This window comes from Desulfuromonas carbonis, from assembly GCF_054658035.1.
Genome location: NZ_BAAHXR010000005.1, coordinates 113799 through 199013, shown reverse-complemented (window position 1 = coordinate 199013; position 85215 = coordinate 113799). Strand labels below are relative to the sequence as shown.

Genomic DNA, 85215 nt, shown 5'->3' with positions numbered 1-85215 from the left:
GCAGTAGTGTCCGGTTAAGAAGTTGCATAGGCTCCGAAGTCCAAGTCAATGATATCGGGAGGCCCTAAGCCTGCGGCCGCATCCTCGGCGGCCTCGTTGCGAATATTGTTGCGAAGCTCACGCACCCTGTTGATGCTGACACGTTCGCCATGCTCTTCGTGGCAGTAGATGGCCAGCAGCAAATAAGTAATCAACCCTGCGAGGATCTGCACCAGCAGGCCGTAGGGACTGCGGGCAATCAGGTGATACACCTTGAGGTGGCGCTTCCACCAGGCGAAGAAGGACTCGATCGTCCAGCGTAGCTTGTAGATCAAGGCAATCTGCTCGGCGGTCAGATCGAAGCGGTCGGTGGCGACCCAATAGGATTTTTGGTCAACCTTGTAGCCGACCACACGCACTTCTCGTTCGGTCTGGTTGACATCTTTGGTGCCGAGCAACACCCTGGCGTCATAGAAAACATGACTGCCGGGGACAACAGGATTGGCGCTCAACTCCGTCTTACGAGAACTGGCTTTGATGCGGCAGACAAAGTGGCGTCCCTGATCCTGCCAGTCGTCAAAGTTTTTGTAACACTGGTAATAGCGGTCATAGACACCTGTCTGACCGGGAGCCACGAGCCGTTCCGCCTGAGGACGCTCGTCGCCCTTGCCGTCGGTTAATGTGACTTTCTGGGGGACACCACGACCGATATCGAACCCCAGGTGAACCTTGGCCTTTTTGGCTCCGTCTCGATAGTCCGCCCAGAGCATGGACAGCGTAGCGTCAATCAGCGAACCATCGACGGCGATCAGATCGCCGAGATCGGAGATGTCTTTGGCGACAGGAATCTTTTGTGAGACCTGTTTCTGCAGGTCTTCGTAAACATGAATCATCTGCTCCAGCCCTCGGGTATTGATCGCCTCAAAGAAGGCGCTTTTCCGGATACCGCCGGGCGGTGCAATATGAGTCGCGGCAAAATCTTCCTGCGTCAGAACCTGAAGCAGATGACGCCCCGAAGAATGCTCTTCGAGGTGATAGTAGGTCAGGATTTTCAACTGATCTTCAAACGTCATCTGAAGTGGCCTGTTGCCTCGGGCCTCAAGAACCGGGGCATGTTCGAGAGCGCCCTTGAACGGGGTAAAAAGTCGGACAATGGAGCGCCTGCTAAGCCGGGTACGGTGGCAGCGAACAAGTAATGACATTTTCGTAAATCCTCATATAAAATAGGTATTTACGAAAATCGCCGCGCCGACTTCACGACGATTTGTCAAGCAAAAAATACGCTAACTTGTGAAAATATTTACAATTATCTGCAACTTTGGGTGAATGCAATTTGCTAACCGGACACTACTGAGGGAGAGGAGAAGTGAAACCAGAATACAGGTGGTGAGGGGGAAATAGAAGGAAAAGTTCTTCGATTCCATGTGAAGATCGCCGGGGAGCCGGCCGAGGGGCGGAATCTTTCCCCCCAGGGAGAGAAAAACCCCGGCACAGACCAATAACAGGCCGATCAGGATGAGCAGCTTGCCGAGGGGCATCTTCAGGTCCGGGCTGGTGGACAGTAGCGTTCCTTCTCCGAATAGATGCAACCGCAGTACTGCTGGCGGTAGAGCCCCATCGCCTTGGAAGTTTCGATCCCCTCGCGCCAGCCAGGCCGGAAATCGTGATAGAGGAATTTGATGCCAAGTTGATGGGCGAGGGACTCGCCATGGCTGCGGATTGTCTCATGCTGCTGATAGCGGCTGTAGAGCAGGCTGGTGCTAAACGCGTCGAAACCCTGGTCGGCAGCGCGCCGGGCGGTCTCTTCAAGACGGGAGTGGTAGCAATAATCGCAGCGCAAGAGCGGGACCTGGGCGACCTGGGCCAGAAACTCCTCCAGCTGGTAGTCCTCCCGATACTGGACCTCGAGTTCCACCCCGGCCGCATAGTCGCGGACCGTTTCCAGCCGTCGCCTGAACTCCTGGTACGGGTGGATGTTGTGGTTAAAGAAAAAACCAGTGACCTGGTGGTTCTGCTCCCGTAGAACCTTGACCGGGTAGATAGCGCAGTTCGCACAGCAAAGGTGCAATAGAACGTTCATGGCGACCTTCTTGATGGAGGGGACATGTTCTCGAATGATAACAGTTTTCTCTGCCAGTTTCAGCAGATTTTATCCATCCTGGCCACCGGCACTACGATGGCCGTTCCCGGCATTACCTCTGCTTGGCGCGAAAGAACTCCGGCGGCGGGAGCGGGAGTCTCTCCCAGAGTTTTCCCGCGACTGCCCTTGCCTGCCGGGGATTGGTGAGCAGAAGGTGGGCCCGGCGTAACAGCGCCTCGTGAAGCGTCTGCAAGTCCTGCAGATAACGGCCGAGAATATTTTGCAATATCAGGGGGTCTGCGGGGAGCAGAACGACTTCCCTGCCGGCGGCGGCGGCCAATTCAACCGCCTGGGCAGCCAGCTCGGAGGAGACTTCAAAGCTGTCGCCGTCGGCGCCGGTCAGAACTACCCGGCCGAAGAATGGCTCTCCTCGCTGTAACGGCAGGCTGAGCCGGTACTCTTGCAGCTCTGGGCGGAAATGGTCAAAAAGATAATGCTCGGGGAAGAGCGGTAGCCCGTCACTGAAGACTTCCCGATAAAGCGTGTTGCTCAGGTCGGCCAAATCAAGAGTCGGCGTGGGCGTAGCCGCCGCCGCAGTGGCCATTGGCTCCTGGTGGTTGGCGACCCTGCCAGTGGCGGAAAGTGGGAGGGCAAACCAGGGGGCGAGTTCGGCATCGATCTCGGCGGTGCTGGGAGTGGCGGGGTGTTCCTCGGCCAGGCGTTGCAACAGGGTCAGGATGTCCCGGTTGGGCAAGGGGAAGGGCCGTTTTCCCCAGGTCGCAGCAAACCTTCTTGGTCCGGGCAGCGGCTGGTTATTGCCGGCCACCTGCCAGAGCAATCGGCCGAGGCTTGAAGCGACAAAAAGGTTCACCCCGGCCTCGAGGTCTTGCGGCGAGTTGCCAGAGGGATCGAGATGGAGGTGGCCGTTCTCAAAAAGGGTCCAGACCGGGTCGGGGAGGTCCAGCGCCAGGGCCCAGAAGAGGGCCGGAGCCTTTCGGGAAAGCTCCCCTTCCAGGTAGCGGTTGTCCCTTCCCGGATTGACAAGGCAGGTGCTATCGGCGCCCCCATCTTTACAGAGGTCGATCTCCATTTGATGGGCGGAGATGCGGCGGATCTCGCCGATCGAGAAATCTTCCCGCAGTGTGTCGAGCAAGACATCGGCAAAGGGGGCGCTGAGCCAGTCCCCGGGGACCTTCAGCCGCAGTTTCCCCTCCCGGGCCGCCAGCCCGGCGAGATGGAGAAGTTCCCACCCCCAGCGGGGTAGATCCGGGGGGAGGCGAAATCTCCGGGTCGGCCACGAGATTCGCAAACCGGCCTGCAGTGCCGCCCGCTCACGGGCGGGGAGCGTGGTCGGGGAGGTCAGGGCCGCGAGGATCAGGGTCGGTGCCGGCGTCCCGGGAAGCTGGAACGGGTCAGCGGCCTGAATCCGCGCCGCCGGCTGCCCTTGCAGATGGCGCAACAGGACAGAGCAGGCCAGCAGGGACGGTGGCGCTACCTCCCAATCTTCAGGGCCTGGGGGAATGTTGGCCAGGTTTGCAATCAACCGCGGTCCGCGGGTTTTCGGGACGGGTGCCGTCAGGGCGTGCTGGCCGAGGGGAAGCTGGTGGTCCTCCCGCAGCAGTTCCAGGACCCGGGCAAGCCGCTGACTGTCCTGACACCCGCCGAGTTGGGCCAGGCGCCGCGACAGGTGGTGGAAGCGGACGGCGATATCGAGAGGAAGTGGGAATTCGCCCGGGAGGGGAGCCAGTGCCTTGCGAAGTTCCGCCGGAAGCGTATCGATGGCAAAAAGCATCGCCCGCTCCAGTCCCTCCGGTTGGACCGCTGTCGGCAGCTGGTCGAGGTGGAGCAGTGCCGCAATCCGCACCAGGGTCAAGAACGCCTTGTCTTGCGCCTGTTGCTCGGGAGGAACGCCTGTCGCACTGCAACGACCTTCGCTGCAGGCGACCCGCATCAGTTCCTTCAGTCCGGGGACAACCTCTGCAAGTCCCCCCAGACAAAGGTTGACAAGGTAATGGGGCGGAAGCTCCTCCGGGGTGAGGGACCCCGCAACGGTGAGATATTTGATCTCCTCCAGGACGGTGGCCAGGGTATGGCGAAAGCTAGTGGCGTCGCTGCCGGCAGGTGGGGCGGCAACCGTCCGGTGCCGGGACAATCCGCCGGGGAGAATTTCCCAGAAGACAATCTCATCCGCCCCCCATACGACAAAATGCCGCAAACCAAGGGCATGGGCGCAAAGGCGTCCCTGCTCCTCACTACAATCGCTCTCCCGGGGCGGGACGAGAATAACCCCCCCGGCCATGCCGCTGTCCCGGTTGATCCAGAGGACCAGATCCGGGTAAAGCGCCCCCTGCGGGGTCAACACCCGTGGCGAAAGGTCGATCCGGCGCAACGGAGAGCGGCTTCGCTCCAGCTGTTCTTCTGCCCAGCGGGCCAACTGGCGGGTAAATTGATCGAGGGAGTCTTTGCTCATCGCAGGGAGAACCAATGGCCAAGGTCCGGAGGGTTGGCAGCCCAGGGTATAAAAAGGGCCGCCACAGTGACGGCCCCGGGGGCGAACTCAGCAGGGCTAGTGCAGGCCCCCCCTTTGAGTGAAAAGTAACATATTGCCCGGTTTTCTAAAACCCCTTTTGTCCGGCGGCGTCCAATCCTATAGGGCCCTTTTTTCCATTTCGACCATGATGCGCTTTAATTCCTGGAGGTCGCGATTAAGCGTCTCATTCTCGCGGACGAGTTTTTCATTGCTATCGATGCATTGTTTGATTTTCTGCTGTTGCTCGGCTGTCTTGCGCTGGAGTTCGGCGGCCGCTGCAGCCTGCCAATCGAGCAGGCTCTGCGCCGGCCCCTTCCAGGGGGAGGCGCCATTCTCCTGAACAAGTCTTTGCAGGGCCGGGCTGGTTCCCGTTGCCAGCAATTCATCCAACCCCTGGAAGAACAATTCCCGCTGCGGTTCGACGATGGCTGTTGCGGCTGGGGCGGGAGGCTGCGCACAGGCCGCCAGGAGGAAAATCAGCAGGCAAGAGAGCAGGAACCGCGTCATAGAACCTTGCGTCGGTTGACAAGTAGATTGCTGCCAGGAAGTTCCTTAAGATGTTCCTTCATCTTAGCACACTCCCTGCTGATCGCCAGGGCTGTTGGTGCCTCAAGAAGGTCGACGCGGATCACTGCGACGGACATGGTCAGCAGGGGAAAGGTCCGTTCGATTCCAAAACGGTCCCGCGCCATGAAAAAACCGGCCTGCCGGTCTTCCTCCGAATAGAAGGAGGGCGCCATCTGGTCGAACTCCGTGAGTAAGGCCCGGGCTATGTTTTCACCCTGCTCGGGGGGGGTGAGAATCACGTAATCGTCACCACCGATATGGCCGACCAGATCTTCAGGCGTACCAAAGTTACGCACCGTTTTGCGGATCAGGTCGCCAACCTGGGCGATCACTTCGCTCCCGGCTTTATAGCCGTAACGGTCGCCGTAAGCTTTGAAGTTGTCAAGGTCGATATAAAGATGGGAAAACGGGATGCCGCTTTCGATCCGGCGGGCAATTTCGCGGTCGATGGCAAGGTTTCCGGGGAGCCGGGTCAGCGGGTTGGCGTCGAGGGACATCTGCTCCAGGTCCTTGAGCTTTAAACCCATCTCATTGAATTCCCGGGCGAGCAGGGTGAATTCGTCGACGCCACTAATGGCAATCGGCTGGTCAAAGCTGCCGCCGGCAATCTGCTTGGTGGCCAGGATCAGGGTGCGGATTGAGCGATGGATGCCGAGGATAACCGTTATCGCCACCGGGGCCGACAGGGCCAGTCCGATGAAAACCAGCAGCAGCGTCACCTTGTAGGCCTGGCTACTGCCGCTGGAGAGGGTTTGCAACGCCTGATCCAGGGTCGCCTGCTGACGATCGGTAAGGGTGGCGAGGGCCGCCAGCAGGGTTTCGCGGCGCGGGCCGGTCTGCTCGTGAGTGCACTGACTTGCCGCTGCCCAGCGCTTGTCGGTCAGCAGCTCCGAACAGGCCTGGTCCGCCTGCATGTAGGACCCGGCAAGGGATCTCAGGTTGGGGGCCGATTCCGGCAGGGGGAGTGCGGCGAGTTTTTCCCAGGTGGCTGCAAACTCCTGGGAACGGTTTGCCGCAAGGTTCAGCATGTCGGAGTCGCGGAGTACCAGGAGCTGCTTTTCCAGCCGTTCCTGGGCCAGCAAGGTGTCCCGCAGATCACGATAGAGATTGAGGAGTTTGAACTCGACGCCGACCAGCTGGCGCGAACGCTGGGTCTGTCGCTGCAAGCTGGAGAGGGCGTAGCCCAGAGCAATCAGGCTGAACAGGACGATGAGAAGGTAGCCGGCCGCGATCTTCTGGGAGACGGTGAAGGCAGGACGTTTCATCGATCGCTCCGCTGCAATGGGTGCCGGAAACCACCCTTCGCTCTTGGGTCAGGCGAACAGGCCACCCTCGGCGGCCGTTTTCGGCAGCCGCTGGAAATGGTGGTAGGCAGCCGGGGTGGCAGTCCGACCCCGGGGTGTGCGATTGAGATATCCCTGTTGCAGCAGGTAGGGCTCGATGACGTCCTCAATGGTGTCCCGTTCTTCGCCGACGGCCGCTGCCAGCGTGTCGAGGCCGACCGGTCCACCCCCAAATTTGTCGATGATCGTCAGCAGGATCCGGCGGTCCATGTGGTCGAAGCCACGGCTGTCGACTTCCAGCCGGGTCAGGGCCAGATCCGCAAGCTCCCTGGTGATCACCCCATCGCCCTTGACCTGGGCGAAATCCCTGGCCCGGCGCAGCAGGCGATTGGCGATGCGCGGCGTTCCACGACTGCGTCGGGCCAGTTCCAGGGCGCCCTGTGCCTCGATGGGAATTTCGAGAATCCCGGCACTGCGGCTGACGATGATCGCCAGTTCCTCGTCGGTATAGAATTCCAGCCGGCTGATGACACCGAAACGGTCGCGCAGTGGCGAGGAGAGAAGACCGGCCCGGGTGGTGGCGCCGACCAGGGTAAAACGGGGGAGGTCGAGCTTGATGGTGCGTGCCGAGGGACCCTGGCCGATCATGATGTCGAGCTGGTAATCCTCCATTGCCGGATAGAGGATCTCCTCGACCACCGGCGAGAGGCGATGTATTTCATCGATGAACAGGACATCCCCGGCCTCGAGATTGGTCAGGATGGCGGCGAGATCGCCGGTCTTTTCAATCACCGGACCGGAGGTGCTCTTGATGTTGACGCCCATCTCGGCAGCGATGATGTTGGCGAGGGTGGTTTTACCGAGGCCAGGCGGGCCGTAGAAGAGGACGTGGTCAAGGGCTTCCCGGCGTCCCCGGGCGGCATCGATGAAAATCTGCAGGTTCTCCTTCGCCTTGCACTGGCCGACGTAATCGGTCAGGGTGCGGGGCCGCAGGGAGACTTCGACGCAGGCATCGTCGCCGGCAATATCAGGTGTGATCAGCCGTTCGCTCATGATTCCCCAGGGTTGGGATACGGTCGCAGCATTCGGTTACCGCCGCCCCGGTTAGCGGAGCAGGATCTTGAGGGCTCCCTTGAGGACCTCTTCCAGGCTGGCGTCCGGTGAGATTTCCATATTCTCAAGGACTTTGCGGGCCTGGGCCTCCTTGTATCCCAGGTTGACCAGAGCCGACTGGGCGTCTTCCAGCGAGGTCGTCTTGGTCGGCCCGGTTTGCGGCGGCACGCGCGGATGAGCGGGGTTGAGTCTGTGGGCCTTGTCCTGCAATTCCAGCACCAGCCGCTCCGCCGTCTTTTTGCCTATGCCGGGAAGGGTGGCGAGGCGCTTGGCATCCCCCTCGGCGAGGGCATCGAGGAGTGCCGGCGCAGGAATATGCGAGAGTATATTCAGGGCCAGTTTGGGGCCGATGCCCGAAACCGAGATCAAGAGCACGAAAAGGTCCCGTTCGGCGCTGGTCAAAAAGCCGAAGAGGAGAATGGCGTCGTCCCGGACGTGGGTATAGACCTGGAAGCGGACACTCCCTTCCTCGGGCAGGGCGTAGAAGGTCGAAAGCGGAATCAGGAGCCGGTAGCCGACGCCGCCGACATCGACAATGACATGATCAATGCTGCGGTAGGCGATGATTCCGTGCAGTGATGCGATCATGCGTTCACCTCAGCGTCCGCGGCGCAGTTGGTCGAGACGTTCATTAAGTCCGTGGCTGTGGGCATGGCAGATGGCAACCGCAAGGGCATCGGAGGCATCCTCCTGGGCAATCTCCGGGAGGTTCAACAAGGCCCGGACCATCTGCTGGACCTGTCCCTTGGCCGCCCGGCCGTACCCGACGACGGCATTCTTCACCTGCAGGGCGCTGTATTCGAAAACCGGCAGCCCGGCATTGACCCCGCAGACCAGGGCGACGCCGCGGGCATGCCCCAGTTTCAGGGCGGAGAGTGCATTCTTGGCGAGAAAGACCTGCTCGACCGCCATGGCATCGGGGTGATAGGTCGCGATGACCTGCTCCAGCCCGCGGTGAATTTCGAACAGACGCAAGGCCAGGGGCGTATCACTGGTGGTGGCAATCGCCCCGTTGTCCACATGCAGCAGGCGATTCCCCTCTTTTGCAATGACCCCATACCCGGTTATCCGGCTCCCGGGGTCGATGCCGAGAATTTTCATAGGCCTGGTGTCCGGTTGCGGGGGCCCGTCTCATAATCCGTGCCCAAGGCTATTAATTACCTGCGCCGGAATCCGGTCTCCCTGGTTTCAGCCCATCGCCTTCTCGATCTCATCATCGGAGATGTCGAAGTTGGCATAGACGTTCTGCACGTCGTCGTTATCTTCGAGCTTGTCCATCATTTTGAGCATCTGCTCGGCAGCTTTTCCCTCGAGCTGGACCATTGTCTGTGGCAGCATCGTCACCTCGGCGCTCTCCCAGTTCAGGCCCATTTCCTTCATGGCCTCACGGACTTCGATGAAATTGGCCGGGTCGGTGATCACCTCGTAGCTATCCCCTTCGTCCTTGACATCCTCGGCGCCCACTTCCAGCGCGGCCTCGAAAATCCGGTCGAAGTCACAATCGGTATTAAAGGCGATCAGGCCTTTGCGCTCGAAGAGGAAGCTGACGCTGCCGTTAACGCCAAGGCTGCCGTTATGCTTGGTGAAGATGTGGCGGACATCGGCCACGGTGCGAGTCCGGTTGTCGGTCATGAATTCGACGATAACCGCCACCCCGCCCGGTCCGTACCCCTCGAAGGTGCCCTCTTCGTATTCGACGCCATCGAGGCCCCCGGTCCCCTTCTTGATCGCCCGTTCAATCGTATCCTTGGGCATGTTTTCGCTCTTCGCCTTGTCGATGGCAGTACGCAGGCGCGGGTTGGTCCCCGGTTCGCCGCCACCGATCTTGGCGGCAACGGTGATCTCCTTGATCAGCTTGGTGAAAACCTTGCCACGCTTGGCATCCTGAGCGCCTTTGCGATGCTTGATGTTTGCCCACTTACTGTGTCCAGCCATACCGATATTCTCTCCTTGTTCGATTCATCCTCCGGACGAAGCCGGAAAAAGCGTCCCATCCTAGCATGATCAGTACCCGTCGACAAGAACCATGAGCGCCAGTGCATGGGGCGGGGCGAGGCCAGGCAAAGAAAAAGCCGGCCCTCGGGGCCGGCTGGAAGATTTGGGTAAGGAATCCGGGGTCAGTGCTCTTCAGGCAGGGAGCGGTACTGGCGGATCTCAAGCTGGTCATCGATCTTCTGGACCCCTTCCACGGCGGCCACCGTTCTTCTCACCGCCTCCCGCTGTTCTTCGGCGTGGACATGGCCGAAAAGGGTTGCGACGCCATCTTTTACCGTGAGGTGAAAGTGGTAGTGGTGGAGTCCTTCGATGACGCCATTGGCCAGAAGGGCGATTTCCGCCTTCTTGGCCACGATCCGGTCCTGCAGTATCTTTTTGCCGGAATCCTTGCTTTCCTGCAGGTTGCGATCCCGGACCCCTTCGCAGATCAGCTTGACGGCTGTTTCTTCGGAGAGGCGCTGGGTGTTGACGATAAGATCGTAACCGAGAGGATCGAGCCAGTCGCGGTCAAAGTAGTATTTGATGAAGCCGGCCCGCTGCTGATCGCTCTTGCGCACCAGGATCCGCGCCAGATCCGGATCGAGCCACTCGCGTTCCGCCCAGCGCTCGACCCGGTCCTCAAAGGGCGCGGTGATCCGGACCCGGAAGACGGAACTGATTCCGCTGAGGAGATCCTGCCCGCCACGGCCATAGACGATGATGTTCCCCTTGAGGGCGTATTCAAGAATGATCAACTCGACGCGGTGGGAGTCGATTTCAACCTGTGCATCGATTTCATCGACAAAGGCCGGCGGCTTTTCGTCCGCCTTTTCGAGGGCTTCGGGGGTCAGGCCGTAGGACGCTGCAACCTTTGCAATCGCCTCGCCATCGACCAGGGTGTAGCCAAGTTTTTCCGCTGCCTTGTGGGCAATGGGAATGCCGCCGCTGCCCATTTCCCGGGAAATGGTAATGATCGCCATACTGTTCCCTTTCGCCGTGCGGTTTCTTTGACTGGAGGCAATAAGCCGAAAAATCCTAACAGTTTCCTGCCGCGATGACAAGCGGGGAAATCGGCCTTCTTTCGCAAGCCTCAGTAAACCGGTTTGTAGTCGAACTGGTGACGCCCTTCAATGAAGCGGATGGTCCGGCTTTTGGAACGCATCACGATAGAATGGGTCTCGGCACCACCGGAAAAATAGCGGACCCCGCGCAACAGGTCGCCATTGGTAACACCGGTCGCGGCAAAAAAAACATCGCCATGGGCCATCTCCTCGCAATTGTAGACACGTTCGAAATCATCGATCCCCATCGACTTGGCGCGCTCCCGCTCCTCCTGGGTCATGAAGACGAGTCGCGCCTGAATGTCGCCGCCCATGCATTTGAGGGCCGCCGCCGCCAACACCCCTTCCGGGGCACCGCCAATCCCCATCAGCAGGTCGACGCCGCTCCCTTCCACGGCCGCCGCCACGGCCGGGGCGACATCGCCGTCGGAGATCAAATGAATACGGGCGCCAGCCTTGCGAATCTCTTCGATGATCTTCTCGTGACGTGGCCGGTCGAGGATTACCACGGTCAGGTCCTCGATATAGCACTCCTTCGCCGCTGCGACCCGCTTGAGATTCTCCGTTGGCGATGCGTTGATATCAATGGCGCCGCATGCGGAAGGTCCGACCGCGATTTTCTCCATGTACATGTCGGGGGCGTGGAGGAATCCGCCCCGGGGGGCGAGGGCGATGGTGGCAATCGCGCCACTGGTCCCCTTGGCGCAGATGTTGGTCCCTTCCAGCGGGTCGACGGCGATATCGACGGCCGGCGCCTGGCCATTGCCGACCTTTTCGCCGATATAGAGCATCGGCGCTTCGTCCATCTCCCCCTCGCCGATCACCACCGTGCCATCTATCCCGACCGAGTCAAGGGTACGCCGCATGGCGTTGGTGGCGGCCTCGTCGGCAGCAAGCTTGTTCCCCTTGCCGACCCAGCGTCCGCAGGCCAGGGCCGCTGCTTCGGTAATCCGAACCAGTTCCAGCGCGAGATTGCGATCCATAGATGATTCTCCTTGCCGACCGCTGCCGGCGGTGGGGTGAGACGGGCGGTATCATTGCATGATTCACCCGGGAAGACAAGTTTGGGCTGGAAGGAATTCGCAAAACTGAATATAGTTGTCCCAAGGGCCGATGGCCCATATTTAACATTGGGGAGGATTCTGTTGTGGCTACTGTGAATCGCGCCTGCTGGTTGCTGGGTTTGCTGCTGCTCCTAACGGCCGAGGCCTGGAGTGCGCCGGTTACGAGCATGATGGCGCCCGAGGCCTTCCAGCTGTTACAGCGCCAACCGGATACTTTTCTGCTCGATGTTCGCACTCCCGGTGAATACCTGCAATTACGGCTGGCGGGCGCCACCCTGATTCCGATCGACCAGTTTCAGGCCCGGTCCCGTGAAGTCCCCAAAGATCGCCCGGTCCTGGTCTATTGCGCCGTTGGCTCACGCAGTTCCCAGGTCGCCAATTATCTGGCCAGCCAGGGGTACCCGGAAGTCTACAACCTGACCGGTGGGATTTGGGGCTGGCAGCTGCGGGGCTACCCGGTCATCCAGGGCCCGCCATGAGTGGCCGCGGGGGAACAGGGCAGCCTCTGCCCGGCGGCGGGACGGAGCGCCGGCTCCTGATCTGGGCCCATCGTGGCGCCTCGGGTCGGGCGCCGGAAAATACCCTGGCGGCCTTCCGTGCGGCCGAAGCGGACGGCGCCGACGGTATCGAACTCGATGTCCATTTGAGCCGGGACGGAGTCCCGGTGGTCATCCACGACGAAACCCTGGAACGCACCAGCGACGGCCGGGGACCGGTGCGGGACTTCACTCTCGCCGAGCTGCGCCGCCTCGACGCCGGCAGCTGGTTCGGCACCCCTTTTGCCGGAGAAGGATTACCAACCCTGGAGGAGGTCTTTACCTGGGCCGAAAACCGGCTACGGATCAATGTCGAGATCAAGGACGCTGCGGCCGGGCACAAGGTCCTCGAACTGCTCCAGGCCTACCCGCAGGTAAGAGTCCTGGTCTCCTCCTTCGACCATCGCCTGCTGGCGCTGATGCGCCAGCAAGCGCCCCGGCTCCCCCTCGGATTCCTTTGCGATACGCTCTTCTGGCATCGCGCCCTCTCCCGCGCTGTCGCTGCCGGCGCCGAAAGTTTTCATCCGCGGGTCGACCGGACCAGCCGGCAGCTGGTCCAGGCCTGTCAGCGGCATGGCCTGCGCGTCTATCCCTGGACCGTAAATAGCCCGCGCCAGGCGCTGCGGTTGCGGCGGCTTCGGGTCGATGGTCTCTTTACCAATTATCCAGCAGAGCTTTCCTCCCTCCGGGTGGGGTGGTGGCAGGCTTTTGACAGGGAGGGCAGGACTGTTTAAAATCGGCGTACGCGCATGCTAATCTGCGGTTGTCCCCCTCCTTCACAGGTTGGTGCCCAATGAGCCTGGCCATCCCCCCGATCCGCTCGATTGTTTTCGACCTTGACGGTACGCTCTACTCGGCGCAACCCATTGCCGACCAGATTCAACGGGCGGCGGAAACCCTGATCGCGGCCACCCGCGGGCTGTCGCTGGTGGATGGCCGTGCGCTGTTGCGGCGGGCGCGGCGGGCGCTGACCGACTCCGGGGACGAGGAACCCACCCTGACCCGTACCTGTCAGGAACTGGGCATAGAGATTGCGGCCCTGCACCGGGCTTTTCAGGAACAGGTGCGCCCCGAGGACTGCCTGGTGCCGGACCCCGTTCTCCGGGCGTTACTCGAGTCGCTCAGTGCGCATTGCCGCCTCTATATCTATACCAACAACAGTTATCCTCTGGCCCAGCGAATCCTTGCCCTGCTTGATGTTTCGGAGTACTTTGAACGCCTCTACACGATCGAATACTGCGGCCAACCCAAGCCCGACCTCGATGCCTTTCGCAAGGTCGTTGAGGACATCGGCGGTCTGCCGGAGAGTTTCCTCTTCGTTGGCGACCGGGAACCGGTCGATCTGCGCCCCGCCGCAGACGCCGGCATGGCGACTCTGTTGGTGCGGGAAACGGCCGACCTGCTGCAGATTCACCGCCTGCTTGGGATCATCCCCTAAAGCCCCGGCACCCTATCTTCCCTATCTTCCCCTTGCCAGCAGACCTTCCCCGGGGTAGAATCCCCGACTTTGAAGCCGCCCAGAGGGGAGACGCTAGCCGATGACCGAAACGAATGGCGACCAGCGACAGGCCGATCTGGCGACCTTTCTGCGACGACGTATCGATGCCGCGGGAGGGATTCCTTTTGCCGAGTTCATGGAGCATTGCCTCTATCACCCGGACTGGGGTTATTACATGGTCCCCCGGTCGCGAATCGGCAAGGAGGGAGACTTTTTTACCAGCTCCAGTGTTCATGCCCTCTTCGGGCGCCTGCTCGCCCGCCAGCTCCGGCAGTGCCTCGAACTGCTCGGCGGCGGCCCGCTGACGCTTGCCGAGCAGGGCGCCGGGGAGGGTCATCTCGCCCTCGATATCCTCGATGCGCTGCGCGAGCTGGCACCCGACCTTTACCACTCTCTGCGCTACCGGATCGTTGAGCTGAGCCCCGACAACCGGCGTCGCCAGGCCGATTCGCTGGCTGCCCATCGCCAGGTGGTCGACTGGTGTTCTCTGGCGGACCTCGCCGGCATGGAAGGGGTCTTCCTCTCCAATGAACTGGTCGATGCCTTCCCTGTTCACCTTGTGGAAAAGCGCGACGGGGAGCTGCGGGAGGTCTTCGTTGTCCGCACGGACGAGGGTTTCGGCGAAGAATTGCGGCCCCTTTCCTCCCCCTCGCTCGCCGCCCACTTCGAGTGGCTCGGTGTCGCCCCGGTAGAGGGAAACCGGGCCGAGGTCAACCTGGCGGCCCCGCGCTGGCTGCGCCAGGTGGCGCAGCTGTTGCGGCGCGGTTTCGTACTGACGATCGATTACGGCTACCCGGCGGCAGAGCTTTACGCCCCGTTCCGGCGTCAGGGAACCCTGCTCGCCTATCACCGACACCAGGCGAGCGACGACCTCTATCGCCTGGTCGGCCAGCAGGACCTGACCAGCCACGTCGACTTCACCAGCCTGCAACAGGCGGGGACGGAAGGGGGATTGACCACCCTTTACTTCGGGGAGCAGTACCGGTTTCTGATGAGCCTTGGGTTTGTCGAGGAACTGATCGCCCTGCAGGCCCGCGAGGAAGACCCGCGCCGGGCCCAGGCGCTGCGCATGACCCTGAAAAACCTGATCCTGCCCGAGGGCGGCATGGGGGAAACTTTCAAGGTGCTGCTGCAGGGGCGAGGCGTCGGTACTCCCGAACTCCTTTGCGCCCGACGTCTGCGGGACCTCCCCCTGCCGTCCCTGTGACGGGAGAACGACGAGGAGACGAAATAGTCCGACTAGCCCGACCCCCTGTTGCGTAGCAGGGAGGTCGGGCTATAATAAGCACACATCACAGAGGAGGATTCATTCAATGCGTGAAGAAGTTCAGAAAGTTCTCGAAATGGTACGCCCGGCGTTGCAGGCCGACGGGGGCGATGTCGAACTGGTCGATATCAGTGCGGACGGTGTGGTCAGCGTGAAATTGAAGGGCGCCTGCGGTTCCTGCCCGATGTCGACCATGACCCTCAAGATGGGGATTGAAAAGACCCTGCGGGAAAAAATTCCCGCCGTCAAGTCGGTGGTACAGGTCTGATTCGTTTACTCCGGGGAGGTGCCGATGATCAAGGTCAAGACCTTTGGTGAACCGCTCGCGGCCTTCAAGGCCCAGCGCGAACTTGGGGAACTGGACGAACGTATCAACGACTTTATCCGCCGGAATAATATCCGCAAGGTCATTTCCGTCAGCGATTCGCCGACCAGCGAGAATGGCTCGACCATCGGCCTGATCCGGGTTCTGGTTTACGAAGAATAGCCGACAACAGCAGCGAAGCAGTTCAGCGGGAGCCTCTTGGGGCTCCCGTTTTCTTTTTTTATACCGGATGCCCGTGCAGCAGCTCCCGCGCTTGCAGCACGTTCTCGGGAGCGCCGAGGAGGAGCAGGGTGTCCCCCGGTTCGAGGACCAGGCTGGCTGCCGGGCTGTAGCGGACCCGCTCGTTGCGGATAATGCCGACGACCATGGTCCCGGTGCGGGTGCGAAAAGCGAGCTCGCCAAGGGACTTGCCAAGGCAAGGAGAGTCGTCCGGGACCGCCTGAAACTCGATCTGCCCCTGTTCCAGCACCGACAGGTAGCCGGAGAGGTTGCTCGGCGTCTTGCCGGGGGACCGCAGCCGGTCATAGTGTTCCCGGCGCAGGGTCGCCATCTGCTTCAGGACCTGCCCTTCGCCGATGCCGCAACGGCGCAGCAGCAGGCTGGAGAGCTGGATGCTGGCCTCGAATTCATCCGGGACGACCTCGTCCGCGCCGAGGGAGGAAAGATATTCAAGCTCGGCCACGAAGCGGGTTCGGACCAGGATGTAGAGATCGGGATTGAGCCCGCGCGCCGTCGGCACCGCCCGGGCGATGGCGGCGGGGTCGTTGATGGCGAGGACCAGCGCCCGCGCCCGGCCGATGCCGACTCCTTCGAGGACCGCCGCCGCGGTGACGTCGCCGAAGACGATCAGCTCCCCTGCCGTGCGTGCCTGACTGACGACGGTGCCGTTGGTCTCGACATGGATACAAGGGATACGCATCTCGCGCAGAGCCCGCCCGACGTTGCGCCCGGAGAGCCCATAGCCGGCGATGATGACATGCCCTTCGAGATTGGCGGTTCGCTCACCGCTGGCGTCGGGAAGCTCGGCGCCGTTCCCCCAGCGGCCGGCAAGGCGCCGCGCCAACGGCTCGGCCCGGGCGGCGAGCAGCGGTGTCGCGAGCAGGGAGAGGGCAATCACGGTTAGGGTCCCCTGGTAAAGGGGCGGCGAGATGAGCTCCAGGGCGAGGGCTTTGCGCAGCAGGACGAAGGCGAATTCGCCGACCTGGAAAAGGAGGAGCCCGGCGGTGAGAGCGGTGCGCAGCGGATAGCGGGCCCAGAGGGCGCCAAGGGTCCCGGTGGCGATCTTGAGCAGGGTCAGCAGCAGGAAGGCGCCGGCGATCAACAGGCCGTGGTCTGCCACGGCATGCAGATCGACCAGCATCCCCATGGAGATAAAGAAGATGGCGAGAAAGGCGTCCCGAAACGGAATGACGTCGGCCAGGACCTGGTGCGCGTAGTCCGATTCCGCCAGGGCGAGACCGGCCAGGAAGGCGCCGAGGGCGAGGGAGAGCCCGGCCTGGGCGGTGATCCAGGTGGTGCCGAGGAGGAGGGTCAGCACCGTCAGGCGAAAGAGTTCCGGGGTCCGGGTGCGGAGGATCCCCCGCAACAGCGGTTGCAGCAGGTAGCGCGAAAAGCCGAAGAGGAGGGCGAGGAGCGCTCCTGCCTGGAGCAGGCCAAACAGGGTGAAGCCACTGTCGCTGCCTGCCAGCAGCGGCAGCAGCAACAGGAAGAGAATGACGCCCAAGTCCTGGAAGAGGAGGGTGGCAAGGGCGATCCGGCCGTGGGCGGCATCGATCTCCCCCCGCTCCGAAAGCAGCTTGAGGACAAGGGCGGTGGAGGAGAGGGCAAGGGCCATCCCCAGGACCCAGGCGGCGGCATTGCCGATGCCGGCCAGGCGCGCCGCGCCGTAGACCAGCAGGGTGGTGGACGCCATCTGGGTCGCTCCGCAGCGAAGCATCAGCCCCTTGATGCGCAGCATCCGGGTAAAGGAGAATTCCAGGCCGATGGTGAAGAGGAGCAGGATCACCCCCAGTTCCGCCATCGCTTCGACCTCGTGGACCCCGCGAACCAGGTTCAGGCCGTAGGGGCCGATGACCAGGCCGGTGACCAGGTAACCGACGATCGGCGACTGGCGCAGGTGGCTGAAGAGCCAGGCGCTGGCGAGGGCCAGGCCGAGCAGGATGAGGAGGTCGAGAAGGAAGGGGAGGTCGTTCATGGGCTCTCGCCGCGGTGGAAGGTGACAAATTGTTTGACGAGTATAGCAGATGCCGGGACCTAGCGGGTGGCGGTGGCGGTCAGTCCTTCTCGTCCGGGTCGGGTTTTGCTCTCCCCTGGCGCAAGTCGGCCCAGTGGGCGAGACGCTCGCCGATCAGCTTCTCGTAGCCCCGCGCGGTCGGCCGGTAGTAGCGCTTGCCGCGCAGGGCGTCGGGGAGATGATCCTGGGGCGCGATCCCCTCGGCATGGTCATGGGCGTACTGGTACCCCTTGTGGTAGCCGAGCTCCTTCATCAGCCGGGTCGGGGCGTTGCGGATATGCAGCGGCACCGGCAGCGCGCCGCTCTTGCGCACCTCGGCCAGCGCCTGGTCGATGCCGAGGTAGCTGGCGTTGCTCTTCGGTGCGGTGGCGAGGTAGGTGACCCCCTGGGCGAGATTGATGCGTGCCTCGGGCAGGCCGACGAAGTGGACTGCCTGCTGCACCGCCAGGGCGATCTGCAGCGCCCGCGGGTCGGCGTTGCCGACATCCTCGGAAGCGAAGACCACCATCCGCCGCACGATGAAGAGAGGGTCTTCCCCCGCCTCTAGCATCCGCGCCAGCCAGTAGAGGGCGGCGTCGGGGTCGGAACCGCGCAGGCTCTTGATGAAGGCGGAAATGACGTTGTAGTGCTCCTCTCCCCCCTTGTCGTAGAGGAGGGCCTTCTTTTGCAGCGCCTGCTGGGCATCCGCCAGCTCGATGCGCTCCTCGCGGCTGGCGGCCGCCGCCACCTCCAGGGCGCCGAGAGCGATGCGGGCGTCGCCATCGGCCTGGGCGGCGATGAAGGCGAGGGCATCGTCCGCGACCTGCAGCTCTTTCGCGATGAGGCCGCGCGGGTCGGTCAGGGCCCGTTGCAGCAGCAGGAGAATCTCCTCGGGGGCGAGGGGCTCAAGGACGAAGACCCGCGAGCGCGACAGCAGCGCCGAGTTGATCTCAAAGCTCGGATTTTCGGTGGTGGCGCCGATGAGGATGATGTCGCCGCTTTCGACGAAGGGGAGGAAGGCGTCCTGCTGGGCCTTGTTGAAGCGGTGAATTTCGTCGACGAAGAGGAGGGTGCGGCGGCCGTGGTAGGCCTTTTCCTCCTTCGCCCGGGCGACGATCTCGCGCACCTCCTTGACTCCCTGGAGGACGGCGGAGAAGAAGACGAAGCGGCTTTTGGTGGTGCCGGCGATGACCCGCGCCAGGGTCGTCTTGCCGGTCCCCGGCGGCCCCCAGAAGATCACCGAGGCGAGCTGGTCGGTCTCAATCAGCCGCCGCAGCAGCTTCCCTTCGCCGAGCAGCTCGCGCTGGCCAACGACTTCGTCGAGGGTGCGCGGGCGCATCCGCTCGGCGAGCGGGGCGTCGGAGGATTCGCTGGCGGCCTGGGTGAAAAGGTCCATTGGTTGTCTCCAGTGAAACGCAGGCTCGACTCTAGCACATGGGGGTGCCGGGCTCAACTGTGTCGCAACCACCGCCCTCATAGCTTCTCTGTGGCAACGGCCGCTGGGTCAAAGACTGAGCTGCGTGTACCTGGGGAGCGCGCCGGCGTCAGTAGTTGTATGGACTCCGTGCCCGAGGTGTGGTAATAACGTGGTGCAATGGACAGGCCGAGGGAGTGGAAAATGCAGCAGGTCGGTATCTATGCAAAAAAACAGCACCCGGACGCTGTTGTCTTTGGCCGCGAGGTGATGGAGTGGCTGCTATCCCGGGGGCTTGAGGTTCTCCTGGAGGAGGATCTGGCCCAGAGCCTGGGGGTGACCCGCGATTATGCCGATAACGAGATTCCGCAGCGGGCCGACCTGATCGTGGTCCTCGGCGGCGACGGCACCCTGATCTCGGTCGCCCGCCACGTCGGTGCCCAGATGAAGCCGATCCTGGGGGTCAATCTCGGCAGCCTCGGTTTTTTGACCGAGATCACCCGGGATGAGACCTTCGCCACTCTCGAGCGCGTCCTGCAGGGGGATTTTCGGGTCTCCCGGCGGCTGATGCTCGATGTGGTGGTTCGCCGCCAGGGGGACGAAATTGCCCGCTACGCGGTCCTGAATGACGCCGTCATCAACAAGGGGGCTCTGGCCCGGATTATCGATATGGCGGTCTGGGTCGATGACGTCTACCTGACAACCTTCAAGGCCGACGGCCTGATCGTTGCCACGCCGACCGGGTCGACCGCCTACAACCTGGCCGCAGGCGGGCCGATTATCGACCCGGGCGTCGCCTGCCTGGTCATCTCGCCGATCTGTCCGCACATGCTGAGCAATCGGCCACTGATCGTCTCGAGCGAAGCGGTGATCCGCATTGAAGTCAAGTTCCAGGATCAGCACGTGGTTCTCACCGCCGATGGCCAGGTCGGGATGCAGCTGCAGGGGGGGGATCTGGTCGAACTGCGCCAGGCCCGGGAGCGTACCCTGCTGATTCAAAGTCCGACCCGGGATTATTTCGAGGTCTTGCGCACCAAGCTGCGCTGGGGGGAGAGATAGTGCTGAGTGCTGAGTGCTCCTCTTTTATCGGCCACCAATAACCAATCGGTCTTGTCACCATGCTCGTCGAACTGCAGATCCGCAATCTCGCCATCATCGACCAGCTACAGGTCCAGTTTGCCGCCGGGTTCAACGTCCTGACCGGCGAGACCGGCGCTGGCAAGTCGATCATTATCGATGCGGTCGGTCTGCTGCTCGGTGACCGGGCGCGGCCGGAACTGATTCGCAACGGCGCCGATGAGGCGAGTGTCGAGGCCCTGCTCGATCTCTCCGGGCAGACCGGGCTGCAGCAGGAATTGCAGCAGGCCGGGTTCGACGGCGAGGGGGAGCTGCTGGTGCGACGGGTCGTCTCCCGCGCCGGCAAAAACCGGGTTTACGTCAACGGCTCGCTGGCCACGCTGGCCCAGTTGCAGGCCTTCAGCGGACAGCTGGTGACGATCTACGGTCAGCACGAGCACCAGACCCTGCAGCGGGGCGAGACCCACCTCGCCCTGCTGGACAGCTTCGCCGGCCACGGGCCGCTTCTTCTCGATTATGCCACCCACTATGCAGCGCATCGCCAGCTGCAGCAGCGGCTGGACGGGCTGGAGGCCGCGGAGCGGGACCGGCAGCAGCGGCTGGAGGTGCTCGCATTCCAGCAGCGGGAGATCGCCGCCGTCGCGCCCGTTCCCGGGGAGGACGAGGAACTGGCCGCCGAACGGCTCCTGCTGCAGCATGCCGAACGGCTGGCCACCGCCGCCAGCGGCGGTTTCGAGACCCTCTACGGTGGTGAAGCCGCCGTTTGTGGCGAACTGGCGCGAGTGGCGGCGGACCTTGAAGGTCTGGCCGCGATCGATCCATTGCTCGGCAGTCTGGGCGAATCGCTGCGCAGCGCCCAGTACAGCGTTGAGGACTGCGCCGCGCAGCTGCGGGACTACCGGCGGCGCATCGAGTTCGAGCCGCAGCGGCAGGAGGAGGTCGAGAGCCGCCTCGCCCAGCTCAGCCAGCTCAAGCGCAAGTATGGGCCAACCATCGCCGCGGTCCTGGAGCATCGTGATCAGGTCGAGCGGGAACTTGCTGAACTCGGTGACCTTGCTGCCACCCGGGAGGAGCTGATGCGGCAGCTCGATGCCGCCGCGGCGGCCTTGCACCAGTCGGGGAAACAGTTGAGCTGTGCCCGCAGTGCCGCCGCAGTGCGCCTGAGCCAGGCGGTCGAGGCGGAACTGGCCGACCTCGCCCTGGCCAAAGCGCGGTTTGTGGTCCAGCTTTTTCCCTTGGCAGCGCCTGGTAGCCAGGGGCTCGAGCGGGTCGAGTTTTATCTCGCGCCCAATCCCGGTGAGGAGCCGAAGCCCCTGGCGCGCATTGCCTCGGGCGGGGAGTTGTCCCGGATCATGCTGGCGCTGCGGCGGGCCGCACCGATGGCCGAAGGGGTGCAAACGCTGATCTTCGACGAGGTCGATGCCGGCGTTGGCGGCGCGGCGGCGACCGCTGTCGGCGAAAAGCTGCGCAAGGTGGCCCGGGGGTTGCAGGTGCTCTGTATTACCCATCTCCCCCAGGTGGCGGCCTTTGCCGATCACCATTTCCGGGTTGAAAAGAGTGAGGTCGAGGGGCGGACAGTGACGACTATCCTCCCCCTCGACGACACCGCGCGGGTCGGGGAAATGGCCCGGATGCTCGGCGGGGCACGGGTTACCGAGCGGACCCTGGAGCACGCCCGGGAATTGATCGGCCAGTCGTGCCGAGCCTGAGACCGGCCCGGCGCCGGCTCGTTAAGATCTTCTGAGGAGTTCGTTCATGGTGCGCAAAGCGCGTATTGCCGATGCCCGGGCGATCCACAAGCTGTTGCTTGGCTATGCCCGCGAAGGGATGATGCTCTCCCGGTCCTTGCCGGATATCTATGAGAACATCCGCGACTTCTATGTATTTGAAGAGAATGGCGAAACCGTCGGCACCGTCTGCCTGCATATCTGCTGGGAGGATCTTGCCGAGGTGCGCAGCCTCGCCGTCTCCGCCGATTGCGAAGGGCGCGGTCTCGGTCGCGAACTGGTTGAGGCCTGCCTGGTCGAGGCCCGGGATCTGGGGATGAAGCGGGTCTTCGCCCTCACCTACAAGCCGGTTTTCTTTGCCAAGCTCGGTTTTCATGAAATTGAAAAATCGGAACTGCCGCAGAAGATCTGGGGCGACTGCATGAAGTGCGCGAAGTTTCCCGAATGTGACGAAATTGCCTTGAGTATTACCCTGTAATCCGCCAAAAGGCGTTAAAAAGCTTGACACTTCCTGGGAAGTTGCCGTATTAATCGCTACGGTGCCAGATTCGGCTTGTGTCATTTCAAGGTGTTGCGGAGGTTTTCGGTCTTGTCTGCCAAAAAGTACACCATCCTGATTATTCCGGAGGGCTCCCATCAGGTCCGCCGGTTCAATCTCCGCCGCAGCGTGCTGCAGTGGCTGGCGGGGGTCAGCGTGGTGTTGCTGGTAACAGTCGGCCTCTTCGCCGTCGATTACTTCCGCAACAATCTCGACCGCCATGAATTTGCCCGCCTGAAGAAAGAGAATCGCAGCCAGCAGATGGAGTTGCAGCGCCTGGTGGCGAGCCTGCAGGATTTGCAGCAGGAGATGGTGGTGCTGGCCCAGAACGATGCCAAGGTCCGCGTCCTGGCCCAACTCTCCAAGCCGCGCAGCGACACCCTCGCCGGGGTGGGCGGACCTCCCGAGGAGGAGGGTTCTGATCGCTTCTCGGCCTTGCAGCAGCAGATCGACGCAGTCCGCCAGGCGATCGACCTGCGCCGCGAAAGCCAGGAGGAGATCCAGGGGTTCCTCAATGACCAGCGCTCGCTGCTCGCGGCCAAGCCCCAGGGGTGGCCGGTCAAGGGGTGGATGACCTCCGGTTTCGGCATGCGCAATTCCCCCTTCACCGGCAAGCGCAAGATGCACGAGGGGCTTGACATCGCCGCTCGCACCGGCACGCCGGTCTATGCCTGTGCCGACGGGATCGTCAGCCAGGCGGAAACGGCGCCCGGCTACGGAAAGCTGGTGGTCATCGATCATGGCTATGGCTACAAAACCTACTACGCTCACAATTCGAAAATCTTCGTCAAGGTCGGGCAGCGCATCAAGCGCGGCGAACGCATTTCGGCGGTCGGGAATACCGGCAGTTCCACCGGTTCCCACGTCCATTACGAAGTCCGGCGCAACGGAGTTCCGCTCAATCCTCGCAAATACCTCTAATCACCACTTTGTCGCGACTGTCTACAAGCCCCGGTTTTCCGGGGCTTTTTTGTTTCTGCCTGGAGAGGTTCGGGTGGCCCTTTCGGACTTGTGGCCGGCTCCGGCTTTGTGCTAAACTTCCAACCTTTGCCGGAGGTTGCCGGCACCCAGCACAGTGACCCGGGGCGGCTGGCTAGCGCCCCTTATCACGGAGTGATATCGATGATCGGAAGTCTGGTCAGAAAAGTTGTCGGCAGCAAAAACGATCGTGAACTCAAACGTCTGCAGCCCATCGTCGCCCGGATCAATGGCCTCGAAGAGACGATGGCGGCCCTTGACGATGCCGGTCTGCGCGGCAAGACCGTCGAATTCCGCGCCCGCCTGGCCGCGGGCGAGACCCTCGACGACCTGCTGCCGGAAGCCTTTGCCGTGGTGCGGGAGGCGGGGAAGCGGGTGCTCGGCATGCGCCACTTCGACGTCCAGCTGATCGGTGGCATGGTCCTTCATTCGGGGAAGATTGCCGAGATGAAGACTGGGGAGGGGAAGACGCTGGTCGCCACCCTGCCATCCTACCTCAATGCCCTCGCCGGCAAAGGGGTCCACGTCGTCACCGTCAATGATTACCTGGCCAAGCGTGACTCCGACTGGATGGGGCAGATCCATCGCTTTCTCGGCCTCACCGTCGGCTGCATCGTCCATGGCCTCACCGATGCGCAGCGCAAGGCGGCCTATGGCTGCGACATCACCTACGGCACCAACAACGAGTTCGGCTTCGACTACCTGCGCGACAACATGAAGTTCGATCTCGCCGACTACGTGCAGCGCGACTTCTTCTTCTCCATCGTCGACGAGGTCGACTCCATCCTCATCGACGAGGCGCGTACCCCGCTGATCATCTCCGGCCCCTCGGAGGCTTCGAGCGAGCTCTACTACACCGTCAACCGCATCATCCCCATGCTCAAGAAGGGGGAGATCATCGAGAACCGGGACGGCAAGCTCGGCCAGACCCAGAAGACCTATACCGGCGATTTCACTGTCGATGAGAAGGCCAAAACCGCGACCCTCACCGAAGAGGGGGTGAGCCGGGTGGAAAAGCTGCTCGGCATCGAAAACCTCTACGAGCCGCGCAACATCGAGACCCTGCACCACGTCAACCAGGCGCTCAAGGCCCATGCCCTGTTCAAGCGCGATGTCGACTACGTGGTCAAGGACGGCGAGGTGATGATCGTCGACGAGTTCACCGGCCGGCTGATGCCCGGGCGGCGCTGGAGCGACGGCCTGCACCAGGCGGTGGAAGCCAAGGAAGGGGTCAAGATCGAGAGCGAGAACCAGACGCTGGCGACCATCACTTTCCAGAACTACTTCCGCATGTACGAAAAACTCTCCGGGATGACCGGTACCGCCGATACCGAGGCGGCCGAGTTTTCCGAGATCTACAAGCTCGAGGTCATGGTCATCCCGACCAACCGGCCGATGGTCCGAATTGACCAGTCCGACGTGATCTACAAGACTGAACGGGAGAAGTTCAAGGCGGCGATCGAAGATATTGTCGAGCGCCACGCCAAGGGGCAGCCGACCCTGGTCGGGACGATCTCCATCGAAAAGTCCGAAGAGCTGTCGGAGATGCTCAAGAAAAGGGGCATCCCGCATACCGTTCTCAATGCCAAGCACCACGAAAAGGAGGCGGAGATCGTCGCCCAGGCCGGCCGCAAGGGGGCGGTGATGATTGCCACCAACATGGCGGGCCGCGGTACCGACATCGTTCTCGGCGGCAACCCCGAGATGCTGGCCCGGCGCGAAGCGGCCACCGCCGAGGATCCGGAAGCTGCCTTCCCGGCGGCGCTCGAAAAGTTCCGTGCCCAATGCGCCGCCGAGAAAGCCGCGGTGCTGGAGGCGGGCGGGCTCTATATCCTCGGCACCGAGCGCCACGAGTCGCGGCGTATCGACAACCAGCTGCGCGGACGTTCCGGGCGTCAGGGGGATCCCGGGGAGAGCCGCTTCTACCTCTCCCTCGAGGATGACCTGCTGCGGATCTTCGGCTCGCACCGCGTCGCCTTCGTCATGGAGAAACTGCGCATCCCCGAAGGGGAACCGATCGAGCACGGCATGATCTCCAAGGCGATCGAGAATGCCCAGAAGAAGGTCGAGGGACACAACTTCGAAATCCGCAAGCACCTCATCGAGTATGATGATGTCATGAACAAGCAGCGCGAGGTGATCTATACCCAGCGCCGCGAAGTGCTCGCCGGGGAGAGCGTTCGCGAAACGGTGACGGGGATCATCAGCGAAGCGATCGAGGACATGGTGGCGACCTTCTGCCCCGAAAAGACCCTGCCGGCCGACTGGAACTGGGATGCCCTGGCCGAGGATTTCCATGGCCAGTTTTCCTTTCCGGTTACTCTCCCCGCCGAACCCGACCGCAGCCTGACCCGGGAGGATCTGGAGGCGGACCTCCGCTCCCAGGTCGAGCGCCGCTTTGCCGAGCGCGAAGAGGAGTTCACCACCCCGGTTCTCGAACACCTGATGAAGGTCCTGCTGCTGCAGACGATCGACCTGCAATGGAAAGACCATCTCCTTTCCATCGATCATCTCAAGGAGGGGATCGGCCTGCGTGGCTATGGCCAGCGCGATCCCAAGGGGGAGTACAAGCGCGAGGCTTACGAGCTCTTCATGGCGATGATGGGGCGGATTCGCTTCGAGGTGATCAACAAGCTGTTCCGCATCCAGCTCGCCCGCGAGGACGATGTCGAGCGCATGGAGGCGGAACAGCGTAAACGGCGGGTCGTCCTCAACCGGGCCGGCGGGGACGATCAGCCGGCCAAGCCGGTGACCCGCGAGGAGGAGAAGGTCGGGCGCAACGACCCCTGCCCCTGCGGCAGCGGCAAGAAGTACAAGAAGTGCTGTGGGCAGTAGCGTTTCAGCCTTATATCGGGAACGGCAGGGTGGTTCCCCTCGCGAAGCGGAGTGACAGCGATGGACAGGGACGAGCGGATCGAAGTCAAGGGATTCCGGTTTGCCGCGCAGGCGGCGGGATTGAAAAAGTCGGGGAAGCTCGACCTGGGACTGATCGTTTCGGCGGTGCCGGCAACGAGCGCCGGGGTCTTCACCACCAACAAGGTGGTCGCGGCGCCGGTGCTGGTGACCTCACCGCGGGTTCGCTCCGGACAGTGCCAGGCGATCCTCGTCAATAGCGGCAATGCCAACGCCTGCACCGGTGAGGCCGGCCTGCGCGACGCCATCGCCTGTGGCCGCCTCGCGGCGCAGGCACTCGGCATCGCCGAAGAACTGGTGGCGGTCTCTTCCACCGGGGTGATCGGCCAACCGCTGGCGATGGAGCGCTTTACCGCCGGGATTCCGCCCCTGGTCGCCGCGCTGGACGACTCCGGTGCGGCAGCGGTTGCCACGGCGATCATGACCACCGATTCCTTTCCCAAGCTGGTCGCCGCCCGGGGCTCTGCCGGCGAGCGGGACTACACCCTGCTTGCCCTTGCCAAGGGCGCGGGGATGATCCATCCGAACATGGCGACCATGCTCGCTTTTGTCCTCACCGATGCCAAAGTGGCGCCCGACTTCCTCGACCAGGCGCTGCGTCGCGCGGTCGATGGCTCTTTCAACAGCATCACCGTCGATCGCGATACCTCGACTAACGACATGGTCCTGATCCTCGCCAACGGCATGGCCGAGACGCCGGAGATCGTCGCCGGAACGCCGGAGGCGGCGGAATTCCAGCATCTGCTCGACGAGATCCTGCTCGACCTGGCGAAGATGATCGTGCGCGACGGCGAGGGGGCGACCAAGCTGGTCCGGATCCACCTGCAGGGTGCCCGGGACGCGGCCCAGGCCCGTCAGGCCGCGGTGGCCGTCGCCACCTCCAGCCTGGTCAAGACCGCTTTTTTCGGCGAGGATGCCAACTGGGGGCGGATCATCGCCGCGGTCGGCTACTCGGGGGCGGAGGTTGATCCCGACCGGGTCGCGATCCGCTTCGACCAGGTTGCTGTTGTCGAAAATGGACTCGGTACCGGCAAGGAACTCGAAGCGGAGGCGACCAGGGTTCTCAAACAGCCCGAGTTTACCGTCACCGTCGATCTTCAGCTTGGCGACGGCAGCGCTGATTACTACACCTCGGATCTGACCTACGACTACGTCAAGATCAACGCGTCCTACCGCACCTGAGCCCGCATCTGGAACCATGACTTCCCCCGCGCCCTTCATCGATCATACCCTGCTTCAAGCGGTTGCAACGACAGCGGATATCCACCGCCTCTGCGAAGAGGCGGTGGAGTACGGTTTTGCTGCGGTCTGCATTCCCCCCGTCTACGTGACCCAGGCGGCGGATCTCCTGTACGGTTCCGGGGTCGCGGTGGCGACGGTGGTCGGATTTCCCCTCGGCTACCAGCCGCCAGCCCAGAAGGCGGCGGAAGCCGCCGCGGCTGTGAGCGCCGGCGCCGGCGAGATCGACATGGTGATTCACCTCGGCGCCGTTCGCGAGGGGCGCTTCGACGCCGTGACTGAAGAGATCCGGCAGGTGGTCCGCGCCGCCCGCGGCGCCGTCGTCAAGGTGATCATCGAGTGCTGCTACCTGGGCGACGATCAGAAACGGACCCTGGTCGATTGCGTGGTGGCGGGCGGGGCCGCCTATGTCAAGACCTCGACCGGCTTCGGCAGCGGCGGGGCAACTCTGGACGATGTCCGGTTGCTGGTGACTGCCGCCGCCGGCCGGATCCAGGTCAAGGCTGCCGGCGGAATTCGCGACTGGTCCGCTTGTCAGCCCCTGCTCGCTGCCGGGGCGACCCGCATCGGCACCAGTGCCGGGATAGCCATCGTGGCCGGTTGGCAGGCCAGCCTGGGAGGGTGCCAGTGACCCACCCTTCCCGGGCCGTGCTGATTACCCTCGACGGCGTCGGCATCGGGGCCCTTCCGGATGCGGCGGCCTACGGTGACGCCGGGGCCAATACGCTGCAGCATGTCGCCGCCGCCTGTGGCGGCCTCTATCTCCCCCACCTGCAGTCGCTGGGACTTGGCAATCTCCTCGATCTTCCTGGGGTGCCGCCTGTTGCAGCGCCCCGGGCCGGCTTCGGCCGCATGCTGGAACAGTCGGCCGGGAAGGATACGACTACGGGCCACTGGGAGCTGGCAGGCATTATCCAGCCGCAGCCCTTTCCGACCTACCCCGACGGTTTCCCTCCAGATATTATCGCCGCCTTCCGCCGCGCGACCGGTCTCGACCCCCTGGGCAATTGCGCCGCCAGCGGTACCGAAATCCTGCAGCGCCTCGGCGAGGAGCACCTGCGCAGTGGCCGGCCGATCGTTTATACCAGCGCCGATTCGGTCTTCCAGATCGCTGCCCACGAAGCGGTGATCCCGCCGCCGCAGCTCTATGAAATCTGCCGTGTGGCGCGCAGGATCCTCGACCCCTACCGGATTGGACGGGTGATCGCCCGCCCCTTCCGCGGCGACAAAGCTGTAACCTTCCAGCGCACTGCCGGGCGCCGCGACTTTTCGCTGCCGCCTGGTGACGAAACACTCCTCGACCGTTTGCAGGCGGCCGGTCTGCCGGTCTTGGGGATCGGGAAGATTTCGGACATCTTTGCCGGGCGGGGGATCAGCGAGGGGCAGCCCAGCAAGGGGAATGCCGACGGCATGGGAAAAACCCTGGCTGCCCTCGACCGGTGCCAGGGTGGCCTGATCTTTACCAATCTGGTCGATTTCGACATGCTCTACGGCCATCGCCAGGATGCGGCCGGTTTTGGCCAGGCGCTGGAAGCTTTTGATCGCTGGTTGCCGGAACTGTTGGGACGACTGGAGCGCGGGGATTTGCTGCTGCTGACCGCCGACCATGGCTGCGACCCGACCACTCCGGGAACCGACCACAGCCGCGAGGCGGTACCGGTACTGGCCTGGGGACTCGGGATGGTGGCTGGTGTGCCTCTCGGGGTGCGGGAAAGTTTTGCCGATGTCGCCGCGACTCTCGATGAATTCTTTACGGTTGGCCGGGGGGGAGGGGAGAGCTTTCTGGCCGAGCTGGCGGGGTGTGGGCTGGTAGTTTGAAGTGCGCCTAGGGCCTGTCTGCCGGCGTACCGCGTAGGCTCAAATCACGATGACTGTGAACCTGGAGTTGGGCGAGGTCAAAATGCCGCGGCCCTTCATGGCTCTCGGCGAGCTCTTCGAGAACCCGGCTTTCGATGAAGTCCTGGATGGTTTGCGCCGTCTCCGGGGCGATGTCGGTAAATTCAATGCCGACGCCCTGGAGATAGTTGTTTTCAGGCCCCGGTTTGACCCGGTAAAGGACCCTGCCGGCAACCTCGATTTCGGTCTGCATGCCGAGCAGAGGAAAGATCACCGAAAGTTGTTCGAGGTTGTCGACCCGGCATCCGGTTTTGATGAAGAGGCCATAGGCGCTCAGGCTCAAAACTTCGGCCATCACCGGTGCGCCGCCACTGTAGAACATGCCGGGAAGTTGGATTTTCAGGCGCAGGTTGCGGCGCGGGGTACTTTCCAGGCGGTCCTGGATCAGGGTGAAGAGTCGGAAGATGTCGAGGGGGACTGTCATCGTTTCGTGGGGAGGTAAGTTGTCGTCCCGCTCTTCGTCATCGGTGAGAACCAGCAGCGGAAGCTGTCGCTCCCGGACCTGGTCCGTTACCTGCGCAGTAAAGGGGGCGTTTTTACTCGTCAACAGGTTGCTGCCGAGGATGACCAGGTCGGGAGGGACTTCGGCCAGGAACCGGGACAGCGGCTCGGGTTGGCAGGACGCCATCACGCGGTAACCCCAATGCTTGAGGATCATCTCGATGGTGGCCACAAGTTTTTCCCGGCGGTCGCCGAGCAGAATCCGTTTCATGGTGTATTCCCGGGTACTTTTCAGCCCGCCAAATGTACGGTATCCTAATGGCCGGGTCAAGGGCAATCGTAGCCCGGGACCGGCCCGGCCTTGCCCACCCGTAACTTACGACACCAACCGAGGAGAAGACGTCATGCGCCTGTTGCCGCTGTTGTTGATCGCCATCCTGCTGGCCGGAAGTTTCCCCGCGACTGCCCTTTCCAGTGTGACCGTGGCCGAAGGGGTGATTGCCACCCAGGTGGTCGATCGTAACCCGGTCGCCGTCGCCGAGATCTTTCCGCCTACGGTAGGCACCCTCTATTGCTATACCCGACTGGTCGGAGCTACCGATGCGACGGCGGTGACCCATGTCTGGTTCCGCGGAGATGAAGAGATGGCCCGGGTTGAACTGCCGGTCCACTCCGGGAACTGGCGGACCTGGAGTTCCAAGCAGATCCTCCCGGCCTGGACCGGGGCCTGGCGGGTTGAGGTGCGGGATGCCGGTGGAACGGTGCTGCAGGTTCTCCCCTTCACCATTCAGTAGCCGAAAGGAGGGGAGCCGCCTCCCGCGAACGATCCATCAAAAAGGCCGCCCGGGGTTACCCGGGCGGCCTTTTTGATGGATCGTGCAAAGCGGCAATACTATTTCTTTTTCTTGGTTTTGCCCCGCGCCGCCCGCGCCTTGGCGAGGTTTTCACCGAGGCCGCGATCGACCGCCATCTGCCGGCGGCTTTCCGAATAGGCCCGCGCTGCCAGCGGCTGGGTACGGGGGATGTCAAACTGCTTGCGGTACTCGCCCGGCTTGAGGTCGTGGGCGGTCTTCAGGTGGCGCGCCAGGGTCTTCATCTCTTTGCCGCAGAGCATGCAGGTGATCTTGTCTTTGCCGAATGCCTTTTTGCGCGTAATGGTGGGCATTGTCGGCTCTTCAGTGGTCTGTTCGGGTAGGGACTCGCCCTTCTCGATGGCTGCAAGGCCTTTATGTACCGAGGAAATTTCTGCCAGAAGTTCCTCCTTCGACATGGTGGATGAAGCGGCCATCGACAAAACGATTTCAGTAGCCATTTCCAGAAGTGATGCCATTGAATATCCTCCTTGGTCTGTTTGTTATGCGGGGAAGCTGCTGTTGTAGAGTTCATTCTATTACAATAATTCTTGGATAAATCAATAATAAAAGTAAAAATTCAAAAAATTTTGTACCGGTTTTATCAAACTCACCCAGATGTTTTCTGTTATCTGCTGCAGAAAAAGTTTGTAGGGGGATAATCCTGACAGGTAAGTATGCGTGAAATTTTGATGAACCAAGGGGGGTTTTTTTTACTTTTGACTTTCAAAGGTGATTGAAGGAGAGCTTGCGGGTGTTTTCATTGTCGTGATCCGGTGTTTATGGCTGTGGTGCTCCGGTGTTTTGATTTGCAACAATCGATGGGGTAGGGTATAGAGTAGCAGCATCGCAGGCAATCAAGGCAATATGCTCCGGACTTTATGAATATCCGCCAACTCAGCGAAGATCGTGAACGCCAGTTTCTTGCCCCCTGGGCCGCCCTGAGCAGCGCCAGCAGCGGTCGGGCTCGCCCGGAACCGCCCTGTCCCATTCGTACCGTCTTTCAGCACGATCGCGACCGGATCCTGCATTGCAAGGCCTTTCGACGTCTGAAATACAAGACCCAGGTCTTTCTTGCCCCGGAAGGGGATCACTATCGGACCCGGCTGACCCATACTCTCGAAGTTGCGCAAATTGCCAGAACGGTCGCCCGGGCCTTGGCCCTGAACGAAGACCTCACCGAAGCGATCGCCTTGGGGCATGATCTTGGTCACACGCCCTTTGGTCACGCCGGTGAGCGGGTCCTCGATTCCTTGGTGCCGGGCGGGTTCCGCCACGTTCGCCAGAGTGGCCGGGTCGTCAGCGTCCTGGAACGGGAAGGGCGCGGGCTGAATCTGACCGCCGAGGTTCTGGATGGTATTCTCAAGCATTCCAAGGGGCGTGGACCGCTGCTGGGAGGGACACCCGAGACCCTTGCCTTAACCATGGAGGGGCGGGTGGTGCGCCTTGCCGACATCATCGCCTATGTCAACCACGATCTGGATGATGCCGTTCGTGCCGGCCTGGTCAGCCCCGCGCTGGTTCCGGAAGTGATTACACGAGTGCTCGGACTGGATCATGGACGCCGGATCAATACCATGGTTCTCGACATGATTGAGGCCTCTCTTGGCTGTGGCGGCGCAGACGTCCGGCTCACCGAGCCCGTGGCCGAAGCGATCGTGGCCCTGCGCAGCTGGCTCTTTGAGCATGTCTACCAGGTGCGGAGTGTGCATGAGGATTTTGAAAAGGCATCGCGCATTCTGCAGGAACTCTTCAGCTTTTTCATGGATCATCCCGAGGCGCTGGAGCAGCATGGGGGACGATTTCTGGACGGAGATCCCCGGGAAGTTTCGGTGGCCGATTTTATCGCCGGAATGACGGACCGCTTTGCCATGAATCTCTATCAGCGACTGTTTCTTCCCCAGACCTGGAAGATCTTTTAACTTGGCATAACTTCTCGGTTTTTCTCTTTCAGAAGGCTTGACACTCCGGCTTTGGCTATGCTACTTTTGATGCCGGTTTGCCGCTTGCGGGAGTGGCTTGATGCTGAGCCAGGATTCGGGCATGACCGACTCTGCTGAAATGAACCTGGTATTTCGTCTGGGCGGGATCGGCTTTGTGCTGCCGATCGATGACCTGGTGGAGATTCGCGAAGCAACGCCGGAGACACCTGCTGCCGTTGCCGGTGATGAGTCTTTGCTGGTTGATTTGCGCCGCCCATTAGGGTTGAGCCAAGCGAATACCGATGCTGGCGCCCGCGTTGTTCTCTGTGGCAATCCGCAGCCGTGGATATTGTATGTTGAACATATCGACGGCATCTTTCCGGCCAGCGAATTTGAACATCGCCCCTTGCCGGAGCTGTTGTGGCGGGATGTTCTTCCCACCTTTCAGCGACTGGCGCTCTGGCGGGGTGAGGTGCTGCAAGCCTGCCGTGCCCCGCAACTTGAACAATTCAGGGGCGAAGCGTGACCCCCCGCCTGGTTCTGCTTCGGCTTGGGGAGAAGCAGTTTGCGCTGTCGCTGGAGAATGTCTGGCATATCCTGCTGGCACCGCGGCTTTTCCCACTGGCATTGATACGGCCAGGATTCAAGGGGGTTTTTCTCCATCAGGGCGACGTCCTGCCCCTCCTTGATTTGCCGGGACTGCTGTCGGTTCCCGGTTCCGGGGAGGGATGCCCCTATGTCATGGTTTGCGGGAGCGAGTTCGGTCCCTTCGGGTTTCCGGTCGACCAGATTCTGCAGATTGTCGAATGCCGATTGGGCACCTTGGGTGAATGTGAACCGGAGAGCGACCGCTTTTCGGCGGAAAAGAGTTTTGTCTACAACGGGAACACGTATCCGCTGCTCGACCTTGGAGCATTGCTGGCGACTCTTCCCCGTTAGCTTTTGCATGCCCCTTTTGCGGGCAAGGAGGCCTGGATGAGCAAGAAACTGTTGTTGGCCGACGACAGTATCACGATTCAAAAGGTCATCGGCATCACCTTTGCCAACGAAGACTACGAACTGACAGTCGTCGATAATGGTGATACCGCTCTGGCGAAGGCCCGGGAGATTCATCCCGACCTGATCCTTGCTGATGTCTTTATGCCGGGCAAGAACGGTTACGATCTCTGCTCCGCTATCAAACAGGATCCCGACCTCAAGGGGGTTCCGGTGCTGCTCCTGAGCGGCACCTTCGAACCGTTTGACGAGGAGAAGGCGCGCAGTTGCGGCGCCGAAAGCTGGATCGCCAAGCCTTTCGAGTCCCAGGCCCTGATCGATCGGGTCGAGCAGCTCCTCAGTGCCGTACCGGCTCCGGCGGCTACTCCGCCCGTGGCTCCCTCCCCCCCGCCGGAAACGCCAGCCGCCGTAGCGGCAGCTCCTCCTCCCGCCGAGGAAGTGTCGGCTGGTTCCGACTGGGAGGATTTTGACGCGCCCGAAGTCGCGACAGCCGTCGAGGTCGCCGCTACCGAGGGTCCTGCTGCGCCCGTTGACGATCCCTGGGGGTCCATCGCTTTTGAGGAGGACGACCTCCAGCCGGCGGCTCCGGAACTCGAAGAGGAATTTCTGTTCGAAGAGGAAGACCTTTTCGCCGAGCCGGTGGCAGCCGAGACGGCAGCTCCTGCCCCGGCAGCCACGCCTGCTCCCCCGGCAGCCACCGTGGTCGCCAAGCCCGCGGAGCCCGACTGGGGCGATCTCGAGGAAGAAATTCTGCCCCTCGACGAGAGCGATATCCTCGACGCCGAAGAGCTCACTGACGAGGAAAACGAGGAGTTCACCAGCGCGGTTGAAGAGGCGGTGGAGCAGGCCACCGAGGGGACTTCCGCGGAGGAAGAGTTTTTCTTCGAAGAAGAGTCGTTGGAGCAGGCCGCCGAGGCTCTGGAGATTGAGGACCCCTTCGCCGACGAGCCCGATACCGCCATGGCGGCTGCCTCCGAAGCATGGGAGTTCCCGGCTGAGGAAACGACCGAAACTGCCGAGCCGGCGGCGGCCGAGAGCGACGACTGGGCCTTCGATCTCGCGGAAGAGCCGGAACCGGAGCCCGTCGTTCCGCCGGCAGTTACGGTGGCGGCACCGGAAGTGCCGAAGACCCCTGCCGCTGAGCCTGTTGCGGAACCTGCACCGGTCGGTGTGGAGGAGCGCGTCGCCTCCCTCTCCGAGGCCGACCTGGAGAAGATCGTTGCCAAGGTCGCCGGTGCCGTCGTCGAGCGTCTTGCCGGCAGCATCCTGGAGAAGATAGCCTGGGAGGTGGTGCCCGACCTGGCCGAGGCGCTGATCCGTGACGAAATTCGCAAAATCAAGAAAAAAACGGCCTGAAGCGAGGGCCAGACAATGGCGTTGACTGAAGAAATGGGGATTGCTAAAATCCCCATTTCCTTTTCTGGGCCGGCGGACGGCTCCTAGCGACTCTTTTGTGGTCAAGGACTGTGACTTACATGGAACCGAAACTTTCCAAGGGCTACGAGCCTCAGGATGTCGAAGCCAAGTGGTATCGCAACTGGGAAGATCATGGTTGCTTCCACGCGGATGAGCACTCGCCCAAACCCCACTTCTCCATCGTGATTCCACCGCCGAATGTCACCGGCGTCCTGCACATGGGGCATGCCCTCAACAATACCCTCCAGGACATTCTCTGCCGCTGGAAACGGATGACCGGCCACGAGGTATTGTGGATGCCGGGGACCGACCATGCCGGCATCGCCACCCAGAATGTCGTCGAGAAGCAGCTGGCCCTTGAGGGGACGGACCGCCACGATCTCGGCCGGGAGGCTTTCGTGGACCGGGTCTGGACGTGGCGCGGCGAGTCGGGGGGGCAGATCATCAACCAGCTCAAGCGCCTGGGGGCCTCCTGCGACTGGGAGCGGGAACGCTTCACCATGGACGAGGGCCTTTCGACCGCCGTGCGCGAGGTCTTCGTGCGCCTCTATGAAGAGGGGTTGATCTACCGCGCCAACCGGCTGATCAACTGGTGTCCGCGCTGCCATACCGCCCTCTCCGATCTCGAGGTCGAGCATGAGGAGAAACAGGGGCAACTCTGGCACCTGCGCTACCCGGTCAAGGGGGAGGCGCGTTTTCTGACCGTTGCCACCACCCGTCCCGAGACGATGCTCGGCGATACGGCCGTCGCCGTCCATCCGGAAGATGAGCGCTATGCCGACCTGGTCGGCAAGAGCGTGGTTCTGCCCCTGCTGGGACGGGAAATTCCGGTTATTGCCGATGAGTATGTCGACCGGGAATTCGGTACCGGCGTGGTAAAAATCACTCCCGCCCACGATTTCAACGACTTTGAGGTGGGGCAGCGCCACAACCTCGAATTTATCAACATTCTCGACACCTCCGGCTTCATCAACGAAAACGGCGGTCCCTACCAGGGACTAGAGCGCTATGTCGCCCGCAACAAGGTCGTGGCCGACCTCGAAGAGCTTGGCCTGCTGGAGAAGGTCGATGTCCACGCCAACGCCGTCGGCGAATGCTACCGCTGCAAGACGGTGATCGAGCCCTACCTCAGCCTGCAGTGGTACGTCAAGGTCGGGCCCCTGGCCGAAGAGGCGATCAAGGCGGTGCAGCAGGGCGACACCCGCATTGTCCCGGCCCAATGGGAGAAGACCTACTACGAGTGGATGTTCAACATCAAGGACTGGTGCATCAGTCGGCAGATCTGGTGGGGCCATCGGATCCCGGCCTGGTACTGCGCCGATTGCGGCGCCATCACCGTCAGCCGCGCGGACGCCAGCACCTGCCACCAATGCGGCAGCGGCAACCTCGCGCAGGAGACCGATGTTCTCGATACCTGGTTCTCCAGCGCCCTCTGGCCCTTCTCGACCATGGGCTGGCCGCAGCAGACCGAGACCCTGGCCAAGTTCTACCCCACCTCCTGTCTTGTCACCGGGTTCGATATCCTCTTCTTCTGGGTCGCCCGGATGATGATGATGGGCCTGAAATTCATGGAGCAGGTTCCCTTCAAGGATGTTTATATCCACGCCCTGGTGCGCGATGCCCAGGGGCAGAAGATGTCCAAGAGCAAGGGGAACGTCATCGACCCGCTGCTGGTCATCGATGAGTATGGCGCCGATGCACTTCGGTTTACCCTGACCGCTTTTGCCGCCATGGGGCGGGATATCAAGCTCGCCACCGAGCGCATCGCCGGCTACAAGGCGTTTGCCAACAAGCTGTGGAACGCCGCCCGTTTCGCTCTGATGAACCTGGAAGATTTCGAGCCGGCTTCCATCGACCTCGAATCGGCCGAACTCACCCTGGCCGATCGCTGGATCCTGGTGCGACTCGCCGAGAGTGCCCGGGAGGTCAACCAGGCCTTGGCCGATTACCGCTTCAACGAAGCGGCGAATATTCTTTATGCCTTCACCTGGCACAACTTCTGTGACTGGTATATCGAACTGGTCAAGGATGACCTCTACGGGGAGGATGCCGCGGCCCGGCAGCGGGCCCGCTCCGTCCTCTTTACCGTCCTTGAGCAGTTGCTGCGCCTGCTTCATCCGCTGATGCCGTTTATTACCGAGGAGATCTGGCAGGCCCTGCCGGGGGCGCGCCCCTGCGCCTTTCTGATGCAGAGCGACTACCCGACCGGTGCCGGGCTCCCCTTCGATGATGGCGGCGCCGCCCGGATGGAGCTGATCATGGAAGTGGTTCGCGCCATCCGCAATATCCGCGGGGAGATGAATGTGCCCCCGGGGCGCCTGATCGCAGCGGTCCTGGACTGTAAAAGCGCCGCGGCAGCCGAGATCCTCGCCGCCGGCGAAGGGTATATCCGTACCCTGGCCCGGGTTGGCGAACTTGCCTTCGGGGTCGGCATCGCGCGCCCGGAACAGGCCGCCACCCAGGTGGCCGGAGAGGTTGAAATCCTGCTGCCGCTGGCCGGTCTGATCGACGTGGCCGCCGAGGAGCAGCGGCTGGCCAAGGAGATCCTCAAGGTCGAAAAGGACGTGGCCCTGTTTGAAAAGAAACTGGGGAATGAGGCCTTCGTTGCCAAGGCGCCCCCCGAAGTGCTCGAGAAGGACCGGGGCAAACTGGCCGAGGCCCGGGAAAAACTGGCCATTCTGCAACAGGGACTGGAAAAACTGCAGGCGCTTAAATAGACCACGGTAAGGGCCGGAGCGAAATCGTTCCGGCCTTTTTTCCACTGCGGTCTGGATCGACTCCGGGACTGGTGCCGTCGAGCAGGGGGACGCGGACAGTTCAAGAAAATGTACTAAACTGTGACCATGGCGTGCCGATCGGTTGTGGAAACCGGTTTCCCGTTGCAAGGACGATTTTCATGGACCGAAGGCTCTTTCTGGTTTTGCTCATTACTTTTTTTCTTCTACTGCCGCAGCTGACCCTGGCGGTGGAAACCGAGTCTTTGCCGCCAGCGACTGAAGTGGCCACTGATGCGGAGCCGCGTCTTCCAGGAACCGGCAGTCTGACGGCTTTCCATACCTACTTTTCCCACAACGTTGAAGGGCTGTCGCGGCAGGTCGATTCTTTCTTCGGAGCCAACCGGGTTTATGAAGAGGGGACCGGAACCTATATCCAGCTGCGTGGTTTTACCACCTACGGGAAGGGGGGGGAGCTTGATAGCAATGGCCGGGTACGAGCTCGCATCGGGCTGCCCAACCTGGAAGAAAAGGTCAACCTGCTGCTGGAGAGTGAAGAACCGGACCCGGGGGCGGAAGGGGAGACCCTGACCACCGGTAACAGCCTGGCCAAGAACCTCGGCGACCAGTCCCTCGCCACATCCTTGCAGTACATCCTGGAGCAGCGGCAGTTCTGGGATATCCGTCTGCAACCGGGGATCAAGCTGCACTGGCCCCCGGACCCCTTTGTGCGCCTGCGGCTCCGTTGGCTTCATCCCCTCAGCAGGACCTGGCTGAGCCGGGTTACCCTGACCCCGGGATGGTACAGTTCGCGCGGCTGGGATGCGCGGTTGCGTTATGATCTCGAGCGGAGTACCGGGAGAAATGCCCTGTTTCGAGCCAGCAGCACCCTCTACTGGACTGATGATCAACCGCGCAACCCTGAGTGGTCCGAGGTGTTGTTCTTTGCCCATCCCCTCGGCGATCGGGTGCAGATGGCCTACGAAGTTGGGGTTGTCGGGGATGTTCAGCCAAAGGTTGAAGATAACCGCTATTTCGCAAGCCTGCGCTACCGGCGCAATATTCACCTGGGCTGGGTTTTCTTCGAACTGCAGCCGCAGCTCGAATTTTCCCGTACCGACGATTTCAGGGCAAATCCCTCGCTGGTCCTGACGCTGGAAATTCTCTTCGGGGAGGGGTATCTGTAGCTGGATGGAGCAGGGAAGAGAGAATGAGCATGGCCGAATCTTTGGCCAACAAAACGATCGGGGCACCCAACCAGGTGCCCCGATCGCTTGGTTCTGGGACTCATTTTGACGGCAGGTCCTCGGGTTTTTTGCGGGGAGCCCGTTTCCGCGGCGTCCGTTCCTTCTCCGCGCCAGCCTCCGCCCCGGTCGCTGCTGACTGGGGCTCCGGCGCCGCGGCAGTTTTGACCGCCGGTTTCCGGGCCACCCGTCGCTTGGCTTCAGGTTTTTCAGCAGCGGGTTTCTCAGTAGCGGGTTTTTCGGCTGCCGGCTTCCTGGCTGCCGGCTTCCTGGCTGCCGGCTTCTTGGCTGCCGGCTTCTTGGCTGCTGGCTTCTCGGCTGCTGGTTTCTCGGCTGCTGGTTTCTCGGCTGCCGGTTTCTCGGCTGCCGGTTTCTCGGTTGCTGGCTTCCTGGCTGCCGGCTTCCTGGCTGCCGGCTTCTCGGTTGCCGGCTTCTCGGTTGCCGGCTTCTCGGTTGCCGGCTTCTCGGTTGCCGGTTTCTCGGTTGCCGGCTTCTCGGTTGCCGGTTTGCGACGGCGGTTTCGCACCGGCCGTGGCTCCTCCGGGACTTCGGTCACCCCGGCAGGTGCCGGCGCGGCGACTTGCGGCGGCTCAGAAGCTGTTCCTTCGCCTGTTGCCTCAACGCTTGTGGTTGTTTCGTCCGCCGTTTTCTTTTTGCGGCGCCGGCGTTTGCGTTTGCGTTTCTGAGGTTCTTCTCCGGAATCGGCAGCGACGTTGCCTAGGTCTGTCGCTTCCTCCTCCGGCTCATCTTCGGTTTCGGTCGCAGTGGCGGCCAGTTCCTCAGGGCCCTCCCCGCTTTCCCCGGCTTCCCCCTTCTTCTTTTTGCGCCGCCGGCGTTTCCGTTTTCGTTTCGCATCGCCTTCGGCGGCAGTATCGGGAGAAAGTTCCTCTTCCGCAGGTATCGGGGCGGACGGCTGGGGGAGGTCTTCCGCTGCACTCTCCGCCGGTTTGGGACTCTCGGCCACCGCGGGCAGATTTCCCGCGACGGGAGCCAGGGTGGGAGCAGCGATGGGGTGGTGGGGGGCAGAAGCGGCCGTAACCGGCGCGTAGAGATCGTCACGGACTTCGCCCTTTTCCCGCTTGTGAACAATCAGCTCGAACTGGCTGGCGACGAAGGATTTGCGGGCACGAATGAAGATGCTCACCTGGTAGCGGCGTTCCATCTCCAGCAACTCTTCGCGCTTGGTGTTGAGCAGGTAATGTGCGACGTCGATCGGTACTTCCCCTTCGACCCGCTCGACCTGGCCGCGGGCGATGGCGGCGTGGAGCTTGCGCAGAAAGCCGACCGCCTGGGCTTCGGCACTCTTGACCCGGCCGCTGCCACCGCAATTCGGACAGGAGAGATAGGAGCCCTCGGCGAGGGTTGCCTTGATCCGCTGCCGGCTCATTTCGAGCAGGCCGAACTGGCTGATCTTGCCGACGGTGACCCGCGCCTTGTCGTTTTTCAGGGAGTCCTTGAGGACCTTTTCGACCTCGCGGATATGCTTGCGGTCCCGCATGTCGATGAAGTCGATGACGATCAGTCCGCCGAGGTCACGCAGGCGCAACTGGCGACCGACCTCGGCGGCCGCTTCGATGTTGGTCTTGTAGGCGGTCCCCTCCACCCCCTGTTCCCCGGCCATCTTTCCCGAGTTGACGTCGATGGCGACCAGGGCCTCGGTGGCGTCGATGACGATCGAACCTCCCGAGGTCAGCGGGACCTTGTTGCGCGAGAGAGTCTCGATCTGTTCTTCGATCTGGTAGCGGGAGAAGATTGGGCGCCGCTCCTGGTGCAGCTTGACCAGGCGGACATATTCGGGCATCACCTGCTGGAAAAATTCCTTGGCCTCCTCGTAGACCTCGGGGTCATCGACCAGCACTTCGTCCATGTCGGCGGTAAAGTAATCGCGGATCGAGCGGATGACCAGGTTCGATTCCTTGTAGACCAGCGCCGGGGCCTTGACCCGGCGGCCGAGTTCCTGGATGTTCTGCCAGACCCGGACCAGGTAATCGAAGTCGCGCTTGAGTTCCTCCTTGGTCTGGCCGATCCCGGCGGTGCGCACGATGTAGCCCATCTGTGGTGGCAGGTCGAGGGACTTCATCGCCTCCTTCAGTTTTTTGCGCTGCGTCTCCTCCTCGATCTTGCGGGAGACCCCCTTGGTATCCGAGTCGGGCATCAGCACCATGTAGCGACCGGGAAGGGAGAGGTAGGTGGTCAGCGCCGCCCCTTTGGTGCCGCGTTCCTCCTTGACAACCTGGACCAGAATCTCCTGGCCGCGGCGCAACAGGTCGTTGATGCGCGGCCGCCCCTTCCCCTCGCCTGCTTCGAAGGCGGCAAAGTAGGACGGGTGCAGTTCGCCCATCTGCAAAAAGCCGAGGCGTTCGGCGCCGTAATCGATAAAGGCGGCCTGCAGTCCCTGCTCAACGCGGACCACGGTCGCCTTGTAGATGTTGCCGCGGGTCATTTCGCGGCCTTCGGACTCGATGTCGAGGTCGGTCAGCAGGCCGTCCTCGACCGTTGCCACCCGGCTTTCCTCGGGATGGGTGGCGTTGATCAGCATCTTCTTGCTCATGGAAATCCTTCCGGTCGCGCCAGGCGCGGCCTCAAACGGGGTGCGGTCCGGGATCGCCCGGCCGGTCGTGCCCCGCGGTTTCGTCCTGATCCCGGGCCCTGCACCTTCCGGCCGCCGGGGCGGGCGGGGAGGGGGCGGGCACTGCGGGGAGGGCGCCGGCGGGACACCGGGAAACTCTGGTTGACTCTATCGTCGGGGCCATGGGGCCCAGAAGAAGCATGGTCGCGGAAGCGGGGACATTCCGGTTGCGGCGCAACTATAGCAGATATCAGCAGCTTTGCCCAGCGCCGAATTCTCCCGCGAGAGGGTGCAAAAGCCTGAAATTCGGAGTTTTCCAGGACCCCGGGGATGTGTTATAAAAGGCCCCATGTTGCAGCTGAGAGAAATCATCAAGGACTTTGGCGGCCGGCGGCTCTTTGCGGGGATCAGCTGGCACTTGCGGCCCGGTGACAAGGTCGGCCTGTGCGGCGAGAATGGCGCCGGCAAAACCACCCTGCTGAAGGTGCTGGCCGGCCAGGTTCCGGTCGATGTGGGCGAGGTGCAGATCGCCCGTGGCACGACCTGCGGCTATCTGCCCCAGGACGGATTGGAGCATCGCGGACGGAGCCTCTTTGCCGAGGTGCGCACCGCTCTGGCCGAGCTCCTGGCGATGGAGCGCGAACTGGGCGAGCTCGAAGCGGCCATCGCCGAGCGGCACCTGCCGGCCGACCTCGACCGCTACGCGACGGTGCAGGAGACCTTCCGGCAGCGCGGTGGCTACGAAATGGAGACCGAGATTGCCAAGGTGCTGCGCGGCCTCGGATTCGCCGAGGGGGACTGGGAAAAACCGTGCGAGCACTTTTCCGGGGGCTGGCAGATGCGCATCGCCCTCGCCCGCTTGCTGTTGCAGCGTCCCAACCTGCTCCTGCTGGACGAGCCGACCAACCACCTCGACCTGCCGGCCCGGGATTGGCTGGAGGCCTACCTCGCCAGCTATCCCGGCGCGGTGGTGCTCGTTTCCCACGACCGCTTCTTTCTCGACCAGGTGGTTGGCCGCATCGTCGAGGTCTGGAACGGCAGCCTGACCGAATACCCCGGCAACTACAGCCGCTACCTCGAAGAGCGGGAGCGTCGGGTCAATGCCTTGCAGGAGGCGAAGCGCCGCCAGGACGAGGAGATCGAGCGCACCGAGGCCTTTATCGGCCGTTTCCGCTACCAGGCGAACAAGGCCTCCCTGGTCCAGAGTCGGATCAAGCAGCTGGAGAAGATCGTTCGCATCGATGTGCCGCCGCCGCGGCGAAAAATCTTCTTCCGGTTCCCCGACCCGCCCAAGGGCGGCCGGCTGGCCCTGGAACTGACCGGCATCCGTCATGGCTACAATGAGCGCACCGTCCTCGACGGTATCGACCTGACCGTCGAAAAGGGAGAACGCATCGCCCTGGTCGGCGCCAATGGGGCCGGCAAATCGACCCTGATGCGGCTGCTGGCCGGAGTCGAGGCGCCACGCGCCGGAAAACGCACTCCCGGACACAACCTCCAGCTCGCCTATTTCGCCCAGGACCAGGCCAAGGTCCTCGATGCCAGCCGCACCGTTCTCGAAGAGATTACCAGCGCCGCACCGATGGCGATGGTGCCGCGGGTGCGGGATATCCTCGGCACCTTCCTCTTTTCCGGGGACGATGTTCACAAGCGGGTGGCGGTCCTCTCCGGGGGGGAGCGCAACCGCCTGGCCCTGGCGATCCTGCTGCTGCGGCCGGCCAACCTGCTCCTGCTCGATGAGCCGACCAATCATCTTGACCTCGCCTCCAAGGAGGTCCTCCTCGCCTCGCTTCAGCACTATGCCGGGACCCTTGTTTTCGTCTCCCATGACCGTTACTTCGTCGATGCCCTGGCGACCCGGGTCATCGAGGTCGGTGGCGGTGCCGCGACCTCCTGGCTCGGCAACTACGAGGATTTTCTCAGCGCCAAGGCGGCCGCCGGGGAAGGGGGGCATTCCCAGCAGCGGGTCGAGGCCCTGGTCGGCAGCAGCAGCGACGGTGTGCCGCTCGACCGGGAGGACCGCCGGCGCCAGCACGAGGAGCGCAAGGAGGCGCAGCGCCTGGAAAAACGGCGGCAGAAGGAGCTGGCCGAACTGGAAGGGGCGATTGAGGAGGCGGAAGGAGCATTGGCCACCGTCGAGGCTGCTATGGCCGACCCGGCCCTCTATGCGGACGTGGAAGGGTGGCGAAAGGCGTCGAGCCAGCACGCTGCCCTGCAGGAGAAGATTGGCCAACTTTACCGGCGCTGGGAAGAAGTGCAGGAGGAGCTTGCGATGGCCAAGGGTGCGTGATGAGCGCGGATAAGCAGCTGCGGCTGCCGGGTGGCGGCCCCTACGTGGTGGTGGTCGCGAGCGAAAAGGGTGGCGTCGGCAAGACCACGCTGGCGACCAATCTCGCGGTCTATCTTAAGGCCCTGCATGAAGACCTGCCGGTAACCATCGCCTCTTTCGACAACCATTTTTCCGTCGATAACATGTTCGCCATCGCCGGGCGCAGCGGCGGGTCCGTAGACGGCCTCTTTCGCGGCCAACTGCCGGAGGAGTTGGCGACACTGGGCGAATACGGCGTTGCCTTTCTCTCCTCGGCACGGCGGCTGGCGCCGGTCGGGGACGACCCCGGGCAGCTGCGGCGGCTCTTCAGCCGCTCGCGTCTGTCGGGGGTGCTGATCCTTGATACGCGCCCGATCCTCGACCTGGTCAGCCACAACGCCCTGCTCGCCGCCGACCTGGTGCTGACGCCGGTCAAGGACCGCGCCTCCCTGGTCAACGCGGCGGCGCTGCAGGCGCTGCTCGCCGATTCGGATAGCGGCCCGGGCCGCCTCTGGCTGGTGCCGAGCCTGATCGACGGTCGTCTGCGGCTGCGGGACAACCTCGGCATGCATGAGTTCCTGGTCTGGGGAGCCCGCGAACGGGGGTACCAGGTGGCGCCGACCGCAATCGCCAAGAGTCCCAAGGTGGAGAGCCTGGCAAGTGGCCTCTCCAGTCGCATTTACCCGGTCTTGACCCATGCCCGTGGTACCCAGGTGCATGGCCAGTTCAAGCTTCTTGCCGAGTTCGTCATCGAGCGACTCGCCCTGCAGCCGGGCCCCCTGGCGGCGCAGGGACCCGCTTCCTTGCCGCCCACCGACGGTCGCCCGGGGCTGTTCGCTGCGGCATGTCCGCTCTGCTCGGCTCCGGCCCCGGAGATCGGGCCCTGCTACCAGACCCTGCAAAGTCGCCACCGCGGGCTGCTCCATGCCGCCTGCCTGAATCGCCTGGTCGATAGGGACCTGCTGTGGGCCGGCGGGGACGACCCGGCGGTCCTGGCCATCCGCTTCGATGCCGAACAGCGCCCCCGGTTGAGCATGAAATACTTAACCGCGCAGGGTGCTCAGCCCGGGGAGGGGGAGCTGCCGATCCCCGCCGAGGTGGGCCAGGATCTTCTCGTGCGACTCTGCGGCCGGGCGATCGACGACCTCTTCAAAGAGTGCCTGCTGGTCGGTCTGGCCAGTCGCAGTGAGCAGGAGTGGCGGCACCACTTTCCACCCCTGCGGCGAACGGTTCTGGAAACAATGCGCGCGACCGGTAGCTGGGAGGAGGGAGCCGACGCTTTCCCCGATAGCGTTGAAGGTTGACAATACCGGGTAAATTGTTTAAGAATTCTATGGTTTTTTGATTTTAACAAATTCAGCTGGTGAGGCTTCTCCCCCATGATTCTTCTGCCACGCGGAAACCCGGTCAAGGAACGGATCGATCCGGGCAAGGTCAACCTCCCCGATGCCCTGCGCAAATTGCAGGGGGGTGGGTTCACCGGCTACCTCCGGTTCGACGCCAAAAGCGGGACCGGCATCGTTATCTTTCAGAACGGCAAGCTGATCAGCGCCCTCTTCGAAGCGGACCGTGAGCAATTGATCGCTTACGATGCCATCGCCCGCATTTTCGAAGAATCTCTCGCCGGCAACGCCCTGCTCGATATCTACAAGCTTTCACCCGATCTCGCCCTGAGCATCCATGCCCTGCTGCACGGTGAAGTCCTCTACAAGGGGCAGGAACTCAAGCTGATCGACATCAAGGCGCTGCTCGGCAAGCTCAAGGAGGACCAGGTCAGCGGTTGTCTGCGGATTTATACCCGCGAGCGTATCGCCCTGATTTTCTATCGTAACGGCAGCCCCCTGGGGTTTTTTCACGACGGCTCGACCGATATGGAGACCAACGCCGATACCTCGATGTCCGTCGCCCGGCTTCCCGGGGCGAAGATTGATGTGCTCATCTCCCGGGGCCAGGAAGGAATGGTCCTCGCCGACCTGATGGGCACGGCCGACCTCGGTGCCTTGTGGAAGAAGGCCCAGGAACGGATCGCCAGGGAACGGCGTTCGCGGGAAGACGAGGCGAGCCGCAACCAGGAGCTCCATGAAAAGGACCGCCGCTTGAAGCTCCAGGGTTTTCTGCGCACTACTGCCGAGGGGCATCTCGGTAAAATCGGCGCTTCCCTGGCTGACAAGGCGGCGGAGAAAACCCTCCCTCAGACTGGTGGGCTCACCGAAACCGATCTCGCACCTTTCTTTGAAAATCTCGCCAAGGCGGCGAAGCTGGTGGCTGGGCCCTCCGCCATCAACAGCATGCTTGAGGAAATGAAGAAGGGGGCCAGGGCTTTTCTCAAGTAGGCTTGATATTTGCTGCTGCTTTGGCAGCGCGTTGCAGCCGCCACGGCTGCCTGACCATGTCACGGGAGGTTTTCGATGGATTTCAACCTGCTGCAACTGATCCTCTGGCTGATTGCCGGTGCCGTCTCCTTTTACTTCAGCCTCGGCAACGCCCGGGTCTGGACCAGCATCGCCGTTGGTTTCTTCCTGATCCTGATCGGTGAGGTCATTCCCCGCGCCATTCCTTTCCTCCCCGGGGCCAATATCCCCCAGGTGACGGCCATGGCCTATATCGTCGGGACCATTGCGATCCTGGTGATGAGCCATGGATTCCAGGAATACTACGTCTTTTCCCGGACTCTTGAGCTGGAGGGGAACAAGATTTATGTCTATCTTTCGACCCTCGCGGTGATTGTCGCCTCGCTGGTTTTCGTCCTGGTCAACATCACCCCGGATGAAAAGATCCTGCGCACCATTCGTATCGTCGAAAATACCAACTGGGTCTTCCTCTCCCTGATCAATATCGACCTGATCCGCAAAATCTACCTCAATGTTCAGGACAGCCCGATCAGCAAGGGTTTCATCGCCTTTATCTTCGTCTTCGTCTGCATCTTCCTCTGGAAGGGTTCCGATCTTTACGTCCTCGTCTACAACCTCGACGATGTCGCCAACCAGCAGCTTTTCCCTTTCCGCTACCAGCTTTCAGTCATCTGCAGCAACCTTGGCAACCTTCTCGCCGGGCTCTCGGTCGCTGGCACCTTCCTTTATCTGGCCCGCCTGCTGCGCTAACGGCAAAACCGTTCGCCATGAATGAAAACCGCCGGAGCCCAGGGGGCCCCGGCGGTTTTTTTTGGTGCGCCAGGCATGGCGCGTAGCGCCTTGACTGGCGCTGTCTGATTCACTGTGGTGGTGAATCAGTGACTTGGGGGTGCAAGTCCCCTGCGGACCCTGATGGCGGGAACCGCTAGCCGGACGGCAAGGGTGTCCATCGCGAGGTGGAATCTGAAGGAAGCCGCAGGCAAAATCCCGGTCCGACGAACAGAAACCGCATGAGGCAGTCTCATCCGGGCGAGAAGGCCAATATCTTCAAAGCCCGATAGCCATCCGGGAGGGTGGGGCTGTAGATGCGGCGGGTAGATGGGAGGAAGGTCACGCGCATTACCCTGGGAGATCTGTCGGTCTGCCTCGTGCTACCGTCACCGTAAGGTGTCGGGACGGGCCGGCAGAAGTCAGCAGAGGCCGTAGTAGCCGGAGTAACCACCCGGCAAAGGGCCGAACACGAGGCGTCGTTTCAGGAGACTCGCGTTTCGATGACGACAAGAGCAGCAGAAGTCCCGGTCGAGATACCGGGAGCCGTCCCGGAGGGCAGCGGCCGGAAGCCGCCAGAGCATGGGAGCGGTGCGTCAAACGTCACGGCAACGAGAGACCCTTCCTGGACGAAAGCGGAAAGGGGGCTGATGGAAGACGTCGTCAGCCGCCCGAACATGATGGCGGCCCTTGAACGAGTGGAAGCCAACAAGGGCGCCCCCGGCATCGACGAGATGACGACGGGCGAGCTACGCGGCTTTCTCAAGGAGAAGTGGCCGACCATCAGGGAAGAGTTGCTGAATGGGACGTATCGCCCCCAGCCGGTGCGGAAGGTGGAAATCGAGAAGCCCGACGGGGGAGTGCGCACCCTGGGAATCCCCACGGTGTGCGATCGGCTCATTCAGCAGGCGCTGCATCAGGTGCTGACGCCGCTATTCGATCCGGACTTCTCCGACAGCTCCTACGGGTATCGTCCCGGACGGAGTGCCTGGCAGGCGGTTAGAGCCGCCCGTCGGCATGTGGCCGACGGCAAGCGCTGGGTGGTCGATATCGACCTGGAGAAGTTCTTCGACCGGGTGAACCACGACATCCTCATGTCGCGGGTCGCCCGTAAGGTCGAAGACAAGCGGGTATTGCTGCTCATCCGGCGGTACCTGCAAGCCGGAGTGCTCGAAGGCGGGCTTGTGTCGCAGAGGGTGGAAGGGACGCCGCAGGGTGGTCCCCTCTCACCTCTTCTGTCGAACATCCTGCTCGACGCGTTCGACAAGGAACTGGAGAGGCGCGGTCACGCCTTCTGCCGCTACGCCGACGACTGCAACATTTACGTGCAGACCAGGCGCAGCGGCCAAAGGGTCATGGCCAGTCTCACCCGGTTCCTGGAGGAGCGGCTGGCACTCAAGGTCAACGTCGCCAAAAGCGCCGTCGACCGTCCTTGGAAAAGGGTCTTTCTGGGTTACAGCATGACCTTTCACAAGAAACCCCGCCTCAAAGTGGCGGAGTCGAGAGTGAAGCGGTTCAAGGCCGGACTCAGGAAGGTCTGCCGACGGGGGAGGGGACGCAGTCTCGCTCAGGTCATCAAAGAAATCACCCCGAAGCTACGGGGGTGGGCCTCTTACTTCCGCCTGGCGGAGGTCAAAGGCATCTTCGAAGAACTGGACAAATGGCTGCGGCGGAAGCTGCGCTGCATTCTATGGCGACAGTGGAAGCGCCCCTATACCCGGGCCAAGAGGTTGATGCAGCGGGGATTGCCGGAAGCCCGGGCGTGGAAATCGGCCACGAACGGGCGAGGCCCCTGGTGGAACTCAGGGGCCTCGCACATGAATGAAGCGTATCCGACATCCTTCTTTCGCTACTTGGGGCTGATCCGCTTGACCGATCAGCACCGCCGCTTTCAGAGCGCCTTGTGAACCGCCGTGTACGGAACCGTACGCACGGTGGTGTGGGAGGACGGCGGGGGCGACCCCGCCTCCTACCCGATGCTCCGCCTTCTCCGGCGGGATGGACGAGGGCGCCTGTGGTAAACGGATCGGCGGGTGATTCGTCTAGGTAGTTGCTCCGAGGGGCAGGCGGATCTCGACCATTAGCCCGCCGTCCTTGGCATTTCTGGCGGTAACACTTCCGCGGTGCAGGCGAACTGCCCGCCGGGTTATCGCTAGGCCGAGGCCGTAGCCACCGCTCTGGCGGTCCCGCGCTTCCTCGGTACGGAAGAAGGGGAAAAAGACCTTTTCCAGCAGCGCTTCGGAAATTCCCGGGCCGTTATCGCGAACGACGATCAGCGCCTCTTTCGCTTCCCCTTCGCTGCAGGTCGTCGTCAGGGCGACAGTCACGGTCGAGTCTCTGGCGGTATAGCGAATGGCGTTGCGTATGACATTCTCGATTCCCTGCCGCAGCAGTTCCCGGGATGCTGAGACCGTTACCGCAACTGCCGCCACCAGATCGACCCGGCAGCCTTTGCTGCGCGCTTCGAAATCGGCGTCGAGAACAATTTCAGTAAGCAGACTCTGCAAGTCGGTGGCTTCCCACGCAGTGGTGCCGGCCTGGCTCTCCAACATCGTCAAGGTCAGCAGTTGGCCGATCAACTCGTTGAGCCGGCCGGCCTCCCGCTCGATCCGGTCGAGGGAAGGGGTCGCCTCGGGAGGCGCATGCTGCCGGGTCAACTCAAGGGCCAGGCCCAGTCGGGTCAGAGGCGACCGCAGTTCATGGGAGATATCCTGCAGCAGGCGGTGCTCGGCCTTGATGAGGTGTTCGATGCGCGCCGCCATCTGGTCGAAATCCCGCGCTAGTCCGGCAATCTCGTCATTGTTACCAGCAGGCGGATTGACCCGGGTGGAGAGGGCGCCGTCGGCGAAGGCCCTGGTCGCTCGCCGCAACCTGCCGATGGGAGCGGTCAGCGAACGGGCGAGGAGGAAGCAGACCACACCGGCGACGATAAAGGTGATGATCATACGCAGCCCGAGGGCGCGCGGGTCGAGGATGGTGGCGAGAGGATTGGGGCGGGTTCTGTTGATCAGGTAAACATACTCTTCTGTCGCCGGATAGGCGATCCAGATTTCCTCGTCCCCGGACTGAACCTGGTTGACATGGGTCTCGGCCGCCAGTTTTACCAAGGGAATAAGGGCGGGATCGAGCCGCTCATCGATGACACCGTCGCCATTGTTGTGGAGGAGGAAAAGGCGGGCGCCAGTTTTCTCCTCGAGAAGGCGGCGCTGGTTCTGGAAGGCGGCGCCCCCCCCTTCGCGGTACGCCTTGATCAATTGCTGGCTTTCGATCCGGTAACGGCGCTGGCGCATGGCGCGGTCTTCGCCGTCGCTGCCGGTGGTCAGGGCCAGAATGACCACTGTCGCGCCAATCATGGTCATGGCGAGCCAGAACCAGAGGAAGATTTTCTTGAAAACACTGTTCCTCATGCTTCCGGAATGTCCTTCTGTTCCGGCACCAGGTACTGGTACCCCGTTCCGCGCAGGGTTTTGATCCGGTCGCTACCGTCGCTCAAGGGACCGAGCTTGCGGCGCAGGTTGCTGATGTGGACATCGATGCTGCGATCATAGGGGGAGAGCTCCCGCCCCAAAACCGACTGCACCAGATCTTCCCGGGTGACGACCGCGCCGGCGTTGCGCAGCAGGATGGCGAGCAGGGCGAACTCTACGGCAGTCAACTCGAGGGGAACCCCCTTCTGTTTTGCGGTCAGGGTGCGCTGATCGAGGAAGATGTCGCCGACCGTCAACCCCACTCCCTGACCCCGGCGGACCTGGTGTGGCTCCGGGGCCGGCCGGAGGCGACGCTGCACGGCACGGATGCGCGCCACCAGCTCCCTCGGATTGAACGGTTTGGGCATGTAGTCGTCCGCGCCCAGTTCGAGCCCGACGATGCGATCGATTTCATCGCCGCGGGCGGTGAGCATAACCACCGCTATCTTGGACACTTGCCGGATCCGGCGCAGCACATCGAGCCCGCTCATTCCCGGCAGCATAATATCGAGTACCACCAGCTCGAACTCTTCACCGATGGCCCGTTCGGCTCCGGATTCGCCGTCCTGGGACGATTCGACGACAAACCCTTCCGGCCCCAGGTATTCCTTCAGGAGCTCGCAGAGTTCGACATCGTCGTCAATAATCAGGATGCGATTCGCCTGTTTGGTCATTAATCCCTCGTCTCCAGCCATATTAACGTAAAGTCCCTGCCACCAATGTAAAGAAATGTAAAGTCGGCTTGTCTCGCCCCCGTTTGTCCGGGGCCAGGGGGAGAGAACTGCACTATTCCGGGGCCCCTTAATACTTCTTTACCCTTCTTATTGAGAACTTAACCCCGCTCCGGAAAAAGTTTCTGTAGAATTCCGCACTGTTCAGGTGCGTGCTCGCGCAATGAGGCCAGGCAGCTCTTGCCTGTACTGATTTCCGTAGGTTGGTCGCGCGTCACCAGCGGAGCAGGGTTCGGGATCAAGGACATTTAAATTCGAAGGAGGCAACATGAGGATTTGGCAGCGAATGACGATCTGCGCAGCGGTGTTTCTGCTGGCCCTGGGGGCGGCGGGTCAGGCGCTGGCGGTCTCGGTGTCGGGGCGCTCGAGCACCGAACTCGAATGGTACGACGACGCCCAGGGTGACGCCGCGCTTCCCACCTACGAGTACCTGCTGCTCAACGTCAAGGATCTCGACGGCGCCGGGCTCAATTTCCGCGGCTACGGCCGCCTCGGGGTCGATCTCAACGACGAGGTCGACGCCGACAGCCGCCTCTACTACGGCTACCTGGAGAAGAAGGGGCTGGTCAAGAACCTCGACGTCAAGCTCGGCCGCCAGTTCATCGCGACCACCGCCGGCGCCTCGCTGATGGACGGCCTCTACCTCGACTACAACAACCTCGGCCCCCTCAAGGTCAGCCTCTTCGGCGGTGGTGATGTCGCCTACTACAGCGGCTACAGTGCCAAGGACCTGATCGGCGGGCTGAAGCTGTCCGGGAGTTTCTTCGACGGCCTCCACCTCGGCGTCTCCTACCTGCAGCGCTGGAGCGACAGCGAACTCGCCAACGAGATGTTCGGCTTCGATGCCGACTACGACTGGCGCAACCTGCTCAACCTCTACACTGAGGTGCAATTCGACTATCTGAGCAACAGCGTCTCCTACTTCCTGGCCGGGGCCAACTACCACCGCAGCGAGAAGTGGAACCTGCGCACCGAGTACCTCTACTCCCTGCCGGTCTTCTCTTCGACCTCGATCTACTCGGTCTTCGCCGTCAGCGAGTACCAGGAGCTGATGGCCGAATACAACGTTCGGCTCGGCGAGGGCTTAAGGGCCTTTGGCCGCGGCACCTGGGAAATGTACCAGGATTTCGACGACGCCTACGTCTTCGAGGCCGGGGTCGAAAAGATCCGCACCGAGCGCTTTGCCGGCTACCTCTCCGGGGTCTGGCGCGAGGACGGCGACGGCCAGGACCTGCGCGGGGTGAAGCTGCACGGCTCCTACCTCTTCAACAAGTACCTGCAGGCCGGCGCCGGCGCCGAGGTCGACGTGCTGCAGCGGCGGCTGGAAGAGACCAGCGACGACACCACCAGCAGCCGCTACTGGGTCGACGCCACGGCGTACCTGACCAAGAAGGTCAATGTCCAGGCAAAGCTCGAGCGGGTGGAGAGCGACCTGTACGACTACTACAACCGCGGCCGCGTCCGTCTTAACATCCTCTTCTAAGTCAAGGAGTGACGATATGATTCGAAGCCTGTTAGCCATCCTGGCCCTTGCCACCCTCTGGGCGGCGCCGGCGCTGGGCGCCCCATTCGACCACGCCACTCACCTGACCTATCTCGACGATGCCGCCTGCGCTACCTGCCACGTCGAAGGGGCCGAAGCGATCAAGCCGGCCGAGACGGTCTGCCTCGAATGCCACGAGAAAGCCTTTGTCGAAGAAGTTACCTTTCCGGGGCTGAAGACGCATGGCCCGGTCTGGGCCTTCAACCACCGTCCGGCCGCCAAGAATGGCGCCATCGACTGCAGCGCCTGCCACCAGCAGGACTTCTGCCTCGAGTGCCACAGCGACGCCGGGCGCGCCGACGAGATGGGGGCCTTTGGCAACGCCATGGTCAACGTCCATCGCAGCGACTTTCACGTCACCCACCCGATCGCCGCGCGCACCGACCCGCAGTTGTGCAGCAGCTGCCACGAGCAGAACTTCTGCCTCGAGTGCCACGAGCAGTTCGCCCCGGCCGACCTCGCCCTCGACTCGCACCGGCGCAGCTGGAGCGACCTGACCGTTTCCGGGACGCCGCACGAGACCTTTCCCGCGGACAGCTGCCAGACCTGCCACCCGAACTCGGTGCTGCCGTCGCACGAATGGTCGAGCCGGCACAGCCGCGAAGCGCGCAAGAACCTGGCGACCTGCCAGGCCTGCCACCCGGACGGGGATATCTGCCTCAAATGCCACAGCGCAAAGAGCGGGCTGATGGTCAACCCCCATCCGAAGGACTTCAGCGATTTCAGCGGCCGTCTCGACCGGGCCAGTGGCGGCAAAACCTGTCGGAAATGCCATTAATTACATCCTTAACCCACGCATAGGAGGTTTGCATGCGAACCACGAAGTTAGTTTCTCTCGCTCTTGCGGCGGCTCTGGCGCTGACCCTCTCGGGGTGCGGCAGCAATCGCGACTCCAGCGGCAGCACCACCACAGGTGGTGCTAATCTCGGCAGTGACCCGGTGACCAGTGTCGCCTATGTTGGCTCCGGCACCTGTATTGGCTGTCACGAAGATTTCTCCTGGAGTGCTGCCGAGGTCGACAAGTACCTGGTCGGCAAGCACGTTGTGCATAGCACCCATGTCGCGGCGACCTCAGAAGCACTCTGCCTGAGCTGTCACGATCCCATCGGTGACGGCCCGACCCTCGAGGGGCTGATCGATCCGGCCGACGTCCCCGCCGGCGGTCTCGCTGCGGTCGGCTGCGAAAATTGCCACGGCGCCGGTGGCGAGCACTTCGGCGTCGGTCCGATCCCCAGCGCGACCCCCGACTTCAATGCCTGCGGCCAGTGTCACAACAGCCGCTGGACCACCGAGATGCCGAGCCACATCACCTACCATCCGGAAGGAAACAACATCCTTGCGGATTACGTCGCCAGCCCGCACACCAAGATTCATACCGGGGCCCCCTGCTCCAAGTGTCACACCGATGAAGGGGCGCGCCAGTACAAGGATTACGATACCTTTGAAAGCCTGGTCACAGTCACGGAAGTCGAGAACCCGTCGCCGATCCAGTGCCGTACCTGCCATGACCCGCATAATCCTGGCAAACTGCTGGAAAACGAACAGACCAGCGGGCGCGGTGCGTCCCTGAAGGTGGTGGCTTCGGCCGAATATGCCACCTGCACCAACTGCCACCAGCGCCACGACGCCCAGATCGGAGCTGCCGTTTCCAAACTGCCCGGCTCTACCTCCAGCGACGGCGCCAGCGGCGACCTGATCTATCATGCCGCCCGCTATTCCCGGGTCATAGCCTCGACCCACTTCGACGATCCGGAGACGACCAACGTGGTTGAAGGCTATACCATGGATCCGGCCAATGAGCGCTCCTGCCGCGACTGCCACAACGTCCATGCGGCCGATATCACCATTAATGAGCAGTGGGCCGAATCGGGCCATGGCGGCGACATCATCGCTATCAAGAAGCAGGCCGTGGCTGACGCGGGCCTGACCGACCATGATTGGGCCGCCGTCGACATCTACCGCAAAGCCGGCGTCGCCGCTGCGGATAACGCTTTTGTCCACTATGACTGGGATGCCGCCAACCGCCAGTCTTGCCAGCAGTGCCATACTTCCACCGGTTTCAAGAACTACGCGGCCGATCCGGCCAACTACGATGCGGCCAACAATGACTTCTCGGCCCTGGTCGGCTGGTCGAAGGACGCTACTACCGGTGCGATTACCCCCTCCGGGCAGAACGAGATGCTCTACTGCTGGGCCTGCCATAGCAACAATGCCGGCGATCTCCGCGTTAAGGCTGCTGTGACCGCAGGTTACACCTACAACAGTCTGCCGATTGACTTCCCTGATGTCGGCAGCTCCAACACCTGTCTGGTCTGCCACTCGGCCCGCGGCAATGCCAGCGACGTTCCGGTCAGCACCAGCGGTTACGGTGCCTCCCACCACGGGATTGCCGGTGCCATCCTGTTCAGCAACCTGACCCATGTCGGCGGCGAGTATGTCGGCCTGGATTACTCCAAGCCGTCCTACTTCGAACATGACATTCTCGGCACCCCTGCCGACGATGCCACCGGCAACACCGACGCCGGCCCCTGCGCCGTTTGTCACATGAACGGGGCTGCGGGTCAGCCTGACCACACCTTCGCAGTGGTCGAGAAAGATGCTGCCGGCGTGGTCGTCGGCCTCAACTCCGAGGCTTGCATCAATTGCCACACCGGGGCTCACGGTGCCGCCCTGACCACCACCGACCTCGTGGCTGGTGACGGAACCGCTGCTGCTGCCGCGGCCTTCCTGGAGGAGGAGTCCCTTGGTTACCAGCAAGCCGGCCAGCTCCTCAAGGACACGTTGAACCAGGCCAACGGCCAGACCAACTATACCGGCGGTGTTGTTGCTGCCGCCACCGGCACCGATAACGATCACCGGGCCTTCCAGAACAGCCTGATCCCGGGCAACGACGCCGGCGGCTATGCCCACAACCGCTACTACGTCAAGCGCCTGCTGTTCGATTCCATCGACTGGCTTGACAACGGCGTCCTGGACGGCAGCATCACTATCGATGTCGCTCTCTACCCCGAGGCCGTTGCCTGGCTCCGTGGCGACACCGTTACCGGCGTGGCCAGCCGTCCGTAAATCAGCTTTAGCCCATTACTGGCCCCCGCTCCAGCGGGGGCTTTTTTTCGTCCCCCTCTTCGAATGAAATCAATGTTTCAGAACAGAGAAAGCCCGTCACCTAAGTGGTGGCGGGCTTTCTCATTGGTTGGTGGGGGTGGTCGGAGTCGAACCGACATGGACTTGCGCCCGCTGGATTTTGAGTCCAGTGCGTCTACCAATTTCACCACACCCCCAAACCTGGATACCGATTCTTTCTCGGTGAGCTGGTTGGCGAAAGTGCTGTGGATTATAGAAAGAAGCAGTCGGGCGGTCAAGGGCTTATACGGCGCAAAAAATTTTTCCTGCCCCTTGACCTGAAATGCCCAGCGGCAGTAAGTTGGCGCATGGAAAGTATGCTGATTATTCGCACGGAAAGCATCTGGAGGTTCTCGTGGATGGGTTGAATATCGAGAGCAGCCTTGGATTTCTCCTGGCCAAGGCGCACCAGCGCATCTACGCGCAATTTCGTGATCTGCTTGCCCCCCACGGCATTACCCCGGCGCAATTCGCACTGCTCGCCTTCCTCTGGCAGGAGGATGGCCGGACCCAGACCGCGCTCTCCGAGAAGACCGAAATCGATCGCACCACGCTCAGCGGCCTGCTCGATCGCCTGCAGAAGCTCGGCCTGGTTCACCGCCGGCCCGATCCTGCCGATCGCCGCGCCTGGCGGGTCTGTCTGACCGCTAAAGGACGTGCCCTGGAGAAGGTACTGACACCGGTGGCGCTCGGCGTGCGCCGCCAGGTAGTCGCCGCTCTCGCACCGGGCGAGTACGAAGAGCTCTGCCGCCTTTTGGCCAAAATAAGGGGAAGTAACCATGATTAGTCTCTCTGGCAGACTGCTCCTTGGCTGCCTGCTCCTCCTGCCGACAACCGTCGGCGCCGAATCGTTGAGTCTGGCCGACTGTCTCGCCCTCGCCCGGCAGCAGAACCCGACCCTGCAGGCGGCGGCGTTAACGGCGGAGATTTCCGCCGAACAGAGCAAGGAAGCACACGGTATTTATCGCCCACGGCTCGATCTGGAGGCCGGCTACACGGCGCAGCAGGCGCCGCAGCAGGTGGTGATCGGCGGCCTTAGCGAAGCGACCCAGGATCAAAACTATGCCCATTTCGGCCTCGCCGCCGAGCAGCTTCTTTACGATTTCGGTCGTTCGGCGGGGAAGGTCGCCGCTGCCGATGCCAGTGCGCGCAAGGCCGGCTTTGCTTATGCGGGCCGCGAGCAGGATCTCTTTCTGCAGACCGGCGTCGCCTATTTCCAGGTCCTCATTGCCGAGCAGCTGCTGCAGGCAGCCGCCGAGGAGGTGACCCAGACCGAGGCCCATCTGCGGGTGGCCAAGGCCTTGTTTGAACAGCAGATGGTGACCCGCAACGACGTGCTGCAGGCCGAGGTTCGCCTCGCTGCGGCCCGGCAGCAGCAGCTTGTCCGCAACGGCGCTCTCGAGAATGCCTGGCTGCAACTCAATTACCTGACCGGCCGGCCAACCGCGGCCCGCGCCGAGCTTCATCCCGAGACGGATCTCGCCTTGCCGTCGGTGCCTGATGCGGCCGCCATCGCCAGTCGCCCGGAGATCGCAGCGCAGCAGCAGCAGGTGGCCGCCGCGCAAGCCGGGGTCCAGCAGGCGCAAGGGGCGTTCCGGCCGGAGCTCTTTGCCCACCTTGGCGCCGACTATGTCGAGAACAGTCACGTCAAGGAACAGACCATCTATAGCGCCACCCTCGGGTTGCGCGTCAACCTCGCCGACGGCGGCGCCAGCAGCGCCCGGCTGCGTGCCGCCCGCCAGCGGCTCGACCAGGAGCGCCGGGTGCTGGCCGACCTGGAGCAGCAGGCCCTGCTCGATTACCGCAGCGCCCGCAACGATGCGACGGTGGCGGCGCAGCGGATCGCGGTGATGGAAGCTGCGATCCGCCAGGCGCAAGAGAACCTGCGCCTCAACCAGAACCGCTACCGCGAGCAGGTGGGGACCGCCACCGAAGTCCTCGATGCCCAGACCCTGCTGACGCAGAGCCGTACCGATCTCTATCGTGCCCAATTTGAATATCAGCTCGCCCTGGCCCGGGTCCAGCGCGCCATCGGCGCCCTTTGAGGGATTCATCATGAGTGAAACTGCAGCGGAAAAACCAGAGCAGACATCTTCCGGCAGCGATAAAGAAGCGAAGACCAACGGGGGGCGCCGCCGGATCGGCCTGATCCTGCTCGTTCTAATTCTGTCTGGCGTGGTGACCGGCAGCTGGCTCTGGTACAAGAGCAAGATCGAACTGGTCACCGATGATGCTTTTGTCGCCGGGCACATCCATCTCATCTCGGCGCGGGTGGCCGGGCATGTCGAAACGGTCGCGGTGGCGGATAACCAGCCGGTGGCCGCCGGTGATCTGCTGGTCGAGCTCGACGCGGCGCCCTATCGTGCCCGCCTCGACAAGGCGCAGGCCGCCCTGGCGATTGCCCGCAATACCGTCGGTGGCGAACGCGCCGCGGTTGCTGCGGCGCGCGCCGCCCTCGGCCAGGCCCGGGCCCAGGCCGAACAGGCGGAGCTCGACCTGACCCGCGGCGAAGCCCTCTTTGCCCGCGAGGTGATTCCCGGCGAACGCCTCGACCAGCTGCGCACCGTGGCGAAGGTGGCGCGGGAGAGCGTCAACCTGGCGCGGCAAAACCTGGCCCGCGCCGAATCCCAGGTTGGACCCGCCGCCGGCGACGACGGCCAGGCCGCCCGCATCGCCGAGCGCGCTGCCGAAGTGGAGTCGGCGCGCCTCGACCTCGCCTATACCCGCCTCGTCGCGCCGGTGGCCGGTTACGTTACCCGCAAGTCGGTGGAAGTCGGCAGCAATGTCCAGGCCGGCCAGCCGCTCCTCGCCCTGGTCCGGCTCGAGGAGCCGTGGATCGTCGCCAACTACAAGGAGAGCCAGCTTACCCACCTGGAGCCCGGGCAGAAGGTCGAATTTACCGTCGATGCCTTCCCGGGCCGCACCTTTACCGGCCGGGTCGACAGCATCATGGCCGGCACCGGCGCCGCTTTCTCCCTGCTGCCACCGGAAAACGCCACCGGCAATTATGTCAAGGTGGTGCAGCGCATTCCGGTCAAGATCGTCATCGATGCCGATACCGACCCCGGCCACATGCTGCGGGTCGGCATGAGCGTGGTGCCGACGGTCTACACCGGTCGCTCGTTGGGGGACATCCTTGAGACGCTCAATCCGTTCCACTGAAAGAGCGGAAAATCATAGGTCCTATGGGACCTTTAGGACCTATAAAGAGCCTCTGCAATGAGCGACGCCAAACCCGTTAACAAGTGGCTGATCACCATCACCGTGATGCTGCCGACGATCATGGAGATCGTCGACACCTCGGTGGCGAACGTCGCCCTGCCGCACATGCAGGGGAGCCTCAACGCCGGCACTGATGAGATCACCTGGGTGCTGACCTCCTACCTGGTCGCCAACGCCGTGGTGCTACCGATGACCGGCTGGCTCTCCAGGATGTTCGGCCGCAAGCGCTTTTTGATCACCTGCATCGTCCTCTTTACCCTCGCCTCCTTTCTCTGCGGCGCGGCGCCCAACCTCGGCTTTCTGATCTTCTTTCGCATCCTGCAGGGCGCGGCCGGAGGGGCCCTGATCCCCAACAGCCAGGCGATCCTGATGGAGACCTTCCCGCCGAAGGAGCAGGGGATGGCGATGGCGATCTTCGGCATCGGCGCCATGTTCGGGCCGATCATCGGCCCGGCCCTGGGGGGGTACGTCACCGACCAGCTCAACTGGCGCTGGATCTTTTACATCAATTTGCCGATCGGCGTCATCGCCGTGATCATGGCCGCCGCCTTCCTCTTTGACCCCGAGTACCTGCGCAACCGGCAGAAGATTTCCATTGACTACTGGGGGCTGGCGCTGCTGGTTCTCGGCTTTGGTTCCCTGCAGATCGTGCTCGACAAGGGGCAGCAGGAAGACTGGTTCGACTCGGGTTTCATCATCGCCTTCGCGCTGGTCTCGGCGGTCTCGCTGGTCGCCCTGGTCCTGGTCGAACTGCGCCATTCCCACCCGATCGTCAACCTGCGTCTCTTCAAATACGTTTCCTATTCGGCTGGCAACTTCCTGATGTTCATCTTCGGCTTCTGCCTCTACAGCGCGATCATGCTGATCCCGCTCTTTTTGCAGACCCTGATGGGGTATGACGCCACCCTCGCCGGCATGGTCCTGGCGCCGGGGGGCGTGGTGACCCTCTGCACCATGCCCTTCGTCGGCGCCGCCCTCTCCCGCGGCTTGCAGGGACGCTATATAGTCTTTTGCGGCCTCTGCATCGGTGCCAGCGCCATGTTCATCATGCAGGGTTTCACCCTCGAGGCTTCGTATTGGGATTTCGTCTGGCCGCGCATGGTATTAGGCCTCGGTCTCGGCATGATTTTCGTCCCCTTGACCACCACCACCCTGTCGGTGATTCCAAAACCGGAGATGGGGAACGCCACCGGCATGTACAACCTGCTGCGCAACATTGGCGGCAGCGTCGGCATCGCCGTCTCGGCGACCCTGCTCGCCCGCTTCTCCCAGCTTTACCAGAACGTCCTCGTCGCCCACGCCAACCCGATGAACCCGGCTTTCCAGCAAAAGGTCGCCACCCTGACCCAGGCCGCGGTGGCCCGCGGCGTGCCGGCGAGCGAGGCCGAGCAGACCGCCCTGGCGATGATCTATGGCATGATCCGGCGCCAGGCAGGGATGCTCTCCTACAATCACATCTTCTGGATTCTCGGCATCGCCTTTCTGGCGGTCATCCCGTTTCTGCTGCTGCTGAAGAAAGGGGAGGGGGAGGCGCCGGCGGGGATGCATTAACGGCCGATAGCTGAGCGGCCCGATTCATGGTACAACTATCTCGTGTTGTTCGAATCGTTCCCCCCTGCCGAGGCCCCCGATGTTCCGCATCCGCCGCATCTACGACACGGTCCTGCCGGTCAACCGCCAGGCGATCGCCCAGGTCCAGCAGATTCTCCGCGACCAGTTCCCCGCCCTTGATAAAAAGGACATCAGGAAACTTCCGGAGCAGTTGACCAACCCGCTGAAATACCGCTTTCGGTCGATCCTTTCGGTGGCCGAGGACGACAAGGGGGAGGGGGTCAAGGGATTCGCCCTGCTGCTGCATGCCCCCGACCTGAAATTCTGCTACCTCGAGTACATCTCGGCGGCGGAAAAGATGACCGGGCGTGGCATCGGCGGCGCCCTCTACGAACGACTACGGGCCGAGGCGCGCGGGCTGGGGGTGGTCGGCATCTTCATGGAGTGTCTCCCCGACGATCCGGCGCTCTGCCGCGACCCGCAGATTCTCGCCCAGAACCGGGCGCGGCTGAAGTTCTACGAGCAGTACGGTGTCCGGCCGATCGCCGGGACCGCCTACGAGACACCGGTCAAGGCGGGGGACGACAATCCCCCCTTCCTGGTCTTCGATGACCTCGGCCAGGGGGTGGAGTTGCCGGCGGCGCGGGCGCGCAAGATCGTTCGTGCCATCCTCGAGCGCAAATATGCCGATCTCTGTCCCCAGTCCTACATCGACATGGTGGTCAACTCCTTCCAGGACGACCCGGTGCGCTTGCGCCCCTTCCGTTATCTCAAGAAGGAGGTGGCGCGTCCGGTGCCCCTCGATCGCCACCCTGTCGACCGCCAGATCGCCCTGGTGGTCAACGATCAGCATGACATTCACCACATCCGTGAGCGCGGCTACGTCGAGTCGCCGGTGCGCATCCGTTCGATCCTGCGCGAAATCGAACCGACCGGGCTTTTCTATCGCGTCCCGGTGCGGCGCTTTGCCGAACGCCACCTCAAGCGCATCCATGCCCCCGATTTCGTCGATTACCTGAAGACGATGTGTGCCGGCCTGCCGGCCAACAAGGCGCTCTACCCCTATGTCTTCCCGGTGCGCAACGCCGCCAGGCCGCCCAAGGAGATGGCGGTCAAGGCCGGCTACTACTGCATCGATACCTTCACACCGCTGACCCACAACGCCTTTCTTGCCGCCAAACGCGCCGCCGACTGCGCCCTGACCGCGGCGCGCTGGGTTCTCGAAGGGCAACGCCTCGCCTATGCCCTGGTGCGGCCGCCCGGGCATCATGCGGAGCGGCGCGCCTTCGGCGGCTTCTGCTATTTCAACAACGCCGCCCTCGCCGCCGAGGAGTTGTGCGAATACGGCAAGGTGGCAATCCTCGACATCGACTACCATCATGGCAACGGTACCCAGGATATTTTCTATTCCCGCCGCGACGTCCTGACGGTCTCCATCCACGGCCATCCGCGCTTCGCCTATCCCTATTTCAATGGCTTCGAGGATGAGACCGGTGTCGACCACGGTCTCGGCTACAACCTCAACCTGCCGCTCCCCGAACATCTCGACGGTGCCGGTTACCGGGTGGCGCTCAGCAGGGCGATCCGGCGCATCCAGCGCTTCAAGCCGGAGTTCCTGGTGATTGCCCTTGGCCTCGACACCGCCAATGGCGACCCGACCGGGACCTGGAGCCTGAAAGGGCCGGACTTCGTCGAAAACGGCCGCATGCTCGCCGCCCTCGGCCTGCCGACGGTGGTAATCCAGGAAGGGGGGTACGACAGCCGCGTTCTCGGCAGCAATGCCCGTCATTTCTTCAAGGGGCTCTGGACCGGGACCTTCGGGGCCTGAGCCGGTCTCGTCCCGGTGAGTTGGCCGGTCTCTGGCGTTGCCGGGTCGGTGGCTATCGCATCCTCTGCGAGGTTCGCGATGAACAGCTCGTCGTCCTGGCTCTCAGTGTCGGGCATCGGCGGGAAGTTTGTCGCGGCTAGTTTGCAACTGAACCCTGGCGGCGTTGCTGCCGTGGCTGTGGGTCTTCCTCCGCAGGTTGTGAAGGCTCCTTGCCTGCTTTGGCAGGATTCTTTCCATTTCCCCCTTGGAAAATTGTTGGCGCTTCTCTTCGGGATGGGTTAAGGTGCGGCCTGCCGGATTCCTTTCCACAAGGGGAAGGAGAAGCTTTGCGCCGACAAGGACTTATCCCTCTGCTCGATCCCTCCCTTCACCACCCGACGAGCACTTCCCCCTTAGGTTTCCCATGTCTGAAGAGAAGACCATCACCTTTGCCGAACTGAACCTCGCACCCGCTATCTTCAAGGTCATCGACGAAGTCGGTTACGAAGTCCCCTCGCCGATCCAGGCGCAGAGCATTCCGCCGCTGCTGGCGGGGCGCGACCTCCTCGGCCAGGCGCAGACCGGCACCGGCAAGACCGCCGCCTTCTCCCTGCCGCTCCTCTCCCGCCTCGACCCGAAGCTGCGCTACCCGCAGATCCTGGTTCTCACCCCGACCCGCGAGCTCGCACTGCAGGTCGCCGAGGCGATGCAGACCTACGCCCGCCATCTCGACGGATTCCAGGTGCTGCCGGTCTACGGCGGCCAGAACATGCTCGCCCAGTTGCGCCAGCTGCAGCGGGGCGTGCAGGCGGTGGTCGGCACCCCGGGGCGGATCCAGGACCATCTGCGCCGCGGCACCCTGCAGCTCGACCGCCTCGCCTGTGTCGTCATCGACGAGGCCGACGAGATGCTGAAGATGGGCTTCATCGACGACGTCGAGGAGATCCTCAAGCACACCCCGGTGGAGAAGCAGACCGCCCTCTTTTCGGCGACCATGCCGAAGGAGGTGCTGCAGGTCGCCCGGCGGCACATGAAGGACCCGGTCGAGATCCGCATCAAGAGCAAGACCTCGACCGTCGAGACGATCTCCCAGTGGTACTGGCAGGTCAAGGGGCTGCACAAGCTCGATGCCCTGACCCGCATCCTCGAGGCCGAGGAGATCGACGCCATGCTGATCTTCGCCCGCACCAAGATCGAGACCGTGGAGCTGGCGGAAAAGCTCGAAGCGCGTGGCTTCTCTTGCGCCCCCTTGAATGGCGACATGACCCAGGCCCTGCGCGAGAAGACGATCGAGCGCCTCAAGAACGGTTCCCTCGATATCGTCATCGCCACCGACGTCGCCGCCCGCGGCCTCGACGTCAAGCGCATCAGCCATGTCGTCAACTACGACATCCCCTACGATACCGAGGCCTACGTCCACCGTATCGGCCGCACCGGCCGCGCCGGCCGGGAAGGGAAGGCGATCCTCTTTGTCGCCCCGCGCGAGCGGCGCATGCTCTACGCCATCGAGCAGGCAACCCGCCAGCCGATCAAGCCGATGAGCCTGCCGAGTCGCCAGGAGATCACCGACCGCCGTATCGGCCTGTTCAAGGAACAGATCGCCGAGGCGCTGGAGAGCCAGGAACTCGAATTCTTCGAGGAACTGGTCGACAGTTTCCAGGACGAGCAGGACGCTGGTTTCCGCCGCATCGCCGCGGCGCTCGCCTATCTGGTGCAGAAGGAGAAGCCACTGCAGCATGAAGGGCCGGCTGATCCGCCAATTGTCGAGGATCGGGATTTTCCCCGGGCTCCGGCGTCCCGCGGAGGACAGCGAGTTGCCCCCCGCGGCGGCCCGTCGCAGCGCTACCGCATCGAGGTCGGCCGCAGCCATGGCGTCGAACCGCGCCACATCGTCGGCGCTATCACCAACGAGGCGCAGCTGAGCAGCGCCGACATCGGCGCCATCCGGCTCTTCCACGACTTCAGCCTCGTCGATCTCCCCGCCGACCTGCCGCCGCAGGTCATCCGTCTGCTGCAGGGGGTCTGGGTCTGCGGCCAGCAGTTAAAGCTCAGTGTCGATGCCGGCCCTGCCGCGGCGCGGACGGAGCAGATTCCCGGCAAGCGCCCATACGTCAAGCCGGGTGGGGACCGGCCCGGCGGCAAAAAGCCGCCCTTCAAGAAGCGCGGCAAGTGAGCTGAGCATGCCCGGGACCTACTCTCCCTTCCTGATCGGCGAGCGCTTCCGCATCTGCCCGCCGGGTACCCCGCCGGCGGATGACGGTCGCATCGACCTGGTAATGGATCGCGGCGCCTTCGGTTCGGGGGAACACGAAACCACCGTCAGCTGCCTGGAGGCGCTGGAAGATTTGCGATTCTCCGGCAGCGAACGGATTCTCGACCTCGGCAGCGGCACCGGTATCCTCGCCATCGCCGCCCTCCTCCTCGGCGGCGGTGCGGCCTGGTGCGTCGATATCGAGGCAGATGCGGTGGCCAGCTGCCGCCGCAACTGCGCCCACAACAAGGTTGCTCGCCGCGTGCAGCATTGCCAGGGGACCCTGGAGCGACTGACCGAGACCGGCTTCGACCTGGTGCTGGCCAACATCTATGGCGACATCCTGCTGCAGGTCGCCCCGCAGCTGGTGGCCGCGGCCCGGCCCGGCGCCCTGCTCCTCCTCTCCGGAATACTCTGGGAATACAATTTCGATGTGCGCCAGTGCTACCGGCGGCTCGGTTGCCGGGTGATCAGGAACCGCATGCTCCCCGAGTTCAGCACCGTACTGCTGGAGAAGGCGGGGTAGGTTCCCCTTGGCTGCCGGCTCTGGAAAGAGGGAACCGAAGTTGCCCTGCTAAACCATCCTCGACCGATCGCTTTCTTGAACGCCGCGGCGCCCCGCCCGGGCAGCATGGTGGCCAGTTGCAGAAGTGCGAGGAGCTCGCTGCAAAGGTCAACGAGCAGCAGGTCGTCGAGCTTTACTGCCGCTAGCCAACCAGGGAGCTTACATGAAGAGAGCGGCACCCCTTCTGAGGCGCCGCTCTCTTCGTGTAACATCGATTCGGCCTGGGCCGGCGTGATTAAAGGGTCAGCGCTGCCTCCCCCTGGAAATATTCCTCCCGCACCTTCGCCACCTCGTTGCTCTCCAGGTATTCGTCAAAAGTCATGCTGCGGTCGATGTAGCCGCGCGGCGTGAACTCGACGATGCGGTTGGCGACGGTGGAGAGGAACTTGTGGTCGTGGCTGGCAAAGAGGATCACCTCCGGGAAGGCGATCAGCCCGTTGTTGAGGGCGGTGATCGACTCAAGGTCGAGGTGGTTGGTCGGCTCGTCGAAGATCAGCAGGTTGGCTCCGGTGAGCATCATCCGGGCGAGCATGCAGCGCACCTTCTCGCCGCCGGAGAGGACGTTCGATTTCTTGGTCGCCTCGTCGCCGGAGAAGAGCATGCGCCCCAAAAAGCCGCGGGCGAAGCTCTCCCCTTCGCCCGGCGCGAACTGGCGCAGCCAGTCGATCAGGGTCAGGTCGTTCTCGAAGAAACGGCCGTTCTCCTTGGGAAAACAGGCGCTGGTGATGGTGACGCCGAAGCGGAAGCTGCCACTGTCCGGCTCGAGCTCGCCGGCGAGGATCTGGAACAGGGTTGTCTTGGTCAGCGGCCCGCCGCCGACGAAGGCGATCTTGTCCCCCTTGTTGACGGTAAGGCTGAAGTTGTCGAGGACCCTGACGCCGTCGATGCTCTTGGTGAGGTCCTTGATCTCGAGAATGATGTCGCCGCAGGGGCGCTCCGCCTTGAAGACGACAAAAGGGTACTTGCGCGAGGAGACCGGCATCTCCTCAAGGGTCAGTTTTTCGAGCAGCTTCTTGCGCGAGGTCGCCTGCTTCGCCTTGGAGGCGTTGGAGGAGAAGCGCTGGATGAACTCCTTCAGTTCGTTGGCCTTGTCGGCGGTCTTGCGGTTCTCTTCCTGTTTCTGCTTCAGGGTGAGCTGGCTCGCTTCGTACCAGAAGTCGTAGTTGCCGACGTAGACGGTGATCTTGCCAAAGTCGATGTCGGCGACGTGGGTGCAGACCTGGTTGAGGAAGTGACGGTCATGGGAGACGACGATGACCGTGTTCTGGAAGCGGGCGAGAAAATCTTCGAGCCAGCCGATCGATTTCAGGTCGAGATGGTTGGTCGGTTCGTCGAGCAGGAGAATGTCCGGGCTGCCGAAGAGGGCCTGGGCGAGCAGCACCCGCACTTTTTCGCCCCCTTCGAGCTCTTTCATCTTCTTGTGGCGCAGCGCCTCGGGGATGCCGAGCCCGTTGAGCAGCACCGCCGCCTCCGATTCGGCCTCGTAGCCGTTCATCTCGGCAAACTCGGCTTCCAGTTCGCCGGAGCGGACGCCGTCCTCCTCGCTGAATTCCCCCTTGCTGTAGATCGCCTCGCGCTCGGCCATCACCCGGTAGAGCTCCTGGTGCCCCATCATCACAGTGTTGAAGACGGTCTCCTCGTCGAAGGCGAAGTGGTCCTGGCGCAGCATGGCGATGCGCTCGCCGGGGCCGGTGGTGATCTCCCCCTTGTCGGGCTCCGATTCGCCGGCGAGGATCTTGAGGAAGGTCGACTTGCCGGCACCGTTGGCGCCGATCAGGCCGTAGCAGTTGCCGGGGATGAACTTGATATTGACATCTTTGAAGATGATGCGCTTGCCGTAGGCAAGGGCGACGTTGTGGGCGCTGATCATGACGCTTCTTCTTTCGGTCTGGACAAAACAAAAACCACAGGGCGATCCCTGTGGTTCAGGAGAGGGTGTTCTTATACCACCGATGGCTCATCGGGGGCAACCGGTTTCTGGTTTTAAATCGCCGGTGTTGGATAATTCCTCCCATGCCGTGGCCGAGGCAAAAGGCATCTCTCACCCGTTCGCTTTGCTCACTAGAGACCACGGAGGTCACAGAGGTAAAAAATCTTCCACCAAAGCTTTCCTCCGTGGCCTTCGTGACCTCAAGCGACGGAAAGGAGCGGGTGAGAGACGCTCTTGCCTTGAGATTTGCCTGTTCCCTTTTCTGCTTTCCGGGTACCCTGCAGAACAGGGAGCGCGCCTCCCGCAATTGACTCAACGACCAGCACCCCCCGCTCTTTCCCGGCGCGACCCCGTCAATCGCATCGCTCGGGCGATCTGCCGCGTCGGCCAGAGGGCAGAGGGCAGAGGGAGACGGATTTCTGAGCAGCGCCAAAGGCAGGACAGAAGAGGTGACCGGAGATGGCAGAGCAAACCCAGGGGAAAAAACCGCCGAAACTGCGTCGGCCGGGAGGGATGGAGATCCTCTACGAGGACCGGGATATCCTCGTGGTGGTGAAGCCGGCCGGGCTGCTCACCATAGGCAGCGAACGGGAGAAGCGGCGGACCGCTCACTACCTGCTCAACGACTATGTTCGCAAGGGGGATCCGAAGTCGCGCCACCGCGTCTTCGTCGTCCACCGCCTCGACCAGGAGACCTCCGGACTTCTTCTCTTCGCCAGGAGCGAAGCGGTGAAGACCTTTTTGCAGCAAGATTGGGAGACGACGGAAAAGCACTATGTCGCCGTCGTGCACGGCGCAGTCAGCCCCGCGGCCGGGACGATTTCCAGCTGCCTTGCCGAGAACCGGGCGCAGCGGGTCTACTCGACCACCGAGCCCGGTCAGGGTAAGCTCGCTCACACCGCCTACCGCGTGCTGCAGCAGGGTAGGGGCTGCAGCCTGCTCGACATCCACCTGTTGACCGGCCGCAAGCACCAGATCCGCGTCCACTTCGCCGAGCTGGGACATCCGCTGGTCGGTGATCGCAAGTACGGGGCCGACTCGGCGCCGCGCCTCGCCCTGCATGCCCGCTCCCTCACCTTCACCCACCCCGGCAACGGGCGGCTGCTCTCTTTTGATACGGGCATACCGGAGGAGTTGGTGCGGCTCCTCGGCAGGCCTTAACCCCGGGCCGTCCGCCGATTTCCCATCTCTGCTACAATCTCATTCAGGAAGAAGAGAGGAGGCAGTCATGAGTGCAGGACTTGATTCGGTGACCTTGGGTGGCGGCTGCTTCTGGTGCATCGAGGCAGTCTTCGGCCGGCTCCAGGGAGTGGTGCAGGTGGTCTCAGGCTACGCCGGGGGAACCCGGGAAAATCCCGACTACGAGGAGGTCTGCAGCGGCAGCACCGGTCATGCCGAGGTGGTGCAGGTCCACTTCGATCCGGCGCTAATTTCCCTCGCCGAGCTGCTCGAGGTCTTCTGGCGCGTCCATGATCCGACCACCCGCAACCGCCAGGGCGGCGATATCGGCAGCCAGTATCGCTCGATCATCCTCTATCGCGACGAGGAGCAGCGCCGGGTTGCCGAGGCCTCCCGGGACGCGGCGCAGGCCAGCGGCCTCTGGCCCGACCCGATCGTCACCGAGATCGTGCCGCTCGAGGCCTTTTATCCGGCCGAGGGCTATCACCAGGATTACTACCGGATCAACTCCTTTCAGCCCTACTGCCGGATGGTCATTTCTCCCAAGCTGCAGAAACTGGAGAAGCTCTTCGCCGACAAGCTCAAGCCGGCAACCTGATTCCGCCCCTTTCCTCGCTTACGGTTCTCACCGCTCCAGGTAGCCACGCAGCAACCTCTCCTTCTGCTCGCGATATCCAGTATCATCGAGCTCGCCGGCGGCATGGCGCCGCTGCAGGGTGCGCAAGTTTTCCTCGGCAGCCGCTCCGGCATCGGCAGGACTTGCACCGGTGCGGCCGCTCAGCTGGCGCAGGCGGCTCGCCTCGGCGCGCAGGTCGATAAGGTCCATCTTCAGCTCGGCGTTGCCATACCAGTGGGTGTAGGCGGGATTCTGGTGATAGGCTCCCTTGACGGCCTGGGCAAGGTCGTACTTCTGCATTTTGAAAAAAATGCGCTCGGCACGGGAGGTCTCCTCGTAGAGCATCTGGCCGTCGCTGACCAGGGTGGCACCGCGCAACGGGTGGGGCGGGCGCCGGTCGGGGGCGGGGTCGAGGAGGCGGGCGTCCGCCAGCTGCTCCAGGAGTTCGCGCCCCTCGCCGACCAGCGCCAGACTCTCGCTGCGGACCTGGTCGGCGTGCTCCAAGTCGCGCAGAGCGAAGCCCCGGGCGTGGCAGCCGCTGCAGATATCGAGCATCTGCCGGCGCTGGACTTCGGCATCCTTCCGCGGCGTCAGCCCGGGGGTGGCAGTCAGCCCGGCGGAGACGTCGTGGCTGCCGCCGGGCATGTGGCAATCCTGACAGGTCGGACCGAGGCCCGGTGCGGTGGCGGCGAGGGTGCCGTGTTTCGAGGTCTGCCACATCTCCCACTGGGGGTGGTCCGGCCCCATGTGACAGGTGGCGCAGACCCCCGGTGCGCGGACGATGGTGAGCTCGGTGCTGTGGGCCCCATGGCAGGCGGCGCAGGACGATTCGACCCGGTGGCAGCGGTTGCAGCCGATCTCCCGCATCGCCGGGGTCTGTTTCAGGAACCGGGCGCACTGTACGGTGGAGAGGGGGCGCGTGCTCCCCTCTTCATGGCAGAAGCGGCACTCGGCGGGGTTTTTCGCCGGCAGGTTGCGGGTACAGCCCCAGCCCGAGTGGAGTCCTAGCCCGTGGCGTGATTTTCGGTGTTGTGCTGCCGCCTTGGGATGGCAGGCGGCGCAGGCGGCGATGGTGACTGGCGCCACGCCGGCGCGCATCGCCTGATGGTTACTGCCGTGGCAGTCAACGCAGGCCACCTTGTCGCCGTGGGCGCTCGCTTCCCAGGCGTGGACCGCCGTCGGCGTTTCGCGGCGGTGGCAACCGAGGCAGTCGGCATCGGCGTCGGATTGTGCCCTTGCGCCCGGCGGCAGCAGCAGGAGAAAGACAAACAGGATGAAAATCCGGGTCATGGCCACAGCTCCTTGCGTGCATTACGGTAGTCGTCGTTGTCGATAAGCCCCGCGCGCCACCAATGGCGCAGTTTCCGCAACCTTTCGCGGTCGGTCGGCGGCGGTGGTGCCGGCTCGGTCTTGAGCCCGGTCACCAGCAGCAGTCGACCCTGATCGGCCAGCGCCAGTGTGGTGCCGTCGGGGGCGAAGCTGCCGCTGCTCAGGCCGGGAAATTGGGCCAGGGGGAGGTCATGGTGCCGCAACTGGTCGTCGACCAGCTGCCAGTCCCCCGCCGGCGTGACGGCGTGCAGCCGCCGACCCGGCCCCAGCGGCTGCGGCCGCTCCTCGAGCCGGGGAGCAAAGCGAAAGAGGGTTCCACCATCGGTGAAAAGAAAAGTTTCACCATCCCCCAGCCATCGTCCCGGGGGAGCAATCCCCGCAAGATTGACCAGGATACGACCGGTATTGCCGGCCAGAGGGAGTAAAATAATCCGGCTGTAGAGACGGGCCGCTGGTGGATCGTGGATTTCGCCGAGGAGCAGCTCCTCGCTGTCGGGCGCCGGGGCGAGGGCCGCAACGGTGAAAAGATGGCGGCCGAGCCGTTCGGCGCTTCCCGGCTTGAGCGTCGTCTCCCAGAGCGGGCTTCGCTGCGGCGCGTCGTGACCGTTCCAGCGCACCAGCTCGAGCTGACAGTGGCTGCCGAAGGAGAAGGTTTCCAGGGCGAGCAGGCTGGCGATCACCTCTGCTCCGGCGCGGGCGAGGGAGGTGACGCGGCCGGGGAGGTGCACTGCGGAGCGGACCACGCCGCTTTTTTCGAGCAGGGCGAGGCGGCAGCCCGCCTCCTCGTTCCAGGCGACGGCGATGCTGCCGTTCGGTCCCCAGGCGGCGCTCGCAGGTGCCGGACCGGGGAGAAGCTGTCGTGCGCCGCTCCCGGGACGGACAAGAACCAGGCCGGCGTCACTGATCGCGAGCAGGGTCGTCCCGCTCTCGTTCCAGCTGAGATTGCGTGCGCCCGGGAGATTCCCCAGGTCGTGCAGTTCCAGCCCCGCGCCCTTCGCAGCGGCCGGGAGGGCCGGGCGGGGGGTGCAACCGGGGACAAGAGATGAGAGGGCCAGCAGCAGGAGGAAAAGGAACTCCAGTCTACGCGGGGCAGAAGCGGTCATGGTGTTACACTCCCGGGTGAATGCCGCCAGCATGCCATGGGGCGTTGCGGGATAAATTGACGAAGGTCAAGATCATGGCCATAAGGGTGGCCAGTGGAGGGGGCGGTGAGGATGTCCCCTAGTGGGGTAGTTACGGAACAGAGGAATTGTGTCGGCTCAATATGTCCTGAATCTGGTGCGGTTCAAACGCCACATCCCAGCACCAGGTCCCAAAGCCGCCCTTAGCGTTGACCGCCTTGACCCAGGTGTCGAGTGCGGCCCGCTTGGTGCGGTTCTGCTCCGAATCTTCCCCCTTGATCTCCAGCACCAGGGTCTTGCCGCTGGCCAAGCGAATCAGAAAGTCCGGGATGAACCGCCGCCGGGACCCGTTCCAGAGATAATGTAGCTGAAACCCAAGATGGTCGTTCTTGGCGTAAGCCAACACCTTGTCGCTCGACTCCAGCAGGTTGGCGGCGTATTGCTCCCAGCCACTGTCGGCGACCATGTGGCTGATCTGCGACTTACGGGTCGGGTGGCAGGGTTTGGTGGTGTACCAGGTACGCATCGCTGCCGTCGAGCCAAGCGGGGCTTCCTCGTCGAAGACCGGTTCCAGCCGCTCCTGATTCTGCTCGGAGACAAAGCGAAGAAGGTGCTGAACAATCTCATCGATGTTGAGAGCATAAAGGATGCGCTTGCGCAGGGGCTCCTGATGATAGAGCGAGGGAATGTCGAGCCGGTCCGAGGCCAAGAATTCCTCCACCAGCCGGATCAACTGGTAGACCAGGAACTCCTCCCTCCCACCGTAGTTCCCCCGCAAGGTGCTGAACGCCTTGCGGGCGGCCTGAAAGATCAGGCGCTGCAAACGGAATCCTTCCGGCAGTTTCTCCAGATCGATCTTGGTGACCTTGCCCAGATCGGCCGCGCCTCCAAGCGCCGGGGCCAGATCGGCCGAAATGGGCGTCCTCGCCGGGTCGAGAGTGAGCACATCAACTTGGTCCCAGTCCACAACCAGCGTGGGGCGCACCACGGTATCGATACGCAGCACGTTCGGCCAGCGGATTTCCAGCCCGGCACGTTCCGGCAAGGCTTCGATCTGGGTGCTCGGCTTTGGTGGCGGCGGAGCCTCGCCGCCCGCGCCGACATCCTGGAAGATCGACAGCGGCACGCCGAAGATGTTGACGTATTCGGGAAGAAACCGGCCGTTGTCATCGGTGTCGTAGTTGACCCGCCGCAGTCCCCGGCCAATCACCTGCTCGCACAGCAGCTGACTGGTGAAGGCACGCAATCCCATGATGTGGGTGACGTTTTTGGCGTCCCAGCCTTCCGAGAGCATTGCCACAGAAATCACCTTCTGCAAATCCTGTCCCGCAGTTCCACGCTTGCCGACATTGTCGACGATCTCCCGCAGCAGCTCCTCCTTTTTCAGGGCGAGCAGCCTCTCCTTGCGGGCTTCGGGGATGGTCGCCGCTACGACGATCTCCTGTAGACGCGCTTCGTAATCCTTGTCGCTGGAAGCCGTCTCGCCGATTTCCGCCTTGTCGAGAACTTTTGAATCGACGCGCAGCGTGCGTACCGGGGCATGAAGTTCCGGCCAGAGGACATCCCCCTGATTGAAGTAGTGCTCGATCCGCGCCGCCGTCTCGGTGCGATTGCAGACCGTAAGCATCACCGGCGGCGAGGTGTGGCCGGCATCACGCCATTGTTTCAGCGTCTCGCGCCAGTCGGCCCCGAGCAGCGAATAGGCATCCTTCACCAGCTTCGGCAACGGCTCATGGGGCTCGGCCTTCCGGTTGAGGTCCTCTGCGACCTCCGCTTCGCGGTAGATGTGATAGAGCTTGGAGCGATAGTCCCTGGTGTTGGGCAGGGCATCGTCGCGGATGACCACCCGCGGAGTCTTGACCAGCCCGGCTTCGATAGCGTCGTTCAGGCCGAAGTCGGAGAGGATCCAGCTGAACAGTCCGGCTTCGCTGCTCGCCTTGCCGGTGGGGGCGAAGGGGGTCGCGGAGAGATCGAAACAGCGTTGGATACGCCGGGTCTTGTGCAGCCGGTCGAGCCCTTCGATCCAGCGGGTCGCTTCGTCGAGGTCGATCCCCTGCTCGGCCGCCTGCTTTTTGCTGATCTTAGCCTCGGCCGGCACTCGATAGGCATGATGGGCCTCATCGTTGATGATGACCAGGTCCTTGTAGCCGGCCAGCTTGCCAAGCACCCGCCGGGTGAAGGCCTCGTCACTCTCTGGCCCCTTTTTCACCACCGAGCGGTCGGTCTGCTTGAGCGGCATCAGGGTATGCCAGTTCTCGACCAGCAGCTCGACCTGGTTCAACTTCTGCCGCAACGCTTCTGAAGGGCAGAGCTCGAACTGATCGTAGCAGTTGTCCGGTTCGCCGGGGTAGAGCATCCGCAACCGCTCCTTGACGGTAATTCCCGGGGCGACGATGAAGATTGCGCGGGAGAACTCCTTGTTGCGCTTGGGGTAGGTGAGCGCGTTGAGGGTCTGCCAGGTGATGACCATCGCCATCACCGTGGTCTTACCGCTTCCCGTCGCCATCTTGCTGCACAGCCTCTCCCATGCGCCGCCATCGCCGGGAATGTGAATCCCCTGCTTGTGTTCCGGCGCCGCCTCGACCCACCAGATCAGGGTTTCAATCGCTTCAAGCTGGCAGAAGTAGAAGGGAAACTGCCGGGCGCTGCGGTCGTGCCAGTGTTCCAGCAGCCGCCGGGTGATGCTGGTGATGCCGGGATAGTCGGCCGCCCGCCAGGCATCGACCCGCTCGCGAATGCGGTTGACCAATTCCAGCGGCTCGGTGCGCCGGGTATTGTAGCGCAAGTCGATGATCTCGTAGCCGGCCGGGCGGCGGCTTGATGCCAGGGACAGCGTGCCGTCGGCGGCCTGCTGCCAGTGCTGGGCGGGGGCTTCATAGGGGGTATTGATGATGAGGGAGGTGGGGGCGGTCATGGGTTGACACCTGCGGTCAGCCGCTGAATCCCCTCTACAAAAACCTGAAAACTTCTGGAGGTGTTGCGTTGCACTTCGAGATGATGACCGATACGCCGGGCGCCATCGCGTTTCTGATACATCGGCAGATACTTCCGCAGTTCAGTCACCGGGCTGCCAAGATTGTCCGGTTGCCGATAGTTTGCCTTGGCGGCAAGAGCTTTCAACTTGGCAATGCCAAAGGCATCTCCGACCGCTTCCCAATCCCCAATGAACCACGACTCCAGCTCGCGACAGGCGATGCGAACCAAGGCATCAGGTCTCCCGGCCTCGTGGCAGCGTTCGGCAAGATTTTGCTTGATCACCCGACAGTCACCACTATCCTGGTCGCGCAGAACGACAAAAAGAGTGTCGGGCTTGAGCCATCCTCGCATTCGCCGCCCCATGCGTTTCTCAAGGTCCTGTTTCCCCTCGAAAACCAGATATTCAACGGTGATGCCGGCAGGCAGAAGGCGAGGCAACAAACCCTCCAGCGCATCCTGGGCCGATGGCTCCTCAAGCAGAAAAACCAAGGTGGTCACTTTGGATTCGCCCCCCTGAACAAGCCTTCTTTCCAGAGGTAGCCCATCTGGTCGCCATCCGCCATGAAGGCCGCCAGCTGTTTGTCGTCCTTGGCCCGATGAACCTGGGTAAATCCGTCTCTCTTCTCCAGCCAAAACACTTCGTCCAAAGCAACGGCATTCAAGAAGTCAGGGGAATGGGTCGAGACAAACACCTGCCCACCGCGTTCGGCATAGGTCCTGAATTCTTCGGCAAGATCCCAGAGCAAGGAGGGATAAAGCTGATTTTCCGGCTCTTCCACGCACAGCAGCGGATGCGGGTCGGGATCATAAAGAAGCGTCAGGTATGCCAGCATTTTGATTGTGCCGTCCGAAATGTATCTGGCCAAAATGGGGTCTTCAAAGGCCCCATCCTGAAACTTCAACAAGACGCGCCCTTCTTCCGTGGTTTTTGCTTCAACGTTGGTGATCCCTGGCACCCGAGCCTTGAGCTTCTCTCTGATAGTTTCGAACATCTGCGGATGATGCTTATAGAGGTATTCGATCACCAGCGATAGGTTCTCACCCTCGCGCGACAGATGCTCGGCATAACCCGCCTCCTGTTCTGGTCGCGCCTTACTGATATGGAAATCGGACAAGTGCCAGTTTTCGATCAGGTTGCCCAGGGCCACTACGGCGGGGAATCTCTCGAATTGCGCCAGACCTTTAATCGCCAGAATATCTGGGCTCTTCAGCGTCTGTGTCTCGCGGACCAGATCCTTGACATCTTTGACTTTTTCCAACTCATTGGTAACCGCCTCTCCCTGTCCCAGGCTGAAATCGAGAAAGTGCCATGGTTGACCACCGCTACCCCGCCGATATTTGAGGATTTCACGGGCCACCACGGGTCGACCATCACGCTCGCCAATGGAGAGACTGTAGGTAATGAGGTTGGAAGCCTTGCGCCCAAGATCAGCACGAATTTTCAACTCGATTTCGATAGGGCCATCACAGCCGCGGGTGCGCACCTCCTGAAAGCCCCGGCTGCCACCGAGCCGTCCCAAAGCAGCTGTAATGTTGGTGGTCATCGCATCACGCAGAAAACCGAAGACAGAAAAGAGGGTACTCTTCCCCGTACCGTTGGCGCCGACGAGAACGCAAAAGGGTGGAATTTCCTTTAAGGTGACATCCTTGAAAGCTCGGAAATTCTTCAGCCGAATCGATTCAATACGCATCGCCTAATCCTCCAACGCAATAACCTTCAAACTCTCGATCCCCCGGTCATCGACTATCTTCACCGCCACCTTGCGGTTGTCGCCGGCCTCGAAGGGGAGGGAGACGGTGCCGTGGTACTGATTGAGCAGATCCTCGTTCAGCTCGGCGCGGATGTCCTTCTTCAGCTTGTACCACCCCTCCTTGCCGCCGGCCAGGGGGAAGAAGACCTGCCGCGGGAAGAGGGAGCGCTCGTCGTAGTCGGTGTCGAGCAGCCACAGGGCGATCTTCTTCTTGCCGCCGGAGACCAACTCCCCCTTGGCGGTGTCGAAGTAGTCGAAGCCGTTGACCTCGACCTCGTACCTGCCGTCCTTGCGCTTGCGCACCTCGACGTCGGGCTGCCCCATCAGCCAGAAGCTCTGGTTGCTGGAGCGGGCCTTTTTGAGGTCTTCGGTGAGCAGGTCGGTGTTCATCTGCGCCTTCAGGGCGGTGATCCCCTTGAGCTGGTCGATGTCCTTGGCCGCTTCGGGGTCGAAGGCGAAGGCGCAGAAGACGATCATCTTCGGCAGCGGGAAGAGCTCCCCCGCCTCGCGCAGGGCCAGCTCCACCTGACGCTGCTCCAGCGCCGCGTGCTCGGGGCCGAAGGAGATGACGACCCGCTCGCCCGAATCGAGGTGGCCGCTGGCGTGCAGATAGCGGGTGCCGGGCAGGGTCTCCAGCTCGGCGAAGCGGAGCATCTGCCCCCCTTTACCGCGGATGCCGGTCTTCAGCAGCTCGTCGCGCCACTGGTGCTGGCGGGACGACTCTCCCGAGCGGGCGATGGCGACGTCGGCCTCTGCCGCCGGCTTGGCCTCGTCGAGGGAGAGGACCGTCGGAAAGGGGACCGCCTCCACGGTGAACGGGCCGGTAATGCGCAGCTTGTTCTTGTCCGGCTGCGGCTGGTCGTAAAGGATTTCCTGATCGGCGTGGGCGGCGATGGAGCGGTCCATCTGCGTCTGCATCGCCTGCCGGGCCTTGTGGAAGGCGTCGAAGGGTTTGCGGGCGGCTTCCGGCCAGTCGGCAGGGAAATCGAAGGGGACGTCCCATTCCCGTAGGGGCGCAGCATGCTGCGCCCCTACACCGGCCGCGTTCAACTCCCCCAGTGCCGTCTCGATGGCCGGGTGCATCCGCGCGTAGATTTCGTCGATCTCCGGGTTGTTGGCGATCGACTTGAGGGTGACGTGGGGGATGGTCTTGTAGATGAAGCCCCCCTTGAGCCCTTCGTGGGGGTACTTCAGCTCAAAATAGTCGAAGCTGGCGGTCATCAGCCGCTGCTTGGCCAGGGTCACCGCCACCCGCGAGGTGTCGCAGGTGATCCAACGCCGACCCCACTTTTCAGCAACAAAGGCGGTGGTGCCCGAGCCGCAGGTCGGGTCGAGCACCAGGTCGCCGGGGTCGGTGGTCATGAGGAGGCAACGTTCGATAACCTTTTCATTTGTTTGAACCACATATACTTTATCGGCTCCGTAACCACCACTCGCCGTATCTGTCCAGGCGTTCGAGAAAGGGAAATAAGGGAAATCCTCTGTATATCGGCGAAACGAGAGTGTTGTACCGTATGATTCCAAACGGCCCGCAAGGTCAAGGCGTGACAACCCCTGATAATTAGTTTTCCATCCACCTTTCCCTGGGGTAAATACTTGCCCCTGAAAGGGAAATTCCACCAATGTCGATTCACTACTCGATGCCGAAGTTAGCGGCGACCGCCTGTATATTCGGCAACCATGATTTAGCAGAGGCGTTGGATCTTTGCGCTCCTTTTTCGACATTTTGCGATGGAGGCCGTGTTTATCGGCCACATAGTCGTAATTTACCCAATCGAATCCGATACGTTCCTGATATAGCGTTCGGAATTTTGCCTTACTTCGGTTTTTCGCATACCAAACGAGATAATCGTTTGTGTCTGGAAGGAAGTCGCCTGATTGACCCGTTGTTTTTCGGAATGCAACAATCCCTACGAAATTATTGAGACCTAGAACCTCGTCGCAAATCTCACGCACATGGTGCAGATTCTCATCCGAAATCTGCACAAACACACTCCCCGACTCACTCAACAACTCCTTTGCCAGCAGCAGCCGGTCGCGCAGGTAGGTCAGGTAGGAGTGAATCCCCAGCTCCCAGGTATCGCGGAAGGCCTTGATCATCTCCGGTTCCTGGGTCAGGTCCTCGTCCTTGCGGTCCTTGACGTCGCGCTTGCCGACGAAGGGCTGGAAGTTGGAGCCGTACTTGATGCCGTAGGGCGGGTCGATGTAGATCATCTGCACCTGCCCGGCCATGCCCTCCTTCTGCAGCAGCGAGTTCATCACCAGCAGCGAATCGCCGGCCACCAGCCGGTTGGCCCAACCGCGCTCGTGCTGGTAAAAGTCGATGGCGTCGCGCAGCGGCAGACTTTCGAAGGGGGCCTCGAAGAGCCCGGCCTGCACCATCGGCTTGACCTTGCCGGCCCGGCCTTCCTTGAGCTGCTTGCGCACGGCGGAAAGGATGCTCATCGGGTCGATGCGCTCGTGCACGTGCAGTGAAACGGTATCGACCTCGAAGCTGGTGCGCTCGGCCTTGCCGGTCCAGGCGAGGTAGGGCGACTGCAGCCGCCTCAGCTCTTCGAGGGCTGCGCGCATGCTGGCGTCGTCGCCAGAAGCGAGCGCATCGTCGATCAGTCTTTCGATGGCGGAACGCCCGACGTCGAATTGCAGGGCCGGATCGAGATGGGGATCGTAACTCCAGGCGGTCGGAGGATTGGCGGGGTCGGTAGCTTCGCTGACCATGCCGACTTCGGGATTGTTTTTGCGGCTGTCGAGATGGCGGTAGGCGAGGACTTGGACAGAATCGCCCGTTTTGCGGGAGGTCCTGGCGGCCGGGGCGGTGGATGGTTTGGGGGTGGGGCGAGAAGTGGCAGGTTCCTGGGGCGCTTCCTGCATCTGCAGGCTGAATTCGGTGGTCGGTTGGGTCAAGCGGACAGAACCGCCCCGGCCTTTGCCACGCATGAGGACGCCCGTTTGGATCAGCTCCTCTCTCAAGCGATCGAATTCACCGGTAAAAAGTTCTATTTTGGCAGTGGCGGCGGCATGGTGGAAGGCCTGTTCCAGAGCATGGTTACCGATACTGCTGCCATCGGCTGGAACCTGGCTCAACAGCAGGTCGACGAGGGGAGACGCTTGGCGGTCCATCGATCCTCCTCCCGGCAGGGAACGGTGGCGACTGCCTGCCGAAATCAACGAAACATGGCATCTGAATGTAGTCGGGGGTATGTTCGGCTGGAAAAGAAAAAGGAGTCAGCGTAGCCGCTGACCCCTTGATTTCTTTGGTGGAGCTAGGCGGGATCGAACCGCCGGCCTCTTGAATGCCATTCAAGCGCTCTCCCAGCTGAGCTATAGCCCCGTTGTGACGGAGCCACTTTATAGCAAAGAGCTGCTGCCGGTGTCAACTGCTTTTTAAACAAATATCCGATCCCCCGGATCCCCGCCAAATTCCCGGTCGGCGGGCTCAGAGAACCAGGCTGACCAGGGAGAAGAGGGCGGCGCCGATGAGGAAGGGATCACACTCCCTGATCTTGCCAAGAAAGAGCTTGAGCAGGACATGGGCGAGAAAGCCGAAGGCGAGACCGGTGGTGATGGAGTAGGTCAGCGGCATGAGGATGAAGGTCAGAAACGCCGGGGCTCCTTCCTCGAAATTGTAGAAATCGATCTGGCCGATGCCGCGCATCATGAAGATGCCGACGATGAGCAGCGCCGGCGCCGTGGCAAAGGCGGGAACGGCGCCGATCAGCGGCGTGAAGAGGGCGGCGAGGAGGAAGAGCAGGGCGGTCGCGACACCGGTCAGGCCGGTGCGGCCGCCGTCGGCGACGCCGCTCGCCGACTCGATGTAGGTGGTGGTGGTGCTGGTTCCGAGCAGGGCGCCGCCGACGGTGGCGATGGCGTCGGCGGTCAGCATCCGCGGCAGGCCGGGAATATTGCCATCCTTGTCGGTCATGCCGGCCTCACGGCAGACGGCGATCAGGCTGCCGAGGCTGTCGAAGAGGTCGACGAACATTAAGGAGAAGATGCTCGCCCAGAGGGAGATCTGCAGGGCGCCGAGAATGTCGAGATGGAGCGCGACGGGGGCGATCGACGGCGGTACGGCGACCAGGCCGGTCGGAAAGGGGGTGAGCCCGGTGACCATGCCGGCCACCGTGGTGGCGAGGATCGCCAGCAGGATCGCGCCGCGCACCTTGCGAATCTCCAGCAGCACGGCGAGCAGCAGGCCGAGGACGCCGAGCAGCGCCTGCGGCGTAAAACGACCGAGCTGCACCAGCACCGCGTCGTTGTGCACCACCAGGCCGAGGTTCTGCAGCCCGATAAAGGCGATGAAGAGGCCGATGCCGACCGAGGCGGCGAGGCGCAGGGAGATCGGGATGGCGCGGACGATCCGTTCGCGGACGCCAAGCCAGGTCAGCACCAGGAAGAAGATGCCGGAGAGGAAGACCACCCCCAGCGCCGTCTCCCAGGGGACACCCCGGCCGAGCACCAGGCTGTAGGTGAAGAAGGCGTTGAGCCCCATTCCCGGCGCCATCATCAGCGGCGCGTTGGCCCAGAGGGCGACGAGCAGGGTTGCCAGCCCCGCCACCAGGCAGGTGACGGTGGTCAGGGCGCCCTTGTCCATCCCCGCCTGTGCCAGGATCGCCGGGTTGACGAAGATGATGTAGGCGCCGGTGAGGAAGGTAGTGAGGCCGGCAACCAGTTCGGTGCGGACGCTGGTGCCGTGGTGGTCGAGCTGGAAGAGGCGATTCAGCATGGAGACTCCGCATTCGCTTGGAGCAGGATTACTGTTGCGGGCTGATGACCTTGAAGTGGGCTTCGATATCCCGGATCAGGCCGCGCGCACTCGCCTGGGTGATCGCCTCCAGCAGGGTGCGGAAGGTCTCCCTGTCGTCAACCTGGCGCCAGTAGCCGAGGGAGGCGTGGTAGAGGGCGAAGGCGGCCTGCGCCGGGTCGGCGGCGAGCGGTTCAGCCTGGCGGAAGCGCTGGATCGCTCCGGCCGTATCGCCCCGGCCCAGGCGCAGCGCCCCGTCGAGGTCGATCGCTTCAAAGGAGTCGCCGGCAAGGCCCTTGCCGAGCCTGGCGGCAGCCCCGGGGGCGTTGCGGTGAAAGAGTTCGAGGAGGGCGAGGCGCCAGGTCAGCGTCGGCCGCAGCGGATCGTCACTGGCGATGGTGGCAAGGCCTTGCCGGTAGGCGGCCCGGGCGGCGTCAACCTCGCCGAGGCCTTCACGCAGGTCGGCATGGGTCAGCGCGTAACCTGCCTCGTCCGGAGCAAGATCCTGGGCCTGGGCGAACTCGGCGGCGGCCCCGCGGTAGTCCTTGGCGGCGATCAGCCCCTGGCCGCGCTCGGCATGCCGAAGCGCCGCTGCCGGGTCGGGCGGGGGCGCTCCGGCAAGACAGGCGGCGAGGAGGGGGAGGCAGAAAAGGAGGAGCAGGCGGGATGACAGTTTCATGGCGATACCGGGCCGGGTGAAAGCGACAGGCCGGAGCGCGCGCTCCGGCCTGTCGGATAGTCACTTAAAGAGTGATGCCGGTCAGCCGGGTCAGGGCTTCCATGTACTTTTCGCCGGTCTTGCGCACGATCTCCGCCGGCAGCGGCGGCGGCGGCGCCTTTTTCCCCCAGTCGAGGGTCTCCAGGTAGTCGCGCAGGAACTGCTTGTCAAAAGAGGGCTGCGGTCCACCGGGGCGGTAGCGGTCTTTGGGCCAGAAGCGGGAAGAGTCGGGAGTCAGCGCCTCGTCGATCCAGAGCAGCTTGCCGTCGAAGATGCCGAATTCGAACTTGGTGTCGGCAATGATGATCCCCTTGGCATCGGCCAGTTGCCGGGCCCGGTTGTAGATGGCGAGGGTGGTGTCGCGGACCTGGGTCGCGAGTTCCTCGCCGCAGAGGGCGACCGTCTCGGCAAAGGAAATCGTCTCGTCATGCTCGCCGAGCTCGGCCTTGGTCGAGGGGGTGAAGATCGGTTCCGGCAGCTGGGCGCTCTCGAGGAGCCCGGCGGGGAGCTGGATGCCGGAGATGGCGCCGCTCTTCTGGTAGTCCTTCCAGCCGGAACCGGAGACATAGCCACGGACGATGCATTCGACCGGCAGCGGCTTGGCCTTTTTCACCAGCATGCTGCGGCCTTCGAGCTGATCCCGGTATTTGTGGGTGGCGGCCGGAAAGTCGTCGACATCCATGGCCACGATGTGGTTGGGAATGATATCGGTCATCTGCTCGAACCAGAAGCGGGAGATCTGGGTCAGGACGATCCCCTTGTTGGGAATCCCCTGGTCCATGATGACGTCGAAGGCGCTGATCCGGTCCGAGGTAACGATCAGCAGGTGTTCGCCGAGGTCATAAATATCCCGGACCTTGCCACGGTTGACAAGGTTGAGATCGGGAAAAGCGGTCTCCATCACGATCTGGGTCATGGCGGTTATTTCCCTTCGAGTTCAGACTGGAGGGCAGGTGCGATAACGATCTCCGCTTTCTCCCGCAACTCCTTGAGGCGGGCGGTGACGGCGTCGTTGCGCTTGCGGGTCAGCAGGGTTTCGCGGATTTCGTCACGCTTGGTCGCGTCGAGGGCGTCCATGTCCGCTTCCTCGCGGCTCTTGAGGGTCACCACCACGAATTGGCCGTCGAGGTCGTAGACGACCGGCGCCACCGGTTCCGCCGTGGTCAGCTGGAAGGCGGCAGCGGCAATCTCGGGATTGCTGCCGAGGCGCGGCACGAAGTCGCCGTAGGCGCGGGCGAAAGAACCGCTCTCCTCGATCTTGAGGTTCTCCTTTTTCGCCAGGGTGGCGAGGGATTTCCCCTCCTTGAGAGCGGCGAGCAGAGCGTCGGCCGTTTGCCTGGCGAGGTCGCCGGCGCGGGCCTGGCGGTAGGCGTTGATGACCCGCTCGCGGACTTCGGCGAGTTCGGGGAGGCGGCTTTCGCGGCGCTCCTTGATACTGTAGAGAATCACACCGTCGGCGAGGGCGACCGGCCGGGCGAGTTCGCCCGGGACGAGGGCAAAGGCCTGGGCGGCGATTTCCGGGACGTTGCCGAGGCCGTCGATGGCCTCGTCGCGGCTGAAGAGACCGGTCGTCTGCACCTCGAGATCGCTCGCCTTGGCGGCCGCCTCGATCGTCCCGCCCTTGCGGTTGATGTTGTAGGCATCGAGCGCCTTTTCGAGGGCGAGCTGGCTCGCTTTCTCGCTGCGCAGACCTTCCTTGACGGCGTCGGTCACCTCGGCCAGCGGCTTGATGCCGGCCTCGATGTAACCTTCGCACTTGATGATGTGGAACCCGAAGGACGATTCGACAATGCCGCTGAGCTCGCCCGGCTTGAGGCTGAAGGCGGCCTGCTCGAAGGGCTTGACCATGGCGCCGCGGGGGAAATAGCCGAGGTCGCCCCCCTTGGTGGCGCTGCCGGGATCATCCGAGTAGCGACGGGCGAGGTCGGCAAAGTCCTTGCCCGCCTTGGCCTCGTCCAGGACCTTCTCGGCCAGCTTGCGGCGGGCTGTTTTCTGCTCCGGGGAACTGTTCTGATCGACCTTGATCAGAATATGGGCGGCCTTGACCTGCTCCTGAATTTCAAAGCGGTCAAGGTGGCGCCGATAGTATTTTTCCAGGTCGCCCTCTTCGAAGACGACATCCTTGGCGTAACGGGACGGCACGAACCGCAGGTAACTCAAGGAGATTGCCTCGGGAAGGCGGAATTCTTCGCGATGTTCGGCGAAATAGGTCTGCAACTCCTTGTCGTCGACCTCGATGCGGCTCTCGAAGAGGGCCGGGGCGAGACGCACGAAGGCGAGGTTGACCTTCTCGTTCTGCTTGCGGTAGTCGGCGGTGATTTCCTCGTCGCTGACCGCAACTCCTTCCTGCAGCTGGGCCCGCACCTTTTCGCCGAGGAGCTGGTTGCGCTGCATCCCCTCGAACTCGTCCGGGGTGAGGCGCTGGTAATTGAGGACCTGGAGGTAGCGCTCCTTGGTGAACTGGCCGTTTTCCTGGAAGGCGGGGATTTCGGCAATGCTTTTGACCAGTTCGTCCTTGCTCACCTTGATGCCGCGATGGTCGGCTTCCTGCAGCAGCAGGGTCTGGTCGACCACCTGGTCGTAGGCCTGTTGCGGAAGGCGGAGCTGTTTCTCCAGCGTCGGGGTAAACTGTTCGCGATAGATGCTCTGGTAGAGCTGGTAGAGGTTGCGATAGACGTTCTGGTACTGCGCATAGGAGATCGGATCACCGTTGACCTGCACCGCGAGGTTGGGGTCGCCACCGCTGCTGCGGTCGGAGCCCTTGCCCCAAACCAGGAAGATCGTACCGACAAAGGTGGCGATAATCGCCCAGAAGACGAATTTGATGATCGTCGTTTTCTGCTTCTTGCGAATCAGGTCAAGCATCGGGATTTTTGCTCCTTTTGCGGGGGGGGGTTAAGGTGCGGGAAACAGTGCCGCATGTTAGACAATCAAGGTTTTAAATGCAACAGCTTTTTCCTTTTATCCCTTGAAAACCGGGAGACTTTTTGATAGGGTGAGCGGCCACTGACGGGAGCCAACCAGGCCCCTCGGGCAAAAGGAGACCACCGCCGATGTTTAATCTGTTCAACGCGATCTGGGGGATGTTCAGCAACGATCTGGCCATCGACCTGGGAACCGCCAATACCTTGGTCTATCTCAAGGGAAAAGGGATTGTCGTCAGCGAGCCGTCGGTGGTTGCGGTACAGAAGGATGCCATGGGGCAGCGCAAGGTCCTTGCGGTCGGCAAGGAGGCCAAGAAGATGCTCGGCCGGACCCCGGGGAGCATCGTCGCCATCCGGCCGATGAAAGACGGCGTCATCGCCGACTTCGACATCACCGAGGAGATGCTGCGTTACTTCATTCAGAAGGTGCACAATCGCAAGAACCTGGTCCGGCCGCGTATCGTCATCTGCGTGCCGTCGGGAATTACCCAGGTCGAGAAGCGCGCCGTCAAGGAGTCGGCCGAGTCGGCCGGCGCCCGCGAAGTCTACCTGATCGAGGAGCCGATGGCGGCGGCGATCGGCGCCGGGCTGCCGATCACCGAGGCCTCGGGGAACATGATCGTCGACATCGGCGGCGGCACCACCGAGGTGGCGGTGATCTCCCTGGCCGGCATTGTCTACGCCAAGAGCGTCCGCGTTGGTGGCGACAAACTCGACGAGGCGCTGGTGCAGTACATGAAACGCAAGTACAATCTGCTGATCGGTGAGCGCACCGCCGAGCAGATCAAGATCGAGATCGGCAGCGCCTACCCCGATGGC

Annotated in this window: 69 protein-coding genes, 2 tRNA genes and 1 pseudogene (1 of these 72 cut by a window edge); 40 read left to right on the top strand and 32 right to left on the bottom strand. The window is 62.7% G+C overall.

All coding sequences use genetic code 11. From position 1 onward, the window contains the following. Positions 1-80 precede the first annotated feature (80 nt). From ACYQ8E_RS18410 to glpX, 12 genes and pseudogenes are all read right to left on the bottom strand, one after another. Positions 81-1181 (bottom strand): annotated as a pseudogene (locus ACYQ8E_RS18410) (IS4 family transposase); the annotation flags it as partial. A gap of 81 nt (positions 1182-1262) precedes the next feature. Next, positions 1263-1517: a DUF2905 domain-containing protein gene (locus tag ACYQ8E_RS18405; RefSeq protein WP_459860515.1), complete on the bottom strand. Its 255-nt coding sequence runs from the start codon at positions 1515-1517 to the stop codon at positions 1263-1265. A 2-nt stretch (positions 1518-1519) separates the two neighbouring features. Continuing rightward, complete coding sequence (locus tag ACYQ8E_RS18400; RefSeq protein WP_459860513.1) at positions 1520-2059, bottom strand: epoxyqueuosine reductase QueH; 540 nt, start codon at positions 2057-2059, stop codon at positions 1520-1522. 112 nt (positions 2060-2171) lie between these two features. After that, on the bottom strand, positions 2172-4529 hold the full coding sequence (locus ACYQ8E_RS18395) for a hypothetical protein (protein ID WP_066727932.1): 2358 nt from the start codon (positions 4527-4529) through the stop codon (positions 2172-2174). A 177-nt stretch (positions 4530-4706) separates the two neighbouring features. Next, positions 4707-5096 carry a hypothetical protein gene (locus ACYQ8E_RS18390; RefSeq protein ID WP_066727931.1) on the bottom strand — a complete coding sequence of 130 codons (390 nt, stop codon included), beginning with the start codon at positions 5094-5096 and terminating at the stop codon, positions 4707-4709. After that, positions 5093-6421, bottom strand: a complete 1329-nt coding sequence (locus tag ACYQ8E_RS18385; protein WP_066727930.1) for a GGDEF domain-containing protein — start codon at positions 6419-6421, stop codon at positions 5093-5095. Before ACYQ8E_RS18385 ends, ACYQ8E_RS18390 begins: the two co-directional genes overlap by 4 nt. A gap of 48 nt (positions 6422-6469) precedes the next feature. Continuing rightward, positions 6470-7492: a Holliday junction branch migration DNA helicase RuvB gene (gene ruvB, locus ACYQ8E_RS18380; RefSeq protein WP_066727929.1), complete on the bottom strand. Its 1023-nt coding sequence runs from the start codon at positions 7490-7492 to the stop codon at positions 6470-6472. Between the two features lie 51 nt (positions 7493-7543). Beyond that, positions 7544-8140, bottom strand: a complete 597-nt coding sequence (ruvA, locus tag ACYQ8E_RS18375) for a Holliday junction branch migration protein RuvA (protein WP_066727928.1) — start codon at positions 8138-8140, stop codon at positions 7544-7546. A gap of 9 nt (positions 8141-8149) precedes the next feature. Further along, positions 8150-8653, bottom strand: a complete 504-nt coding sequence (gene ruvC, locus ACYQ8E_RS18370; RefSeq protein WP_066727927.1) for a crossover junction endodeoxyribonuclease RuvC — start codon at positions 8651-8653, stop codon at positions 8150-8152. Positions 8654-8740: 87 nt separating this feature from the next. Beyond that, positions 8741-9487: a YebC/PmpR family DNA-binding transcriptional regulator gene (locus ACYQ8E_RS18365; RefSeq protein ID WP_066727926.1), complete on the bottom strand. Its 747-nt coding sequence runs from the start codon at positions 9485-9487 to the stop codon at positions 8741-8743. 182 nt (positions 9488-9669) lie between these two features. Next, positions 9670-10506, bottom strand: a complete 837-nt coding sequence (locus tag ACYQ8E_RS18360; RefSeq protein ID WP_066727925.1) for a cytidylate kinase family protein — start codon at positions 10504-10506, stop codon at positions 9670-9672. Positions 10507-10616: 110 nt separating this feature from the next. Further along, complete coding sequence (gene glpX / locus ACYQ8E_RS18355; RefSeq protein WP_066727924.1) at positions 10617-11570, bottom strand: class II fructose-bisphosphatase; 954 nt, start codon at positions 11568-11570, stop codon at positions 10617-10619. Positions 11571-11734: 164 nt separating this feature from the next. Between glpX and ACYQ8E_RS18350 the strand changes: the two genes are divergently transcribed. The 6 genes from ACYQ8E_RS18350 to ACYQ8E_RS18325 all read left to right on the top strand — a co-directional run bounded on the left by ACYQ8E_RS18350 (position 11735) and on the right by ACYQ8E_RS18325 (position 15439). After that, entirely contained in the window at positions 11735-12130 is a 396-nt protein-coding gene (locus ACYQ8E_RS18350) for a rhodanese-like domain-containing protein (RefSeq protein ID WP_231875335.1), read from the top strand. Continuing rightward, positions 12127-12921 carry a glycerophosphodiester phosphodiesterase gene (locus ACYQ8E_RS18345; protein ID WP_066727922.1) on the top strand — a complete coding sequence of 265 codons (795 nt, stop codon included), beginning with the start codon at positions 12127-12129 and terminating at the stop codon, positions 12919-12921. The genes ACYQ8E_RS18350 and ACYQ8E_RS18345 overlap by 4 nt, the downstream gene beginning before the upstream one ends. 59 nt (positions 12922-12980) lie before the next feature. Beyond that, complete coding sequence (locus ACYQ8E_RS18340; RefSeq protein WP_066727921.1) at positions 12981-13625, top strand: HAD family hydrolase; 645 nt, start codon at positions 12981-12983, stop codon at positions 13623-13625. Between the two features lie 100 nt (positions 13626-13725). Continuing rightward, complete coding sequence (locus tag ACYQ8E_RS18335; RefSeq protein ID WP_066727920.1) at positions 13726-14892, top strand: class I SAM-dependent methyltransferase; 1167 nt, start codon at positions 13726-13728, stop codon at positions 14890-14892. Positions 14893-14998: 106 nt separating this feature from the next. Continuing rightward, positions 14999-15220, top strand: a complete 222-nt coding sequence (locus tag ACYQ8E_RS18330; RefSeq protein ID WP_066727919.1) for a NifU family protein — start codon at positions 14999-15001, stop codon at positions 15218-15220. 24 nt (positions 15221-15244) lie between these two features. Next, positions 15245-15439 (top strand): hypothetical protein, encoded by a 195-nt coding sequence (locus ACYQ8E_RS18325; protein ID WP_066727918.1) that lies wholly within the window; start codon positions 15245-15247, stop codon positions 15437-15439. Between the two features lie 58 nt (positions 15440-15497). Here ACYQ8E_RS18325 and ACYQ8E_RS18320 read toward each other — a convergent pair whose 3' ends face one another. Both ACYQ8E_RS18320 and ACYQ8E_RS18315 read right to left on the bottom strand, forming a co-directional pair. Then, complete coding sequence (locus ACYQ8E_RS18320; protein WP_066727917.1) at positions 15498-17471, bottom strand: monovalent cation:proton antiporter family protein; 1974 nt, start codon at positions 17469-17471, stop codon at positions 15498-15500. A 79-nt stretch (positions 17472-17550) separates the two neighbouring features. Further along, positions 17551-18885 (bottom strand): replication-associated recombination protein A, encoded by a 1335-nt coding sequence (locus ACYQ8E_RS18315; RefSeq protein WP_066727916.1) that lies wholly within the window; start codon positions 18883-18885, stop codon positions 17551-17553. Between the two features lie 222 nt (positions 18886-19107). Here ACYQ8E_RS18315 and ACYQ8E_RS18310 point away from each other — a divergent pair, with 222 nt between their 5' ends. The 8 genes from ACYQ8E_RS18310 (at position 19108) to ACYQ8E_RS18275 (ending at position 29193) form a co-directional block, all read left to right on the top strand. Then, positions 19108-19962 (top strand): NAD(+)/NADH kinase, encoded by an 855-nt coding sequence (locus ACYQ8E_RS18310; protein ID WP_066727915.1) that lies wholly within the window; start codon positions 19108-19110, stop codon positions 19960-19962. Positions 19963-20021: 59 nt separating this feature from the next. Continuing rightward, the gene (gene recN / locus ACYQ8E_RS18305) at positions 20022-21689 is read left to right on the top strand and encodes a DNA repair protein RecN (RefSeq protein ID WP_459861551.1); all 1668 of its coding nucleotides are present in this window, start codon (positions 20022-20024) and stop codon (positions 21687-21689) included. Between the two features lie 46 nt (positions 21690-21735). Then, positions 21736-22185 (top strand): N-acetyltransferase, encoded by a 450-nt coding sequence (locus ACYQ8E_RS18300; protein ID WP_459861553.1) that lies wholly within the window; start codon positions 21736-21738, stop codon positions 22183-22185. 111 nt (positions 22186-22296) lie between these two features. Then, positions 22297-23166, top strand: a complete 870-nt coding sequence (locus ACYQ8E_RS18295; protein WP_459861555.1) for a M23 family metallopeptidase — start codon at positions 22297-22299, stop codon at positions 23164-23166. A 201-nt stretch (positions 23167-23367) separates the two neighbouring features. After that, positions 23368-26058, top strand: a complete 2691-nt coding sequence (gene secA, locus ACYQ8E_RS18290) for a preprotein translocase subunit SecA (protein ID WP_459861766.1) — start codon at positions 23368-23370, stop codon at positions 26056-26058. Between the two features lie 78 nt (positions 26059-26136). After that, entirely contained in the window at positions 26137-27318 is a 1182-nt protein-coding gene (argJ, locus tag ACYQ8E_RS18285) for a bifunctional glutamate N-acetyltransferase/amino-acid acetyltransferase ArgJ (protein WP_066729849.1), read from the top strand. 16 nt (positions 27319-27334) lie between these two features. After that, entirely contained in the window at positions 27335-28006 is a 672-nt protein-coding gene (gene deoC, locus ACYQ8E_RS18280; RefSeq protein ID WP_066727910.1) for a deoxyribose-phosphate aldolase, read from the top strand. Next, the gene (locus ACYQ8E_RS18275) at positions 28003-29193 is read left to right on the top strand and encodes a phosphopentomutase (RefSeq protein WP_066727909.1); all 1191 of its coding nucleotides are present in this window, start codon (positions 28003-28005) and stop codon (positions 29191-29193) included. Before deoC ends, ACYQ8E_RS18275 begins: the two co-directional genes overlap by 4 nt. Before the next feature lie 7 nt (positions 29194-29200). On the opposite strand, the gene ACYQ8E_RS18270 is transcribed toward ACYQ8E_RS18275, so the two are convergent. After that, positions 29201-29983, bottom strand: coding sequence for a PilZ domain-containing protein (locus tag ACYQ8E_RS18270; RefSeq protein ID WP_066727908.1), 783 nt, complete (start codon positions 29981-29983; stop codon positions 29201-29203). A gap of 133 nt (positions 29984-30116) precedes the next feature. On the opposite strand from ACYQ8E_RS18270, the gene ACYQ8E_RS18265 reads away from it, so the two are divergent. Beyond that, positions 30117-30506 carry a DUF2914 domain-containing protein gene (locus tag ACYQ8E_RS18265; RefSeq protein WP_459861560.1) on the top strand — a complete coding sequence of 130 codons (390 nt, stop codon included), beginning with the start codon at positions 30117-30119 and terminating at the stop codon, positions 30504-30506. Between the two features lie 98 nt (positions 30507-30604). Here the strand turns inward: ACYQ8E_RS18265 and ACYQ8E_RS18260 are convergent, their stop codons facing one another. Beyond that, positions 30605-31042 carry a Ros/MucR family transcriptional regulator gene (locus tag ACYQ8E_RS18260; RefSeq protein WP_066727906.1) on the bottom strand — a complete coding sequence of 146 codons (438 nt, stop codon included), beginning with the start codon at positions 31040-31042 and terminating at the stop codon, positions 30605-30607. 402 nt (positions 31043-31444) lie between these two features. On the opposite strand from ACYQ8E_RS18260, the gene ACYQ8E_RS18255 reads away from it, so the two are divergent. From ACYQ8E_RS18255 to ACYQ8E_RS18230, 6 genes are all read left to right on the top strand, one after another. After that, positions 31445-32485 (top strand): deoxyguanosinetriphosphate triphosphohydrolase, encoded by a 1041-nt coding sequence (locus ACYQ8E_RS18255; protein WP_066727905.1) that lies wholly within the window; start codon positions 31445-31447, stop codon positions 32483-32485. A gap of 100 nt (positions 32486-32585) precedes the next feature. After that, on the top strand, positions 32586-33011 hold the full coding sequence (locus tag ACYQ8E_RS18250; RefSeq protein WP_066727904.1) for a chemotaxis protein CheW: 426 nt from the start codon (positions 32586-32588) through the stop codon (positions 33009-33011). Further along, on the top strand, positions 33008-33424 hold the full coding sequence (locus ACYQ8E_RS18245; protein WP_066727903.1) for a chemotaxis protein CheW: 417 nt from the start codon (positions 33008-33010) through the stop codon (positions 33422-33424). The genes ACYQ8E_RS18250 and ACYQ8E_RS18245 overlap by 4 nt, the downstream gene beginning before the upstream one ends. A 36-nt stretch (positions 33425-33460) precedes the next feature. Beyond that, positions 33461-34837: a response regulator gene (locus tag ACYQ8E_RS18240; protein ID WP_066727902.1), complete on the top strand. Its 1377-nt coding sequence runs from the start codon at positions 33461-33463 to the stop codon at positions 34835-34837. Positions 34838-34956: 119 nt separating this feature from the next. Beyond that, a complete protein-coding gene (locus ACYQ8E_RS18235) occupies positions 34957-37614 on the top strand; it encodes a valine--tRNA ligase (RefSeq protein ID WP_459861763.1) in 2658 nt (885 codons plus the stop codon). 179 nt (positions 37615-37793) lie between these two features. After that, positions 37794-38798 carry a hypothetical protein gene (locus ACYQ8E_RS18230; protein WP_066727900.1) on the top strand — a complete coding sequence of 335 codons (1005 nt, stop codon included), beginning with the start codon at positions 37794-37796 and terminating at the stop codon, positions 38796-38798. A 100-nt stretch (positions 38799-38898) separates the two neighbouring features. Here the strand turns inward: ACYQ8E_RS18230 and ACYQ8E_RS18225 are convergent, their stop codons facing one another. Further along, complete coding sequence (locus tag ACYQ8E_RS18225) at positions 38899-41406, bottom strand: Rne/Rng family ribonuclease (RefSeq protein ID WP_459861760.1); 2508 nt, start codon at positions 41404-41406, stop codon at positions 38899-38901. 367 nt (positions 41407-41773) lie between these two features. Here ACYQ8E_RS18225 and ACYQ8E_RS18220 point away from each other — a divergent pair, with 367 nt between their 5' ends. The 5 genes from ACYQ8E_RS18220 to ltrA all read left to right on the top strand — a co-directional run bounded on the left by ACYQ8E_RS18220 (position 41774) and on the right by ltrA (position 48758). Next, a complete protein-coding gene (locus ACYQ8E_RS18220) occupies positions 41774-43714 on the top strand; it encodes an ABC-F family ATP-binding cassette domain-containing protein (protein ID WP_066727898.1) in 1941 nt (646 codons plus the stop codon). Then, positions 43714-45036 (top strand): ParA family protein, encoded by a 1323-nt coding sequence (locus ACYQ8E_RS18215; protein WP_066727897.1) that lies wholly within the window; start codon positions 43714-43716, stop codon positions 45034-45036. The genes ACYQ8E_RS18220 and ACYQ8E_RS18215 overlap by 1 nt, the downstream gene beginning before the upstream one ends. A 75-nt stretch (positions 45037-45111) precedes the next feature. Next, entirely contained in the window at positions 45112-46065 is a 954-nt protein-coding gene (locus ACYQ8E_RS18210) for a DUF2226 domain-containing protein (protein ID WP_066727896.1), read from the top strand. 75 nt (positions 46066-46140) lie between these two features. Further along, positions 46141-46833 (top strand): hypothetical protein, encoded by a 693-nt coding sequence (locus ACYQ8E_RS18205; protein WP_066727895.1) that lies wholly within the window; start codon positions 46141-46143, stop codon positions 46831-46833. Between the two features lie 521 nt (positions 46834-47354). Continuing rightward, positions 47355-48758: a group II intron reverse transcriptase/maturase gene (gene ltrA, locus ACYQ8E_RS18200; protein WP_066727275.1), complete on the top strand. Its 1404-nt coding sequence runs from the start codon at positions 47355-47357 to the stop codon at positions 48756-48758. Between the two features lie 135 nt (positions 48759-48893). Here ltrA and ACYQ8E_RS18195 read toward each other — a convergent pair whose 3' ends face one another. Beyond that, entirely contained in the window at positions 48894-50258 is a 1365-nt protein-coding gene (locus ACYQ8E_RS18195) for an ATP-binding protein (RefSeq protein ID WP_066727894.1), read from the bottom strand. Next, complete coding sequence (locus tag ACYQ8E_RS18190; protein ID WP_066727893.1) at positions 50255-50992, bottom strand: response regulator transcription factor; 738 nt, start codon at positions 50990-50992, stop codon at positions 50255-50257. Before ACYQ8E_RS18190 ends, ACYQ8E_RS18195 begins: the two co-directional genes overlap by 4 nt. Positions 50993-51317: 325 nt before the next feature. On the opposite strand from ACYQ8E_RS18190, the gene ACYQ8E_RS18185 reads away from it, so the two are divergent. The 3 genes from ACYQ8E_RS18185 to ACYQ8E_RS18175 are packed head-to-tail and all read left to right on the top strand — an operon-like array spanning position 51318 to position 55658. Beyond that, positions 51318-52532, top strand: coding sequence for a hypothetical protein (locus tag ACYQ8E_RS18185; RefSeq protein WP_157471891.1), 1215 nt, complete (start codon positions 51318-51320; stop codon positions 52530-52532). 16 nt (positions 52533-52548) lie between these two features. Continuing rightward, positions 52549-53370, top strand: a complete 822-nt coding sequence (locus tag ACYQ8E_RS18180) for a cytochrome C (RefSeq protein ID WP_066727891.1) — start codon at positions 52549-52551, stop codon at positions 53368-53370. Between the two features lie 32 nt (positions 53371-53402). Beyond that, positions 53403-55658, top strand: coding sequence for a hypothetical protein (locus ACYQ8E_RS18175; protein WP_066727890.1), 2256 nt, complete (start codon positions 53403-53405; stop codon positions 55656-55658). Between the two features lie 128 nt (positions 55659-55786). Here the strand turns inward: ACYQ8E_RS18175 and ACYQ8E_RS18170 are convergent. Continuing rightward, positions 55787-55873 (bottom strand) — tRNA-Leu (locus tag ACYQ8E_RS18170). Between the two features lie 197 nt (positions 55874-56070). On the opposite strand from ACYQ8E_RS18170, the gene ACYQ8E_RS18165 reads away from it, so the two are divergent. The 8 genes from ACYQ8E_RS18165 (at position 56071) to ACYQ8E_RS18130 (ending at position 65072) form a co-directional block, all read left to right on the top strand. Next, the gene (locus tag ACYQ8E_RS18165) at positions 56071-56502 is read left to right on the top strand and encodes a MarR family winged helix-turn-helix transcriptional regulator (RefSeq protein WP_066727889.1); all 432 of its coding nucleotides are present in this window, start codon (positions 56071-56073) and stop codon (positions 56500-56502) included. Then, positions 56495-57760, top strand: a complete 1266-nt coding sequence (locus tag ACYQ8E_RS18160; protein ID WP_459861755.1) for a TolC family protein — start codon at positions 56495-56497, stop codon at positions 57758-57760. Before ACYQ8E_RS18165 ends, ACYQ8E_RS18160 begins: the two co-directional genes overlap by 8 nt. 10 nt (positions 57761-57770) lie before the next feature. After that, entirely contained in the window at positions 57771-58877 is a 1107-nt protein-coding gene (locus ACYQ8E_RS18155; RefSeq protein WP_459861753.1) for an HlyD family secretion protein, read from the top strand. 57 nt (positions 58878-58934) lie between these two features. Beyond that, positions 58935-60488 carry a DHA2 family efflux MFS transporter permease subunit gene (locus tag ACYQ8E_RS18150; RefSeq protein WP_459861751.1) on the top strand — a complete coding sequence of 518 codons (1554 nt, stop codon included), beginning with the start codon at positions 58935-58937 and terminating at the stop codon, positions 60486-60488. 79 nt (positions 60489-60567) lie between these two features. Beyond that, positions 60568-62316 (top strand): histone deacetylase family protein, encoded by a 1749-nt coding sequence (locus ACYQ8E_RS18145; protein WP_066727884.1) that lies wholly within the window; start codon positions 60568-60570, stop codon positions 62314-62316. Next, positions 62292-62456, top strand: a complete 165-nt coding sequence (locus ACYQ8E_RS18140; protein WP_082820341.1) for a type II toxin-antitoxin system RelE family toxin — start codon at positions 62292-62294, stop codon at positions 62454-62456. Before ACYQ8E_RS18145 ends, ACYQ8E_RS18140 begins: the two co-directional genes overlap by 25 nt. Before the next feature lie 263 nt (positions 62457-62719). Continuing rightward, positions 62720-64468, top strand: a complete 1749-nt coding sequence (locus ACYQ8E_RS18135; protein WP_459861749.1) for a DEAD/DEAH box helicase — start codon at positions 62720-62722, stop codon at positions 64466-64468. 7 nt (positions 64469-64475) lie between these two features. Continuing rightward, positions 64476-65072 carry a 50S ribosomal protein L11 methyltransferase gene (locus ACYQ8E_RS18130; protein ID WP_459861747.1) on the top strand — a complete coding sequence of 199 codons (597 nt, stop codon included), beginning with the start codon at positions 64476-64478 and terminating at the stop codon, positions 65070-65072. Between the two features lie 274 nt (positions 65073-65346). Here the strand turns inward: ACYQ8E_RS18130 and ACYQ8E_RS18125 are convergent, their stop codons facing one another. Continuing rightward, positions 65347-66981, bottom strand: coding sequence for an ABC-F family ATP-binding cassette domain-containing protein (locus ACYQ8E_RS18125; protein ID WP_066727881.1), 1635 nt, complete (start codon positions 66979-66981; stop codon positions 65347-65349). Between the two features lie 519 nt (positions 66982-67500). Between ACYQ8E_RS18125 and ACYQ8E_RS18120 the strand changes: the two genes are divergently transcribed. After that, on the top strand, positions 67501-68202 hold the full coding sequence (locus tag ACYQ8E_RS18120; protein ID WP_066727880.1) for an RluA family pseudouridine synthase: 702 nt from the start codon (positions 67501-67503) through the stop codon (positions 68200-68202). 67 nt (positions 68203-68269) lie between these two features. After that, complete coding sequence (msrA, locus tag ACYQ8E_RS18115; protein WP_459861744.1) at positions 68270-68818, top strand: peptide-methionine (S)-S-oxide reductase MsrA; 549 nt, start codon at positions 68270-68272, stop codon at positions 68816-68818. A gap of 27 nt (positions 68819-68845) precedes the next feature. Here msrA and ACYQ8E_RS18110 read toward each other — a convergent pair whose 3' ends face one another. From ACYQ8E_RS18110 to ACYQ8E_RS18060, 11 genes are all read right to left on the bottom strand, one after another. Further along, positions 68846-70126, bottom strand: coding sequence for a multiheme c-type cytochrome (locus tag ACYQ8E_RS18110; protein WP_459861742.1), 1281 nt, complete (start codon positions 70124-70126; stop codon positions 68846-68848). Beyond that, on the bottom strand, positions 70123-71268 hold the full coding sequence (locus tag ACYQ8E_RS18105) for a hypothetical protein (protein WP_459861740.1): 1146 nt from the start codon (positions 71266-71268) through the stop codon (positions 70123-70125). The genes ACYQ8E_RS18110 and ACYQ8E_RS18105 overlap by 4 nt, the downstream gene beginning before the upstream one ends. A gap of 130 nt (positions 71269-71398) precedes the next feature. Continuing rightward, positions 71399-74200: a BPTD_3080 family restriction endonuclease gene (locus ACYQ8E_RS18100; protein ID WP_459861738.1), complete on the bottom strand. Its 2802-nt coding sequence runs from the start codon at positions 74198-74200 to the stop codon at positions 71399-71401. Continuing rightward, complete coding sequence (locus tag ACYQ8E_RS18095; RefSeq protein ID WP_459861736.1) at positions 74197-74760, bottom strand: DUF4276 family protein; 564 nt, start codon at positions 74758-74760, stop codon at positions 74197-74199. Before ACYQ8E_RS18095 ends, ACYQ8E_RS18100 begins: the two co-directional genes overlap by 4 nt. After that, the gene (locus tag ACYQ8E_RS18090) at positions 74757-75953 is read right to left on the bottom strand and encodes an AAA family ATPase (protein ID WP_459861734.1); all 1197 of its coding nucleotides are present in this window, start codon (positions 75951-75953) and stop codon (positions 74757-74759) included. The genes ACYQ8E_RS18095 and ACYQ8E_RS18090 overlap by 4 nt, the downstream gene beginning before the upstream one ends. 3 nt (positions 75954-75956) lie before the next feature. Then, positions 75957-79133 carry a site-specific DNA-methyltransferase gene (locus tag ACYQ8E_RS18085; RefSeq protein ID WP_459861732.1) on the bottom strand — a complete coding sequence of 1059 codons (3177 nt, stop codon included), beginning with the start codon at positions 79131-79133 and terminating at the stop codon, positions 75957-75959. Between the two features lie 135 nt (positions 79134-79268). Next, positions 79269-79344: transfer RNA gene (locus ACYQ8E_RS18080), tRNA-Ala, on the bottom strand. Between the two features lie 105 nt (positions 79345-79449). After that, positions 79450-80736, bottom strand: coding sequence for an NCS2 family permease (locus tag ACYQ8E_RS18075; protein ID WP_459861730.1), 1287 nt, complete (start codon positions 80734-80736; stop codon positions 79450-79452). Between the two features lie 28 nt (positions 80737-80764). Beyond that, positions 80765-81433: a tetratricopeptide repeat protein gene (locus ACYQ8E_RS18070; protein ID WP_459861727.1), complete on the bottom strand. Its 669-nt coding sequence runs from the start codon at positions 81431-81433 to the stop codon at positions 80765-80767. Positions 81434-81497: 64 nt separating this feature from the next. Beyond that, a complete protein-coding gene (locus ACYQ8E_RS18065; RefSeq protein ID WP_066727876.1) occupies positions 81498-82388 on the bottom strand; it encodes a phosphoribosylaminoimidazolesuccinocarboxamide synthase in 891 nt (296 codons plus the stop codon). Between the two features lie 5 nt (positions 82389-82393). Continuing rightward, on the bottom strand, positions 82394-84337 hold the full coding sequence (locus ACYQ8E_RS18060; protein ID WP_459861724.1) for a SurA N-terminal domain-containing protein: 1944 nt from the start codon (positions 84335-84337) through the stop codon (positions 82394-82396). Positions 84338-84525: 188 nt separating this feature from the next. Here ACYQ8E_RS18060 and ACYQ8E_RS18055 point away from each other — a divergent pair, with 188 nt between their 5' ends. Then, positions 84526-85215, top strand: the 5' portion of a protein-coding gene (locus ACYQ8E_RS18055; RefSeq protein ID WP_066727874.1) for a rod shape-determining protein. It continues 354 nt past the right edge of the window; 690 of the gene's 1044 nt are visible here — the first part of the coding sequence; it begins with the start codon at positions 84526-84528; its stop codon lies beyond the right edge, outside the window.

What these genes read in the sequence shown, in the direction of transcription:
- ACYQ8E_RS18405 (WP_459860515.1), bottom strand. Translation starts at nt 1,517, where the DNA reads ATGCCCCTCGGCAAGCTGCTCATCCTGATCGGCCTGTTATTGGTCTGT.
- ACYQ8E_RS18400 (WP_459860513.1), bottom strand. Translation starts at nt 2,059, where the DNA reads ATGAACGTTCTATTGCACCTTTGCTGTGCGAACTGCGCTATCTACCCG.
- ACYQ8E_RS18395 (WP_066727932.1), bottom strand. Translation starts at nt 4,529, where the DNA reads ATGAGCAAAGACTCCCTCGATCAATTTACCCGCCAGTTGGCCCGCTGG.
- ACYQ8E_RS18390 (WP_066727931.1), bottom strand. Translation starts at nt 5,096, where the DNA reads ATGACGCGGTTCCTGCTCTCTTGCCTGCTGATTTTCCTCCTGGCGGCC.
- ACYQ8E_RS18385 (WP_066727930.1), bottom strand. Translation starts at nt 6,421, where the DNA reads ATGAAACGTCCTGCCTTCACCGTCTCCCAGAAGATCGCGGCCGGCTAC.
- ruvB (WP_066727929.1), bottom strand. Translation starts at nt 7,492, where the DNA reads ATGAGCGAACGGCTGATCACACCTGATATTGCCGGCGACGATGCCTGC.
- ruvA (WP_066727928.1), bottom strand. Translation starts at nt 8,140, where the DNA reads ATGATCGCATCACTGCACGGAATCATCGCCTACCGCAGCATTGATCAT.
- ruvC (WP_066727927.1), bottom strand. Translation starts at nt 8,653, where the DNA reads ATGAAAATTCTCGGCATCGACCCCGGGAGCCGGATAACCGGGTATGGG.
- ACYQ8E_RS18365 (WP_066727926.1), bottom strand. Translation starts at nt 9,487, where the DNA reads ATGGCTGGACACAGTAAGTGGGCAAACATCAAGCATCGCAAAGGCGCT.
- ACYQ8E_RS18360 (WP_066727925.1), bottom strand. Translation starts at nt 10,506, where the DNA reads ATGGCGATCATTACCATTTCCCGGGAAATGGGCAGCGGCGGCATTCCC.
- glpX (WP_066727924.1), bottom strand. Translation starts at nt 11,570, where the DNA reads ATGGATCGCAATCTCGCGCTGGAACTGGTTCGGATTACCGAAGCAGCG.
- ACYQ8E_RS18345 (WP_066727922.1), top strand. Translation starts at nt 12,127, where the DNA reads ATGAGTGGCCGCGGGGGAACAGGGCAGCCTCTGCCCGGCGGCGGGACG.
- ACYQ8E_RS18340 (WP_066727921.1), top strand. Translation starts at nt 12,981, where the DNA reads ATGAGCCTGGCCATCCCCCCGATCCGCTCGATTGTTTTCGACCTTGAC.
- ACYQ8E_RS18335 (WP_066727920.1), top strand. Translation starts at nt 13,726, where the DNA reads ATGACCGAAACGAATGGCGACCAGCGACAGGCCGATCTGGCGACCTTT.
- ACYQ8E_RS18330 (WP_066727919.1), top strand. Translation starts at nt 14,999, where the DNA reads ATGCGTGAAGAAGTTCAGAAAGTTCTCGAAATGGTACGCCCGGCGTTG.
- ACYQ8E_RS18325 (WP_066727918.1), top strand. Translation starts at nt 15,245, where the DNA reads ATGATCAAGGTCAAGACCTTTGGTGAACCGCTCGCGGCCTTCAAGGCC.
- ACYQ8E_RS18320 (WP_066727917.1), bottom strand. Translation starts at nt 17,471, where the DNA reads ATGAACGACCTCCCCTTCCTTCTCGACCTCCTCATCCTGCTCGGCCTG.
- ACYQ8E_RS18315 (WP_066727916.1), bottom strand. Translation starts at nt 18,885, where the DNA reads ATGGACCTTTTCACCCAGGCCGCCAGCGAATCCTCCGACGCCCCGCTC.
- ACYQ8E_RS18310 (WP_066727915.1), top strand. Translation starts at nt 19,108, where the DNA reads ATGCAGCAGGTCGGTATCTATGCAAAAAAACAGCACCCGGACGCTGTT.
- recN (WP_459861551.1), top strand. Translation starts at nt 20,022, where the DNA reads ATGCTCGTCGAACTGCAGATCCGCAATCTCGCCATCATCGACCAGCTA.
- ACYQ8E_RS18300 (WP_459861553.1), top strand. Translation starts at nt 21,736, where the DNA reads ATGGTGCGCAAAGCGCGTATTGCCGATGCCCGGGCGATCCACAAGCTG.
- secA (WP_459861766.1), top strand. Translation starts at nt 23,368, where the DNA reads ATGATCGGAAGTCTGGTCAGAAAAGTTGTCGGCAGCAAAAACGATCGT.
- deoC (WP_066727910.1), top strand. Translation starts at nt 27,335, where the DNA reads ATGACTTCCCCCGCGCCCTTCATCGATCATACCCTGCTTCAAGCGGTT.
- ACYQ8E_RS18270 (WP_066727908.1), bottom strand. Translation starts at nt 29,983, where the DNA reads ATGAAACGGATTCTGCTCGGCGACCGCCGGGAAAAACTTGTGGCCACC.
- ACYQ8E_RS18265 (WP_459861560.1), top strand. Translation starts at nt 30,117, where the DNA reads ATGCGCCTGTTGCCGCTGTTGTTGATCGCCATCCTGCTGGCCGGAAGT.
- ACYQ8E_RS18260 (WP_066727906.1), bottom strand. Translation starts at nt 31,042, where the DNA reads ATGGCATCACTTCTGGAAATGGCTACTGAAATCGTTTTGTCGATGGCC.
- ACYQ8E_RS18255 (WP_066727905.1), top strand. Translation starts at nt 31,445, where the DNA reads ATGAATATCCGCCAACTCAGCGAAGATCGTGAACGCCAGTTTCTTGCC.
- ACYQ8E_RS18250 (WP_066727904.1), top strand. Translation starts at nt 32,586, where the DNA reads ATGCTGAGCCAGGATTCGGGCATGACCGACTCTGCTGAAATGAACCTG.
- ACYQ8E_RS18240 (WP_066727902.1), top strand. Translation starts at nt 33,461, where the DNA reads ATGAGCAAGAAACTGTTGTTGGCCGACGACAGTATCACGATTCAAAAG.
- ACYQ8E_RS18235 (WP_459861763.1), top strand. Translation starts at nt 34,957, where the DNA reads ATGGAACCGAAACTTTCCAAGGGCTACGAGCCTCAGGATGTCGAAGCC.
- ACYQ8E_RS18230 (WP_066727900.1), top strand. Translation starts at nt 37,794, where the DNA reads ATGGACCGAAGGCTCTTTCTGGTTTTGCTCATTACTTTTTTTCTTCTA.
- ACYQ8E_RS18225 (WP_459861760.1), bottom strand. Translation starts at nt 41,406, where the DNA reads ATGAGCAAGAAGATGCTGATCAACGCCACCCATCCCGAGGAAAGCCGG.
- ACYQ8E_RS18220 (WP_066727898.1), top strand. Translation starts at nt 41,774, where the DNA reads ATGTTGCAGCTGAGAGAAATCATCAAGGACTTTGGCGGCCGGCGGCTC.
- ACYQ8E_RS18215 (WP_066727897.1), top strand. Translation starts at nt 43,714, where the DNA reads ATGAGCGCGGATAAGCAGCTGCGGCTGCCGGGTGGCGGCCCCTACGTG.
- ACYQ8E_RS18210 (WP_066727896.1), top strand. Translation starts at nt 45,112, where the DNA reads ATGATTCTTCTGCCACGCGGAAACCCGGTCAAGGAACGGATCGATCCG.
- ACYQ8E_RS18205 (WP_066727895.1), top strand. Translation starts at nt 46,141, where the DNA reads ATGGATTTCAACCTGCTGCAACTGATCCTCTGGCTGATTGCCGGTGCC.
- ltrA (WP_066727275.1), top strand. Translation starts at nt 47,355, where the DNA reads ATGACGACAAGAGCAGCAGAAGTCCCGGTCGAGATACCGGGAGCCGTC.
- ACYQ8E_RS18195 (WP_066727894.1), bottom strand. Translation starts at nt 50,258, where the DNA reads ATGAGGAACAGTGTTTTCAAGAAAATCTTCCTCTGGTTCTGGCTCGCC.
- ACYQ8E_RS18190 (WP_066727893.1), bottom strand. Translation starts at nt 50,992, where the DNA reads ATGACCAAACAGGCGAATCGCATCCTGATTATTGACGACGATGTCGAA.
- ACYQ8E_RS18185 (WP_157471891.1), top strand. Translation starts at nt 51,318, where the DNA reads ATGAGGATTTGGCAGCGAATGACGATCTGCGCAGCGGTGTTTCTGCTG.
- ACYQ8E_RS18180 (WP_066727891.1), top strand. Translation starts at nt 52,549, where the DNA reads ATGATTCGAAGCCTGTTAGCCATCCTGGCCCTTGCCACCCTCTGGGCG.
- ACYQ8E_RS18175 (WP_066727890.1), top strand. Translation starts at nt 53,403, where the DNA reads ATGCGAACCACGAAGTTAGTTTCTCTCGCTCTTGCGGCGGCTCTGGCG.
- ACYQ8E_RS18160 (WP_459861755.1), top strand. Translation starts at nt 56,495, where the DNA reads ATGATTAGTCTCTCTGGCAGACTGCTCCTTGGCTGCCTGCTCCTCCTG.
- ACYQ8E_RS18155 (WP_459861753.1), top strand. Translation starts at nt 57,771, where the DNA reads ATGAGTGAAACTGCAGCGGAAAAACCAGAGCAGACATCTTCCGGCAGC.
- ACYQ8E_RS18150 (WP_459861751.1), top strand. Translation starts at nt 58,935, where the DNA reads ATGAGCGACGCCAAACCCGTTAACAAGTGGCTGATCACCATCACCGTG.
- ACYQ8E_RS18145 (WP_066727884.1), top strand. Translation starts at nt 60,568, where the DNA reads ATGTTCCGCATCCGCCGCATCTACGACACGGTCCTGCCGGTCAACCGC.
- ACYQ8E_RS18135 (WP_459861749.1), top strand. Translation starts at nt 62,720, where the DNA reads ATGTCTGAAGAGAAGACCATCACCTTTGCCGAACTGAACCTCGCACCC.
- ACYQ8E_RS18130 (WP_459861747.1), top strand. Translation starts at nt 64,476, where the DNA reads ATGCCCGGGACCTACTCTCCCTTCCTGATCGGCGAGCGCTTCCGCATC.
- ACYQ8E_RS18125 (WP_066727881.1), bottom strand. Translation starts at nt 66,981, where the DNA reads ATGATCAGCGCCCACAACGTCGCCCTTGCCTACGGCAAGCGCATCATC.
- ACYQ8E_RS18120 (WP_066727880.1), top strand. Translation starts at nt 67,501, where the DNA reads ATGGCAGAGCAAACCCAGGGGAAAAAACCGCCGAAACTGCGTCGGCCG.
- msrA (WP_459861744.1), top strand. Translation starts at nt 68,270, where the DNA reads ATGAGTGCAGGACTTGATTCGGTGACCTTGGGTGGCGGCTGCTTCTGG.
- ACYQ8E_RS18110 (WP_459861742.1), bottom strand. Translation starts at nt 70,126, where the DNA reads ATGACCCGGATTTTCATCCTGTTTGTCTTTCTCCTGCTGCTGCCGCCG.
- ACYQ8E_RS18105 (WP_459861740.1), bottom strand. Translation starts at nt 71,268, where the DNA reads ATGACCGCTTCTGCCCCGCGTAGACTGGAGTTCCTTTTCCTCCTGCTG.
- ACYQ8E_RS18100 (WP_459861738.1), bottom strand. Translation starts at nt 74,200, where the DNA reads ATGACCGCCCCCACCTCCCTCATCATCAATACCCCCTATGAAGCCCCC.
- ACYQ8E_RS18090 (WP_459861734.1), bottom strand. Translation starts at nt 75,953, where the DNA reads ATGCGTATTGAATCGATTCGGCTGAAGAATTTCCGAGCTTTCAAGGAT.
- ACYQ8E_RS18085 (WP_459861732.1), bottom strand. Translation starts at nt 79,133, where the DNA reads ATGGACCGCCAAGCGTCTCCCCTCGTCGACCTGCTGTTGAGCCAGGTT.
- ACYQ8E_RS18075 (WP_459861730.1), bottom strand. Translation starts at nt 80,736, where the DNA reads ATGCTGAATCGCCTCTTCCAGCTCGACCACCACGGCACCAGCGTCCGC.
- ACYQ8E_RS18070 (WP_459861727.1), bottom strand. Translation starts at nt 81,433, where the DNA reads ATGAAACTGTCATCCCGCCTGCTCCTCCTTTTCTGCCTCCCCCTCCTC.
- ACYQ8E_RS18065 (WP_066727876.1), bottom strand. Translation starts at nt 82,388, where the DNA reads ATGACCCAGATCGTGATGGAGACCGCTTTTCCCGATCTCAACCTTGTC.
- ACYQ8E_RS18060 (WP_459861724.1), bottom strand. Translation starts at nt 84,337, where the DNA reads ATGCTTGACCTGATTCGCAAGAAGCAGAAAACGACGATCATCAAATTC.